At 61.0% G+C, this 114,323-nt stretch carries 102 protein-coding genes and 5 tRNA genes (2 of these 107 only partly in view); 69 read left to right on the forward strand and 38 right to left on the reverse strand.

What is annotated here, in order from left to right:
* Positions 1-2,067 carry the 3' portion of a YgiQ family radical SAM protein gene (locus Q7V46_RS14960; RefSeq protein ID WP_304914353.1) on the forward strand. It extends 432 nt beyond the left edge of the window, so the window shows 2,067 of its 2,499 coding nt (coding positions 433-2,499); its start codon lies off the left edge, out of view; its stop codon occupies positions 2,065-2,067.
* A gap of 116 nt (positions 2,068-2,183) precedes the next feature.
* On the opposite strand, the gene Q7V46_RS14965 is transcribed toward Q7V46_RS14960, so the two are convergent.
* Both Q7V46_RS14965 and Q7V46_RS14970 read right to left on the reverse strand, forming a co-directional pair.
* Positions 2,184-2,657, reverse strand: a complete 474-nt coding sequence (locus Q7V46_RS14965; protein ID WP_304914354.1) for a hypothetical protein — start codon at positions 2,655-2,657, stop codon at positions 2,184-2,186.
* Positions 2,658-2,762: 105 nt separating this feature from the next.
* Entirely contained in the window at positions 2,763-3,035 is a 273-nt protein-coding gene (locus Q7V46_RS14970) for a hypothetical protein (RefSeq protein ID WP_304914355.1), read from the reverse strand.
* Positions 3,036-3,778: 743 nt separating this feature from the next.
* Here Q7V46_RS14970 and Q7V46_RS14975 point away from each other — a divergent pair.
* The 3 genes from Q7V46_RS14975 (at position 3,779) to Q7V46_RS14985 (ending at position 5,779) form a co-directional block, all read left to right on the forward strand.
* The gene (locus Q7V46_RS14975; RefSeq protein ID WP_304914356.1) at positions 3,779-4,732 is read left to right on the forward strand and encodes a TraB/GumN family protein; all 954 of its coding nucleotides are present in this window, start codon (positions 3,779-3,781) and stop codon (positions 4,730-4,732) included.
* Positions 4,733-4,804: 72 nt separating this feature from the next.
* On the forward strand, positions 4,805-5,149 hold the full coding sequence (locus Q7V46_RS14980) for a hypothetical protein (RefSeq protein WP_304914357.1): 345 nt from the start codon (positions 4,805-4,807) through the stop codon (positions 5,147-5,149).
* A gap of 6 nt (positions 5,150-5,155) precedes the next feature.
* Positions 5,156-5,779, forward strand: coding sequence for an AAA family ATPase (locus Q7V46_RS14985; RefSeq protein ID WP_304914358.1), 624 nt, complete (start codon positions 5,156-5,158; stop codon positions 5,777-5,779).
* A 331-nt stretch (positions 5,780-6,110) separates the two neighbouring features.
* Here Q7V46_RS14985 and Q7V46_RS14990 read toward each other — a convergent pair whose 3' ends face one another.
* Positions 6,111-7,028, reverse strand: coding sequence for a CoA transferase (locus Q7V46_RS14990; RefSeq protein WP_304914359.1), 918 nt, complete (start codon positions 7,026-7,028; stop codon positions 6,111-6,113).
* A gap of 201 nt (positions 7,029-7,229) precedes the next feature.
* Entirely contained in the window at positions 7,230-8,417 is a 1,188-nt protein-coding gene (gene pobA, locus Q7V46_RS14995) for a 4-hydroxybenzoate 3-monooxygenase (RefSeq protein ID WP_304914360.1), read from the reverse strand.
* 190 nt (positions 8,418-8,607) lie between these two features.
* Between pobA and Q7V46_RS15000 the strand changes: the two genes are divergently transcribed.
* On the forward strand, positions 8,608-9,390 hold the full coding sequence (locus Q7V46_RS15000; protein ID WP_304914361.1) for an IclR family transcriptional regulator C-terminal domain-containing protein: 783 nt from the start codon (positions 8,608-8,610) through the stop codon (positions 9,388-9,390).
* A 259-nt stretch (positions 9,391-9,649) separates the two neighbouring features.
* On the opposite strand, the gene Q7V46_RS15005 is transcribed toward Q7V46_RS15000, so the two are convergent.
* From Q7V46_RS15005 to Q7V46_RS15030, 6 genes are all read right to left on the reverse strand, one after another.
* On the reverse strand, positions 9,650-10,366 hold the full coding sequence (locus Q7V46_RS15005; protein ID WP_304914362.1) for an ABC transporter ATP-binding protein: 717 nt from the start codon (positions 10,364-10,366) through the stop codon (positions 9,650-9,652).
* On the reverse strand, positions 10,363-10,560 hold the full coding sequence (locus Q7V46_RS15010) for a hypothetical protein (RefSeq protein ID WP_304914363.1): 198 nt from the start codon (positions 10,558-10,560) through the stop codon (positions 10,363-10,365). The genes Q7V46_RS15005 and Q7V46_RS15010 overlap by 4 nt, the downstream gene beginning before the upstream one ends.
* Positions 10,561-11,322, reverse strand: coding sequence for an ABC transporter ATP-binding protein (locus Q7V46_RS15015; protein ID WP_304914364.1), 762 nt, complete (start codon positions 11,320-11,322; stop codon positions 10,561-10,563).
* A complete protein-coding gene (locus Q7V46_RS15020) occupies positions 11,319-12,314 on the reverse strand; it encodes a branched-chain amino acid ABC transporter permease (RefSeq protein ID WP_304914365.1) in 996 nt (331 codons plus the stop codon). The genes Q7V46_RS15015 and Q7V46_RS15020 overlap by 4 nt, the downstream gene beginning before the upstream one ends.
* A gap of 7 nt (positions 12,315-12,321) precedes the next feature.
* Positions 12,322-13,185: a branched-chain amino acid ABC transporter permease gene (locus Q7V46_RS15025; RefSeq protein WP_304914366.1), complete on the reverse strand. Its 864-nt coding sequence runs from the start codon at positions 13,183-13,185 to the stop codon at positions 12,322-12,324.
* 131 nt (positions 13,186-13,316) lie between these two features.
* Positions 13,317-14,504 (reverse strand): ABC transporter substrate-binding protein, encoded by a 1,188-nt coding sequence (locus Q7V46_RS15030; RefSeq protein ID WP_304914367.1) that lies wholly within the window; start codon positions 14,502-14,504, stop codon positions 13,317-13,319.
* A gap of 446 nt (positions 14,505-14,950) precedes the next feature.
* Between Q7V46_RS15030 and Q7V46_RS15035 the strand changes: the two genes are divergently transcribed.
* On the forward strand, positions 14,951-15,760 hold the full coding sequence (locus Q7V46_RS15035) for a serine protease (protein WP_304914368.1): 810 nt from the start codon (positions 14,951-14,953) through the stop codon (positions 15,758-15,760).
* Positions 15,761-15,799: 39 nt separating this feature from the next.
* Here the strand turns inward: Q7V46_RS15035 and bchO are convergent, their stop codons facing one another.
* The 4 genes from bchO to Q7V46_RS15055 form a co-directional block, all read right to left on the reverse strand.
* Complete coding sequence (bchO, locus tag Q7V46_RS15040) at positions 15,800-16,702, reverse strand: alpha/beta fold hydrolase BchO (RefSeq protein WP_304914369.1); 903 nt, start codon at positions 16,700-16,702, stop codon at positions 15,800-15,802.
* A gap of 14 nt (positions 16,703-16,716) precedes the next feature.
* The gene (locus Q7V46_RS15045) at positions 16,717-18,519 is read right to left on the reverse strand and encodes a magnesium chelatase subunit D (RefSeq protein ID WP_370690365.1); all 1,803 of its coding nucleotides are present in this window, start codon (positions 18,517-18,519) and stop codon (positions 16,717-16,719) included.
* Between the two features lie 431 nt (positions 18,520-18,950).
* Positions 18,951-20,000 (reverse strand): magnesium chelatase ATPase subunit I, encoded by a 1,050-nt coding sequence (gene bchI, locus Q7V46_RS15050; protein WP_304914370.1) that lies wholly within the window; start codon positions 19,998-20,000, stop codon positions 18,951-18,953.
* Between the two features lie 56 nt (positions 20,001-20,056).
* Positions 20,057-20,836, reverse strand: coding sequence for a Crp/Fnr family transcriptional regulator (locus Q7V46_RS15055; protein ID WP_304914371.1), 780 nt, complete (start codon positions 20,834-20,836; stop codon positions 20,057-20,059).
* A 270-nt stretch (positions 20,837-21,106) separates the two neighbouring features.
* Between Q7V46_RS15055 and Q7V46_RS15060 the strand changes: the two genes are divergently transcribed.
* Both Q7V46_RS15060 and Q7V46_RS15065 read left to right on the forward strand, forming a co-directional pair.
* The gene (locus tag Q7V46_RS15060; protein WP_304914372.1) at positions 21,107-21,280 is read left to right on the forward strand and encodes a hypothetical protein; all 174 of its coding nucleotides are present in this window, start codon (positions 21,107-21,109) and stop codon (positions 21,278-21,280) included.
* Positions 21,281-21,302: 22 nt separating this feature from the next.
* Positions 21,303-22,907 (forward strand): ATP-binding protein, encoded by a 1,605-nt coding sequence (locus tag Q7V46_RS15065; protein ID WP_304914373.1) that lies wholly within the window; start codon positions 21,303-21,305, stop codon positions 22,905-22,907.
* A gap of 32 nt (positions 22,908-22,939) precedes the next feature.
* On the opposite strand, the gene Q7V46_RS15070 is transcribed toward Q7V46_RS15065, so the two are convergent.
* The 3 genes from Q7V46_RS15070 to hpnC all read right to left on the reverse strand — a co-directional run bounded on the left by Q7V46_RS15070 (position 22,940) and on the right by hpnC (position 28,407).
* Positions 22,940-26,095: an efflux RND transporter permease subunit gene (locus Q7V46_RS15070; RefSeq protein WP_304914374.1), complete on the reverse strand. Its 3,156-nt coding sequence runs from the start codon at positions 26,093-26,095 to the stop codon at positions 22,940-22,942.
* 86 nt (positions 26,096-26,181) lie between these two features.
* Positions 26,182-27,315 (reverse strand): efflux RND transporter periplasmic adaptor subunit, encoded by a 1,134-nt coding sequence (locus Q7V46_RS15075; protein WP_304914375.1) that lies wholly within the window; start codon positions 27,313-27,315, stop codon positions 26,182-26,184.
* A 96-nt stretch (positions 27,316-27,411) separates the two neighbouring features.
* Positions 27,412-28,407, reverse strand: coding sequence for a squalene synthase HpnC (gene hpnC / locus Q7V46_RS15080; protein WP_304914376.1), 996 nt, complete (start codon positions 28,405-28,407; stop codon positions 27,412-27,414).
* 244 nt (positions 28,408-28,651) lie between these two features.
* Between hpnC and Q7V46_RS15085 the strand changes: the two genes are divergently transcribed.
* From Q7V46_RS15085 to Q7V46_RS15095, 3 genes are all read left to right on the forward strand, one after another.
* A complete protein-coding gene (locus Q7V46_RS15085) occupies positions 28,652-29,752 on the forward strand; it encodes an efflux RND transporter periplasmic adaptor subunit (RefSeq protein WP_304914377.1) in 1,101 nt (366 codons plus the stop codon).
* A gap of 8 nt (positions 29,753-29,760) precedes the next feature.
* Positions 29,761-32,907, forward strand: a complete 3,147-nt coding sequence (locus Q7V46_RS15090; protein ID WP_304914378.1) for an efflux RND transporter permease subunit — start codon at positions 29,761-29,763, stop codon at positions 32,905-32,907.
* A gap of 172 nt (positions 32,908-33,079) precedes the next feature.
* A complete protein-coding gene (locus Q7V46_RS15095) occupies positions 33,080-33,979 on the forward strand; it encodes a LysR family transcriptional regulator (RefSeq protein ID WP_304914379.1) in 900 nt (299 codons plus the stop codon).
* Here Q7V46_RS15095 and Q7V46_RS15100 read toward each other — a convergent pair.
* A complete protein-coding gene (locus Q7V46_RS15100) occupies positions 33,939-35,222 on the reverse strand; it encodes a D-amino acid dehydrogenase (protein ID WP_304914380.1) in 1,284 nt (427 codons plus the stop codon). The genes Q7V46_RS15095 and Q7V46_RS15100 overlap by 41 nt on opposite strands.
* 203 nt (positions 35,223-35,425) lie before the next feature.
* Here Q7V46_RS15100 and Q7V46_RS15105 point away from each other — a divergent pair, with 203 nt between their 5' ends.
* The 13 genes from Q7V46_RS15105 (at position 35,426) to Q7V46_RS15165 (ending at position 48,750) form a co-directional block, all read left to right on the forward strand.
* Positions 35,426-36,778 carry an aspartate aminotransferase family protein gene (locus Q7V46_RS15105; protein WP_304914570.1) on the forward strand — a complete coding sequence of 451 codons (1,353 nt, stop codon included), beginning with the start codon at positions 35,426-35,428 and terminating at the stop codon, positions 36,776-36,778.
* A 130-nt stretch (positions 36,779-36,908) separates the two neighbouring features.
* On the forward strand, positions 36,909-37,883 hold the full coding sequence (locus Q7V46_RS15110; RefSeq protein ID WP_304914381.1) for a TAXI family TRAP transporter solute-binding subunit: 975 nt from the start codon (positions 36,909-36,911) through the stop codon (positions 37,881-37,883).
* A gap of 104 nt (positions 37,884-37,987) precedes the next feature.
* Positions 37,988-40,582, forward strand: coding sequence for a TRAP transporter permease (locus Q7V46_RS15115; RefSeq protein WP_304914382.1), 2,595 nt, complete (start codon positions 37,988-37,990; stop codon positions 40,580-40,582).
* On the forward strand, positions 40,579-41,235 hold the full coding sequence (locus Q7V46_RS15120; RefSeq protein WP_304914383.1) for an aspartate/glutamate racemase family protein: 657 nt from the start codon (positions 40,579-40,581) through the stop codon (positions 41,233-41,235). The genes Q7V46_RS15115 and Q7V46_RS15120 overlap by 4 nt, the downstream gene beginning before the upstream one ends.
* A 121-nt stretch (positions 41,236-41,356) precedes the next feature.
* Positions 41,357-41,443 (forward strand) — tRNA-Leu (locus Q7V46_RS15125).
* Positions 41,444-41,511: 68 nt separating this feature from the next.
* Entirely contained in the window at positions 41,512-42,822 is a 1,311-nt protein-coding gene (tig, locus tag Q7V46_RS15130) for a trigger factor (protein WP_304914384.1), read from the forward strand.
* Positions 42,823-43,003: 181 nt separating this feature from the next.
* The gene (gene clpP / locus Q7V46_RS15135; protein WP_304914385.1) at positions 43,004-43,621 is read left to right on the forward strand and encodes an ATP-dependent Clp endopeptidase proteolytic subunit ClpP; all 618 of its coding nucleotides are present in this window, start codon (positions 43,004-43,006) and stop codon (positions 43,619-43,621) included.
* A 154-nt stretch (positions 43,622-43,775) separates the two neighbouring features.
* A complete protein-coding gene (gene clpX / locus Q7V46_RS15140; RefSeq protein WP_304914386.1) occupies positions 43,776-45,041 on the forward strand; it encodes an ATP-dependent Clp protease ATP-binding subunit ClpX in 1,266 nt (421 codons plus the stop codon).
* Positions 45,042-45,145: 104 nt separating this feature from the next.
* Positions 45,146-47,575, forward strand: coding sequence for an endopeptidase La (gene lon, locus Q7V46_RS15145; protein WP_304914387.1), 2,430 nt, complete (start codon positions 45,146-45,148; stop codon positions 47,573-47,575).
* Between the two features lie 88 nt (positions 47,576-47,663).
* Positions 47,664-47,739: transfer RNA gene (locus Q7V46_RS15150), tRNA-Gly, on the forward strand.
* Positions 47,740-47,813: 74 nt separating this feature from the next.
* Positions 47,814-47,887, forward strand: a tRNA-Cys gene (locus tag Q7V46_RS15155).
* A gap of 108 nt (positions 47,888-47,995) precedes the next feature.
* A tRNA-Leu gene (locus Q7V46_RS15160) sits at positions 47,996-48,084 on the forward strand.
* A gap of 42 nt (positions 48,085-48,126) precedes the next feature.
* Complete coding sequence (locus Q7V46_RS15165; RefSeq protein ID WP_304914388.1) at positions 48,127-48,750, forward strand: DUF6806 family protein; 624 nt, start codon at positions 48,127-48,129, stop codon at positions 48,748-48,750.
* 71 nt (positions 48,751-48,821) lie between these two features.
* On the opposite strand, the gene murI is transcribed toward Q7V46_RS15165, so the two are convergent.
* The gene (murI, locus tag Q7V46_RS15170) at positions 48,822-49,682 is read right to left on the reverse strand and encodes a glutamate racemase (RefSeq protein ID WP_304914389.1); all 861 of its coding nucleotides are present in this window, start codon (positions 49,680-49,682) and stop codon (positions 48,822-48,824) included.
* On the reverse strand, positions 49,648-51,201 hold the full coding sequence (locus Q7V46_RS15175) for a fumarate hydratase (protein WP_304914390.1): 1,554 nt from the start codon (positions 51,199-51,201) through the stop codon (positions 49,648-49,650). Before Q7V46_RS15175 ends, murI begins: the two co-directional genes overlap by 35 nt.
* Before the next feature lie 129 nt (positions 51,202-51,330).
* Here Q7V46_RS15175 and fumC point away from each other — a divergent pair, with 129 nt between their 5' ends.
* Positions 51,331-52,716 (forward strand): class II fumarate hydratase, encoded by a 1,386-nt coding sequence (fumC, locus tag Q7V46_RS15180; protein WP_304914391.1) that lies wholly within the window; start codon positions 51,331-51,333, stop codon positions 52,714-52,716.
* 19 nt (positions 52,717-52,735) lie between these two features.
* Here the strand turns inward: fumC and Q7V46_RS15185 are convergent, their stop codons facing one another.
* On the reverse strand, positions 52,736-53,626 hold the full coding sequence (locus Q7V46_RS15185) for an ion transporter (RefSeq protein ID WP_304914392.1): 891 nt from the start codon (positions 53,624-53,626) through the stop codon (positions 52,736-52,738).
* Positions 53,627-53,907: 281 nt separating this feature from the next.
* Between Q7V46_RS15185 and acs the strand changes: the two genes are divergently transcribed.
* A complete protein-coding gene (gene acs / locus Q7V46_RS15190) occupies positions 53,908-55,902 on the forward strand; it encodes an acetate--CoA ligase (RefSeq protein ID WP_304914393.1) in 1,995 nt (664 codons plus the stop codon).
* A gap of 65 nt (positions 55,903-55,967) precedes the next feature.
* Here the strand turns inward: acs and Q7V46_RS15195 are convergent, their stop codons facing one another.
* Positions 55,968-56,273 carry a c-type cytochrome gene (locus Q7V46_RS15195; RefSeq protein WP_304914394.1) on the reverse strand — a complete coding sequence of 102 codons (306 nt, stop codon included), beginning with the start codon at positions 56,271-56,273 and terminating at the stop codon, positions 55,968-55,970.
* Between the two features lie 122 nt (positions 56,274-56,395).
* Between Q7V46_RS15195 and Q7V46_RS15200 the strand changes: the two genes are divergently transcribed.
* Positions 56,396-56,635: a TIGR04438 family Trp-rich protein gene (locus Q7V46_RS15200; RefSeq protein ID WP_304914395.1), complete on the forward strand. Its 240-nt coding sequence runs from the start codon at positions 56,396-56,398 to the stop codon at positions 56,633-56,635.
* Positions 56,636-56,758: 123 nt separating this feature from the next.
* Here Q7V46_RS15200 and ilvD read toward each other — a convergent pair whose 3' ends face one another.
* Positions 56,759-58,465: a dihydroxy-acid dehydratase gene (gene ilvD / locus Q7V46_RS15205; protein WP_304914396.1), complete on the reverse strand. Its 1,707-nt coding sequence runs from the start codon at positions 58,463-58,465 to the stop codon at positions 56,759-56,761.
* A gap of 94 nt (positions 58,466-58,559) precedes the next feature.
* Between ilvD and Q7V46_RS15210 the strand changes: the two genes are divergently transcribed.
* The 7 genes from Q7V46_RS15210 to Q7V46_RS15240 all read left to right on the forward strand — a co-directional run bounded on the left by Q7V46_RS15210 (position 58,560) and on the right by Q7V46_RS15240 (position 65,965).
* Positions 58,560-59,525 (forward strand): LysR family transcriptional regulator, encoded by a 966-nt coding sequence (locus tag Q7V46_RS15210; protein ID WP_304914397.1) that lies wholly within the window; start codon positions 58,560-58,562, stop codon positions 59,523-59,525.
* A gap of 5 nt (positions 59,526-59,530) precedes the next feature.
* Complete coding sequence (gene lgt, locus Q7V46_RS15215; RefSeq protein WP_304914398.1) at positions 59,531-60,352, forward strand: prolipoprotein diacylglyceryl transferase; 822 nt, start codon at positions 59,531-59,533, stop codon at positions 60,350-60,352.
* A gap of 90 nt (positions 60,353-60,442) precedes the next feature.
* Entirely contained in the window at positions 60,443-61,108 is a 666-nt protein-coding gene (locus Q7V46_RS15220) for a GntR family transcriptional regulator (protein WP_304914399.1), read from the forward strand.
* Positions 61,109-61,193: 85 nt separating this feature from the next.
* Positions 61,194-62,573: a malonyl-CoA decarboxylase gene (locus tag Q7V46_RS15225; RefSeq protein WP_304914400.1), complete on the forward strand. Its 1,380-nt coding sequence runs from the start codon at positions 61,194-61,196 to the stop codon at positions 62,571-62,573.
* A gap of 39 nt (positions 62,574-62,612) precedes the next feature.
* On the forward strand, positions 62,613-63,599 hold the full coding sequence (locus tag Q7V46_RS15230; protein WP_304914401.1) for a tripartite tricarboxylate transporter substrate binding protein: 987 nt from the start codon (positions 62,613-62,615) through the stop codon (positions 63,597-63,599).
* Entirely contained in the window at positions 63,599-64,375 is a 777-nt protein-coding gene (locus Q7V46_RS15235) for an enoyl-CoA hydratase/isomerase family protein (protein ID WP_304914402.1), read from the forward strand. The genes Q7V46_RS15230 and Q7V46_RS15235 overlap by 1 nt, the downstream gene beginning before the upstream one ends.
* 33 nt (positions 64,376-64,408) lie before the next feature.
* Complete coding sequence (locus Q7V46_RS15240; RefSeq protein ID WP_304914403.1) at positions 64,409-65,965, forward strand: malonyl-CoA synthase; 1,557 nt, start codon at positions 64,409-64,411, stop codon at positions 65,963-65,965.
* On the opposite strand, the gene Q7V46_RS15245 is transcribed toward Q7V46_RS15240, so the two are convergent.
* Together Q7V46_RS15245 and Q7V46_RS15250 are read right to left on the reverse strand one after the other, a co-directional pair.
* Complete coding sequence (locus Q7V46_RS15245) at positions 65,955-67,337, reverse strand: MATE family efflux transporter (RefSeq protein WP_304914404.1); 1,383 nt, start codon at positions 67,335-67,337, stop codon at positions 65,955-65,957. The genes Q7V46_RS15240 and Q7V46_RS15245 overlap by 11 nt on opposite strands.
* Positions 67,338-67,416: 79 nt before the next feature.
* The gene (locus tag Q7V46_RS15250) at positions 67,417-67,860 is read right to left on the reverse strand and encodes a universal stress protein (RefSeq protein ID WP_304914405.1); all 444 of its coding nucleotides are present in this window, start codon (positions 67,858-67,860) and stop codon (positions 67,417-67,419) included.
* A gap of 351 nt (positions 67,861-68,211) precedes the next feature.
* Between Q7V46_RS15250 and Q7V46_RS15255 the strand changes: the two genes are divergently transcribed.
* The 9 genes from Q7V46_RS15255 (at position 68,212) to Q7V46_RS15295 (ending at position 76,206) form a co-directional block, all read left to right on the forward strand.
* Complete coding sequence (locus Q7V46_RS15255) at positions 68,212-70,545, forward strand: cation-translocating P-type ATPase (RefSeq protein ID WP_304914406.1); 2,334 nt, start codon at positions 68,212-68,214, stop codon at positions 70,543-70,545.
* 28 nt (positions 70,546-70,573) lie between these two features.
* Complete coding sequence (gene ccoS / locus Q7V46_RS15260) at positions 70,574-70,711, forward strand: cbb3-type cytochrome oxidase assembly protein CcoS (protein ID WP_304914407.1); 138 nt, start codon at positions 70,574-70,576, stop codon at positions 70,709-70,711.
* 69 nt (positions 70,712-70,780) lie between these two features.
* Complete coding sequence (gene ccoN / locus Q7V46_RS15265) at positions 70,781-72,226, forward strand: cytochrome-c oxidase, cbb3-type subunit I (protein WP_304914408.1); 1,446 nt, start codon at positions 70,781-70,783, stop codon at positions 72,224-72,226.
* 11 nt (positions 72,227-72,237) lie between these two features.
* Positions 72,238-72,858 (forward strand): cytochrome-c oxidase, cbb3-type subunit II, encoded by a 621-nt coding sequence (ccoO, locus tag Q7V46_RS15270; protein ID WP_304914409.1) that lies wholly within the window; start codon positions 72,238-72,240, stop codon positions 72,856-72,858.
* A 21-nt stretch (positions 72,859-72,879) separates the two neighbouring features.
* Positions 72,880-73,011, forward strand: coding sequence for a cbb3-type cytochrome oxidase subunit 3 (locus tag Q7V46_RS15275; RefSeq protein WP_370690366.1), 132 nt, complete (start codon positions 72,880-72,882; stop codon positions 73,009-73,011).
* 27 nt (positions 73,012-73,038) lie between these two features.
* On the forward strand, positions 73,039-73,947 hold the full coding sequence (ccoP, locus tag Q7V46_RS15280) for a cytochrome-c oxidase, cbb3-type subunit III (RefSeq protein WP_304914411.1): 909 nt from the start codon (positions 73,039-73,041) through the stop codon (positions 73,945-73,947).
* A gap of 88 nt (positions 73,948-74,035) precedes the next feature.
* A complete protein-coding gene (ccoG, locus tag Q7V46_RS15285) occupies positions 74,036-75,505 on the forward strand; it encodes a cytochrome c oxidase accessory protein CcoG (protein WP_370690357.1) in 1,470 nt (489 codons plus the stop codon).
* Positions 75,506-75,548: 43 nt separating this feature from the next.
* Positions 75,549-75,845 carry a hypothetical protein gene (locus tag Q7V46_RS15290; protein ID WP_304914412.1) on the forward strand — a complete coding sequence of 99 codons (297 nt, stop codon included), beginning with the start codon at positions 75,549-75,551 and terminating at the stop codon, positions 75,843-75,845.
* Between the two features lie 70 nt (positions 75,846-75,915).
* Complete coding sequence (locus tag Q7V46_RS15295; protein WP_304914413.1) at positions 75,916-76,206, forward strand: hypothetical protein; 291 nt, start codon at positions 75,916-75,918, stop codon at positions 76,204-76,206.
* A 109-nt stretch (positions 76,207-76,315) separates the two neighbouring features.
* On the opposite strand, the gene fnr is transcribed toward Q7V46_RS15295, so the two are convergent.
* Positions 76,316-77,035 carry a fumarate/nitrate reduction transcriptional regulator Fnr gene (gene fnr, locus Q7V46_RS15300; RefSeq protein WP_304914414.1) on the reverse strand — a complete coding sequence of 240 codons (720 nt, stop codon included), beginning with the start codon at positions 77,033-77,035 and terminating at the stop codon, positions 76,316-76,318.
* 173 nt (positions 77,036-77,208) lie between these two features.
* Between fnr and hemN the strand changes: the two genes are divergently transcribed.
* Together hemN and Q7V46_RS15310 are read left to right on the forward strand one after the other, a co-directional pair.
* On the forward strand, positions 77,209-78,588 hold the full coding sequence (hemN, locus tag Q7V46_RS15305; RefSeq protein WP_304914415.1) for an oxygen-independent coproporphyrinogen III oxidase: 1,380 nt from the start codon (positions 77,209-77,211) through the stop codon (positions 78,586-78,588).
* Between the two features lie 33 nt (positions 78,589-78,621).
* A complete protein-coding gene (locus Q7V46_RS15310; RefSeq protein ID WP_304914416.1) occupies positions 78,622-79,293 on the forward strand; it encodes a sulfite exporter TauE/SafE family protein in 672 nt (223 codons plus the stop codon).
* Here the strand turns inward: Q7V46_RS15310 and Q7V46_RS15315 are convergent, their stop codons facing one another.
* A complete protein-coding gene (locus tag Q7V46_RS15315) occupies positions 79,294-80,214 on the reverse strand; it encodes a DMT family transporter (protein WP_304914417.1) in 921 nt (306 codons plus the stop codon).
* 393 nt (positions 80,215-80,607) lie between these two features.
* Between Q7V46_RS15315 and aceA the strand changes: the two genes are divergently transcribed.
* From aceA to Q7V46_RS15365, 10 genes are all read left to right on the forward strand, one after another.
* On the forward strand, positions 80,608-81,939 hold the full coding sequence (aceA, locus tag Q7V46_RS15320; protein ID WP_304914418.1) for an isocitrate lyase: 1,332 nt from the start codon (positions 80,608-80,610) through the stop codon (positions 81,937-81,939).
* A 328-nt stretch (positions 81,940-82,267) separates the two neighbouring features.
* Positions 82,268-84,175 carry a threonine--tRNA ligase gene (gene thrS, locus Q7V46_RS15325; RefSeq protein ID WP_304914419.1) on the forward strand — a complete coding sequence of 636 codons (1,908 nt, stop codon included), beginning with the start codon at positions 82,268-82,270 and terminating at the stop codon, positions 84,173-84,175.
* Between the two features lie 108 nt (positions 84,176-84,283).
* Complete coding sequence (gene infC / locus Q7V46_RS15330) at positions 84,284-84,889, forward strand: translation initiation factor IF-3 (protein WP_304914572.1); 606 nt, start codon at positions 84,284-84,286, stop codon at positions 84,887-84,889.
* A 175-nt stretch (positions 84,890-85,064) separates the two neighbouring features.
* A complete protein-coding gene (gene rpmI, locus Q7V46_RS15335) occupies positions 85,065-85,268 on the forward strand; it encodes a 50S ribosomal protein L35 (RefSeq protein WP_066151481.1) in 204 nt (67 codons plus the stop codon).
* Positions 85,269-85,292: 24 nt separating this feature from the next.
* Complete coding sequence (gene rplT, locus Q7V46_RS15340) at positions 85,293-85,652, forward strand: 50S ribosomal protein L20 (protein ID WP_056274988.1); 360 nt, start codon at positions 85,293-85,295, stop codon at positions 85,650-85,652.
* Positions 85,653-85,767: 115 nt separating this feature from the next.
* Complete coding sequence (pheS, locus tag Q7V46_RS15345; RefSeq protein ID WP_304914420.1) at positions 85,768-86,820, forward strand: phenylalanine--tRNA ligase subunit alpha; 1,053 nt, start codon at positions 85,768-85,770, stop codon at positions 86,818-86,820.
* 125 nt (positions 86,821-86,945) lie between these two features.
* Positions 86,946-89,381, forward strand: coding sequence for a phenylalanine--tRNA ligase subunit beta (gene pheT, locus Q7V46_RS15350; RefSeq protein WP_304914421.1), 2,436 nt, complete (start codon positions 86,946-86,948; stop codon positions 89,379-89,381).
* A 31-nt stretch (positions 89,382-89,412) separates the two neighbouring features.
* Positions 89,413-89,739, forward strand: a complete 327-nt coding sequence (locus Q7V46_RS15355; RefSeq protein ID WP_304914422.1) for an integration host factor subunit alpha — start codon at positions 89,413-89,415, stop codon at positions 89,737-89,739.
* A gap of 199 nt (positions 89,740-89,938) precedes the next feature.
* A complete protein-coding gene (locus Q7V46_RS15360) occupies positions 89,939-90,412 on the forward strand; it encodes a MerR family transcriptional regulator (protein ID WP_304914423.1) in 474 nt (157 codons plus the stop codon).
* A gap of 35 nt (positions 90,413-90,447) precedes the next feature.
* Positions 90,448-90,524 (forward strand) — tRNA-Pro (locus Q7V46_RS15365).
* Positions 90,525-91,284: 760 nt separating this feature from the next.
* Here the strand turns inward: Q7V46_RS15365 and Q7V46_RS15370 are convergent.
* From Q7V46_RS15370 to Q7V46_RS15385, 4 genes are read right to left on the reverse strand one after another with little or no spacing between them, the layout of a single operon-like run.
* Positions 91,285-92,682: a dsDNA nuclease domain-containing protein gene (locus Q7V46_RS15370; RefSeq protein WP_304914424.1), complete on the reverse strand. Its 1,398-nt coding sequence runs from the start codon at positions 92,680-92,682 to the stop codon at positions 91,285-91,287.
* A 4-nt stretch (positions 92,683-92,686) separates the two neighbouring features.
* Complete coding sequence (locus Q7V46_RS15375) at positions 92,687-93,121, reverse strand: Mov34/MPN/PAD-1 family protein (RefSeq protein ID WP_304914425.1); 435 nt, start codon at positions 93,119-93,121, stop codon at positions 92,687-92,689.
* Between the two features lies 1 nt (position 93,122).
* Positions 93,123-94,823, reverse strand: a complete 1,701-nt coding sequence (locus Q7V46_RS15380; protein ID WP_304914426.1) for a ThiF family adenylyltransferase — start codon at positions 94,821-94,823, stop codon at positions 93,123-93,125.
* Positions 94,823-95,824, reverse strand: coding sequence for a hypothetical protein (locus Q7V46_RS15385; protein WP_304914427.1), 1,002 nt, complete (start codon positions 95,822-95,824; stop codon positions 94,823-94,825). The genes Q7V46_RS15380 and Q7V46_RS15385 overlap by 1 nt, the downstream gene beginning before the upstream one ends.
* Before the next feature lie 215 nt (positions 95,825-96,039).
* Between Q7V46_RS15385 and Q7V46_RS15390 the strand changes: the two genes are divergently transcribed.
* Both Q7V46_RS15390 and Q7V46_RS15395 read left to right on the forward strand, forming a co-directional pair.
* Entirely contained in the window at positions 96,040-96,426 is a 387-nt protein-coding gene (locus Q7V46_RS15390; RefSeq protein ID WP_304914428.1) for a helix-turn-helix transcriptional regulator, read from the forward strand.
* Positions 96,427-96,429: 3 nt separating this feature from the next.
* Entirely contained in the window at positions 96,430-97,299 is an 870-nt protein-coding gene (locus tag Q7V46_RS15395; RefSeq protein WP_304914429.1) for an ImmA/IrrE family metallo-endopeptidase, read from the forward strand.
* A gap of 275 nt (positions 97,300-97,574) precedes the next feature.
* Here the strand turns inward: Q7V46_RS15395 and Q7V46_RS15400 are convergent, their stop codons facing one another.
* From Q7V46_RS15400 to Q7V46_RS15410, 3 genes are all read right to left on the reverse strand, one after another.
* The gene (locus Q7V46_RS15400; protein WP_304914430.1) at positions 97,575-98,141 is read right to left on the reverse strand and encodes a hypothetical protein; all 567 of its coding nucleotides are present in this window, start codon (positions 98,139-98,141) and stop codon (positions 97,575-97,577) included.
* Between the two features lie 103 nt (positions 98,142-98,244).
* Positions 98,245-98,862: a hypothetical protein gene (locus tag Q7V46_RS15405; protein ID WP_304914431.1), complete on the reverse strand. Its 618-nt coding sequence runs from the start codon at positions 98,860-98,862 to the stop codon at positions 98,245-98,247.
* Positions 98,863-98,934: 72 nt separating this feature from the next.
* Positions 98,935-99,552, reverse strand: a complete 618-nt coding sequence (locus tag Q7V46_RS15410) for a hypothetical protein (protein ID WP_304914432.1) — start codon at positions 99,550-99,552, stop codon at positions 98,935-98,937.
* A 1,191-nt stretch (positions 99,553-100,743) separates the two neighbouring features.
* Here Q7V46_RS15410 and Q7V46_RS15415 point away from each other — a divergent pair.
* The 6 genes from Q7V46_RS15415 to Q7V46_RS15440 all read left to right on the forward strand — a co-directional run bounded on the left by Q7V46_RS15415 (position 100,744) and on the right by Q7V46_RS15440 (position 104,722).
* Positions 100,744-101,586, forward strand: a complete 843-nt coding sequence (locus Q7V46_RS15415; RefSeq protein ID WP_304914433.1) for a DNA-binding protein — start codon at positions 100,744-100,746, stop codon at positions 101,584-101,586.
* A 61-nt stretch (positions 101,587-101,647) separates the two neighbouring features.
* Positions 101,648-102,298 (forward strand): hypothetical protein, encoded by a 651-nt coding sequence (locus Q7V46_RS15420; protein WP_304914434.1) that lies wholly within the window; start codon positions 101,648-101,650, stop codon positions 102,296-102,298.
* Positions 102,299-102,369: 71 nt separating this feature from the next.
* Complete coding sequence (locus Q7V46_RS15425; protein WP_304914435.1) at positions 102,370-102,684, forward strand: single-stranded DNA-binding protein; 315 nt, start codon at positions 102,370-102,372, stop codon at positions 102,682-102,684.
* A gap of 326 nt (positions 102,685-103,010) precedes the next feature.
* A complete protein-coding gene (locus tag Q7V46_RS15430; protein ID WP_304914436.1) occupies positions 103,011-103,805 on the forward strand; it encodes a metallophosphoesterase in 795 nt (264 codons plus the stop codon).
* A 133-nt stretch (positions 103,806-103,938) separates the two neighbouring features.
* A complete protein-coding gene (locus Q7V46_RS15435; RefSeq protein WP_304914437.1) occupies positions 103,939-104,256 on the forward strand; it encodes a hypothetical protein in 318 nt (105 codons plus the stop codon).
* Between the two features lie 259 nt (positions 104,257-104,515).
* Positions 104,516-104,722: an AlpA family transcriptional regulator gene (locus tag Q7V46_RS15440; RefSeq protein WP_304914438.1), complete on the forward strand. Its 207-nt coding sequence runs from the start codon at positions 104,516-104,518 to the stop codon at positions 104,720-104,722.
* On the opposite strand, the gene Q7V46_RS15445 is transcribed toward Q7V46_RS15440, so the two are convergent.
* Both Q7V46_RS15445 and Q7V46_RS15450 read right to left on the reverse strand, forming a co-directional pair.
* A complete protein-coding gene (locus Q7V46_RS15445; protein WP_304914439.1) occupies positions 104,684-105,430 on the reverse strand; it encodes an ankyrin repeat domain-containing protein in 747 nt (248 codons plus the stop codon). The genes Q7V46_RS15440 and Q7V46_RS15445 overlap by 39 nt on opposite strands.
* A gap of 469 nt (positions 105,431-105,899) precedes the next feature.
* Positions 105,900-106,559, reverse strand: a complete 660-nt coding sequence (locus Q7V46_RS15450) for an NUDIX domain-containing protein (RefSeq protein ID WP_304914440.1) — start codon at positions 106,557-106,559, stop codon at positions 105,900-105,902.
* Positions 106,560-106,619: 60 nt separating this feature from the next.
* Between Q7V46_RS15450 and Q7V46_RS15455 the strand changes: the two genes are divergently transcribed.
* Genes Q7V46_RS15455 through Q7V46_RS15470 form a run of 4 tightly spaced genes read left to right on the forward strand, consistent with a single transcriptional unit; the run spans position 106,620 to position 109,455 of the window.
* Complete coding sequence (locus Q7V46_RS15455; RefSeq protein WP_304914441.1) at positions 106,620-107,558, forward strand: metallophosphoesterase; 939 nt, start codon at positions 106,620-106,622, stop codon at positions 107,556-107,558.
* A 1-nt stretch (position 107,559) separates the two neighbouring features.
* A complete protein-coding gene (locus tag Q7V46_RS15460; RefSeq protein WP_304914442.1) occupies positions 107,560-108,105 on the forward strand; it encodes a hypothetical protein in 546 nt (181 codons plus the stop codon).
* Complete coding sequence (locus tag Q7V46_RS15465; RefSeq protein WP_304914443.1) at positions 108,102-108,449, forward strand: hypothetical protein; 348 nt, start codon at positions 108,102-108,104, stop codon at positions 108,447-108,449. Before Q7V46_RS15460 ends, Q7V46_RS15465 begins: the two co-directional genes overlap by 4 nt.
* A gap of 40 nt (positions 108,450-108,489) precedes the next feature.
* On the forward strand, positions 108,490-109,455 hold the full coding sequence (locus Q7V46_RS15470) for an ADP-ribosylglycohydrolase family protein (RefSeq protein ID WP_304914444.1): 966 nt from the start codon (positions 108,490-108,492) through the stop codon (positions 109,453-109,455).
* Positions 109,456-110,069: 614 nt separating this feature from the next.
* Here Q7V46_RS15470 and Q7V46_RS15475 read toward each other — a convergent pair.
* The gene (locus Q7V46_RS15475) at positions 110,070-110,495 is read right to left on the reverse strand and encodes a hypothetical protein (RefSeq protein WP_304914445.1); all 426 of its coding nucleotides are present in this window, start codon (positions 110,493-110,495) and stop codon (positions 110,070-110,072) included.
* 451 nt (positions 110,496-110,946) lie between these two features.
* Between Q7V46_RS15475 and Q7V46_RS15480 the strand changes: the two genes are divergently transcribed.
* Positions 110,947-111,135, forward strand: coding sequence for an AlpA family transcriptional regulator (locus tag Q7V46_RS15480; protein ID WP_304914446.1), 189 nt, complete (start codon positions 110,947-110,949; stop codon positions 111,133-111,135).
* 171 nt (positions 111,136-111,306) lie between these two features.
* Positions 111,307-112,746, forward strand: a complete 1,440-nt coding sequence (locus Q7V46_RS15485) for a tyrosine-type recombinase/integrase (protein WP_304914447.1) — start codon at positions 111,307-111,309, stop codon at positions 112,744-112,746.
* A 185-nt stretch (positions 112,747-112,931) separates the two neighbouring features.
* On the opposite strand, the gene Q7V46_RS15490 is transcribed toward Q7V46_RS15485, so the two are convergent.
* On the reverse strand, positions 112,932-114,323 hold the 3' portion of the coding sequence (locus tag Q7V46_RS15490; RefSeq protein ID WP_304914448.1) for a SpoVR family protein. The gene runs 144 nt beyond the window's last position; only the last 1,392 of its 1,536 coding nucleotides appear in the window; its start codon lies beyond the right edge, outside the window; it ends in the stop codon at positions 112,932-112,934.

The following is a 114,323-nucleotide window of genomic DNA, read 5'->3' on the forward strand; positions in this document are numbered from 1 at the left end:
GCCATCGTCTACAGCCAGCGCTGCCGCGAAGCCTACAAGGACGTGCCCATCGTGCTTGGCGGCATCGAAGGCAGCCTGCGCCGCATCGCCCACTACGACTACTGGAGCGACAAGGTGCGCCGCAGCATCGTGGTCGACGCCAAGTGCGACCTGCTGCTGTACGGCAACGCAGAGCGCGCCCTGGTGGAAGTGGCGCACCGCATCGCGGCCCGCGAGCCGGTGGAACAGATCACCGACGTGCGAGGCACCGCCTTCGTGCGCCGCCCGGGCGACCCTTCGACCGAAGACTGGATCGAGCTGAATTCCGCCGAGGTCGATCAACCGGGCCACGTGGAAGACCACATCAACCCCTACCTGACCACGAGCGAGCAGGCACAGGCACAAGGCCAGAGCTGTTCCAAGGACGAGGCGAGCGAGGGGAATTCGGCAGCGCGCGAAAAGAAGTCACTCCCTCTCCCCCTGGGAGAGGGCAGGGGTGAGGGCTCCCCAGCCCAACCCATCCGCTTCGTTCAAAACCCGAACCTGCGCGCCAAGGCCGGCCCTCACCCCAACCCTCTCCCAGAGGGGGAGGGAGGAAGAGGCATCACCATCCACCGCCCCCAGGGCGCAGGCGGCGTGGCCAAGCTGCCGCGCGAACGCACAGTGATCCGCCTGCCCAGCTACGAACAGGTGAAGAGCGACGCCGTGCTCTACGCCCACGCCAACCGCGTGCTGCACCTTGAAACCAACCCCGGCAACGCCCGAGCACTGGTGCAAGCGCACGGCGAGGGGCCCACGGCGCGCGATGTGTGGATCAACCCACCCCCCATCCCGCTGACCACGGCCGAGATGGACTGGGCATTCGACCTGCCCTACGCCCGCAGCCCGCACCCCGCCTACGCAGACGAGAATGGCCGGCACGACGGCGCCACCAAGATCCCGGCCTGGGAGATGATCCGCTTCAGCGTGAATATCATGCGCGGCTGTTTTGGGGGCTGCACCTTCTGCTCCATCACCGAACACGAAGGCCGCATCATCCAGAGCCGCTCGGAAGAATCCATCATCAAGGAAGTCGAAGACATCCGCGACAAGGTGGAAGGCTTCACCGGCGTCATCAGCGACTTGGGCGGCCCCACGGCCAACATGTACCGCCTGGGCTGCAAGAGCCCTGCCATCGAAGCCGCCTGCCGCAAGCCCAGTTGCGTGTACCCCGGCATCTGCCAGAACCTCACCACCAACCACGACCCGCTCATCCAGATCTACCGCCGGGCGCGGGCGCTCAAGGGCATCAAGAAGATCTTGATCGGCTCCGGCCTGCGCTACGACCTGGCCGTGAAAAGCCCCGAGTACGTGAAAGAACTGGTGCAGCACCACGTGGGCGGTTACCTGAAGATCGCGCCCGAACACACCGAGGGCGGGCCGCTGTCGAAGATGATGAAGCCCGGCATTGGCAGCTACGACAAGTTCAAAGCCATGTTCGAGAAGTACAGCGAAGAGGCAGGTAAAAAGCAGTTCCTGATCCCGTACTTCATCGCCGCGCACCCGGGCACCAGCGACCAGGACATGATGAACCTGGCCATCTGGCTCAAGAAAAACGGCTTCCGCGCCGACCAGGTGCAGACCTTCTACCCCAGCCCCATGGCCACCGCCACGGCCATGTACCACACCAGCCTGAACCCGCTCAAAGGCATTCACCGCGACGAGCGGGCAGAGAAGGTGGACATCGTGCGCGGCGACAAGCGCCGCCGCCTGCACAAGGCCTTTCTGCGCTACCACGACCCGAACAACTGGCCGCTGCTGCGCGAAGCCCTCAAGACCATGGGCCGCGCCGACCTGATTGGCAACGGCAAACACCACCTGATCCCCACCTTTCAGCCCATGACCGATGGTGGGTACCAGAGCGCGCGGCGCAAGAACAGCACGCCTGTGGGTGCCAAGGCCAGCGAGCGGGCTGCTGCAGTGGTGAAGACGGGTGGGGCGGGGCGCGTGGACTCAGGCTCTGCGGGCAAGGCGCCGGTCAAGGGGCGGATTTTGACGCAGCACACGGGGTTGCCGCCGCGGGCGGGGGTGAAGGGGCGGGGGCGGTAGGGTTTGTGCTGAGCGCCTGAGGTCGGCCATAACCACGACTTTGGCAATCTTCGGAAGAGAGTTTTCAACGTTCTAGTTCACAGGACGTCGGCTAGCGCATTTGAATGTTGGGCGCACTATTGAACTACGGCGAATGACATAAGGGCCTCTAAGCGCTGAATAGCTATTTGCCGCTTTTCAACTTCATCTTTGTGGTTGATCCCAATGTATTGCGCCAGCATGTAGGTTTTGACTTCCAATTCGGGAAGGATGATGTTTACTCCCTCCGGATAGAAGTATTGCCTCCAGGCTTCGTCATATTGATCTCTTTGATTTCCATTTAACATATTTCGCAAGCTGTAAATAGCTCGCTCATGCTTGGGGAATGCCTCTTTCAGGAGATCATAGCCGCTGCCAGGCTCAGCTGGAACATTGCTTCTAAGAGTTGCAATCTCACTCACAAAAGCCTTTCGCAATTCCTCGCTGGCAGCGTTGAACCTAGCCGCGCGACGGTCCTGATGAGATCTCTGCTTAGCAAGTAAATGGGTGAGGATCGCCCCGATCAGCAGCGACGCCAACGATGCAAGAGATAGCTCTCCAAGGGTGTACATACGGAGGCTTTCTAGTGATCTAGCGCAAGGCTTGAGCGGCGAGTTGAGTCGGCGCAAAGCATCGACATAGCCACCACGTCTGCGAGCGCTTGATAGTGCTTGATATTATTCCTGCACGAACCCGATTTGCGATTTTTCAGACGCTGACACGCAAAGCTTGACGTAGCGGTGTGGAATGGAAATCTCAGCCTCGAACGAAGAGCCGTCCTCGTTGGTGCTTGTAGCCACCATCACGAAGTAGGGACCATCAGGATACACCCTTTGGCAGTAGATGTATTTCCCAACAAGCCCGTCTCTTGCATATGGCGCCAGCGCCTCACTGAGGTCATTCCATGCTTGCTCGGTCAGAAGAACGCCGAACACTTTGTTGTTTTTCATAAATGGTCCTCTAAAATCCTAATTCTTGTTGCCCATGTCCTGATGTTTGTTTGAAACAACTTAATGCAGTTCAAGCTTTTATTAAATATTTTAACTAATGCGTGTTGTCATTTGTCGAAGTTCATGTTCGACAATTGGCGAATAGTTGATTTGTCGATCTGGCTAGTAATTTGAGCCAGCCCATAACAATATTCCTACACCCATAAACCACCATCCGGCTGAGTTGTTTTTGTTTTCATAGTGTAGATAGGCTCCCAGAAGAAACACGACAATTCCAAGGACTAATGTCAGAAGGTTCATTTGCGTTGAGTCCCTGCTCCTAACGGTTCTATCGGGCTAAATATGGCCATTCGTAGGTGGCTATAATCGAGGTCGTCAAATAAAGTTGCAAAGCAAATCCTTAGCCTTTGAAAGCCGGCTTTCCCGATACTTCATGGTGGATTCATGTAGGAAGGAATTTCGGTGTATGTTAGCCCATGCCATTGATGGATTGTCGGTGATTCCGTAGGTATATAGCAAGTAGGGCTAAAGTTTCTGCATGTTGGTGTTGGGGGCCTCCAATAAAGTGACTGGCCGCTGCTGGGCAATCACTCAGGAGAGCTTTCTGGGCCGATTCGATACATTGGCGCTTCCACCAAAACATGCTTGGTATGCACCGTTGAACGACCACCAGAATGCCACATGGTAGATTTTTGCGCGGGCAACTTCGCTCACAACTGTATTTGAAGGGTCGTTCTTTCACCATGATGTTCCGCCGATTTGTCTCGCTCACACTGGCCTGTGCCTTTCTAGCGGGCACCGCCGTTGCGCTCGCTGCCCCACCAGCGCAAGAAACCTGCCCACCCGAACCCGATCCCCTCAGCCACGAGCTGATGCAGAACGCCCAGCAGCAGGCCACGGACCGGGGTTTTCTGTGGCGCATCAGCCGCGACGGGCGCGAGTCGTTTCTGTATGGATCGATGCACGCCGGCCGGTCTGAGTGGTTTGCGCTGGGGCCGCTGGTAGAGGCTTCACTGTCTCGCGCGGGTGTGCTGGCGCTGGAGATTGATTTGACCGATCCGGCGGTGCTGGATGCCTTGCGCAGCGCCATGCAGGGACCGGCGCGGCCTTTGCCGTCAGCGTTGATGCAGTCATTGCGTCTGGCCTGGGCGGCCGAGTGCCTGCCTGAGGCCGCGCTTGCACAGGGCGCGGTGGAATTGCACGTGATGCAGCTGGCGGTGGCTCAGGCGCAGCGCCAGGGGCTGTTCACGCTTTACGGCGGTGAGTCCCTGCTGCTGATGCACAGCATGAGCGCCCAGCGTCCGGTGGTTGGGCTGGAGTCGGTGCAGACGCAGCTCTCGGCGCTGATGGCGCGGGACGACTCAGAGGCTGCGACCATGGTGAGCGAGATGCTGGCCGAGCTGCAGCGCCCCCGCGCCGCGCGCAGCCTGGAGCGGCTGGCGCAGGCCTGGGCAATCCGCGACCTGAAAGACCTGGAGGCCTATGCCGAGTGGTGCGACTGTCTGAACACGCCGACCGAACGGGAGATGTATGCCCGATTGTTGGACGGGCGCAATCCTGGCCTGGCCGAGTCGATTGAGCGGCTGCACGCCGAGGAAAGTGTGTTCGCGGCGGTAGGCGCATTGCACATGGTTGGGCCGCAGGGGCTGCCGTCGCTGCTCAAGGCTCGGGGCTTTGTCGTGACCCGGATGCTCTGATTTCTATCATCTGTCATCTGTGTTGCAGAATGGGGCAAAATGGCGCAAAATGCCTCAAACAGGAGATTCGACATGTCCAGCGTTGCCAGCTCGTTTGCATCTGTGAAACTGCCCGCCGCCTTGGTGCAGCAGGCCCGGGAGGCGGCTCAGCCTCAGCGCCGCTCGGTGGCTGGTCAGATTGAATACTGGGCGACCCTGGGGCGCATTGCCGACGAAACCGGCCTCACCGTGCAAGAGGCTCGCGAGGCGATTGCGCTCTATGACGCCCGCCACAGTTCCCCGGCAGACGACGAATCGCTCGACGCGATTGAAGCGCGCTTCATGGCCGCAGAGTCCACCGGTCGCCTGGCCCAGGCGGTGCGCGACACCGTGCTGGCCAACCGCCTCAAGGCCGCACCCTCGCGCCACGCTGCCTGACGCCGTTTGTCTTTGGCTGCTCCGGTTTTTTACCTGCTGGCCGGGCCCAACGGCGCGGGCAAGTCCACGCTCTATCGCAGTGCGGTGGCCCAAGGCTTGATTCCGGCGGATGCCGAATTCGTCAATGCCGACCTGCACGAGGCGGCCCATCTGCAGCATGTGACTGACCCTGCTCAGCGCTCGCACCAGGCGCGCCAATGGGCCGATGCGCGGCGGGCGCAGTGTTTTGCCGAAGGCCGCTCGTTCGCCAGCGAGACGGTGTTTTCCCATACCTCCAAGCTGGATCTGATGGCCGCAGCCAGGCGCATAGGGTTCAGCGTGGTGCTGCTCGTGGTGTGCGTGGAAGACCCGCAGCAACTGATTGAGCGCGTGAACCAGCGGGTGGCCGAAGGCGGCCACCCCGTGCCGCCCGAACGCATTCTGGCGCGTTACCCGCGCACGGTGCGTCACCTGAGCGTGGCGGTGCGGCGGGCTGATCTGGCCTTGCTGTACGACACGTCGCTGCCGCCGGACCAGGTGTTTCAGCCTCCACGCCTGGTGGCGCGGTTGCGCGGTGGTGAACTGATGTGGCAGGCAGACCCGCTGCCGGCCTGGACCCGCCGTGTGGTGTCGCCTGAGCCCATGCGGTGAGTGGCCGGAGTCTCATACCGATCCATTCGGTTTGATGGAAACCGTTCGGGCTGAGCTTGGCCTGTCCTGAGCATGTCGAAGGGACGAAGCCCTGCGTGGGCGGGCACTTCGACAGGCTCAGTGCGAACGGTTTATTTCTGCTGTCGAACGTGCATTCGCTTCAGGGCATTTTTTGCCGTCGAACACGAACTCACATCAGGGTGCTTCCGGAAACTCAACAAACACCGTTCGGGCTGAGCTTGTCGAAGCCCTGTGTGGGCGGGCACTTCGACAGGCTCAGTGCGAACGGATACTTTTGCCGTGCGGGCCTGCTCGGAAAATCGTCAGCTTCTCAGGCCGGCAAGGTGTGCAAGGGAATGTCGTTGGCTGCTGCCAGCTTGTCCAGTTGCTGGCGCGTCTGGCCTGCAAAGAACGCGGCGATGGCTGCATGGGTCTGCGGCAGGAACATCGCGCGCAGATCGGGCATGTTCACGCCCGCCACCTTGCACAGGGCGGCCGCAAAGTGCGGTTCCAGCGCGGCCACCGCAACGCGCCCGTTTTTGCAGGCATACACCCGGTAGCCCGCATGGGCGCCACCCACCGCGCCAGTGGGTTGGGTCAAGCCCCAGGTTCGCGGCAGGGCCAGCCAGGCCGCTGCGTCTGACAGCGCCACTTCCTGAAAACTGCCTTTGCCGCTGGTGCGCTGGTTCAACACCGCCTTCAACGCGGCTTCGCTGGCCATCAGGGCGCCGCCCATGTCTGCGAACAGGGTGGCGGGCAAGCTCATGTCGTTGACCAGGCCGGCCTCGGCCAGGTAGGTCAGGTCGTGCCCCGGCTCTTCGGCGCGCGCGCCGGGTGCGCCCACAATGGCCACGACAGAGAGTTGCGGGTAGGCCTTGTGCAACGCCTTCCAGCCCAGGCCCAGCTTGGCCAGTGCCGATGGACGGAACGAGGTCAGCAGCAGGTCGGTGCGGGCCAGTTCCTGGTGCAGCCGGGCCTGGCCCTTGTCCGTCTTCAAGTCGATGGTGAGCAACTTGATGCCCTGATGCAGCGTGGCGTAGGCGGTCGGGTTGTACTGGCCCATCGGGTCGCCGCTGGTGCCAGCAGGCGCACCCTTGGGGCCGGGCGGCTCTGCCTTGATGCAGTTGGCGCCCATGGCCTTGAGGCGCATGAACGCGGCTGGCCCGGGCAGATTGAGCGCCAGGCTCAGGATGCGGACGCCGCGCAGGGGTTTGAGGGCTTTGGGCGTGGCAGGGGAGGGTATGGACATGACGGTACCGGTTGACGTTCGCGTCAATGTACAGCCAAGTTCAAACGGACAGAGGCAAGGCGGCGACAGCGCCAGGTGGAGCTACCTTTCCGGCGCGAAATGCCCGCGTCCAGAGATACCGTGGAACCGGCTTTGCCGGGCCACTGGTATCGCCCCCTTTGAGGGGGTGATGCGCTGAAAGCGCGGCGCGGGGGTGGGCCCTTATTGGCCAAAGTCGAGGGGCAAACCCACGTAGTTCTCGGCCAGCGAGCGGGAAGCGGCCTCCGAGCGCACCAGGTACTCCAGCTCGGCTTCCTGCACTTTCTGGCCAAAGCCTTCGGTGTCGGGGAAGCGGTGCATCAGGGTGGTCAGCCACCAGCTGAAGCGCTCTGCGCGCCAGACGCGGGCCAGTGCTTTCTGCGAGTAGTTGTCGATGCCGGCGTCGGTGTGCTCGATGTAGTGCTCGGTCAGTGCATTGGCCAGGTACTTCACGTCGCTGGCGGCCAGGTTCAGGCCCTTGGCGCCGGTGGGTGGCACGATGTGCGCGGCGTCGCCAGCGAGGAACAGGCGGCCAAAGCGCATGGGTTCGGCCACAAAGCTGCGCAGGGGCGCAATGCTTTTTTCAATGCTCGGGCCGGTGATGATGCGCGACGCCATCTCGGGGTCCAGGCGCAGGCGAAGCTCGTCCCAGAAGCGCTGGTCGCTCCAGTCTTCCACCTTGTCGTCCACCGGGCACTGCACGTAGTAGCGGCTGCGCGTGAGGCTGCGCATGGAACACAGCGCGAACCCACGCTCGTGGTTGGCGTACACGATGGCGTGTGATGAGACCGGTGGCACGTCGGCCAGCACGCCCAGCCAGCCAAAGGGGTACACCTTTTCGTATTCGCGGATGGCGTCGCGCGGCACGCTGGCGCGGCACACGCCATGGAAGCCGTCGCAGCCGGCGATGAAGTCGCAGCTGAGTTCCTTGGACTGGCCGTCCACTTCGTATTTCACCGTGGGCGTCTTGCCGTCGAAATCGTGGATGCTGACGTTGGCGGCGCTGTAGATGGTGGTCAGGCCAGCGGCGGCACGTGCTTCCATGAGGTCGCGCGTGACCTCGGTCTGGCCATAGGCGGTCACCACGCTGCCACCGGTGAGCCCGGTCACGTCAATGGGGTGGCGGGTGTTCTTGTAGACCAGCTCGATGCTGTGGTGCACCGTGCCTTCGCTGGCCACGCGCTGTCCCACGCCCGCTTCATGCAGCAGGTCCACCGTGATCTGTTCCAGAATGCCGGCGCGGATGCGGCCCAACACGTAGTCCGGGCTCTGGCGTTCGATGATGATGTTGTCGATGCCGGCCTTGTGCAGCAACTGGCCGAGCAGCAGGCCGGAAGGGCCTGCGCCGATGATGGCGACCTGGGTTTTCATGGGAGTGTCTCCTGGGCGCATGGCCTGAAAGCGTGTGCGGATGGGTTTCGACGGCAAGGGCGCCGCGACCTGCATGCAGCTTAGGCAGAGGACCCTGTGCGGGCAATGGCTTGCTGGCGGAGCTGCGCGATCTCCGGATGCTTTGCGCGATGAACGCGCAATCTGCCGTCGCTTGGCCATAATGGCGCCCATGGACACCCACCCGAACCCCATCGCAAAGGCCGACTTCATCGAGGGCATGGCCAAAGGCATGGCGGTGCTGGAGAGTTTCGATACCGAACGCCAGCGCCTGAATGCCACCCAGGCCGCCGAGCGAGCTGGCTTGACGCGGGCCGCCGCGCGCCGCCATCTGCTGACGCTGGCGCATCTGGGTTATCTGGACACCGATGGCAGCCACTACTGGTTGTCTGCCAAGGTGTTGCGGTTCTCCGGCAGTTACCTGGCCTCGGCGCGCCTGCCTCGGTTGCTGCAGCCCACGCTCAACCGACTGGCCGCGCAGACGCGCGAGTCGTTTTCTGCGGTGGTGCTGGACGGTGACGAGGTGGTGATCGTTGCGCGCAGTGCGTCTGTGGGCGGGCAGCGGCTCATGGCTTACGGGCTGCACCTGGGTGCGCGCCTGCCGGTGCATGCCACGTCCACCGGGCGGGTGCTGCTGGCGGGCTTACCGCGCAGCGCTTTTTCAGCTTGGCTCAAGGGGCGCGAACTCGCCCGGCTCACACCCAAAACGACGGTGGATCACAAGGGCTTGCGCGCCGAGGTGGAACGCGCGCGGCAGGACGACTTCTGCGTGGCAAGCGAAGAGCACGAACTGGGCGTGCATGCGCTCGCGGTTCCCTTGCGCAACATGCAGGGCAAAACCGTGGCTGCCCTCAACGTGGTGGCTTCACCTGACCGTCTGGAGGCCCGGATATTGCAAACCGACCTGCTGCCCTTGTTGCTGGACGCGGCGCGTGAAATGCGGCCGCTGCTCTGACGTTCTTCATTGATCCGGCCCGGTGAGGTGGTCCGTTCGGGCAGAAACCCTTCCGTTCGGGCTGAGCCCGTCGAAGCCTTCAACTGCAACATGGCACGAGCCCTTCGACAGGCTCAGGGCGAACGGATGTTGTTTCGTTCGGGCGGGAACCCCTCCGTTCGGGCTGAGCCTGTCGAAGCCCCCGCCCACACTCAAGCGGCCCCTTGGGCTGGCGCCGGGTGAACGGTTGATGCTTCACCGGGTCGGCGTACTTGCGGCGTTAAACGCCGAGGTACTGTTCCAGCAGCTCCGGTTTCTCCAGCAATTCGCTGGTGGCACCATTGAAGACCACTTCACCCTTGACCAGAATCACGTTGCGGTCAGTGATCTGGGTGACGTGTTTCCAGTTCTTGTCGACGATCACGCTGCTGATGCCGGACTCGCGGATCAGGCCGCAGATGCGCCAGATTTCGCGGGCGATCAATGGGGCCAGGCCTTCGGTGGCTTCGTCCAGGATGAGCAGGTCCGGATTGGTCATCAAGGCGCGGCCGATGGTGAGCATTTGCTGCTCACCGCCACTGAGCTGTTGCCCGCCATGGTTCAGGCGCTCGGCCAGGCGGGGAAAGGTCTCCAGCACGCGCTCGTAGGTCCAGTCGCGCTGACCCTTGGTGCCGGCGCGTGCCGACATGACCAGGTTTTCTTTCACGCTGAGGTTGCCGAAGATGCCGCGGCCCTCGGGCACGTAGGCGATGCCCTGGCGGGCCACTTCGAAGGTGGGTGCACCGGTCATCGCCTTGCCCTTGACGTGCACGCTGCCACCGCTGGGTTTGACAATGCCCATCAGCGATTTCAGCAGCGTGGTCTTGCCCATGCCGTTGCGTCCCATCAGGCCAATGGTCTGCCCGGGCGCCACCGTGAAGTCGATGCCGCGCAGGATGTGGCTGGCGCCATAGTGGGTGTGCAGGCCCTTGGCTTCGATCAGGTTGATCGTGCTCATTGGCGAAGCCCCTTATTGCGACAGGCGCTGAAAATGAGAAGAAACTTCGATACCGTCTCGGTTGTCTCACCGCGCAGCGCGCGACCACGATGCGTGAAGCGGTCCAGTCCAGTGGCACCGCCGGGCCGGCTTTGCCGGACGGCCAGTGCCGCCCCCTTGAGGGGGTGGCGCGAAGCGACGCGGGGTTGTTTCATCTAATGCTCCTCGCCCAGGTAGGCCGCTTGCACCGTGGGGTCGGCCCGCACCTCTGCGGGTGTGCCTGTGGCAATGACCTGTCCATTGACCATCACGGTGAGCTGGTCGGCCAAGGTGAACACCGCGTCCATGTCGTGTTCCACCAGCATCATGGCGTGGTCTTTTTTGATTCTGAGCAGCAGGGCCACCATGCTTTCGGCTTCGGCCTGTCCCATGCCGGCCAGGGGTTCGTCCAGCAACAGCACGGTGGGCTCGGTGGCCAGGGTCATGGCGATTTCCAGCTGACGCTGTTCGCCGTGGCTGATGGTGGCGGCCACAGCGTTCGCCCTTTCGGTCAGTCCCGCCAGCTCCAGCGCGCGTTCACAGCGGGCATTCACGCCCGGCATGGCGCTCGCCGATGTCAGCCAGCGCAGCGGGTTCCATGGGCCATGCCGTTCGCGCGATTGCGCGGCCAGGCGCACGTTGTCCCACACGGTGAAGGGCAGAAAGATGTTGGTCTTCTGGTAGCTGCGGCCCAGGCCCAGGCGGGAGATGGTTTCGGGCTTCTTGCCAGCGGTTTCCCGGCCATTGAGCGTGATCTGGCCTGCGGTGGGGGGCAGGTCGCCAGAGAGCAGATTGGTCAGCGTGGACTTGCCCGCGCCGTTGGGGCCGATCACGGCGTGTATGCGGTCGCGGAACAGGTCCACAGACACATCGTTGACAGCGGCCAGGCCTCCAAAACGTTTGGTGAGGTGGTGGGCTGAGAGCAGCAGATCACTCATGGCGTGCCTCCGCGCTTGCCGAAGAGGCGTTCACCCAGGCCCAGCAGGCCCCTGGGCGCCACCAGCACCACCAGCACGATGAAGCCGCCCATCAGCAACTGCCAGTGTTTGGTGAGGTCCTTGAAGAAGTGCATCACGTACTCGAACGCAAAGGCGCCCACGATGGCGCCGGCAAAGTTGCCCATGCCGCCCAGAATGATCATCATGATGGCGTGGGCGCTCATGTGGAAGCCCATGAGTTCGGGGTTCACGTAGCCGGTTTGTGCCGCCCACAGAAAGCCCGCCACGCCCGCCAGCGCGCCGGCCAGCGTGAACGCGGCGAGCTTGTAGCCGAAGGTGCCATAACCCACGGCGCGCATGCGGTGTTCGTTCACTCGGATGCCGGCCAGCACGCGACCAAAAGGCGAGAACAGCAGGCGCCTCAGGAACAGGTAAACCAGCACCAGCACCAGCAGCGTGAAATAGAAAAAGGTGGTCTTGTTTTCGAGGTCGACCACCTGCCATCCAAAAATGGAAGCATCAGGACGGAAGTACACGTAGATGCCGTCCGACCCGCCAAGTGCCCGGTTGTCGAAGAACAGGAAGAACACCATCTGCGCGAACGCCATGGTCACCATGATGAAGTAGATGCCGTGGGTGCGCACCACGAAGAAACCGATGATCAGCGCCGCCAGGCCCGCCCCCAGCGCCGACGCTGGCAGAGCCCACCAAAGGCTGATGGGGGTGTCCGCCGGTGTGAGGAAGGCGAGGGCATAGCCAGCGAGCCCGAAGTAGGCCGCGTGCCCCAGCGACACCAGGCCGGTGACGCCTTGCAGCAGGTCCAGGCTCATGGCGAAGATCGCGAGGATCATCATCTGCGAGAGCATCTGGAGGTAGAAGTCGGAGCCGGTGAGCGGCACGAACGGAAACACGGCCAGTGCCACTGCGCCGAGCGCCAGCAGCACCTGCACACCCTGTGGCAGTTTTTCGAGTTGGGCTTTGGGGGAACTCATCTTGACCCTATTGCTTGAACAGGCCTTCGGGCTTGTACAGAAGAACCACTGCCATCAGCATGTAAACCGCCATGCCCGCGATCTGCGGCACCAGCACCTTGCCGAAGGTGTCCACGAGGCCCACCAGCAGCGCGGCCACCATGGCGCCGCGCACCGAGCCGATGCCGCCGATCACCACCACCACGAAACACATGATCAGCACCGAACTGCCCATGCCGGGATACACGCTGGCAATGGGCGAAGCGATCATGCCGGCAATGGCCGCCAGGGCCACGCCAAGCGCAAACACCACGCCATGGATGAGCCGGATGTTGATACCCAGTGCTTCGGTCATTTCACGGTTGAAGGCGCCCGCGCGGATCTTCATGCCCAGGCGGGTCCTGGAGATCAGCAGGTACAGGCCCAGCGCGAGCGCGATGCAGACAGCCGACATGACCAGCCGGTACACCGGGTACGAGAGGTTGTCGGTCAACGGAATCGACCAGTTCAGCATCTCCGGCACCTGAACAGCGTGCACGTCGTCACCCCAGAAGATGGACCGCATCTCTTCAAAGATGTAGATCAGGCCGAAGGTGAGCAGCACCTGATCCAGGTGGTCCCGATGATAGAAATGCCGGAACAGCAGCCACTCCAGCAACCAGCCCAGCACCACAGCAATCAGGGTACCGACGATGATCGCCAGCACCAGGCTGCCCAGCTGCGAGGCCAGGAACCACGCCAGGTACGCACCCAGCATGTAGAAGCTGCCATGCGCCAGATTGACCACACCCATGATGCCGAAGATCAGGGTCAGGCCTGCGGCAAGCATGAACAGCAACAGGCCGTATTGCAGGCTGTTGAGCAGCTGGATCAGGAAGTTCGCGAAATCCATGGGGTGGGGTGTTTGGAAGGTCTCTGGACACGCGTGCAAAAAACAGACCAGCACCGTTCAAGTGCTGGTCTGCGGCAGTCTGCGGCAAACGGCCGGTTCGCGTTCAGACACGCGAAGCGAGGGGCGCCGGGTCAGGCCATGCGGCAGCCGGTGGCCGGGTCGGCCACAGCCTTCTGTGCAATGCCGAGCACCTTGTTTTCCTTGTTCACCACCTGACGCAGGTACATGTCCTGGATGGGGTTGTGGGCCGGGCTCATGGTCCACTTGCCGCGCGGGCTGTCGATTTCTGCACCGCGCATGGCAGCGTAGAGCGCCTGCTTGTTGTTCATGTCGCCACGCACCGCGTTCGCACCTTTGATAAGCAACAGCCCCGTGTCGTAACCCTGCACGGCGTACACGTCGGGCTGCGAACGGAAGGCCTTTGCGTACTCCAGGCGGAACTGCTTGTTGCGGGGGGTGTCCAGCGAATCGCTGTAGTGCATGGTGGTGAGCACGCCATCGGCGGCCGGGCCGGCGGCATCCAGCACACCTTCGGTCAGGAAGCCGGAGCCATAAAGCTGGATGTTCCTGTTCAGGCCGGCTGCTGCGTAGTCGCGCAGGAACTTGGCAGCACCACCGCCAGCGAAGAAGCAGGCCACGGAATCGGGGTTAAGGGAGGCGATTTCGGTCAGCAGCGCCTGGAACTCCACGTTCGGGAAGGGCAAGCCGAGCTTCTTGACGATGGTGCCACCGGCTTCGGTGAAGCTCTTCTCAAAGCCTTCGAACGCTTCATCGCCTGCGGCGTAGTTCCAGGTGATCCAGACGGCCCTTTTGTGACCGCGTTCCACCATGGCTTTGCCCAGCGCCAGGGTGGGTTGGGAGTTGGTGAACGAGGTGCGGAACACGTTGGGTGAACACTGTGCGCGCGTGGCCACGTGCACACCTGCATTGGGAATCAGATTGAGCACGCCGGTGTCGCGGGCCACCCTGTGAATACCCATCTGCACGCCCGAATGCACGGTACCCACCAGCACATCAACCTTGTCGCGCTGAACCAGACGGGTGGCGTTCTCGACCCCTTTGGCTGGATTCGATTCGTCGTCCACTTTGAAGAATTCGATCTCTCGCCCGCCGAGCTTGCCGCCCTGTTCATCGAGCGCCATTCGAAAGCCGTTTTCGATCGCCACGCCGAGCTGCGCAAAGGTGCCGGTGTAGGGAAGCATGAAGCCCACTCGCACTTTGTCAGATTGGGCGCGCACGATTTGCGGCAACAGCAGACCGGTGGAAGCGGCGCCGATCACGGCAGCGCTGCGGGTGAGAACAAGTCGGCGGGTGGTCATGGAATTCTCCTGTGGTTGGGTTGCCGGGATGCGATTCACTGTAGAGGCGGTGCTTCCGGTTGGCGATCCAGAATTACCCGTACTTCAAACCTGAATTATTGAGGTTTGAATTGCTTTTCTGACGACCGGTTCGTCGGATGGCGGCGACTTGCCAGGTCGACCGCGTCGGCTCTGAAACCACGTGCAGATCCAGTGATCCTCGGGGTTGACCGAAAAGATGATCTATATTGCATTTCTGTCACGTGGCGAAAGTGGGCCGTTCGACCTTGGCATCGCGTCACAAGCCTGCAATATAGTGCACATTTTGCATTTGCTTCCTCAGGGGAAACCCTTTGAGGCTTGAGCGGCTGACGGTTGCGCGGGCCGGATATGGACGGTCGGCCGTTCTTCTCCATCCACACCCTGCAATCTCGGGAGCCTCGAGGTGAGACACTTCAAGGATGAACATGCTTCCACGCGCAACAACTCCGCAAACAGGGGGTTCTGAAGATGCCGCTTCCGGCAGCATCCCTGTTGATCCGCTGTTTCTGGCGGCCCCAAGGGTTTCCTCGTTTCACGGCACTCAGGCCCTGACCAACGCCAGCGGCTTTTTCTTTGAACGCGGAGAGCAGCTTTTTCTGGTGACCAGCCGGCATGTGGTGATTGATGAGGACACCAAACACTTTCCGGATCGGCTGGAAATCGAGTTGCACACCGACGTCAGCAACCTCACGCTGTCCACCGGTTTTTCCATGTTGCTTTACCAGGAGGGTGAAGCCGTCTGGCGGCAGGGGAGTGACAGCGGTGGCGAGATCGATGTGGCCGTGCTGGAGGTCGACCGCAGCGCACTGCCGGCTTCGGCCGTGATCCGCGCATTCAGCCCCGAGCACCTGCAAACCGCCTTCCGCGAGGTGCACGCTGGCGAGTCGTTGCTGGTGGTCGGGTTTCCACTGGGGTTCCACGACGCGTTGCACCACTTGCCGGTGCTGCGCTACGCGGTGGTGGCATCGCCCTACGGGATCCGGTTTCAGGGACAGGGTTACTTTCTCACCGATGCCAGAACCCACAGAGGGACCAGCGGCGCAGCGGTGGTGATGCGTGACCTCTCACCCAGCTCCGCCACAGCCGACTTGCCCTGGAAGTTGCTGGGGGTGCACTCGGCGCGCATGGACATGGGAGACCGCGATCTGGTGCTGGACGAATCGCTCGGTCTGAATTGCGCCTGGTACGCCGACATCCTGCTCACACTCACCGAGCCGCGCGAAGCCGCAGACTAAGTCTGAACCTTGCTGCAGTCGGTTGCGCTGCGCCCGATTTCAGCTCGGCAGACAAGCGACAACAGCGGCCGGTGCCTCTTCATGCGCTAGATGGCCCAGTGAAGGCAGCACGGTCAGTGTGCCGCGCGAATCAGGAGCCAGGCGCTCCATGGCTTTGCGGCTGTCTGCTGGTGGTACGGTGCGGTCTTGCTCTCCCACGATCAGGTCAAGAGGCACGGCCAGCTTGGGCAGGTCGCGAGCCAGTTGTGGCAGGTCCCAGTTCGCCATCATGGCCAGTGCGCCGGCCACATGATCGCGGTCGCTCACCAGCCGGTGGTAGAGCGCAGTGCCGCGCACATCCAGCACCGAACCCGTGCGGCCGAGCAGTTGGGCCAGTACGACCGGGTTTTGTGCCCGCCAGGCAAACAACCTGGGAATCAGCGGCATGGCCGCCATCACCTTGGCCGCAGGTGAAAACCATTGTCCGGCGAGCCCGCCCAGAGGCATCAGTGCCGCATTGATGCCCACGATACGTCGCGGGTTCGCCAGCCGATCCAGCACCATGCGGATGGCGATGGCCGCACCGGCGGAATGGCCGATGATGAGTGCTGGGTTGGCTTCCAGCTGTTTCATCAGTGAAGCGATTGCGCGCGCCATGCCGGGCAGGCTCAGCTGGGGCGCGCCAGCACCACCCGGCGGAATACCGGTGAAGGCGTGACCGGGCAGGTCCGGTGCCACCACGGTGTACCGCTTGGCCAGCAGGGGCGCGACGTCACGCCAGCTGTGGGTGGATGCACCGGTGCCATGCAGGAGCAGCGCCACCGGCGCATCGAAGGGAGCGACCGCACCACCGGACTGTGCGACGCACTCGAACACCTGCACGTGCCAGCGCAGGCCACCTGCCTGCACGAAGCGGCTGTGCTCGCGGTTCGGCCAGTCTCTGCCGTCTCTTGGCCAGTCCATGGGCGGGCCTCTGCTCAACCGGCAGGCTGTGCCAGTCTCACGGCCTGGCTGAGCCCCGCAGCACCCGCGTGGGGCAGCGGGATGTAGGCAGCGGCCAGCGCGGCGGCAAGCGTTCGTGCGGCATCGGCTGGCTGGGGAGAAGTGTCGATCAGCAGTGCGGTGAACCCGCTGAGAGCGAACGCCTGGGCCGCCTGCAAGGCATCGGCCGTGGCCAGCGTGCGTCCGGGCGTGCCGAGGCGGTCGATGTTGGCGCGGCCGTCGGTGAGGAACACGGCGACGGCCGTGTCCCCGCTGCGGACGATCTGTTGCGCCATGGCGCCTGCCGCGTCAATGCCTTGCGCCAGGGGTGTTCCGCCGCCACCCGGCAAGGCGGCCAGGGCGCGCTTGGCTCGCGCCAGTGACCGTGTGGGTGGCAGCAGCACCTCCACGCCCGCCCCGCGGAACGCCAGCACGGCGACCTTGTCGCGTCGCACATAGCACTCGGCCAGCAACAGCTCCACCGCGCCCTTGGCCTCGGCCAGCCGGTGTAACGCGGCCGAACCCGAAGCGTCCACCACGAACAGGGTGGTGGTGGGACGGTTCTGGCGAAAACGCACAACGTGAAAATCCTGCTTGCGCACCTGGATGCGTCGGGGCTCCTGGGTGGCGCCCCGCAGGCGCTGCCACGGCGCTGCGGCACGCAGGGTGTCCAGCACGTGCAGCCGCGCGCCCGAACGGGGTTCACCCCGGCGAGTGCCCACTGGGCGCCCACGGTTCTGATTCTTCAACACCGCACCCGACTGCCCACCCGTTGCCGCTCGGCCCTGGCGCGCCTGGCCCAGTGCCAGTGCGGCCAGCAGTCCAGCCGGAATGGCGGCTCGCACCGCTTCGATCAGACGGTCTTCCATGCCTTTGGGGTCGACTGTCTCGTTGTGGTCGGCCTCTTCATCCATGGGTGTTTGGTCGGGCGGCGAATCGGCCGCAGGCGCAGATTCGGCCTCGTCGGTTTCAGGGGGGGCTGGCTCAGGGGTGTTGGCTTGCTCTTCCTGGGGCTCGGGTGCCTGTGAGGGCATGCGGGTCGCTCGAGGTGCCAGCACCAGGCGAGCGGCCAGTGCCGCGTGACTCTCATCCACCTCGTCCAGCCCCGCCAGGGCTGCGGCCGCGCGCGCGGCACGCAGCGCCAGCAAGGGCGCGCGCATCGATGCCACGCCCCACACGACCGATGCAGCGCACAGGGCCTGTATGACCGCATCGGGCACGACCACCTTTGGCATGAGCGCGCGGGCCTCTTCGACGTCCACGCGGCGCCAGGCGGTGCCTTCGTCACCGGGCGCGGCGGGCGACAAGGCCACGTGAAAAGCCAGTCGGTCAAGCAAGGTGGCGGGCAGGCGCTCTTCCTCGTTGGCCCCTTCGTCAAAGGCCACCAGCGCCACACGGGCTGTGCAGCGTTGGGTCAGCCCGTCGCGTTCCAGTTTGAGCTCGTGTGTGTCGAGTACCGCAGCCAGGAGCGCTGCCACGCCGGCATTCACGCGTTCGGCCATGGCCAGCAGCAACACGCCGCCGTCGCATCGGGCCAGCAGCCCGGTCTGTGCAATGGGGCGCCCGGCCTGCAGGGTGGCGGCCAGATCGAGGCCACCGAGCAAGGCGGCATCGGAGGCGTGCAACGGCACCCTGAGCAGCGGGGCCGTCTCGGGCAGGCAGTGTTTGAGCAGCGCCAGCCAGTCGTCGCGCAGCGGACCCGCTGGCGACCGCAAAGCCACACCGCCAAGCCCCACCGGGTCTACCGCCATCAGCGCTGCGACCAGCGCCGCATCGGCGCCCAGGAGCCTGCTCGGCAGAACGACATCGGCTGCAACGCGTGGAGAAAAGTCCCGCTTCGCCCCCGTTTCTCCGGCTGTGGCTACGGCCACAGTCCCCAAAATCGGCGCCGAATCGGGCTCTTTTCCCCCGCGCTTCGCTTCGACGCCTTCTGCCGCACAGGCTCCCGGGCCGGGGCGCTGCCGGGCACTCGCAGCCGTGCTTTCGTCCTGCGGGCTGCGGAACGAGCCAGCATGGGAGCGGTTCTGCGCTGAGTTCACTGGACTACCCTCCGTGCTACACACTGCGGGGCTGAGCGCCTTCGGAGCGGCCGTGCGGCGCTCACTCGACTACCCTCCGTGCTAAGCACTGCGGGGCTGAGCGCCTTCGGAGCGGCCGTGCGGCGCTCACTCGACTACCCTCCGTGCTAAGCACTGCGGGGCTGAGCGCCTTCGGAGCGGCCGTGCGGCGCTCATGCTCCCATCAGTTCGGCCACCGCGCGCTCCACCCGCACGGTCGATCCCGAATTGTCCAGCGGGTTGCGACGCAGGCGGTGGCGAAGGGCCGGCCCCGCCACACGCTTGAAATGTGCATCGGTCACGCTGGCATCGCCCAGCAAGGCGGCCATGGCGCGCGCAGCGCGTATCAGAGTGAGGTCGCCGCGCAGCCCGTCGGTGCCCAGGGCCATGCACAGAGCAGCGGCGCGTTCGCGGGCGGCATCCGAGATGACCACTTCCTGCAAACGGTTGCGCGCGCTCACCAGTTTGCGGCGGATGCGCTCGTCTTCTTTCTTCCAGCGTTCGATGAAGGCTTCGCGGTCCTGTTCGAAGGCATCACGCCTGCGCACCACCTCCACGCGTTCGGCCACGGTATCGGGCGTTTTCACCTCCACCGACAGTCCGAACCGGTCCAGCAGCTGGGGACGCAATTCGCCTTCTTCAGGGTTGCCGCTGCCCACCAGCACAAAACGGGCAGGGTGCCGAACACTCAGGCCTTCGCGTTCGACCACGTTCTCGCCCGAAGCGGCCACGTCGATCAGCAGGTCCACCAGGTGGTCTTCCAGCAAATTGACTTCATCGATATAGAGAAATCCCCTGTTGGCCTGGGCCAGGAGGCCGGGCTCAAAGGCCTTGATGCCTTGCGAGAGTGCCCGCTCCAGATCAAGGGCACCCACCACACGGTCTTCGGTGGCGCCCAGCGGCAGATCAACCACGGGCACCGGCACCAGATGTGTCCTGGGTGTGGGCAGTCCCGGCGCACGCAGGGTGGCGCAGTCTTCGCACCGGCTGGCCGGATCCGACGGGTCGCAGCTGTAGCGGCATCCGTTCACCGCTTTCATCCTGGGCAGCAGTGCGGCCAGCGCCCGCACGGCGGTGGACTTGCCCGTGCCCCGGTCGCCGAGGACCAGCACGCCGCCGATGCTGGGGTCGATGGCGGCGATGAGGATCGCCGTCTTCATTTCTTCTTGACCGACGATCGCTGAAAAAGGAAATGCCTGTGCCATGGCGAACCAGTATGTCACAGGATGCACATTTTTGGTTCCAAGTGACAGATTAAAGTGTCAAATATTTATGACAACTAACGGCTTGGTCGCAAGCCTGCTTCAACCAAGGGGCAATTCCCAGGTGGCGTTTTGCGGCGTCTGCCGGCCACCCTTGTCGCCCCCAACCCGGTTCCCGGAACTTCACAGTGCCAACGGTCGTGTCTCACGATGTGCCCCGAAATCTCCAACTGCCTCAATGAGCGGCCAATGGATTCGCGCGTGGTCGAGAGGAGGGAGGCCAGCGCCATGTGGCTCGGCAGGCGTATGGTGCCACCGCCCTGCTCTCGGGCATACAGTTGCAGCGTGGCCAACAGGCGTTGCTTCACGCCTTTGATGCGCATCACGCGAGACCAGTCGGCCAGTCGACCGTGAGAACGCACGATGCGATCCTGTACGCAGGCGTGGAATCGACGGTCCACCACACCAAGGCGGTAGAAGTCCGTCACTTCCAGCCGGCAGATCCGGCCTGCCGACAGGGCGGATGCGCTGATCTGCTCGTCGTGACCATAGACCGCGTACTCGCCAAGTGTCATTCCGCGCCCGACCAGTGCCACAGGATGGTCGTGACCGTCCTCGCACTGGCGGCTGATCAGGACAGCCCCCAACTTGACGATGGAAAGATGCTGAGCGACCGAGCCTTCGCGCAGCAGGCAGTCACCTTTCACAAATCTGGATTCGGTGACGCAGGGCGTGAGCAAACTGCGCGACTCATTGGTCAGGCAACCCATGAAACAGATGGGTAGCGTGGCGCACGCCGGGCAGCCTGCGCCCGAGCCGGAGCGACTGTGGCGTGGTGTAGAGGTGGGCGTTGCCATGCTGGGGGTGCTGAAGGGGTGACGGGCATTGAAGAGATGAGGTCGAAAGGGAACTGTGCAATCCCGGACGTCGAAATGCCGGGAACAGCTTCGCGTGTCTGGACAATTTAAGCAAGCTGCATTTTCAGAACGTCAGATACGGGGGTCCAAAACGCGTGATACGTCACATTGAATGCAGTTTCAGCGGCTTCGGGACGTGCTTTTGAGTTCGGTCAAACAGATTATTTGTCGAAACTATGTGATCCGCAATGTTACAAAAGGTTATGGCACATGCTAGGCATCCCGTCTGCGACCCAGCTTGAGCTTGAGTTCGACGAAAGCATGGCGTCGCTGATGGAGCATCGGCGCAAGACAAGGTGCCGCTCCGGGCAGAGCGCTGCCCCGGTCAACACGCTCGGACACCGGTTGCAGAACAACGAGAACGCGGTGGGCGCCTTTGCCTGAACCGCGCAACGAGAACCCCGTCATGCCACCCGTCTCCATGCCCGGCTTTGAAGATGTGTTGCTGCGCCTGCAGATGCTGGAAATGATTGTGCAGGGCACATCCAACATGGTGGTGGTCACTGACGAGGATCGTCGCATCACCTGGGTCAACGCGGCCTATACGCACACCACCGGCTGGTCGCTGGAAGAGTGCATGGGGCGCCTGCCCCGTGAGCTCCTTCACGGGCCGCTCACCGATGCACAGACGCTTGAGCGGGTGAGAAGTCTGCTTCGTGAGCCCAGGGCGGTTCGGGACATTGAAGTGCTGAACTACAAGCGTTCGGGCGAGCCCTATTGGGTGTTGCTCAATATCGAGCCGATTCTGGATTCGGCGGGGCGGGTCGTGAGCTATGTCTCCATCCAGACCGACATCACCGAGCGCAAGCAGCGCGAACTGCACATGGCAGACATGCAGCAACGCCTGGAACTGGCCCAGCGACTGGCACGTCTGGGCCGTATCGAATACGACGCAGACACAGGGGTCTCACGATGGACGTCGGAGATTTTCCGCCTGCTGGGGCGCGAGCGTGATGACGAGCCGCGTGGCACCCAGGCCTTTCTCGCCCATGTTCACCCACAAGACATTGACACCATCAAGCGCGCGCTCGATCAGTCGCTGCACAGCGGAGAGGAGCTCGACGTCGAACTGCGGGTCCTCACCAACAACGGGTCCATCCGATGGGCGCGATGCAGAGGTGTGCCGCATCAGGGCAAGGAGGGTATCGACTGGCCACTCACGCTGACGGTGCAGGATGTCACGCTGTACAAGAGCCTGATCGAGCAGCGGCGCCTGCGAAACGAAGAATTGAACCAGCAGGTGCGCGTTCGCACCCAGCAGCTGGAGGATGCCTACGCCTCTCTGGAGGAGTTCTCTTACGCGCTCTCCCACGATCTCCGCACACCGCTGCGGCACATTGCCGGCTTTGCCGAGCTGCTCAAGGAAGAGGTGATGGCAGGGAACGGACCAAACAGCCTGGCTTATTGCGACAAGATCATTCGTGCGGGGGTGCAGATGAGGGACCTCATCGACGGCATGCTGTCGTTCGCCCGCCTGGGGCGCAACGGCATGGCAGTAGGGGCGGTGGACATGAGGGCCCTGGTCGATGAAGTGAAAGCGGTGATTTCGCTTGACGCGGGCTTGAAGAAATTGCGCTGGCACATCCAGCCCGGACTGCCTTCGGTCCAGGGTGACGCTGTGCTTTTGCGTGAAGTCTGGGCCAACCTGCTGCAAAACGCAGTCAAGTACGCTTCGCATCGGGACGTGATTGAAATCGAAGTGGGCTGGGAAGCGCAACCCTCAGGCTTTGTGTTCCATGTCCGCGACAACGGTGTGGGATTCAATCCAGAACATGCGGATCGGCTGTTTGGCATGTTCCAGCGCCTGCACTCCGATGCACGCTTCGAGGGTGCAGGCATCGGGCTGGCGTTGGTTCGTCGCATCGTGGAGAACCACGGAGGTCGCATCTGGGCCGACGCCCGTCCCGACCAGGGTGCAACGTTCCACTTCCTTCTCCCGGCACAAATGGAGTTCGAGCGCCCGGACCTGACGGTGAGGCAGGGCGATCAAGTGCGCCACCAGCGAGGTTGAGCCGGCGGTTTGGCTGGACCGGTTTTTTGCCCCTAAGCCGACTCACTCACCTCCCCTGGCTGAACAGCCCTTAGCCTCTCACCCTTGCGCCGCATGAATGCCAGATAGAGCAGCGGCACCATGAACAGCGTGAGCACGGTGGAGAAGGCCAGGCCCCAGACGATGCTGGCCGCCACCGGACCCCACAGCAGGCTCTTGCCACCGATACCAAAGGCCAGTGCGAACAGCCCGCCAATCGTGGTGGTGGTCGTGATCAGCACGGGCACCACGCGGCGGCGTCCGGCCTGAATGATGGAATGGATGGCGCCCATGCCGCGCTCGAGCCGGTCATTGGCCGCGTCGATCAGCACGATGGCCGAGTTCACGGCAATGCCCGTCAGCGCAATCACGCCGTACAACGTGTACAGGGACAACGGGTTACTTGAAATGGTCAGTCCGAATGCCACGCCTGTGAAGGCCAGTGGTACGGTCACCAGGATCATCAGGGGCTGGAAGTAGCTCTTGAACTGCGCCGCCAGGATCAGGTAGATCAGGCCCAGGCCCAGCAGGAACAGCACCTGCATGGCCGCCAGGCTTTCCTCGATGTCTTCGAGCTCACCCGAGAAATCGAGGTCAATGCCTGGGTGGCGCGCGCGGATGTTTTCCCATTCGGCCTTGATGAAATCGTTGGCCACCCGGGTGTCGGTGATTTCCTTGTCGAGATTGGCTTCCACCGTGGTGGTGCGGCGCAGGTTGTAGTGTCGAATGAAGCCTCGACCGGGCGCGGCCTCGGCGTGCACCAGTGCGCCCAGGCGCGTCACGCTGCCGTCGGGCAGGGCGATCGGTTCGTCCAGCAGACTGGCTGGATCCACCCTTGTCGCACCGCCTTCAAGCAGCGCCTGATCGGATCGCACGCGCAGCTCCACCTTGTCGCCGCTGTCGCGGGTGAAGGCGACCACTTCGCCATCCACCGCCAGCCGTACCAGGCGCGCCACCTGCGCGGCGTTCAGGCCCGCATTGCGCACAGCTTCGGGGTCCAGCGTGATCTGCAGCTGGTCTCGGCCGGGGAGGTTGTCGTCCTTCACATCGGTGGCACCTGGAATGCGCCTCACGATGGTCTTGAGTTCGCTGGCCGCGGCTTCGATCTGGTCGAACGCGTCGCCGCGAACTTTCACACTGATGGCCTTGCCTGCTGGCGGTCCGCCCGAGAGCACAGTGAAGCTCTTGGTGCCGGGTGACGTCATGGCTTCCACCTCGGCACGCAAGGCGTCCACCACGTCGATCACCTCGCGCGCTTCGTCGGTGCGTGGATTGAGCGACACAAACACCTGCCCATACATATCACCGTACACGACGTCGGTTTCGGTGAACTTGATGCCTGCTGTGGAAGTGGCGGCCCTGGCTTCGCCATCCGGACCCACACCCTGCAGGCGGGAGCGCACCACTTCCTCGACGCGCTGCGTCGCCAGCAAGGTGTCTTCCAGCGTGGCACTTTCGGGCATGTCCACGTTCACATAAAACGCCCGAATCGGGTCGAAGGCAAAAAATTGCACGCGCACCACGCCGCTCACCAGCAGCGTCACGGCAGCCACCACGGCCAGCACGCCCACACCGGCAAAGCGTTTTGGGCGGCGCAGCACGTAAGCCAATGCCTGTCCGTAGCGCAAGCGCAGCCCCCGGTTGAACCGTTCCCGCCAGAGCTGCACGCGGCTGGGGCGATCAAAACGCACGCCCACGGCGCTCACGTGCACGGGCATCATCCAGAATGCTTCCAGCAGGGAAATCAGCAAGGCCAGTGTCACCACGAACGGAATCACGAACATGAACTTGCCCACGATGCCGGGCAGCAGCATCAGTGGCAGGAACGCCGCCATGGTGGTGGCCACCGAGGCCAGCACCGGTTTCCAGACTTCGGCAATCGCATCCAGGCTGGCTTCAAGTGCAGCCTGGCCGCGCTGCATGCGGTAGAAGATGGCTTCGACCACCACCACCGCGTCGTCCACCAGCATGCCCAGGGCAATCACCACGCCCAGCAGCACGGAGACATTGACCGTGTAGTCCATGGTGTTGAGCACAGCGAACGTGCCCATGAGCGAAAAGGGGATGCCGATGGCCACCAGCATGCCGATGCGCCATCCCAGAAACAGCCAGCACACCGCCAGCACCAGCGTCACACCATAGAGTGCGTTGGTTTCCATCACGCCAATGGCCTCCCGCGTGGGCACGGTCTGATCGTCGGTCAACACCAGCTTCAGGCCAAACTCGGTCAGCACCTGGTTTTCGCGTTCCATGAAGGCTTTGAGCTGATCCACCAGCACCAGCGTGTTGGTGCGCGTCTTCTTGGTGATGGCCATGGAGATCGCATCGCGGCCTTCGGTGGCGGCCAGTTGCGAAGCGGGGGCGCGCGCGCGCTCGATGCGGGCCACTTCGCCGAGCCGGGCCGATACGCCGGGTCGGTTGGAAGAGAGCACCGGCAGGTTGGCCAGGGCCTGCGGGTCGGTGACCACGCCCTTGACCCCCACCGACCAGGCCCCGCTTTGCGTCTTGAGCGTGCCGCCGGTGGTGTCACGCCACCAACTGGACAAGGTGTCCGCCACATCGGTGGACAGCAGGCCGCGCGCGGCCAGGGACTGCGGGTTGGGGCTCACCAGGATTTCAGGGTCGCGCAGGCCCACGGCCACCACGGTGTCGACACCTGCGATGCGTTCAATGTCTGACTGGATGCGGCGCGCGTTCACCCGCAAGGTTTCGTCATCGGCCTGACCGACCAGCATCATGGACGCGGTGGGAAATCCATTGCTCGTGGTGATTTCCAGGATCACGGGGTCTTCGGCGCCTGTGGGCAGTTCGCTGGCCGTCTTGTTCTGGATCTCCCGGCGCAGATCGGCCATGCGCTTGTCGAAGGTGCGTTCGTCAATTTCACGGAAGCGCACCAGCATGCTGGCGACGTTCTCGCGGGAATTGGAGAGCACAAAGCGCACGTCGGCCACGCCCTTGATGGCGTCTTCCAAGGGATTCGTGATCAGCCGTTCCACGTCCTCGGCACTGGCGCCTGGCAGGGTGGCGGTGACCGCGACCCAGTTGAAGTTGATTTCAGGGTCTTGTTCGCGGGGCATGGACAGGTAACTGACCAGCCCGAGCAGAAGGACCACCGTGAAGGCGATGTTGGCCAACGGGTGGTTGGTGAGCAGGGCACGCATGAAGGGCATGGTGAAGCCTTGGGGCTGAGGTTGTCTTGTGGACGATCGATGCTGGGTGCCGGTTCACCGGGGTGGGGTGGATGGCCCGCGGGTGTTCAGCTGGATGGGGGGCGAAGTTCGATGGCTTGCCCGTTTTGCAAGGCTTCCTGACCTCGCACCACCACGCGCTCGGAGCCCCTCAGATGGGACGGCACCGGTGAGGCACGGCTTTCCTGGGCCCCGGGCAGGGGAACAAAGCGTACGGTGGTCTGAGCGCCGTCGCCTTGCACCACAAACACGCCCAGGACACCGTCCCGGCGCACCATCACCGAGGGAGGCAGGTGGGGTTGCCGTTCCTGCCAGCGCAGTGTGCCGCTGGTGCCGGCGGCCGGCGTGCTCGCGGCGTTTGCAAATGCCAGGCGGGCTGCCCGGGTGCGTGCAGGCGCTGTCACCGTGTCTGACACGCGCAGCAGCCGTACAGCAAACTGGCCGTCGCGGGTGTGCAGTTGGAGGTCGGTGGCGTTGCGCAAGCCGTCCACATCGGACGGGCTCAGTGTGGCGTTCACTTCGTTGTGCCCCGATTCCACCAGCACATACAGCACCGTGCCGGGCGCTACGGCCTCGCCCGTCTGGGCCATGCGCTCGCGCACCGTGCCGGCAAAGGGTGCCAACAGCCTTGTCTTGCCCAGCTGGCGCTGCTCTGTCGCCAGTTGGGCGCGCGCGATATTGACTTCGGTTTGCACCAGGGCGACTTCGGTCTCGCGCTGGCCCAGGGCTTCTTGCGAAAAGAAGCCTTGCGCCACCAGCTCGCGGGAACGTTGCAGTTGTGCCTGCGCCAGTTTCAGCCTCGACTGGCTGGCACTCAGATTGGCCTGCGCACGCTGCACCGCCAGTTCGTAGTCTCGTGAGTCAATCTGGGCCAGCAGTTCGCCGCGTTTCACACTGGCCCCCACGTCGGCCCCCCAGCGCTGCAGCGTGCCAGACACTTCAGCTGCAAGCCTGGATTCGTTGCGTGCCACCACATCCGCTGGCGCTTCGCGCTTGGGCAGCAACCAGACCTGATCAAGGGTGCTGGCTTGCACGGCTGCGCGTGCGGCAGGTGAAGGCTCGGCGCCAGTGGGTGGCGTGGCGTTGGTGGACTGTGCGGGAGAAGGACCGCTGAAGAGGGACAACACCAGCACCAGCACGGTGAGGGCGCCAGGAGCGGCCAGAGGCAGGGCCGCAGAAAAACGGGTGGTGTCAAACGGCATGAGGCGTCCTGGATCGATTGGTGAACGGTTTGTCTGGTTGAAAACGGTTGCGCAGGGATGTTTTCAGGGGCTTGTGAGTGAGTGGGTGGGTGTTGGCTACATCCAGAGCGCTCGCCAGACCAGTCGCGGCAGATCGGCACGCTGCAGGCGCGGTCGTGTGAGCCAGCTGCGGTGCTCGATGGCAGCGATGGCATCGAGGATGCGAAGACCGCCCTGTACCACCAGGCGCAGCTCCCAGCCTGCACGACCCGGCACGCGGGTGGTCAAAGGGGCGCCTTGCATCATCAGGCCTCTGGCATGGGCGCACAGTTCACCCACGACCGCACGCGCAGCGTGGTCGGGGAGCGCTGCATCTGGCAGGAAGTCCTCGATCCTTGCGCCATTTCGCTGCAGAACGTCACTCGGCAGGTAACAGCGTTGACGGGCCAGGTCGATGCCAATGTCCTGCCAGAAGTTGATGAGCTGCAGGGCGCTGCAAATCTGGTCGCTTCGCTGCAGGGAAGTTTCGTCGTTCACGTTGTACAGGTGCAACAGCAGGCGTCCCACCGGCTGGGCAGACAGCCGGGTGTAGTCGAGCAATTCGTCGATGCTCGTGTAGCGGTACCCGCTGGCGGTGTGCCTCACATCCTGCTCAAAAGCCGACAGCAGATCGTGAAGCAGCTGCAGTGGCAGGCGGTGCTCTCGCAATGCAGCACCCAGAGGTTCGAACACGCCTGGCCAGTGCGATGGCAATGCTGGCGGTGGCGGTGGCGGTGGCGGTGGCGGTGGCGGCGCAGCGGTCGCCTCGGCCGAAGCGACATCGAAGGCTGCAAGGGTTTGACTATCGCGGAACTGCATGGCGCACACATTCAGCGCCTCGCGGTAACGGGCCAGTTCGGCCAACCGCGTCGCAGCATCGGCGGAACCCTCGTCGGCGATGTCGTCGGCCGTGCGGGCGAAGTGGTAGATCGCCATCACAGCCGGACGCAAGCGCGCCGGACACAAAAGCGACGCCACGGGAAAGTTTTCGTAGTGGCCCACACCTTGCGTGAGTGGAGTGGCCGGGGTCGCTGGGACCACCACAACAGGGTGCAGCGGTGGTGGTGAATTCATGAGAGGTAGGTGGTTGTGAAGGTGGTGGTGAGTACGACTGGGTTGCCCATGTGTGGGCCATGGCACCAGCCTGCCGTCAGAAGTGGAGGCCTGCCAGGGTCGTCCAGTTGCACTACAATTTTGCTTACTAACCGGTCAGTCATTAATATAACCCCGGCCGAGTACGAAAAACAAAAGCGCCCTGGCAGAAGGCCATTAGCCCCATCCACCGCCCCTTTTCTGACGTTCATTCAAGCGACCAGCCATGAAAACACGCCATTTTGTCCTGATCGTGACCGTTTCGTTGGCCATGGCCTCCTGTGCTGACCGACCCGCTCCCCCCGAGCCGATCCGGTCGGTCAAGTTGCTGACCGTGCAGGCCGACGCGCTGGGCACACACATCGAGTACGCAGGTGACGTGCGCGCACGCCAGGAGTCGCGCCTAGGCTTCAGGGTGGGGGGCAAGCTGGTGGAACGACCCGCAGAAGTGGGGCAGCAGGTGCAGGCGGGTCAGTTGCTGGCACGGCTGGATGCGCGGGATCTTGCCCTGGGCAGCCAGGCGGCACAGGCTCAGATATCTGCGGCCCGCACGCAGCGCGATTTGGCCGCAGCCGACCTGAAGCGATTTGCCGACTTGCAAAAGCAGGGATTCGTCAGCGGCGCCGAGATCGAACGCCGCGAAGCCGCGCTCAGGGCGGCCGATGCCACGCTACAGCAAGCCCAGGCCCAAGGGGCGCTGCAAGGAAACCAGACCACATATGCGCGACTTCAGGCCGAGACGGCTGGCGTTGTGGTGGGCGTTGAGGCCGAGGTCGGCCAGGTGGTGGCGGCAGGCACACCGGTGGTGCGGCTGGCTCAGGACGGTCCGCGCGATGTGGTGATTGCCGTACCGGAGGACCGTGTGGCCTTGATTGCAAATGGCCATCCAGCCAACGTGCGTTTCTGGGCCAGTGCCAACCCCGGCGGTGCATCCGAAGGCGTGAGCGCCACGGTTCGCGAAGTGGCGGCCACTGCAGACCCTGCCACGCGCACATTTCAGGTGAAGCTGGCGCTGCCAGCAGACCTGGACGTGCCGCTGGGCGCCACGGCCTACGTTCGCTTTGCTCCCAAGGACAGGCTGGCTGCTCTGGTGGTCAAGGTGCCGACCTCCTCCTTGTTGAAGGTGGCCGATGGCACGGCGGTCTGGGTGTTCGACCCCGCCACTTCCACCGTGAACACCCGCACCGTGCAGGTGCTCACGGCCGACGGCAACGAGGTTGCCATCGGGGCAGGTCTGCAGCCGGGTGACGAAGTGGTTGCAGCGGGAGTGCATGTGCTTTCACCGGGTCAGAAGGTCACCCGTTTTGCCGCTGCGGCGACCCAGTGAGGTCAGGCATGAGCGAACAACAGGCCTCCACCGCGGCATCCACTTCCTGGGTGTCGCGCTTCAATCTTTCGCAATGGGCGCTGGATCACCAGGCCCTCACACGCTACCTGATGATCGTGTTGATGCTGCTGGGCGTCGCAGCCTATTTCCAGCTGGGTCAGGACGAGGACCCTCCGTTCACCTTTCGCGCCATGGTGGTGAGCGCCTATTGGCCTGGCGCCACCGCACAGCAGGTGGCCGAACAGGTGGCCGACCGACTGGAGAAAACGCTGCAGGAGGTGCCGCACGCCGACAAGATCCGCAGCTACTCCAAACCGGGTGAAACGCTCATCATCTTCCAGCTCAAGGACGATGCGCCGGCGGCGGAGGTCGAGCAGACCTGGTACACGGTGCGTAAGAAGATCGGCGATATGCGGGGCACGTTGCCGCAAGGGGTGGTGGGGCCATTCTTCAATGACGAATTCGGCGACGTTTACGGCGTGATCTATGCGCTGCAAGGGGACGGATTCTCACCGGCTGACAAGAAACTGGTGGCAGACGACGTGCGCCAGCAGTTGTTGCGCGTGAAGGATGTGAACAAGGTTGCCCTGTTCGGTGCCCAGGACCAGAAGCTCTACGTGGAGATCTCGCAGAAGCGACTGGCCACACTCGGGTTGGATGTGAATCAGGTGCTGGCCGCGCTGGGTCAGCAGAACGCGGTGGAGTCTGCAGGCACCATCCAGACGCCCCAGGACGTGCTGCAGGTCCGTGTTGGCGGCGCCTTCAATTCGGTGGATCAATTGCGCGCCATGCCAATCCGCGCTCCCAACGGCACGCAAATCCGGCTCGGCGACATCGCCGAGATCGGCCTGGGCTACGCGGACCCCGCGCAGGTGATGGTGCGGCACAACGGCAAGGACAGCATTGCACTCGGCATTTCCATGGCTCAGGGTGGCGACATCATCGCTCTGGGCAAGGCGTTGAAGCTGGCGATGGTGAACATCGAAAGCCAGTTGCCGGCGGGCATGAGCCTGGTGCAGGTGCAAGACCAGCCCAGCGCCGTGACCGCCTCGGTCAATGAGTTCGTGAAAGTGCTGGTCGAGGCTGTGGTGATCGTGCTGGCGGTGAGTTTCCTGGCACTGGGTCTTCACAAGCGGGAAGGTGGGCGCGGCCTGCGTCGCTACATGCTGGACATGCGACCGGGCCTGGTGGTTTTCATCACCATTCCGCTGGTGCTGGCGATCACCTTTCTGGCCATGAACTACTGGGGCATCGGTCTGCACAAGATTTCGCTGGGGTCGCTGATCATTGCCCTGGGCCTGCTGGTGGACGACGCCATCATTGCGGTCGAAATGATGGTGCGCAAGCTCGAAGAGGGCTACACCATGATGCGTGCGGCCACCTTCACCTGGGATGCCACCGCCATGCCCATGCTCACCGGCACGCTGATCACGGCAGCCGGTTTCCTTCCCATCGGCATGGCGAACTCCACGGTGGGCGAATACACCTTCGCCATCTTCGCCGTCACCGTGATCGCGCTGGTGGTGTCGTGGATCGTGGCGGTGATGTTCGTGCCCTATCTGGGCATGAAGTTGCTCAAGGTCAAGCCGCACGTAGGCGCCATTCAGGAAGTGTTCGACGGACCTTTCTATGACCGCTTCCGCGCCACAGTGGACTGGTGCGTGCAACACCGCTGGATCACCATTGGCGCCACCATCCTCACCTTCGTGCTCGGCATCGTGGGCATGGGCCAGGTGCAGCAGCAGTTCTTCCCAGACTCCAGTCGACCCGAAATCCTTGTCGACGTGTGGTTCCCTGAAGGCACCAGCATCGCCGCCAACGACGAGGTGACCCGAAGGGTGGAGGCGCGCCTGGCTGCAGAGCCTGGCGTGACCAGTGTGAGCACATGGGTGGGCTCAGGCGTGCCCCGCTTCTATCTGCCGCTGGACCAGACCTTTCCCCAGACCAACGTGTCGCAAATGATCGTGATCCCGAAGGATCTGAAGACACGCGAGAGCCTGCGCCACGCACTGCCAGCGGTGCTGGCCACCGAATTCCCCGAGGCGCGCGGTCGCGTGAAACTGTTGCCCAATGGACCGCCGGTGCCGTATCCGGTGCAGTTCCGGGTGGTGGGCACCGATCCAGCCGTGCTGCGCACACTCGCCGATGAGATCAAGGAGGCGATGCGCCAGAGCCCGAACACGCGTGGCGTGAACGACAACTGGAATGAGTCGGTCAAGATGCTGCGACTGGAAGTGGACCAGGCCAAGGCGCGTGCCTTGGGCGTGTCCAGCCAGTCCATTGCGCAGGCGTCGCGCACCTTGCTCAGTGGCACCACCGTGGGTCAATACCGTGACGGCGACAAGCTGATCGACATCGTGTTGCGCCAGCCGCTGGACGAGCGCGACGCCATCACCGACCTGGCGCAGGCCAACCTGCCCACCGCCAGTGGACGGGCCATTCCGCTGCTGCAGATTGCCCGACCGGTGTTTGACTGGGAGCCTGGCGTGATGTGGCGCGAGAACCGTGACTACGCCATCACGGTGCAGGGGGACGTGGTCGAAGGCCTCCAGGGTGCGACCGTGACCGCCGAACTGCTGCCGTCGTTGCGCGCCATCGAGGCCGGCTGGGCGCAGCGCGGGCTTGCTGGATACCGGGTGGAGGTGGCCGGAGCCGTCGAAGAAAGCAGCAAAGGTTCCTCTTCCATTGCGGCTGGCATTCCGCTCATGTTGTTCATCGTGTTCACGCTGCTGATGCTGCAGTTGCAGAGCTTCAGCCGGTCTTTGCTGGTGTTCCTCACAGGGCCGCTGGGTCTGGCAGGCGTGGCCGGTGCGCTGCTGCTGCTGGATCGACCGTTTGGATTCGTGGCCCTGCTGGGCGTGATCGCTCTGATGGGCATGATCCAGCGAAACTCGGTGATCCTGATCGACCAGATCGAACAGGACCGCGCCCGTGGCGTGCCGGACTGGGAAGCCGTTGTGGAAGCCACGGTGCGGCGCATGCGACCGATCGTGCTCACGGCAGCCGCTGCGGTACTGGCCATGATTCCGCTGTCGCGCAGTGTGTTCTGGGGACCGATGGCGGTGGCCATCATGGGCGGTCTGGTGGTGGCCACGGTGTTGACGTTGCTGGCACTGCCAGCGATGTATGCGGCCTGGTTCAGAGTGAGGAGGTAGCACCCCGGGGACAGGTAGCACCCCCGCGCCGCCTTCGGCGTCACCCCCTCGAGGGGGCGATACCAGTCGTCCGGCAAAGCCGGCCCGACGGTATCTCTGGACGGGGTCATCTCGCTCCGAAAGGCGTTTCCGTCAGCGTACGGGTGAGAAGCGCTGGTACACAATCCGTCTCATGCGTCTGCGCCATATCGAAGTTTTCAACGCGGTCATGCTCACCGGCAGTGTGAGCGCGGCCGCGCGCATGATCAATGTCACGCAGCCGGCGGTGAGCCGCACCTTGCAGCATGCAGAGGTGCAACTGGGCTTTCCGTTGTTTCAGCGGGTGGGCGGGCGTCTGAAGCCCACGGTGGAGGCGCAGACGCTGTATCCGCACATCGAGAGGCTGTTTGCCCAGCTCGACGAAGTGCAGCGCCTGTCGGTCAACCTGAAGGCCGGGCGAGGGCAGGGCGCGTTGCGGGTGTTGACGGTGCTGGCGCTGAGCTACGAGGTGTTTCCGCGTGCCATGCACCTGTTCAGGGAGAAGCACCCGAACGTGGTGGTGAACCATCAGGCATTACATTCGCCTCAGATCGTCTCTTCGCTGGTTCTCCAGGAGGCCGATGTGGGTTATGTGTTCAGCGCGGTCTCCCACCCAGCGCTGACCCAGGAGCTGCTGGCCGATCGGCGCGTGATGTGTGTGGCACCAAAAGGACTGGTCAGCGCCAGGCAGGTGAAGGCGGGTGTCATCACCCTGGCTCAGCTGAGCAAGCTGCCCGTGATCGCACTGGACGGACAAGACCCGCTGGGGACCTTGCTGGCGCACACGGTTCGTGACAGCGGCGCTGGGCTGAACGAAGTGATCACCGTGCAGACCTACCACGTGGCGCTGGCACTGGCTCACCATGGCGTGGGCGTGGCCATGGTGGAAGGGTGTACCGCCTCGTCGGCAGATCGCAGCAAGGTCGACGTGCTGGCGCTGGAACCTGCCATCGCCACGTCGGTGCACATGCTGCGGCCCATCGCGCGCCCCAACTCCATCACCACGCGCGCCTTCACGCGCTGCATGCAGCAAGCTCTGCAGCAAATGGCCTGATTTCAGGCCGCAGCGCAGCCGCAATGTACTCGGCGCTGCCGAAAGCCAGCGTGAAGCCAAGTGCACCATGCCCGGTGTTGAACAACAGGTTGGATGGTCCACCTGGCATGCGACCCAGCACAGGCAGGCCTTTGGGCGTGGCAGGCCGCAGACCGGCCCAGGGGTGAACGTGCTCAAAAGTGGCAGCTCGCGGAAACATGTCGCGCGTGGCTGACACCAGTGCGGCAATGCGGTCATTCGAAATTCGACGGTCCTCGCCCACCAGCTCAGCCATGCCCGCCACGCGCAGACGCTGCCCGATGCGTGCAAACACAATTTTTCGTTCGGCATCCGTGACGTTGACCGCGGGTGCCGATGTGGCGTCTGCAACATCTTGAAGATCCACCGTGATGCTGTAGCCTTTGAGCGGATACACAGGCACACGCAGTCCGATCGAAGCTGCCAGATGTCGCGATCCCGTACCAAGAGCCATCACGAACGTGTCCGCATGCACCGCGCCTGCGGGTGTCTGCGCTTCCACCACCCGATCGCCTAGCCGGACCAGGCCTGTCACAGGTGTGTCAAGCAGGAAGCGCACGCCGCGCGCCCGAAGCAGTTGCTCCAGCGCCTGGCAAACCTTGAAGCAATCGGCAGCCGACTCGCTGGGGGTGTACACGGCGCCATGAAACCGCGACACATGATGAGCCAGTGCAGGTTCGATGGCGACACACGCCGCCGGTGATAGCGCATGCTGCTCACTGCCCAGCTTGCGCTGAAGTGCCATCTGATGTCGTGCCGCCGAAAAACTTGATTCGTTCGGATACAGCACCAGTTTTCCGGTGGTCGAATGGTCGGCGTCCATGGCGGTTTCCGATCGCATGGCTTCGAATGCCAGCCGACTTTGTGCGGCCAGATGCAGCAAGCGGGTGGTGGTATCGCGCGAAACGCTGGCGCGGCAGGCTGCCAGGAAGCCCAGCCCCCAGGCCCATTGGTGGGGGTCCATCTGCAGCCTCACCTTCAGAGGCGATTCGTTGGCCAGCAGCAGCTTGGGCAACTGCCGCCAGATGGATGGATCGGCCAGAGGCTGCACGTAGGAATAGCTCAGCTGCGCGCCGTTGGCTGCACTGGCGCCTGCGCCACTGTGGGCGCTGTCGATCACCGTGACAGTGTGCCCGTCGCGTTGCAACCGCCATGCGGTGGCAAGACCCACGATGCCTGCGCCAAGAATGCAGACATGTTGGGGAGATCTGGAGAGGTGTGTCATGGGAACGAACTCTAGGACGTTCGTCGCCTCCTGAAAAATGCCGACTGCACACTCGCCCATGCCGGGAAGTCATGATCTGTATCAAAACAGGCCCATAAGCAAAAGGCATGGCATGGGGCCATAAAGGCATTTTCACGATCGCGCCCGACTGCCTACACTGAAACGCTGTCTTCTGTTCACCAGCCTTGAGCCGCTCGCCATCCATGTCGTCTTCATCGCCCACCCGCGTTTTTCATCGCCACTTGCATCACGACCTGCCTGTGGCGGTGAGTGGTCAGGGCATTTCAATCACCGACAGCACCGGCAAGTCCTATCTGGACGCGTCGGGCGGCGCAGCTGTTTCCTGTCTGGGGCATGGCCACCCCGACGTGATCGCTGCCATGCACGCGCAGATCGACAAGCTCGCCTACGCCCACACCAGTTTTTTCACCACCGATGTGGCTGAAGAACTTGCCGATCTGCTGATCAGAAGTGCACCTGAGGGCATGAGTCACGCCTACTTTGTCAGTGGGGGTTCCGAAGCGGTGGAAGCCGCACTGAAGATGGCCCGCCAGTACTTTGTGGAAATCGGTGAACCGCAGCGTCGCCATTTCATCGCGCGACGCCAGAGCTACCACGGCAACACGCTGGGCGCTCTGGCCGTAGGTGGCAACGCCTGGCGCAGGGAGCAGTTCAAGCCCTTGCTCATCAACGTGGCGCATGTGGCACCCTGCTATGAATACCGCGATCGCCACGACGAAGAGAGTTCCGAACAATACGGGCAGCGCCTGGTGGCCGAACTGTCTGAGACCATCGAGCAACTGGGTCCAGAAAACGTGATCGCGTTTGTGGCCGAGACGGTGGGCGGCGCGACCGCCGGTGTGTTGCCCCCGGTACCGGGCTACTTCCGCAGCGTGCGCGAACTGTGCGACCGGCACGGCATCCTGCTCATCCTGGACGAGGTCATGTGTGGCATGGGGCGCACCGGTTCATTGCACGCCTGCGAGCAGGAGGGCGTCGTGCCAGACCTGATCACCATCGCCAAGGGCCTGGGTGGCGGGTATCAGCCCATTGGTGCCGTGCTGGCCCAGGCACGTCTGGTGGACACGTTTCGCCAGGGCAGTGGCCTGTTTCAACATGGGCATACCTACCTGGGGCACGCCGTTGCCTGTGCGGCGGCGTTGGCGGTGCAGCAGGTGATCCAGCGGGACGGGCTGCTGGAGCAGGTGAAGGCACGAGGTTCGGCCTTGCACACACTCTTGCAGGAGGCGTTCGCCAAGCACCCGCATGTGGGTGACATTCGAGGCAGGGGCTTGTTCTGGGGCCTGGAGTTCGTGACTGACCGGGCCACCAAGCAATGGTTTGAGCCGGCATTGAAACTCCATGCACGCATCAAGAAAGAGGCCATGGGCAGGGGACTCATGGTTTATCCCATGGGGGGCACAGTCGACGGCCGTTGCGGTGACCATGTGCTGCTGGCGCCACCCTTTGTGGCCAGTGAGGCTGAACTGACGCAGATTGTCGAGCGGCTGCGTCTTTCGATTGACGCTGCGATTCGATCAGGCAGGTCAACCTGATGACCGCACGACGGGTTATTACTTAGGCGGTATTGACGGAGGAGGCATACGTTTGAATTAATATCAACCCCTCAAGACACGATCTGTCATTTTCATTCCCAGCAACGCAGCGACCCTGCAGGAGACCCCGATGAAAAAATTGTCCGCATGCATCACCGCCATTGCTGCCGCTACCGCCATGCTCGCGCCGGTCGGTAGCGTCCAGGCCCAGCAAAAATTCATGACGATCGGTACGGGTGGCGTCACTGGTGTCTATTACGCCGCAGGCGGAGCCATCTGCCGTCTGGTGAACAAGGACCGGGCCAAACACGGCTTCCGCTGCTCGGTGGAATCCACCGGCGGTTCGGTGGTGAACATCAACACCATCAAGGCAGGTGAACTGGACTTTGGCGTGTCGCAGTCCGATGTGCAGTACAACGCCGTCAATGGCGCCCGCCAGTTCGAAAAGGACGGCAAGCACAGCGACCTGCGTGCGGTGTTCTCCATCCACCCCGAGCCCTTCACCGTGCTGTCGCGCAAAGAAGCCAACATCACGAAATTCGAAGACCTCAAGGGCAAGCGCTTCAACATCGGCAACCCTGGCTCAGGCACTCGCGCCGCCATGGAAGAGTACCTGAGCACCGCAGGCTGGAAGGTGTCTGACTTCGGTCTTGCCGCCGAACTCAAGGCCGACGAACACGGTGCTGCCCTGTGTGACAACAAGATCGACGGCTTCTTCTACGGCGTGGGCCACCCCAGTGCCAACATCCAGGATCCCATCACCACCTGCGGTGCCAAGCTGGTTCCCCTGACCGGTCCAGCCGTCGACAAGCTGGTGAAAGAGAACAGCTATTACGCGGCGGTCAACATTCCCGGTGGTCTCTACGCCGGCCACCCGAACCCCACGCCCACCTACGGCGTGCTGGCTTCTTTCGTGACCTCGGCCAAGGTGGCAGATGATGCCGTCTATGAACTGGTCAAGGCCGTGTTCGAGAATTTCGACGAGTTCAAGAAGCTGCACCCTGCCTTTGGTGCGCTCGACCCCAAGAACATGATCCAGGACGGCCTGTCTGCACCTCTGCATCCGGGTGCCGTGAAGTACTACAAGGAAAAGGGCTGGATGTAACATCCTGCCGACTGCTGAGGTCGACAAGGGCCGCAGCCACAGGAAAGCTCTGATTCGTCAGGGCTTTTTTGTTGGCATCCCCACCTTCATACCCAGAGGACTGCATGAAAACCCAAGCCGCAACCGAAGTGGATGTCAACCAGCTGGTGGCAGACAACGACACGGGTGGCCGTACACCCGGGCCTTTGATGAGTCGCATGCTGCTGTATGTGGCCATTGCCTGGTCGCTGTTCCAGCTGTGGATTGCGTCACCGCTTCCGTTCACACTGGGGATTTTTGTGTTCAACGACACGGAAACTCGCGCCATCCACCTGGCGTTTGCGGTCTTCCTTGCCTACATGGCCTATCCGGCGTTCAAGCGCTCTCCCCGGGCCTACGTGCCGATCACCGACTGGGTACTGGCCATCGCCGGTGCCTTTTGTGCGTCCTATCTTTTCCTGTTTTACGCCCAGTTGGCCTCGCGGCCTGGCCAACCCACGCCGATGGATGTGTACACGGCAGCTGTCGGTGTAGTCCTGCTGCTTGAGGCCACGCGCCGGGTACTGGGTCTTCCGATGGTGATCGTGGCCCTGGTGTTTCTGACCTACACGTTCGGCGGGCCCTACATGCCCGACATGATCGCCCACCGGGGCTTCTCGCTGAACCGCGCCATGAGCCACCAATGGCTCACCACCGAAGGCGTGTTCGGTGTGGCATTGGGTGTGTCCAGCGGCTTCATCTTTCTGTTTGTACTGTTCGGCGCGCTGCTGGACAAGGCGGGTGCGGGCAACTATTTCATCAAGTCCGCGTTTGCCATGTTGGGGCACATGCGTGGTGGGCCTGCCAAGGCCGCTGTGCTGTCGTCGGCGGCCACCGGGATCATTTCGGGCTCTTCGATCGCCAACGTCGTGACCACAGGCACGTTCACCATTCCGTTGATGAAGCGCGTCGGCTACCGGGGTGACCAAGCCGGTGCGGTCGAGGTCTCAAGTTCCGTCAACGGACAGATCATGCCGCCCGTGATGGGTGCCGCAGCCTTTCTGATGGTCGAATACGTCGGCATTCCCTACATCGAGGTCATGAAGCACGCCTTCCTGCCGGCGGTGATCTCCTATCTTGCACTGTTCTACATCGTGCACTTGGAAGCACTGAAGGCCAACATGGTCGGTCTGCCGCGGCGCGGCACGGGCACCACCAGCTCCAGGCTGTTGTCATTTGGACTGACCGTCAGCGGTTTTTTCGTTCTGGCGGGTGCGGTGTACTGGGGCATTGGCTGGATCAAGGACGTCATGGGCGACGCGGCCATCTGGATCGTGGGGATCGGACTCTTGGTTACCTATGTGGGTCTGCTCTGGTTTGGTTCGCGGCAGCCGGAACTGGAACTCGACGATCCCAATGCACCCGTGTTCGAACTGCCTGAGACGGGACCCACGGTCAAGTCTGGCCTGCACTATCTGCTGGCGGTCGTGGTGCTCATCTGGTGCCTGATGGTGGAGCAGATGTCACCTGGCTTGTCGGCGTTCTGGGCCACCATGTTCATGATCTTCGTGATGGTCACGCAAAAGCCCATCATTGTTGCCTTCCGCGGCCAGGGTTCGGTGGGGGCAGCCACCAAGCAGGGTTTTGCCGACCTGGTCGATGGTCTCGCTACAGGAGCGCGCAACATGATCGGTATCGGTGTGGCCACGGCCGCAGCCGGCATCATCGTGGGAACTGTGTCGCTCACCGGTGTGGGGCTGGTCATGACCGAGCTGGTGGAACTGCTGTCTGGCGGCAATCTCATGCTGATGCTTTTCCTGGTCGCGGTGATCAGCCTGATCCTGGGCATGGGCCTGCCAACAACGGCGAACTACATCGTGGTTTCGACCCTGATGGCACCTGTCGTGGTGGAGTTGGGCGCGCAGAGCGGATTGATAGTGCCGCTGATTGCCGTGCACCTCTTCGTGTTCTATTTCGGCCTCATGGCCGACGTAACGCCACCGGTGGGTCTGGCTTCTTTTGCTGCGGCGGCCATTGCACGGGCAGACCCCATCAAGACCGGCGTGACCGCATTTTTCTACAGCATGCGGACCGCGATCCTGCCGTTCCTGTTCATATTCAATACGCAGCTGCTGTTGATCGGCCTGACCGGACCTGTGCATCTGGTCATCACGGTGGTCAGCGCGACGGTCGCCATGCTGGTGTTCGCGGCGGCCACGCAGGGTTATTTCCTGGTGCGATCGCGTTGGTACGAAACGGTGGCGCTGTTGCTGATCACCTTCTCACTGTTCAGACCCGCCTTCTGGTGGGACATGATCTACCCGCCATACGATGAGGTATCGGCCACCCAGATGAATGAGCTTGTCGAGAGTGCACCGAACAACGCCAGCAAACGGATTTGGATCGAAGGTACGAACCTGGACGGCCGAGACATCCGGAAAGGTGTGCTGCTGCCGCTGGGAGAGCAGGGCGGAACCGCCCGCGAACGACTGGCCAGAGCGGGTGTCACGGCCATCGCGCAGGGCGAAGAGTTGCTGATTGCGCAGGTGAGGTTTGGCAGTCCGGCGGAGAAGCTGGGCATGGAACAGGGCTTCCGCATCGTTTCGGCCGAAATCCCGGCCGACCGGCCTGTCAAGGAGTGGGTGTTCATCCCGGCTGTGGCGCTGCTACTGCTGGTGGTGTTCCTGCAACGCTTGCGGCGCCCGCGTCAGCCCGTGGTACCTGCGGCGGCCGTGCTGTGACGCGAATCGCGCTTATTCATGCGCTGGCGCATTCGGTGGCGCCGATCAATGATGCGCTTTCAGCCGCCTGGCCAGAGGCGATTCGTATGAACCTGCTCGACGACAGCCTCTCCGCTGACCTGGCTCGCCAGACTGCCACGGGAGCAGGCGGTCTGGACGAAGCCATGCACCAGCGCTTTGAGAAGCTGGCGGAATATGCCGAAGGCACCGGTGCCGACGCCATACTGTTCACCTGTTCGGCGTTTGGTCCGTGCATTGAAGCGGCCGCTGCGCGCCGTCCTCACATGCCGGTGCTCAAACCCAACGAAGCCATGGTGGCTGATGCTGTGGCGCTGGGCGGGCGCATCGGTCTCATCGCCTCGTTCGCTCCCACCCTTGCATCCATGCCGGCCGAGTTCCCCGAAGGCGTCGATCTCATTACCCGGCTTGCAGAGGGCGCGATGGATGCGCTGAATCAGGGCGATGGCGCTCGCCATGACGCGTTGGTTTTGCGCGCAGCAAGCCAGCTCAGGAGCCAGGGTGCAAGCGTGATCGCGCTGGCCCAGTTCAGCATGGCCAGGGCCGGTGGCCTTGTGGAACACGAACTGGGTATGCCGGTGTTCACTACACCTGACAGCGCTGTGCGTGCGCTGCAAAGGCGTCTGGGTGCATGATCCGACGGCTGAGGGGTGCCGAGCGGCTACAATCTAGGGTTGCCGAGAAGCGGATGACCGAAAGCCGAGCGCTGCGATAGAGACTATCCCAGATGGTCGAGCCAGGCACTGCAATGAAGGCGCGCGGGTGGCGAAATTGGTAGACGCACCAGGTTTAGGTCCTGACGCCAGCAATGGTGTGGGGGTTCGAGTCCCCCCCCGCGCACCACCTCACAGACGAAGAGATCCCGGGTCGGCCAGGCAGGCTGGTTGACCGCCACCCATTTGGAGATTGCGATGACCGTGACCGTAGAAACCCTTGAGAAGCTTGAGCGCAAGATCACGCTGACGCTGCCGGCCGATGTGATCCAGAACGAGGTTTCCAGCCGACTCAAGCGCATCGCGCGAGACGTCAAGATGGACGGATTTCGTCCTGGCAAGGTGCCCATGAATGTCGTTGCCCAGCGCTACGGCTATTCGGTTCACTACGAAGTGATGAACGACAAGGTCGGTGAAGCTTTCGCAGTGGCTGCCAACGAGGCCAAGCTTCGTGTGGCCGGCCAGCCCAAGATCACGGAGAAGGAAGAGTCACCCGAGGGTCAACTGGCCTTTGACGCTGTGTTCGAGGTGTACCCTGAAGTCAAGATCGAAGACCTGTCAACCGCCGAGGTCGAGCGCGTGTCGGCTGATGTGACTGACGCGGCCATCGATCGCACGCTGGACATTCTGCGTAAGCAGCGCCGCACTTTTGCGCAGCGGGCTCAGGATCAGGCGGCGCAAGATGGCGACCGCGCGACCATCGACTTCGCCGGCAAGATTGACGGCGAACCGTTTGAAGGTGGCAAGGCCGAGGCTTTCCAGTTCATCGTGGGCGATGGCCAGATGCTCAAGGAGTTTGAAGACGCTGTCCGTGGCATGAAGTCTGGTGAGTCAAAGACCTTTCCCCTGGCCTTCCCTGAGGACTATCACGGCAAGGATGTGGCCGGCAAGACAGCCGATTTCCTGGTGACTGTGAACAAGATCGAGGCTGCACACCTGCCCGAAGTGGACGAGGCGCTTGCGAAGTCGCTCGGTATTGCCGATGGTACGGTGGAAGCCTTGCGCGCCGACATCCGCAAAAACCTGGAGCGCGAGGTCAAGTTCCGTTTGCAGGCCCGCAACAAGCAGGCGGCGATGGACGCATTGGCAGCCAAGGCCGAACTGGATTTGCCGAAATCGGTGGTCCAGGCCGAACTCGACCGTCTGGTGGAAGGCGCACGCGCCGACCTCAAGCAGCGTGGCGTGAAGGATGCAGACAAAGCGCCCATTCCCGAAGAGCTGTTCCGCCCCCAGGCAGAGCGTCGAGTCAAGCTGGGTCTGGTGGTCGCCGAACTGGTGCGCACCAACGAACTGCACGCCAAGCCAGAACAGATCAAGGCACACATCGAGGAGCTCGCTGCCTCCTACGAAAAGCCTGCTGACGTGGTCCGCTGGTACACCGGCGACAACCGTCGCATGGCCGAGGTCGAGGGTATCGTGATCGAAAACAACGTCACCGAATTTGTGCTCTCCAAGGCCAAGGTCGTCGACAAGGCCATCAGCTTCGACGAACTGATGGGGCAGTCCTGAGCGCCGGGAGCGCCTCGACACTGGAAAGGGCGGACTTGTCCGCCCTTTTTTGCGTCTCGACGCTTGCGTTTGCCTTTGAACGCGCCATATGCCCTTCATGGCCATGGGTGCTGTGTCGGCAGGGCGTCGGCGGGTTGGTTACAGTATGGAAATCGCGGTGCATCAATACATGGAGAAACGCATGAGCGCAATGGAAATTCAGAACCTGGGCATGGTGCCCATGGTCATCGAGCAGTCTGGCCGGGGCGAACGAGCCTATGACATCTATTCGCGCCTGCTGAAGGAGCGTGTGATCTTTCTGGTGGGCCCCGTGAATGACCAGTCTGCCAACCTGGTCGTGGCCCAGTTGTTGTTTCTTGAAAGCGAAAACCCGGACAAGGACATCTCGTTCTACATCAACTCGCCCGGCGGCTCGGTCAGCGCCGGCATGGCCATTTTCGACACCATGAACTTTGTCAAGCCCGACGTGTCTACCCTGTGCATCGGTATGGCGGCCAGCATGGGTGCTTTTCTTCTGGCTGCGGGCGCGAAGGGCAAGCGGTTTGCCCTGCCCAATTCCAAAGTCATGATCCACCAGCCTTTGGGCGGCACACAAGGCCAGGCCACCGAAATCGAGATTCACGCACGCGAGATCCTCAAGACGCGTGAGCAGCTGAACCGGATACTCGCCGAGCGCACGGGCCAACCGCTGGAGAAGATCGAGCGCGACACCGAAAGGGATTACTACCTCTCCGCTGCCGAATCGGCCGAGTATGGGCTGATCGACAAGGTCATTGACAAGCGGCCGGGCGTCGCCTGAAATCCGGTTGAATGGCGCCGGTCTCACAAAACCTTGGCTTGACACCAGATCAATGACCTCATTCCAAGTGCTTTTCCTTCGATCGGACCAAGCAAGGCTTGAACTATCATTGATTCCGACATCACGTCTTCTGCTCACCTGACACCAAAGACCCATGGCCGACAAAAAAGCCACCACGCCTGAGAAGGCGCTCTACTGCTCGTTTTGTGGCAAGAGCCAGCACGAGGTCAAGAAATTGATCGCAGGTCCTTCGGTGTTCATTTGCGATGAGTGCATTGATCTGTGCAACGACATCATTCGTGACGAATTGCCAGGTCTGGAATCTGTCAAGGCCACGGGTGATGTGGTTCCAACACCCGCAGAGTTGAAGTCCAATCTTGACAACTATGTGATTGGACAGGAGCAGGCCAAGCGGGCACTGGCAGTAGCGGTGTACAACCACTACAAGCGCCTGCGACACAAGCAGACTGCCCGAAAGGAAGATGTCGAGCTGGCCAAGAGCAACATTCTGCTGATTGGCCCAACAGGATCTGGCAAGACCCTGCTGGCCCAGACCATGGCGCGCATGCTCAATGTGCCCTTCGTCATGGCCGACGCCACCACGCTCACCGAGGCGGGGTATGTGGGCGAGGACGTCGAGAACATCGTGGCCAAGCTGCTGCAGAGCTGCAACTACGAAGTCGAGCGCGCTCAGCAGGGCATCGTGTACATCGACGAAATCGACAAGATCACGCGCAAGTCTGACAACCCTTCCATCACACGCGATGTGTCGGGCGAAGGCGTGCAACAGGCGTTGCTCAAGCTCATTGAAGGCACCATGGCGTCTGTGCCTCCTCAAGGCGGTCGCAAGCATCCCAATCAGGATTTTCTACAGGTCGACACCACGAACATCCTCTTCATTTGCGGCGGTGCGTTCGCCGGTCTTGAAAAAATCATCGAGAACCGCACCGAGGCGTCCGGCATAGGTTTCGGCGCGGTGGTCAAGAGCAAAAAGCAAAGAAGTCTGACGGATTCCTTTAAGGAAATCGAACCGGAAGACCTGATCAAGTTCGGATTGATTCCCGAGCTCGTGGGGCGTGTGCCCGTGATCGCGGCGCTCGCCGAACTCAGCGAAGATGCTTTGGTGGAAATTCTCACCGAGCCCAAGAATGCCGTCGTGAAGCAGTTTGCGCGAATGTTGTCGATGGAGGGTGCCGAGCTTGAAGTCCGTCCAGCGGCGCTGAAAGCCATTGCGCGCAAGGCCTTGGCACGCAAGACGGGAGCACGGGGACTCAGATCCATCCTCGAAAATGCACTCATTGACACCATGTTCGATCTGCCGGGCATGAGCAATGTTGAAAAGGTTGTGGTGGACGAAAGCACGATTGAAGAGAACAAACCGCCCCTGCTGGTGTACCGCGAGGCCGCCAAGCAGGCCTGAATGTCGCCTCCAGGCACGCGTCAAGCCTGCCTGTGTGTAGTTGATGATGCGTCCGGTTGAAATCGCCCGCATCTGCCCCACGTGCCCATTTTGTCGAGGTTGAAATGTCCGGACACACCCCCTTGCCCAACTCACCAATCGATTTGCCACTGCTGCCTTTGCGCGATGTGGTGGTATTTCCACACATGGTCATTCCGCTTTTTGTGGGTAGGCCGAAAAGCATCAAGGCATTGGAGTCGGCCATGGAAGCCGAACGCCGGATCATGCTGGTGGCCCAGAAAGCGGCAGCCAAAGACGAGCCCTCGACCGAAGACATGTTCGAGATGGGTTGCGTGGCCACCATTCTGCAGATGCTCAAGTTGCCTGACGGTACCGTCAAGGTGTTGGTAGAAGGGCTGCAGAGAGCCAAAGTGCTCGACATTCGCGATGGTGAGAGCCATTTCGTGGCCAGCGTGGCCCCGGTGGATCCTCAGGTAGAGCGCGCTGAGTCGCAGTCCAACGAGCTGGAGGCACTGCGTCGGGCCGTGATGCAGCAGTTCGACCAATACGTGAAGCTGAACAAGAAGATCCCGTCGGAGATACTCACGTCGATTTCCAGCATTGATGATCCAGGTCGATTGGCCGACACGATTGCGGCTCACTTGCCTCTGAAACTGGAGTCAAAGCAGGTGGTGCTGGATCTGGATCCGGTCAACAAGCGGCTGGAGAACCTGTTCGAGCAATTGGAGCGTGAGGTCGACATCCTCAACGTCGACAAGAAGATCCGTGGCCGTGTCAAGCGGCAGATGGAGAAGAACCAGCGCGACTTCTACCTGAACGAACAAGTCAAAGCGATCCAGAAGGAGTTGGGCGAAGGCGAAGAGGGCGCCGACATCGAGGAAATCGAAAAGAAGATCAAAGCCGCCAAGATGCCAGCCGAGGCGCGCAAGAAGGCCGATGCCGAGTTCAAGAAGCTCAAGCTCATGTCACCCATGTCGGCCGAGGCCACGGTGGTGCGCAACTACATTGATGCGCTGGTGGCATTGCCCTGGAGCAAGAAGACCAAGATCAAGCACGACCTCGCGCATGCCGAGGCCGTCTTGAACGAAGACCACTACGGGCTGGAGAAGGTCAAGGACCGTATCCTTGAGTACCTCGCGGTGCAGCAACGCGTGGACAAGGTGAAAGCGCCCATCCTTTGTTTGGTAGGGCCACCCGGCGTTGGCAAGACGTCACTGGGCCAATCGGTCGCCAAAGCCACCGGTCGCAAGTACGTGCGCATGGCCCTGGGTGGCATGCGTGACGAGGCCGAGATCCGTGGGCACCGCCGCACTTACATTGGCGCCATGCCCGGCAAGGTGTTGCAGAGCTTGGGCAAGGTCGGTACGCGCAATCCGCTGTTCCTGCTGGACGAAATCGACAAGCTCGGCACGGACTTCCGGGGCGATCCTTCCAGTGCGCTGCTGGAGGTGCTGGACCCTGAGCAAAACCACACCTTTGCCGATCACTACGTCGAGGTCGATTTTGATCTCTCGGACGTGATGTTTGTCGCCACCTCCAACTCCATGAACATCCCGCCCGCATTGCTGGATCGCATGGAAGTGATCCGCTTGTCCGGCTACACCGAAGACGAAAAAACCAACATCGCGATCCGGTATCTGCTGCCCAAGCAGCTCAAGAACAATGGCATTCGTGAAGGTGAAATGGAAATCCGGGATGACGCGGTGCGCGACATTGTTCGCTACTACACGCGCGAAGCGGGTGTGCGGTCGCTGGAGCGGGAACTCTCCAAGATCTGCCGCAAGGTCGTCAAAGGCCTGTTGCTGAAGAAGTACACACCCACCGTGATCGTGGATGCGGAGAATCTCAGCGAATTCCTGGGTGTGCGCAAGTACAACTACGGCCGCGCAGAGGCACAGAACCAAGTGGGGCAGGTGGTGGGCCTGGCCTGGACAGAGGTTGGCGGCGATCTGTTGACAATCGAAGTGGCCATCATGCCAGGCAAGGGTGTCATCACGCGTACAGGGTCGCTCGGCGATGTGATGAAGGAATCGGTGGAGGCTGCGCGAACCGTGGTGCGAAGCCGCGCCCGGATGCTGGGCATCAAGGACGAGCAGTTCGACAAGCGCGACATCCACATTCACGTGCCAGACGGCGCGACGCCCAAGGATGGCCCCAGTGCCGGTGCCGCCATGACCACGGCCCTGGTGTCTTCATTGACGGGCATCCCGGTGCGAGCTGATGTGGCCATGACAGGCGAGATCACTTTGAGAGGAGAAGTGACGGCCATTGGTGGCTTGAAGGAAAAGCTGCTTGCCGCGTTGCGTGGCGGAATCAAGACGGTGATCATCCCTGAGGAAAACGTCAAGGACCTGGCGGAGATCCCCGACAACGTGAAGCAAGGTCTGGAAATCGTTCCGGTCAAGTGGATTGACAAGGTGCTGGCGGTCGCGTTGGAACGTCAACCTGTTGCTTTGACGGATGAAGAGGTTGCAGCGCAAGTGGCAGCCTCTGTGAGCCGCCCGGCACCTGGCCCTGATGCCGTGAAACATTGATTCAAAAATTGCGGGGGTCTTGAAAAGGGTCGATTTTCTACGCTATAATTTCAGCTTCAGACGAACACAGAGGTGGGTTTGAAAAATTGCGGGAATAGCTCAGTTGGTAGAGCGCAACCTTGCCAAGGTTGAGGTCGCGAGTTCGAATCTCGTTTCCCGCTCCAGATTCAAAAAGGGAAGCATTGCTTCCCTTTTTTGTCGGTTTGTTGAGGCGTCGATCTGGGCGCTTCATACCTGTGGCGCGATAGCAAAGCGGTTATGCAACGGATTGCAAATCCGTCTAGCCCGGTTCGACTCCGGGTCGCGCCTCCAGTCATCCAGAGCCTCGCCAATTTCGGTTGCCGAGGTTTTTTTTCGCGGTTTGCATGTCAAAAGTCGAGGGCTGGGCGGCTCCAACCAACCTGAGACAATACATGGCGTGCCTCGATGGTGAAATTGGTAGACACAGCGGACTTAAAATCCGCCGCCTTTAATCGGGCGTACCGGTTCGATTCCGGTTCGAGGCACCAGTCCCTAGGATTTTTCCGGAATCGCCGGTACAGTGAGTTTCCATGACCCGTTACAACGCCCCTTTCGAGATACATGTGCATGGGGATGTGCCCTTGCGCGAAGACGTCGTGTACGCGCAGATCCAGGATGCACTCAAGCCTTTGTGGCAGTACGCAGGTGCGCGGTCCCTCGCTGCCGCTGCAGAGAGTGCTTACGAGGACGAACCGGGCATCAGGTTCGATGCGGCCACCCATGTTTTGCAGATGTGCTGGACAGTGCCGGGTGGCGAGGAGTTTCGGCAGGTGATCGAAGAGACCTGCATGGCGCTCAACGACATAGCAGCGGCCGGGGCGCCCTTGGAAGTCTCTTTCTACGACACGGAGTACGACGAGGAGGACGACGCAGCCGAAGATGAAGCGCGGGACGACTTCATGATGTGTTTTGTTGGGCCCACACCGGCCGCCATCATGCAGGTGCAACGTGATCTGCTGGTGCAGGACGTGATCCATGTGATGGAACGCCATTTCGATTCTTCCGAGCTGGGAGAGGTGGTGGCTGCTGTCGACAAGCTGTTCACGCTGCGCTTCGATGCATTGGTCAACTCCATGCAACTGGGCAAGCCCCCGCGTGGTCATGGCGGACCCTCTGGGCATGGCGGACCCCGCAAGCCACGGCACCTGCACTGAATGCGCGCCTACCCTGACTCGGACCTGCAGGACGAGGCTCCGTGTGAGGTACCGTTCTCTGCCGCACGATGTCAGAGTTGTACTACTCTGACTCCAGGTTGATGCGTGCCGGGAAGCCAGCGCTCGCAAGCTTCAATCAGTGCGCTCGCACTGCCCGTCGCGCAAAGCGAAATACCACCTTCCGAGGCGGCAACCCCCGGCGTGTGGGATGGACCGACCAGGTCGACCGTTCTTCTTGCAATCTGCTTTGCATTGTCGATCAAGTGCACACCAGAACCGCAGAGCCGCTGCAGCGTGTCCATGGCAAAAGGGTAATGTGTGCATCCAAGAACCAGGCAGTCCATCCGCTTCGGATCGGGAATCCGCTCGCACAATGCCAAAAGGAAGCGCCTGCAAAGATGTTCCGTCTGTGCTTCGTCGCCCCGTTCTATGGCATCGGCAAGACCTGGGCAGGGGTGGCAGAAGAACTGCAAGCTTGGCCCGCCCATCGCCTCCACATTGCGTCTCAGAGTGGCAAAGCGTTCACTTGCCAGCGTGCCGGTGGTGGCCAATACACCGACGCACCCCGTGCGTGTCTTCTGAGCCGCCGTCTTCAGCGCGGGCTCCACCCCAATGATGTGCAGGGCGGGGTACATGTTGCGAAGGGTGTCGATGGCCAAAGCGGTGGCTGTGTTGCAGGCCACCACCAGCGCATCTGGCCGGTATTCCCGGATCAGCCATGCTGTGATGCGATGTGACCTTTCGATGACTTCCGGTTCACGGCGGTCACCATAAGGAGCAAACGCGCTGTCGGCCAGGTAGACCCAGTGGGTGTGTGGCGCCTCGCTTTGCAGGGCCCGAAGCACACTCAGCCCTCCCACACCGCTGTCAAATACCGCAACGGTTGTCAAGACAGGTTCATGCGCTCGTGACGCCAATACCCTTGAACTCACCGCTGGCGATGCGCTTTTGCCACTCGGCTGGCCCCGTGATGTGGGCGCTGGTACCGCCTGAATCCACTGCCACGGTCACAGGCATGTCGACCACGTCAAATTCGTAGATGGCCTCCATCCCAAGGTCTTCAAAACCCACCACCCTGGCATGTTTGATGGCCTTGGATACGAGGTAGGCCGCACCACCCACCGCCATCAGGTAGGCGCTCTTGTGCTGCTTGATCGACTCGATTGCCACTGGGCCGCGCTCGGCTTTGCCGATCATCGCAATCAACCCGGTTTGTTCCAGCATCATGTCGGTGAACTTGTCCATGCGGGTGGCGGTGGTGGGGCCTGCGGGACCCACGGCCTCGTCACGGATCGGGTCCACCGGGCCGACATAGTAGATCACGCGGTTGGTGAAGTCCACTGGCAGTTTTTCGCCTTTGGCGAGCATGTCCTGGATGCGCTTGTGGGCGGCATCGCGGCCAGTCAGCATCTTGCCGTTGAGCAGCAGGGTCTGGCCCGGTTTCCAGCTGGCTACCTGTTCCTTGGTGAGCGTGTTCAGATCGACGCGCTGACTCTTTTCGGTGTCTGCGGTCCAGTTCACGTTGGGCCAGAGGTCCAGGCTGGGCGGATCCAGGTAGACCGGGCCGCTGCCGTCGAGCACAAAGTGGGCATGCCGTGTGGCCGCACAGTTGGGGATCATGGCCACCGGCTTGCTGGCTGCGTGGGTAGGGTACATCTTGATCTTGATGTCAAGCACGGTGGTGAGTCCGCCCAGACCCTGCGCGCCAATGCCCAGCGCGTTGACCTTGTCGAACAGTTCCAGGCGCAGTTCTTCGACCTGGCTCAGCTTCTCGCCCTTGGCCGACTTGGCCTGAAGTTCGTACATGTCGATGTCGTCCATCAGGCTCTCTTTGGCCAGCAGCACCGCTTTTTCGGCTGTGCCACCGATGCCGATGCCGAGCATGCCTGGCGGGCACCAGCCAGCGCCCATGGTCGGTACAGTCTTGAGCACCCAGTCGACCAGGGAGTCGCTGGGGTTCATCATGATCATCTTCGACTTGTTTTCGGAGCCACCACCCTTGGCCGCCACCGTGATGTCCACGGTGTTGCCTGGAACGATCTCGGTGAAGATCACGGCGGGCGTGTTGTCTTTGGTGTTTTTCCGGGCGAAGTGCGGGTCGGCCACCACGCTGGCACGAAGGGTGTTGTCAGGGTGGTTGTAGCCGCGGCGAACGCCTTCATTGATGGCGTCTTCCAGGCCACCCGTGAAGCCTTCCCATCGAACATCCATACCCACCTTGATGAACACGTTGACGATTCCCGTGTCCTGACAGATCGGGCGATGCCCGATAGCGCTCATCTTGCTGTTGGTCAGAATCTGGGCAATGGCGTCTTTGGCAGCAGGGCTTTGTTCGCGCTCGTAGGCACGGGCCAGATGGGCGATGTAATCGGCCGGATGGTAGTAGCTGATGTACTGCAGGGCAGCGGCAACGGATTCGATGAGGTCGTTCTGGCGGATGCTCGTGGTCATGGCTGTGGTGTGGTTGGAATTTGCGGCTCGGGGGTCGCTGTCGCGACAAGGCGGCACAAGTCTGCTACGGTGGGCCAAGTGTATTTTGACAGGTCGACCCAACCTCAGCTGACACCAGAAGGAGTCCTTATGACGCAGCGCATCGAACATGACAGCATGGGGCCCATGGAGGTGCCATCAGAGCGGCTGTGGGGTGCACAGACTCAGCGATCGCTCCAACACTTCGCCATTTCCACCGAAAAGATGCCTCCTGAATTGATTCGGGCGTTGGCGCTTGTAAAAAAAGCGTGTGCCGAGATCAATCAGCAGTTGGCTGGTTTGCCATCCGACAAGGCAGCGGCCATTTCAACAGCGGCTGACGAGGTGATCGCAGGGCTGCATGCCGCTGAGTTCCCCCTGGCGATCTGGCAGACCGGCTCAGGCACACAAACCAACATGAACATGAATGAGGTGCTGGCCAACCGCGCCAGCGAGTTGCTGGGTGGTAAGCGAGGTGTCGATCGCATGGTGCACCCCAATGACGATGTCAATCGCAGCCAGTCCTCCAATGATGTGTTTCCGACGGCCATGCATCTGGCGGCGGTGGAGGGCGTGGGGAACCGGCTGTTGCCCGGGCTCGAGCGCCTTCGGGCTGAGCTCGAACGCAAGCGACACGCCTTTGACGACATCGTGAAAATCGGTCGCACGCATTTGCAGGACGCCACGCCGCTGACTTTGGGGCAGGAAATTTCAGGGTGGGTGACGCAGCTCACCCATGGACAGCGGCACATTCGTCAATCGTTGCCGCACCTTTGCGAACTGGCATTGGGAGGCACGGCGGTGGGCACGGGGCTCAACGCGCCGCCCGGGTTTGGAGATGCTGTGACGGAACAATTGGCGCAGGAGACCGGATTGCCCTTGGTGAGTGCTCCCAACAAGTTCGAGGCGCTGGCCGCTTGTGACGCGCTCGTTCATGCCCACGGCTCGCTGAAGACGCTGGCCGTGAGTCTGATGAAGATCGCCAATGATGTGCGCTGGCTTGCCAGTGGCCCTCGCAGTGGTTTGGGCGAGCTGACGATCCCGGAAAACGAGCCCGGTTCTTCCATCATGCCGGGCAAAGTGAACCCGACCCAGTGTGAAGCGCTGACCATGGCATGTGTGCAAGTGCTCGGGAATGATGTGACGATTGGCCTGGGCGGCGCGTCAGGCAACTTTCAGCTCAATGTTTTTCGCCCAGTGGTAGTACACAACTTTCTTCTGAGTGTGCGACTGCTGGCAGATGGCATGGACAGCTTCGAGCGCCACTGCGTCAGAGGCATCGAGCCCAACCGGGCACGGATCACCGAGCTGGTGAATCAATCCCTGATGCTGGTGACGGCCCTGAATCCGCACATTGGGTATGACCGTGCGGCCGAGATCGCCAAGAAGGCACATGCCGAAGGCTCGAGCCTGAAGGCCGCTGCGCTGGGGCTGGGCTATGTGACCGCTGAACAGTTTGATCAGTGGGTCGTGCCGGCAAACATGGTCGGGCGGTAGAAGCGTGCGATGGACAGGCTCAGCCTGGCTGGCCGTGCCCTGATGGTTTGGCTGCATCCATCGCCCCAGCCAGGCTGGATGAGCGCAACAGGGTCTTGAGCTCCCCAATCTCCTGCCGCAGCGACTGGACCTCTGCGTGCAGCTGATGCTCGATGGACTGACCCACGGTCTCCACCGCGCCCACCGTGGCCTGGTGTTCGCTTTCACTGAACGTCTGCATCGCGTTCACGATGATCGCGATGAACAGGTTGAGCATGGTGAAGGTGGCGAACAGGATGAACGGAATGAAGAATGCCCATGCGTAGGGCGACTCTTCCATCACCGGGCGAGAAATGCCCATCGACCAACTCTCCAGCGTCATGACCTGGAACAGGGTGTAGAGCGAGCGTCCCAGGTGGCCAAACCAGTCCGGGAATTGCTGGCCAAACAGGTGCGTGGCGATCACGGCGAACACATAGAACACCAGCAGCAGCACCATCGCAATGGAGGACAGGCCCGGTATAGCCGACAGGAGGGCGCCTACCACCCGCCGCATGGATGGCACGATGGTGAGCACACGCAGCACACGCAGCACACGCAGGGCTCGAAGGACCGCAAACGGTCCGCTGGCCGGTATCAGTGCGATGGTCACAACGGCAAAATCGAACAGGCTCCAGGGATCGCGAAAGAAGGCGCTGCGATGAACATAAAGGCGAACCGCCAGTTCAACGACGAAGATGCCAAGGATGAACTTGTCCACGGCCAGCAGCCAGGGACCCACCCTCGACATCACGCTGGCTGAAGTCTCCAGGCCCATGAGTACCGCATTGAGGACGATCAGCGCCAGAATACCGTGCTGGACAATCGGTCGGGACAGGAAAGCATGGCAGCGTTGGCGGAGTCCGTCGGGAGGCAGGGTGTCGGTGGACATGGTGATTGGCTGAAGGACCGAAAGGACAAACTTCGCATTTTAAGGATTTGAAGGCTTTCCTCGAGGGCGTATCGGTATGCAGAGGCCTCCTTTTCGGCGGCGTCCTGGTGGCACTGCGTGCCGATCACAGGCAAGGCCGGATGGGGCATGTTCCAGAAAAGGCCACAGTTTTCGATTCACGTCCTTCAGGCCTGATGGCGTATACCATGTAAGTGGCTCGTAAGAGCCTTTGAGCACAGTCGCTGGCGAACCTGAACCCACAACATTGAAGGAGACTGCCCATGTCTGCACCCTCGTCGTCCATTGAGTCCACGCTGGTCGAAAATCGTGTTTTCGAACCCGCTGAAGCGTTCGTGAAGCGCGCTCGCGTGTCTGGCATGGCGGCCTATGATGCCCTGTGTGCAGAGGCAGAAAGCGACTTCGAAGGCTTCTGGGCCAGGCTGGCGCGTGAATCACTGACATGGCACAAGCCCTTCAGCAAAACGCTGGATGAATCGAACGCACCGTTCTACAAATGGTTTGAAGATGGCGAGCTGAATGCCTCTTACAACTGCCTGGATCGGCACATGGGCACGCCGGTCGAGAACAAGACGGCCATCATCTTCGAGGCTGACGGCGGCGAGGTGAGCAAGGTCACGTACAAGGAACTCCTGGCCAAGGTATCGCAGTTTGCAAACGCACTCAAGGCCAAGGGTGTGAAGAAGGGTGACCGGGTGGTCATCTACATGCCCATGACAGTGGAGGGCGTGGTGGCGATGCAGGCCTGTGCTCGCATCGGAGCAACCCACAGTGTGGTGTTTGGCGGTTTTTCGGCGAAGGCCCTGCAAGAGCGTATTCAAGGCGCAGGTGCTGTGGCCGTGATCACCGCCAACTACCAGTTGCGTGGGGGCAAGGAGTTGCCTCTGAAATCGATCGTTGATGAAGGCATCGCCATGGGCGGATGCGAATGCGTCAAGAACGTGCTGGTGTTTCAGCGCACCCAGACCGCCTGCAACATGGTGGCGGGTCGTGACAGCTTCATGCACGAAGCCATGGCGGCGGAATCCACCGACTGTCCTGCCGAGATGGTGGGCGCGGAACATCCGCTGTTCGTGCTGTACACCTCTGGCTCCACCGGCAAGCCAAAAGGTGTGCAGCACAGCACCGCCGGCTACCTGCTGTGGGCGAACCTCACCATGCAGTGGACGTTCGACCTGCAGGACGATGACATCTTCTGGTGCACTGCCGACATCGGCTGGATCACCGGTCACAGCTATGTGGCCTACGGCCCGCTCGCCGCCGGCGCCACTCAGATCGTGTTTGAAGGCGTGCCCACCTTCCCGAATGCCGGGCGCTTCTGGCAGATGATCGAACGACACAAGTGCACCATCTTCTACACGGCGCCCACGGCCATTCGTTCGCTGATCAAGGCGGCGGAAGGGGACGAGAAGGTGCATCCCGCCCGCTCGGACCTCTCCAGCCTGCGCATTCTGGGTTCGGTGGGAGAGCCCATCAACCCAGAAGCCTGGATGTGGTACTACAAGCATGTGGGAGGCGAGCGCTGCCCCATCGTGGACACGTTCTGGCAGACCGAGACCGGTGGCCACATGATCACGCCGTTGCCGGGCGCCACACCGCTGGTGCCGGGTTCCTGCACATTGCCACTGCCAGGCATCGCCGCCGCCATTGTCGACGAGACCGGCAATGACGTGCCGAATGGTGCGGGCGGTATTCTGGTCGTGAAGAAACCCTGGCCCTCGATGATCCGCACCATATGGGGTGAGCCCGAGCGTTTCAAGAAGAGCTACTTCCCGGAAGAGCTCAAAGGCTACTACCTGGCTGGCGACGGAGCGGTGCGCAGCGTAGACCGGGGTTACTTCCGCATCACTGGGCGTATCGACGACGTGCTCAATGTTTCGGGTCACCGCATGGGCACCATGGAGATCGAGTCGGCGCTGGTTGGCAAGACAGACCTGGTGGCAGAAGCGGCCGTGGTGGGACGTCCGGACGATGTGACCGGGGAAGCCATCGTGGCATTTGTGGTGCTCAAGCGTTCGGTGCCCACAGGTGACGAGGCCAAGGCCATCGCCAATGAGTTGCGCAACTGGGTCGGCAAAGAAATTGGCCCGATTGCCAAGCCGAAAGAAATCCGGTTTGGTGAGAACCTGCCCAAGACCCGATCTGGCAAGATCATGCGGCGTTTGCTGCGGGCATTGGCCAAGGGCGAGGCCATCACGCAGGACACGTCGACCCTGGAAAATCCGGCCATTCTTGAACAGTTGGCCAAAACCAACTGATTCGTCTGGGGCTTCAGCCAACAAAAAACCCGCTGCTGCGGGTTTTTTGTTGAGTCTGTCCTGGCTTACTTGTGTGACATGACCCAAGCGGCAAGTATTTTTGCTTCAGCTTCGCTGACCTGAGGATTGGCGGGCATGGGAATGGCGCCCCATACGCCTGAACCACCTTTGATGATTTTTACAGCGAGGGCATCCACCGCTTTGGCGTCAGCCCCGTATTTTTGGGCCACGTCTTTGTACGACGGCCCCACCAGCTTCTTGTCCACTGCGTGGCAGGCCATGCAGTTCTTGCTCTTGGCCAGCGCTGCGTCGGCCAGGGCAGTTGCGGAAAAAGCGGTCAGGGCGGCCATAATCAGGAGAGCGCGTTTCATGGTGGTGTCCTTACGGTTGTTTGGAATGCTCGTCTGGTCTGGATTCTAGCGATCGGAACGCCGTTGAAACGCCCGCTTACAGTTTCTTGCCGGGCTTTATCGGACCTTTACCGGAGGGTGTGATGTATTTACTGATATTGGGCATCGGCCTGATGCTGCTGAAGTATTTCGAGATCGGCTTCGTGGCCGAACTCTCGTGGTTGTGGGTGCTGGCGCCATTTGGACTGGCCGTGGCGTGGTGGGCCTGGGCCGATACGAGTGGCTACACCAAGCGCAAGGCCATGGAAAAGATGGACCAGAAAAAAAAGGACCGCCTGGAAAAGCAGCGAGCCGCTCTGGGCATCAAGCCCAGGCGTCGCTGATGTCAGGAGCCTGAACACGTTCTTGCTCCTTGCAGTTGAGTGCGGCCTCCGGCAAAAAGTTGGGGTGCAGATGGCCTTGGCTCGAAGTCGAGCCGGGCCACGGCACCCCACTTGCGCGATTGCTCAATAGTTGTCCAGCACGGCGCCTTTGCTGGCGCTGGACGCATTGAAGGCAAACTTGGCCTGCACGCCCCGCGTGTAGCGCGGGGCAGGGGCTGTCCATGCTGCACGACGTTTCTCGATTTCCGCCTGAGGCACGTTGAGCTCCAGCAATAGCCGATGCGCGTCGATGGTGATGCTGTCGCCTTCATTCACAAAGGCGATCGTGCCGCCCGCTGCGGCTTCTGGTGCCACGTGGCCCACCACCATGCCCCATGTCCCACCGCTGAAGCGACCGTCGGTGATCAGGCCGACGCTTTCACCCAGACCGGCGCCGATCAGTGCACCGGTAGGCGCGAGCATCTCTGGCATGCCCGGACCGCCTTTCGGACCCAGGTAGCGCAACACCATCACGTCGCCGGCCTTGATCTTGCCATCGAGGATGGCCTGCAGTGCAGACTGCTCGTCGTCGAACACCCGCGCCGGGCCGGTCATCACCGGGTTCTTCAGGCCGGTGATCTTGGCCACAGCGCCTTCAGGACTGAGGTTGCCTTTCAGAATCGCCAGATGGCCGTGTTCGTACATGGGCTTGTCTAAGGGGCGGATCACGTCCTGGTCGGCGCGCGGTGCATCGGGCACGTCTTTCAGCACTTCCGCGATGGTCTGACCGCTGATGGTCAGGCAGTCACCGTGCAGCAGTCCGGCGTTGAGCAGCACCTTCATGACCTGTGGAATGCCGCCCGCTTTGTGCAGGTCGACCGCGAGGTACTTGCCGCTGGGCTTCAGGTCGCACAGCACGGGTGTCTTCTGGCGCACGCGCTCGAAGTCGTCGATGGTCCATTCGACTTCCGCCGCGTGAGCAATGGCAAGGAAGTGCAACACCGCATTGGTCGATCCACCGGTGGCCATGATCACTGCCACAGCATTTTCAATCGCCTTCTTGGTCACGATGTCACGCGGCTTGATGTCCTTCTTGATGGCTTCGATCAGCACCTTGGCCGACTCCTTGGCCGAGTTCATCTTTTCGTCGTGTGGATTGGCCATGGTGGACGAGTAAGGCAGCGAAATGCCCAGCGCCTCGAACGCACTCGACATGGTGTTGGCGGTGTACATGCCACCGCAAGAGCCGGTGCCGGGGATGGCCCGCATTTCGATCTCGCGCAGGTCTGCATCACTCAGATTGCCGGCCGCGTTCTGCCCCACAGCCTCGAACACGCTCACGATGTTCAGATCCTGGCCCTTCCAGTGTCCTGGCAGGATCGTGCCGCCATAGACATAGATGGCGGGCACATTGGCGCGCAGCATGCCCATCAGGCCACCGGGCATGTTCTTGTCGCAGCCTCCAACCACCAGCACGCCGTCCATCCACTGGCCACCAACGCAGGTTTCAATGCAGTCCGAAATCACCTCGCGGCTGACCAGCGAGTACTTCATGCCTTCGGTACCCATGGCCATGCCGTCGGAGATGGTGGGGGTGCCGAAGACCTGTGCGTTGCCTCCGGCTTCTTCAATGCCGGCGATGGCCGCATCGGCCAGCTTCTGCAAGCCGGAGTTGCAGGGGGTGATGGTGCTGTGGCCGTTGGCCACGCCCACCATCGGCTTGACGAAGTCACCTTCCTCGTAGCCCATGGCGTAGTACATGGAACGGTTGGGCGCGCGGTATTTGCCTTGGGTGATATGAGCACTGCGGCTGTTGATGGGCTTGATCGGAATGGTTTTGCTGTCGGCCATGGTGTTGTCTCGGGGAAGGGAAAAGTAGGCAGTATGCGACACGGGCAGTTCGATTTCCAATAGTTTCGGTCGCTGAGTTTGATACGCTCGGTGAATGAATGATCCATCCAGGTCACTGCGCATTGAATTGCGCCAGTGGCGCCAGTTTGTCGCGCTGGCCGAGGAACTCCACTTCGGCAGGGCAGCGGCGCGCCTGCACATGACCCAGCCACCGCTGACCCAGGCCATCGCTGGCCTGGAGGTAGCGCTGGGCGTGCGCCTTTTCGAACGCACCCGGCGCAGCGTGCAGATCACGCCAGCTGGTGCGGCATTGTTGCCCGAGGTCCGCGAGATGCTGGCACGCGCGCAGGCGCTACCTGAACTGGCCCGCGCCGCTGCGGCTGGCGAGTTGGGAAGACTAAGGCTGGCGTTTGTTTCCACCGTGGGATTTGATCTGTTGCCGCGGTGGGTGCGGGCGTTTCGGGGACATTGGCCGCAGATCGCGCTGGAATTGATCGAGGCCACGGGCGATGTGCAACTGGACCTCCTGGCGCGCGGTGAGGTGGACGCCGGTTTCCTCTTGCATTCACCGGGCTTTGTCGCTGCCGGGCTCACACAGACGCGCATCGCCAGTGAGCCGTTGGTGGTGGCATTGCCGGAATCCCATGCCCTTGCGATGTCTGAACGACCGCCGCTCAAGAGTCTGTTGACCGAGCCGCTGGTGATCTTTCCCCGGCGCATTCTTCCTTCGCTGTATGACACCGTGTTTGCTCTGTACAACGCTGCAGGGCGAGTGCCGCAGGTGGCGCAGGAAGCCATCCAGATGCAGACCATCGTGAATCTGGTATCCGCTGGCCTTGGCGTGGCATGGGTTCCGCAGAGCGTGCGACAGTTTCAACGGCCCGGGATCGTGTACCGGCCTGTGGGATGGCCCAAGGGCAGGGTAGTGCCTGCCTGTGAAACCAGTCTGGTGTGGCGCCCGGATGTGGTGAGCCCGGCGCTGAACCATTTCCTGCACTTCGCCCGCGAGCAAGCTGTCACGGGGTTGCCCTCTGGCGCTCATGTTCAAAAGGCACAATAGGCCACATGCTTCAACACCCGCAAATCGATCCCGTGGCCCTGCAACTCGGTCCGCTGGCCATCCACTGGTACGGTCTGACCTATCTCGCGGCCTTCGGCCTGTTCATGTGGCTGGGCCATCTGCGCTTGCGGCATCCTGCTTTTGCTGGTGCCGGTCTTGCTCAGCCTTGGGCCAAGCGAGACGTTGAAGACATTTTGTTCCTGGGCGTACTGGGTGTGGTGGCCGGTGGCCGCCTGGGCTATTGCCTGTTCTACAAGCCCGCCTATTACCTTCAGAACCCGCTGGAGATCTTTGCCGTATGGGAAGGGGGCATGAGTTTTCATGGCGGCATGCTGGGCGTGGCAGTGGCCATGGTGTGGTTTGCGCACAGCCGCAAGCGTCCGTTTCTTCACGTGATGGATTTTGTGGCTCCCTGTGTACCTACGGGGCTCGCCGCCGGTCGACTGGGCAACTTCATCAACGGCGAACTGTGGGGGCGGGTGTCCGATCCTTCGCTGCCCTGGGGCATGGTATTTCGGGGTGCAGGTGACCTGCCCAGGCATCCTTCGCAGGTATATCAGTTCCTGTTGGAAGGTGTTTTGCTGTTCTTGTTGCTGTGGATCTACGCGAGGAAGAGGCATGCCACTGGCCAGGTGACAGCTGCATTTCTCTTTGGCTACGGCGTTTTCCGGTTCATTGCAGAGTATTTCCGCGAACCCGATGCACATCTCGGTCTGCTTTCGCTCGGAATGAGCATGGGGCAATGGCTTTGCGTGCCGATGGTGCTGGGCGGGGTGGGCCTTTGGGTCTGGGCAGGGCGACGCAACACCATTGCTGAAAACGGGTAGAAACCCTCAGGCGAAGGCCTTGCGTCACCACGTCGTGATGCTCATAATTACCTGTAATTACAGAGCCTTCATTCGACACACCTGATCGACATGCGCGTTGTTTCCAATTCTCTCCACGATGAAGTCGCCGCGCAGTTGCGCGACCTGATCTTTTCGGGGGACCTGTTGCCAGGCGCATTCGTGGATGAAGTGGCAATCGCTGAGCGGCTGGACATATCGCGCACACCTCTTCGGGAGGCACTCAAGGTGCTGGCGGCTGAGGGTCTGGTCCGCCACGAACAGCGCAGGGGCTGCTTTGTCAATCAGGTCACCGAGCAGGATCTGGACGACATTTTCCCCGTCATTGCACTGCTGGAAGGGCGGTGTGCGTACGAGGCGGCGCGGAACGCCACCGAGGCCGATCTGGCGGCGCTGGAAACGCTTCACGAACGGCTCAACAAACACGCCAGCGCTGGACGCATCACGTTGTATTACGAGGTCAACTTCACCATCCACGAAGCCATCATCACCCTGGCCAACAACCGATGGCTGGCCCAGGCGATAGCCGATCTGCGCAAGATTCTCAAGCTGGCTCGGCTTCAGCAGCTCCATGCGCCCGGCCGGTTGCAGCAAAGCCTGTCCGAACACATGGCGGTGTTTGCGGCGCTGAAGGCACGTGACCCGGAAGGTGCAGAAGCCGCCATGAGGACACATCTGACAAGGCAGCGCGAGGCCCTGCGGGAACTCGCGCGCGGTGGTCTATCGAAACTGGCATGAACGGGAAGCCAGGGCGCTCACTCACCGATTGCCGCTGGGCTGCCAGCGGTTTTGGCAGCATGCCGGTAATTCAGGGAGACACGCGATGAACACATCCGACTGGATCACCAAGGGGGTGTCGATCCTGCGCACCGGGTCGCTGAAGGGCGGGCCTGAAACCTCAGAGGCTCCTTCGAAGTCCAGCCGCAGTGCCGCGCGATCGACACGGGACCGCCTCAAGGCCACGCTTCGGCGAGATGAAGAAGCCCTTTCCCCGCGCGTGTTGCGGCGCACCTTGCTGGAGTTGCGGTCGATCGTCGACCCCAAGGTGAGTGAGGTCGAGGGCGGGCGCCGCGCACGTGGGGTGGCGGGCTGGTACGCCAGCGCCACACCAGAGCAGCGCCATGACATGTGGCTGCTGATGAGTGAACAGTTTGTGGCCGACCCCCTGAAAGTAAAGGCAGCACAGGCCCAGTACACGGCCGCGGTGGGCACGCCCGATGAAGCGGCGGCCGAGGTGAACTACCGCAGGGCCACGGTGTCGCCCCGACGGCGGCTGCTGCAGCGGTTCAGCGTCAATCCGGAGGGCATTCGCTTTCTGGTCGATATGCGGGCAGAAATGCAGCCCCGCCTGAAAGCGGACCGGCGGCTGTTGGCGCTGGACGTTGAGATGGAGTACATGTTTTCGACCTGGTTCGACGTGGGGTTTCTTGACCTGCGCCGCATCAGTTGGGATTCACCCGCGTCCCTGATTGAAAAACTGATCAAGTACGAGGCCGTGCACGACATCCGTGGATGGGCCGACGTCAAGAATCGGCTCGATTCAGACCGCCGCTGTTACGGTTTTTTTCATCCCAGGCTGCCAGACGAACCGCTGATCTTCGTCGAGGTGGCGCTCATGGACGACATGGCGACCTGCATCACGCCGTTGCTCGACGAGTCGGCCGCGCCGGCCAATCTGTCCAAGGCCACCCACGCCATCTTTTATTCGATCAGCAACACGCAGACCGGTCTCAAGGGCGTGAGCTTTGGTGACTCGCTGATCAAACGCGTGGTCGACACTTTGAAGGATGAGTTTCCCAAGCTGAAGACGTTTGTAACCCTGTCACCCATTCCAGGCCTGCGGCCCTGGCTGTCCAAGCATGCGTCGCCCGACTTGCTCAAGGCATGGGAGCAGACGTTGGAGCTGCCCGCAAGCGCCCCGGAACGCGCGGCTTTGCTGGGTCTGGCCGCCCAGTACCTGGCATCCGAAATGCGTGATGGCAAGCCGCTGGACCCCGTGGCCCGTTTTCATCTCGGAAATGGCGCGCGCGTCGAACGAATCAACTGGGCGGGCGATCCGTCTACCAAAGGCATGAAGCAATCGTACGGACTGATGGTGAATTACCTGTACGACCTCAAGCGGCTTGACCGGCACCGGGCTCTCCTGGCGCAGGGCAAAATCCCGACGGCCCCCGCCGTCGGTAAACTGATCCCGGCCCCCTGAGGGCTGGCGAATGGCATCGACAACGACAGGAGACAACGCATGACATGTTCCATTACCAGGCGCACGGCCTTGAGCGCAGCCCTTGCGGGGCTGGCCACCCACACCCTACCACTGCACGCGCAGTCCACCTGGCCCACGCGCCCCGTCAACATGATCGTGCCGTTTCCTGCAGGTGGCGGCACCGATGCGTTTGCGCGTCCACTGGCGGTTCAGTTCTCGCGACTGACGGGGCGCCAGCTCGTGATCGACAACAAGGGCGGCGCCGGCGGTACGCTTGGCGCCACCCTGGCCGCACGGGCAACACCCGACGGCTACAACCTGTTCATGGGTGCGGTGCACCACGCCATTGCGCCCAGCATGTATCCCAAACTGGAATACGACCTGGACAAGGACCTTGAACCGCTGATTCTGGTGGCCAGCGTGCCGCAGGTGCTGGTGGTCAACCCGAGCAAGGTGTCTGCGGCGAATTTCGCCGACTTTCTCAAACTCGTTCGCTCCAACCCGGGCAAGCTCAACTACGGATCGGCTGGCAACGGCACATCGCATCACCTGGCCGGCGAGTTGTTCAAGCAGCAGACCCGGACCTTCATCACGCACATTGCCTATCGGGGAGCCGGCCCTGCGCTGCAGGGCTTGATTGCGGGTGATGTGGAGATGATGTTTGACGGCCTCGGGTCTTCGGCTGCCCACATCCAGGGCGGCCGGATCAAGGCCTTGATGGTGTCTGGCGCACAGCGCAACCCGGCTCTGCCCGACGTACCTTGCGCGGCCGAACTGGGTTTGCCCGACTACACCGTGACCACCTGGTACGGCATCTGGGCGCCCAAGGGCTCGCCTGCGGAAGCGAGGGCCAGGGCCATCGAAGAGATCCGCAAGGCCTGTCTGACCGATGAAGCCAAGGCGGTCTGGGGCCGGCAGGGTGCCGCATTCCCGGACCTGAGCGGCGCCCAGTTTGACGCGTTCATCAAGGGCGAAGTGAGCAAGTGGGCCCAGGTGGTGAAAGCTTCCGGCGCCAAGCTGGACTGATGACCGTGGCTGGACAGGTGCACTGCGAGATCGATGGTGCGCTGGCGCGGGTGTGCCTGTTCAACGACGGCAAGTTCAACGCCATGTCGCGAGCCATGTGGCGGTCGTTGCGCGCGATTTTTCTGGACCTCCAAAACCAGCAGGGCCTGCTCTGCGTCACCGTGCGTGGTATGGGCGGGCATTTTTGCGCGGGCGGCGACATTGCGGAGTACCCTGAGTTCCGGTTCAACGAATCGGCACTCCGGGCGTTTCACGAAGATGAGGTCTGGGGCGGGCTCTCTGCGATGCTGGACTGTGACCTGCCCATAGTGGCCTGTATTGAAGGCCACTGCATGGGCGCAGGCATGGAGATCGCCAGCTGTTGCGACATCCGCCTTGCCAGTGCGTCGGCCCGTTTCGGCGCACCCATCGCCCGCCTGGGATTTCCCATGGCGCCGCGCGAAGCGGCCCAGGTGGTGCGCGCTGCGGGCGAACTCACCGCGCGCGAGATGTTGCTGGGTGCAGTCGTGCTGGACGCCGCCGAAATGAAGGGGCGCGGCTTCCTGAACCAGGTGGCACCGCAGGAAGAACTGGTTCATGCTGTCGAACAACGCCTGGAGGGCATGACCAGACTCGCACCCCAGGCCGCTCGCATGAACAAGCAAGCCCTGCGTGCGTTGGCGCGTGGTGACGGAGTTTCAGCAGCTTCTCTGGACAGCTACCGGTATGCAGACAGTGCCGAACATCGTGAAGGCATAGCCGCATTTTTGGCCAAACGACCCCCGCAGTTTGGTTGACTCTCTTCCAACAACATTCGCTTTGCCCCTCTCATGAGCAATCACAACCTGTTTGTCGCCTTGCGCAAGGCATTTCCTTCCGATCTGGATGCCACGGCCGTTGAAACGGTGGGGGGCTCTGTTCCGTCACTCCACTACAGCTGGCGTGATCTGGACCGTGCCACGGCCATGATGGCCAATTTGTTGGTTTCACTGGAGCTTCCGAAGGGCGCCCGCATTGCCGTGCAGGTGGAAAAGTCGGTGGAAGCCCTGATCCTGTATCTGGCCACACTGCGCGCAGGCTACGTTTTTCTTCCGCTCAACACCGCCTACCGCAGCGCCGAGATTGCGTACTTCATCGGCAACGCCGAGCCGGCCGTGGTGGTGTGCAGTCCGGCCAACTTCGGCTGGGTGTCCAAGATCGCTTTCAACGCCGGCACACGGCATGTGTTCACGCTGGACGATGCGCGCCAGGGCAGCTTGTTGCAAAGGGCGGCTCATCACAGTGCAGAGCACACCCCGGCCGTCTGTGCGGCTGATGACCTCGCTGTGATCATCTACACCAGTGGCACCACCGGGCGCAGCAAGGGTGCCATGCTGACGCACGGCAACATCCTGAGCAACGCGCAGGTATTGCGGGAATACTGGTGCTGGAAACCTGATGATGTGTTGATTCATGCGCTGCCCATCTTCCACGTACACGGGTTGTTTGTGGCCATTCACGGTGCCCTCATCAATGGCAGCCCGATGCTTTGGCTCAACAAGTTCGACCCCGCCGAGGTGGTGGCTTTGTTGCCCAGGGCCACCGTATTCATGGGGGTGCCCACGCTTTACGTGCGCATGCTCGCCGAGCCTGGTCTGACGCGCTCGCAGGCTGCCCGTATGCGTTTGTTTGTTTCGGGCTCGGCGCCGCTGCTGATTGAAACGTTCAAGGCCTGGCAGGAGCGGACCGGCCACACCATTCTGGAGCGTTACGGCATGAGCGAGACGGTCATGCTGACCTCGAACCCGTGCGCACCTGACGCTCGCCACGCAGGGCAAAGCGAGCGCCGCGGCGGGACCGTGGGTTTTCCTTTGCCTGGCGTGACATTGAAGGTGGCCGGCGATGCGGGCCAACCCCTGCCCGCAGGGGAGATCGGCAGCATTCAGGTGAAAGGGCCGAATATCTTCAAAGGCTATTGGCGCATGCCCGAGAAAACGGCAGAGGAGTTCACCGTTGACGGATTCTTCAAGACCGGTGACGTGGGGCGCGTGGACGAACGGGGCTATGTGACCATCGTGGGCCGCAGCAAGGACCTCATCATCAGCGGTGGCTACAACGTGTACCCGGCAGAGATTGAAGCGTGCATCAATGACATGCCGGGCGTGGCCGAGAGCGCGGTGGTGGGCGTTCCACACCCGGACTTTGGCGAGGTGGGCGTGGCGGTGGTGACCGCAAAGCCGGGCGTGCAGCTCGACGGTGCTGCGATCATTGCGGCGTTGAAGACCCAGTTGGCCAACTTCAAGATTCCCAAGCACTGCAGTGTGGTGCCAGAGTTGCCACGCAACACCATGGGCAAAGTGCAGAAGAACCTGCTGCGAGACGCCTGGGCGCACCTCTTCACGACCTGATGGTTGCGCTGGCGGACGCTTCCCGTTCGATTCGCTTGAGCACCCGGCGACAGAGCAGAGCGCCCGCCACTCCGAAAACCACCACACCCAGGCCATAGCCTGCCATGACGCCACGCGCCCCGAACCACTGCGAGCCGAGCCAGATAAATGGCACCACCCCCAGAGTGGCGCGGCCCCAGTTCAGCGCGGTGGAATAGAAGGCAAAGCCCAGGTTGTTGAAAGCGGCGTTGGCCACAAACAGGGCACCGTTGAACATGAAGCTGCCCGCGACATACACACAGAAGAAGACGATCAGTTCGCGTGCTTCACCCACGGCACCAAACGCATCGGCAATCCAGCCGCTACCGACGGCCAGCAACAGCCACACGGCCCCCACATAGACCAGCACCACCTTGAGACTGTCGCGCACGGTGGAGCGCAGACGGTCAAATCGCCGTGCGCCCAGGTTCTGACCCAGGATGGGGCCCACCGATCCGGAGAGCGCAAACAATGCCACAAACGCCACCGGAATCAGCCGTCCGATCACGGCCCAGCCAGCCACTGCGTTGTCGCCAAAACCTGCAATCGCGGCGGTGACGAAGGCATTGCCCACGGGGGTGGCAACCTGGGTCAAGACGGCCGGCACCCCAATGGCGAGGAATGGGCGCAATGTGCCGAGCAACACCGGCATGGCAGGCCACACCAGCAAATGGTGCACCCGCACCAGCGCGTGAAGGCCGATGCCTACCATCGTGAAACGGGTCAAGACGGTGGCCACCGCGGCGCCGTCCAAGCCCCAGCCCAACCCGAAGATCAGAATGGGATCGAGCACTGCGCTGATGGCACCAGCCCCCAATGTGACGAACATGGCACGGCGAGCGTCGCCCAGCGAGCGCAGAAGTGCGCCCAGGCACATGCCCAATCCCAATGGAATGGCCGAGGGCAACACGATGCGTGTGAACCGAAGGGCGAGTTGGGCCGTTTCGCCGGTGGCGCCCAGTGCGCCCAGCAAGTACTGGAGGAAAGGGAAGGTGAGCACGACCGCCATGGTCATGAACATCCCCATCAGCAACATGGACGCGCCCGCAAGTTCTTGGGCCTTGTCACGGTCGCCGCGTCCCAGGGCCCGCGAGGTCAATGCGGTGGCCGCAATCGAAAGCCCGATCGCCAGTGAGGTGAGGAAAAACAGCAGCGTACCGGCGTAGCCCACAGCAGCCGCCAGTTCTTTTTGCCCCAGCAGAGAGATGTAGAACAGGTTCAGCACGTCCACGAAGAAAACCGCCGCCAACCCGATCGAGCCGGTGGCGGTCATCGTGATGACGTGCCTGAGTGTGGAACCTGTGACGAACTTTCCGGTTGTCTGAGGCTGTGGCGAGTGGGATGCGGTGCTCATGGGGGCTTGGATGGCCCGCGCACTCTACACCTCAACGGCATGCCGGGTGCGATCCCGGCTATTTCAGAACACCTGCGCCTCAGCGCAGCACGAGCACGGGTGTGTGGGAGTGAGTCAGTACCTGCTGAGTTTCGCTGCCCAGCAGCAGGCGCTTCAACCCACGGCGCCCGTGAGAGGCCATGACGATCAGGTCGCATTTGCTGCGCTTGGCCGTTGAAATGATCGCCTCGGCAATGAGATCGGACTTCACTGTAACGGGCTTGACCTTCACCTCGCGCAGTTGTCCTGCGGACTTCACCGCATTGACAGTCGCCATGGCCTCTTCCTGCCATTGCTTTTCCACACGCGCCACCTCCGCTGCTGCCAGCGCCACGCCGCCTTCAAAGTAGGTTTGAGGGTAACGGGGCACCACCTTCAACGCCACCACGTCGGCACCCGTTAGATCGGCCAGGTTGAGTGCGTGCTCCACCGCGCGCTGTGACAGCTTGGATCCGTCGGTTGCGACCAGAATGCGCTTGTACATGTGTATCTCCTCGATGGTGTTGAAAAGGGTTTGTGCTTGTCGCACCTGCGGGCCGGGTTGTGCACCGTGACGTTTTTGTACGGAACGAAAGGGGAACTTGCAGTGATTTTCCGGCCGATGTCGCGCACGGTCAACGCAGGCACTTGCCATGAACGAATGGCCTGTGGTCCACTGCTTCTGTGACACCGCACGATAACAAGGTTCAACCAGTCGTGGTTGACCTAGGTCAAGCGAGAGGAGCGACCATTGCCTTACGCTCGCAGCATGAACCAGGCCGCCACCTTGCCCCCGGTGGGGTCTCCGACATCTGCCACATCGCGCGCACCCCAACCAACGGGAATTGAAGAGCGCATGAACGAAAGAGCTGGCTGGTTCGGTGAGCACCAGGGGCCGCTGACCGTGACCGACGATTTTGCGGTGCTGGACGACCCGGTTGAACAGAAGGAATTCACCGAGTTCACCGATGAAGACGGTCAGGTCAGGGCCAATTCGGTCCTGATGGTGCAGGGGATGTACTGCGCAGCCTGTGCCGACACGGTCGAGTCTGTGTTGCAGCACATGCCCGGCGTAGAGCGGGCCCATGTGCATGCAGCCACACGCCGTCTCAGTTTGAGATGGGACCCAGCCATCACGCAGATGTCCACCCTGGCCCAGTTCGTCGGGAAGACCGGCTACCGGTTGCTCCCATTGCATCAGGCCTTGTCGATCAGTGAGCGTCTGGCCGAGACCCGGCAGGGACTCTGGCGCTTGTTTGTGGCTGGCTTCTGCATGATGCAGGTCATGATGTATGCGTGGCCTGCCTATGTGACCGAACCGGGCGAGATTCCTGCCGACATTGAGCAATTGCTGCGCTGGGCGAGCTGGATATTGAGCTTGCCGGTGGTGTTCTTCGCCAGCGGCCCGTTCTTTCAGGGCGCCTGGCGTGACCTCAAGCTGGGGCGGGTGGGCATGGACACACCGGTGTCGGTCGGCATTCTCGTGACCTTTCTGGTCAGTTCGGCTGCCACATTTGATCCTGCCGGACCGTGGGGGCAAGAAGTCTGGTTCGACTCATTGACCATGTTCGTGTTCTTCCTTCTCGGAGGCCGCTACCTGGAGTTCAAGGCGCGTGACCGTACAGCCGGCGCACTCGACAGCCTGATGAACCGATTGCCAGAGGCGTGTGATCGGCAGCGCGCCGACGGCAGTTTTGAATCGATTTCGGTGCGCAGGCTGGAACTGGGCAACGTGGTTCGTGTCCAGGCCGGACAGGCATTTCCGGGAGACGGCGAACTTCTGAGCCCTTCTGCTACCGTGGACGAAGCCTTGCTGACTGGCGAGTCGCATCCAGTGACGCGCTCCACGGGTGAGGCTGTGGTGGCGGGTAGTTTCAATCTGGGCGGGCCAGCGCTGGTGCGGGTAAACAAACTGGGGCGCGACACCCGTTTCGCCCAGATTGTGACTTTGATGGAGCAAGCCTCGACCGAGAAGCCCAGGCTTGCCATCCTCGCTGACCGCATCGCCACGCCCTTTCTGCTGCTGGTGATGCTGTCCGCCTTCTTTGCCGGATGGTACTGGTGGCAGATCGATCACACCAAGGCCTTTGCCGTTGCCGTTGCCGTTCTGATCGTGACCTGCCCCTGTGCGCTGGCACTGGCCACGCCCGCTGCCATGCTGGCATCTGCGGGCTCGCTGGCCCGGCGTGGCATTCTGGTGCGGCGATTGCAGGCCTTTGAGGCGTTGGCGGGCATCAATACCGTGCTCTTCGACAAGACCGGTACGCTCACGCATGACCGGCTGGTGTTGCAGGAAGTGCGAACCCGCACCGGTACGACGCGCGAGGAGGCGTTGCAACTGGCAGCGGGGTTGGCCGAATCTTCGTTGCACCCGGTATCGCGTGCGCTTGCATTGGCGGCAAAGACCGAATGCGAAACAGACCTGCCCCGGCCGCAGTGGACCTCGATTTCCGAGACTGCCGGGCATGGGATGCAAGGCATCACCGACGATGGATTCGAAGTGCGCCTGGGATCGTCAGCATTCTGTGGAGTGCAGATTGAACCGGTCAGCGATCAGGAGAGTCCGCGGGCCCACCTCAGCGATCGGACGGGCTGGGTGGCAACGTTCGAATTGCAGGAAGGGCTGCGTTCCGATGCCCGGTCTGCCGTGCAAGCCTTGCGCGACATGGGAATCGGTACCTGGCTGCTTTCAGGCGACAAAGAGGGCGCTGCACGCCTGGTGGGGAAGGCGGTCGGTGTGGACCATGTGATTGCGGGTGCATCGCCGGAGCGCAAGCTGGCCGAAGTGATGGAACTGCAAGCCAGGGGTGTGCGCATTGCCATGGTGGGAGATGGCCTAAATGATGGCCCAGTGCTGGCACGGGCAGATACGTCGTTTGCATTGGGCCATGCCGCCCCTTTGGCGCAAGCGCAGTCCGACTACGTGATCCAGGGAGGGCAGGTGATGGATGTGGTGCGTACACTCCGGCAGGCCAGATCGACCATGCGCACGGTGCGCCAGAACCTGATCTGGGCGGGTGCCTACAACGCGATATCGGTTCCCATGGCGCTGGTCGGTTGGATGCCGCCCTGGCTGGCGGGGCTGGGCATGGCTGCAAGTTCGTTGCTGGTGATTGGCAATGCCTTGCGTCTGGCGCGAAGCACAGGTGCCGGTATTCAACCCGTGCCCGGCATCCCTGAAGCCATCTGATTCTTATCCGTTCAATGAAAGGTTCATCATGGACATTCTGTATTTGCTGATACCGATATCGGTGCTGCTGGTCTTCGTGATCATCGGCATCTTCTGGTGGGCGCTGCAGGGCGGGCAGTTTGACAACATCGAACGAGAAGGCGAGCGCATTCTGGGGGGCGATTGACGTAAGTCAAGTCGGCCCCATGGGTCCGTGAGGACACTTGGCAAAGTGACACAAATGAGGAGTTCCCGAATGTCCGTGACAACAACGACCAGCCAACCGGCGGTCTACAACGACAGTGTGGTTCGGTGGTTTGCCATCGCGTCCGTCATCTACGGCGTGGTGGGCATGCTGGTGGGGGTGATCATCGCGGCCCAGTTGACCTGGCCCGAGCTCAACATGGGCATCGAATGGCTGAGCTACGGCCGTTTGCGCCCGCTTCATACCAACGCGGTGATTTTTGCATTTGGTGGCTGTGTGCTGTTTGCCACCAGCTATTACGTGGTCCAGCGAACCTGCCACACCCGGTTGTTCATGAACAAGCTGGCCTGGTTCACATTCTGGGGCTACAACCTTGTGCTGGTGCTGGCGGTGATCACGCTGCCCCTGGGAATCACCAGCGGTAAGGAATATGCCGAGCTGGAGTGGCCCATCGACATCTTGCTGACCGTGGTCTGGGTGGCCTACGCCATCGTGTTCTTCGGCACAGTGGGTATCCGAAAGGTCCGCCACATCTACGTGGCCAACTGGTTCTTTGGCGCCTACATCATCGCCGTGGCGCTGCTGCACATCGTCAACAGCGCAGCGATTCCGGTCAGCATGACCAAATCCTATTCGGCCTACGCCGGCGTGCAGGATGCCATGGTGCAGTGGTGGTACGGCCACAATGCCGTGGGCTTCTTCCTTACCGCTGCCTTCCTGGGCATGATGTATTACTTCATCCCCAAGCAGGCCGAACGACCGGTGTACTCCTACCGGTTGTCCATCGTGCACTTCTGGGCGCTGATTTTTACCTACATGTGGGCGGGCCCGCACCACTTGCACTACACCGCTCTGCCGGACTGGACGCAGTCTGTCGGCATGGTGTTCTCGCTCATCCTGCTCGCACCCAGCTGGGGCGGCATGATCAACGGCATCATGACCCTCTCGGGTGCCTGGCACAAGCTGCGTGACGATCCCATCCTGCGTTTCCTGATCGTGTCGCTCTCGTTCTACGGCATGTCCACGTTCGAGGGTCCGATGATGTCGATCAAGACCGTCAACGCGCTGTCGCATTACACCGACTGGACCGTGGGCCACGTGCACTCCGGCGCCTTGGGCTGGGTGGGCCTGGTGTCCATGGGATCGCTCTACTACCTGATTCCCCGCCTGTTCGGCCAGAAGAAGATGTATTCGGTGCCCGCCATCGAGCTGCACTTCTGGGTCGCCACCATCGGCATCGTGCTGTACATCGCAGCGATGTGGATTGCCGGCGTGATGCAGGGCCTCATGTGGCGCTCGGTCAACCCCGACGGCAGCCTGACCTACACCTTCGTCGAGTCGGTCAAAGCCACCTTCCCGTTCTATGTGATCCGTCTGCTGGGAGGGGTGCTCTACCTCGGCGGCATGGTGGTCATGCTCTGGAACGTGATCATGACGGCGCGTCAGGGTCGCATCGTTGATGTGCCTGTGGCCTCTGTCAACCCCGCACACGCCTGAGGAGCAACAACATGGCCAATAACGAAAAACCCACGGGTCACGCGCGGATCGAGACCAACAACTTCCTGATGATCGTGCTGATCACGCTGGTGATCGCCGTCGGCGGCCTGGTGGAAATCGTCCCGCTGTTCTTCCAGAAATCCACCACCCAGCCGATCGAAGGCCTCAAGCCCTACACGGCATTGCAGATCGCCGGGCGGGACATTTACGTGAAGGAGGGGTGCTACAACTGCCACTCCCAGATGATCCGGCCGTTCCAGGCTGAAACCCTGCGGTACGGTCCCTATTCGGTAGCGGGCGAGTTCGTGTACGACCGTCCGTTCCAGTGGGGCTCCAAGCGCACGGGACCGGATTTGCACCGGGTAGGGGGTCGCTACAGCGACGAATGGCACCGCATTCACCTGGTCAATCCGCGCGACCTGGTGCCAGAGTCCAACATGCCTGCCTACCCCTGGCTTGAAAGGAAGTACGTGGACGAGACAGGCCTGCCCAAGCGCATGCAGGTGCTGCGAACACTGGGTGCGCCTTATTCCGATGAAGAAATCGCGTCCTCCATCGAAGATGTCAAGGGCAAGACCGAAATGGAAGCCCTCATCGCCTACCTGCAGGTGCTCGGCACTGCGCGCAAGTAAAACAAGGAGATCGACGTGGAAATCAACGACCTGCGCAGCATCGTTACCGTCGTCAGCCTCATCACGTTTGTAGGCATCGTGGTCTGGGCCTGGTCCAAGCGGAACAAGGCTGATTTCGATGAAGCGGCCCGTTTGCCGTTCAACGAAGACTGATCCTCGGAATCAAAAAAGAGAAACATCATGAGCGACTTCACAAGCGATTTCTGGCACTACTACGTGGCCGGTCTGACTCTGGTCAGCATCCTTGCCTGCCTGGTGCTGCTGTGGATCAGCGGCACCACCAAGGCGGCCACCCACGCCGACAACACCACTGGCCATGTGTGGGACGGTGATCTCCAGGAAATGAACAATCCGCTGCCCAAGTGGTGGGTCTATCTGTTTGTCATCACGGTGGTGTTTTCGCTGGCGTATGGCGTGCTCTACCCCATGTTTGGCAAGTACCAGGGCGCATTGGGCTGGTCTTCCGCCGGCCAACACACCGCAGAAGTGGAGAAGATGCAGCAAGACATCGCTCCCATCTACGCCAGGTTCAACGACATGAAGCCCGAAGATCTGGCAGGCGATGCACAGGCCATGGCCATTGGCGAGCGCCTGTTCATGAACAATTGCGCTCAATGCCACGGATCTGATGCCAGGGGTGCGCGCAGTTTTCCCAACCTGACGGATGGCGACTGGCAGTGGGGTGGCGACCCGCAAGCCATCAAGACCACCATCACGGAAGGCCGCGTGGGTGTGATGCCGCCCATGGGCGCGGCGGTCGGTAGTGCCGAAGATGTCCGCAACCTTGCGCACTATGTGCTGAGCCTGTCGGGAAGCCCGAGCGACTCGATTCGCGCGGCGCTGGGGAAAGACAAGTTTGGTGCTTGCGCAGCCTGTCACGGCATGGATGGCAAGGGCAACACGGCGCTCGGCGCGCCGAACCTCACCGATGGCATCTGGTTGCATGGCTGGGGCGAAGAGGCCGTGGTCCGTGCGATCAACAACGGATTTACGAATCAGATGCCTGCCCAGAATGTGCTGTTGAACGAGGCTCAGATTCACGTGCTGACCGGATACGTTTGGGGCCTGTCAAACAGACCCGCCAACTGAAGCCGCTTTTCATGACTTTGGCGACCTGACGGTCGCCAAAGGTTTTTTTCATTTCCCAGGTCCATCAGTCTCCCCATTTGGGACCCCCGTGAGCTCAACCACACCAGACCCGAACCGCATCATTCCCATTGTCCCAGCCGATCCAAATTCCGGGCCGGCCGCAGGCGAGGGGGAAGACGCGGAAATGGTGTCGCTATATGCCTCGCGGCAGAAAATCTACCCACGATCGGTGGCAGGTGTCTTTTCGTCGTGGCGCTGGGTGACGGTATGGATCACGCAGATCGTGTTCTACGGTCTGCCCTGGCTGGAGTGGAATGCGCGGCAAGCCGTGCTCTTTGATCTGGAGGCGCGGCGTTTCTACATCTTCGGGCTGGTGCTCTACCCGCAGGACTTCATCTACCTCACAGGTTTGTTGGTCATCTCGGCACTGTCGCTGTTCCTGTTCACTGCCGTGGCGGGTCGCTTGTGGTGTGGATTTGCCTGCCCTCAGACGGTTTACACAGAGATTTTTCTCTGGATTGAAAAGAAAGTTGAAGGCGACCGATCGGCGCGCATGCGGCTGGACCAAGCGGCGTTCTCGGTCCAGAAGCTCAGCAAGAAGTGGCTCAAGCACGCATTGTGGATCGCCTTTTCGCTCTGGACCGGGTTCACTTTCGTGGGCTATTTCACCCCGATTCGGGAACTCGCCATGCTGTCACTGGCGGCGTCGCTGGGTCCCTGGCAAACCTTCTGGGTGTTTTTCTACGGATTTGCCACCTACGGCAATGCCGGTTTCATGCGCGAGCAGGTGTGCAAGTACATGTGCCCTTACGCGCGCTTCCAGAGTGCGATGTTCGATCGCGACACCATGATCGTCACCTACGACGAAAAACGGGGAGAACCTCGCGGTGCCCGATCGAAAAAGGCCGATCCCAAGGCGCTTGGCCTGGGTGCCTGCGTCGACTGCACGCTGTGCGTTCAGGTCTGCCCCACGGGCATCGACATTCGCAAGGGCTTGCAATACGAATGCATAGGGTGTGCCGCGTGTGTGGACGTGTGCGACACCGTGATGGACAAGGTCGGCTACCCCAGAGGTCTCATCAAGTTCTCCACCCAGAATGGCATCGCGCAGGGCTGGACCAGCCGGCAGATGATTCGCAGAGCGCTGCGACCCAGGGTTCTGATCTACACCGCCATTCTGCTCGCAATCACTTTGTCGGTCGGTGTCAGCCTGTTCATGCGCACGCCCCTCAAGGTGGACGTGATCCGCGATCGTGGTGCGCTCGCACGGATGGTCGAGCAAGGCCGGATTGAAAACGTGTTCCGGCTGCAGATCATGAATGCCACAGAGTCCCCCCAGCGCTACGTGATCTCGGTCACAGGATTGCCTGGCATTGAGATCGCTTCCGACACGGAGGTTGAAGTGCTGCCCACCGAGGCCCGGTCGGCGGCGGTCCGGGTGCAGATTCCACCTGGTGCTGCCACCACCGGTTCCCACACGATTCATTTCGATATCCGTTCTACTGGTGACAATGTGTATCAGGTATCCGAAAAGGCAGCCTTTCTGGTGCCGCGCTGACCTTCACTGATCGCACAATGCCATTTCAATTCTGGAGACACACATGAGCGACACTTCCCTGCTGCCATCGCCCCGAAAGACAGACATCCCGTGGTGGAAAATTCCACAGGTTTTGCTCATTCCGGCCCTCCTGCTGAGTGGCGTGGTCGCCACCAGTACCATGGTCGTCATCTCTGCCATGGACCAGGATCCGGTGCTGGACAAAGAGGTGTACGAGCGGGAACGGCGTGCCGCACTTGCTCTTGAGGGGCAGGCGAAAATTGATGCCTTGATGGCCGTACAGCCCGCCCATCAGGGCAGAAATCATGCCGCTTCACCCATCGTGCCCACTGACGAATGAGCGCGCGCAGACCGATCGCACCTAGCGGGGCCGTTCTGCGTCATCAACAAAGCAGTCAAGGAGAGACCCCATGTGGGCACAGCGTTTGATGTGGATAGCCTGGCCCGCCTTTCTGGTAGCCGCTGTGCTGGAGATGGTGGTGTTTGCCCTTGTGGACCCCAGCGATCTGCACTGGTTTGGCGCACCACTGCCGTTTTCCCGTGAAGCCGTCTACACCATGGCGTTTTTCGTGTTTTGGGCTGCCGCCATGGTTTCCAGCGCCTTGACGACCTTGCTCGCCATGTCTCCTTTCGAAGTCAATCGGTGCCCGACCCCTGAACACCAGCGCCCCAAAGACTGCGCTCGCGAGGGCAACTGCTGAGCGCAGGCCAGGTCGGCAAACGACACAAAAAACCCCACCAGCCCAGAGGCTGTGTGGGGTTTCTGATCATCTGCGGGCTAATGCCGGTATCGAGCTTCAGGTTCTCGGGTCAACGGCAGTTCTGCGAATTCACGATCTGCTTGAGGCCCTCGGTGTTCTTGATGTGCACGTAGCGCTGCTTGACGTCGATGATGCCATCCTCCACAAACTTCGAGAAAGTGCGACTCACCGTTTCCAGCTTCATGCCGAGATAGCTACCGATTTCCTCCCGCGTCATGCGAAGGATCAACTCGGACTGGGAAAAACCGCGGGCGTGCAGGCGCTGGACAAGGTTGAGCAGGAAAGCAGCCAGACGCTCGTCGGCACGCATGCTGCCCAGCAGCAACATCACGCTGTGATCGCGAACGATCTCGCGGCTCATGATCTTGTGCACATGGTGCTGCAGTGTGGTGAATTCACGCGAAAGCTCTTCCACCTGGTCAAAAGGCATCACACAGACAACGGCGTCTTCCAGCGCGATGGCATCGCAGGAATGGTGGTCGCTCACGATGCCATCCAGCCCGATGATTTCACCGGTCATCTGAAAACCGGTGACTTGGTCGCGGCCGTCGGCGGTGGTCACGCAAGTCTTGAAGAACCCCGATCGCACGGCAAACAGCGATGTGAAGCGCTCGCCTGTGCTGAAAAGCGCGGTGCCTCGTTTGACCTTCCGGCGGGTGGAAATCACGTTGTCGAGCTTGCTCATTTCCTCCGCGTTCAGTCCCATCGGCAAACACAACTCTCGCAGGTTGCAGTTGGAACAAGCGACTTTGATGGTCTGTGCATCCATGGTTTCTTATCCTTTGGCTTTTGAGCTTAACCCATTGAGTGAACCCACGTCTAATGACCTTCCTGTGGCTTGCAACGGTCTATGGGTTGCAAAAGCCCAGCGGGCTTGATGAACATCAAGGGCAGTTGGCCTTGCGTGATGCACATTCGGTTCATTGAAATGGAGATTTGTCTGTGAGTCACGTTGTATCCCCTGAACTGCTCAGTCGCTTCGATGTGCCGGGTCCGCGCTACACCTCGTACCCCACCGCAGACCGGTTTGTCGAGGCTTTCACGGAACAGGACTACATCCAGGCGCTCGAGCAACGCCGTGTGGGTTCGATGGCCCTGCCACTCTCCCTCTACGTTCATGTGCCGTTCTGTGAGTCGGTGTGCTACTACTGCGCCTGCAACAAGGTCATCACCAAGCACCATGAGCGCGCTGCAGAGTATCTGCGCTACCTATCTCGTGAAATGGAGCTGCAGATCCAGCACTTTGGTCAAGGGCACAGTGTCTCTCAACTGCATCTGGGAGGGGGTACACCCACCTTTCTTTCCGACGCCGAACTCGAAGACCTCATGAGCATGATCCGGCGCCACTTCACGCTGACGCCTGGCGGGGAGTATTCGATCGAGGTCGATCCCCGGACCGTTACCGAAGGCCGCTTGCAGGCTTTGGCACGCCTGGGGTTCAATCGGCTGAGCTTCGGCGTGCAGGATTTCGACCCCGCCGTCCAGAAAGCCGTACACCGGGTCCAGCCGGCCGAACAGGTCTTTTCGCTGGTCGAGAGTGCGCGAAAGATCGGCTTCGAGTCCATCAATGTGGACCTGATCTACGGCTTGCCGCTGCAGACACCAGAGTCATTCGCCCGTACGCTGGTTCAGGTCAACGAACTGCGGCCCGACCGCATCGCGCTGTATGCGTACGCCCATCTGCCCACGCGCTTCAAGCCACAGCGCCGGATCGTGTCGGCCGACCTGCCCAGCGGCAGGGACAAGCTGGCCATGCTCTCCGCTTCGCTTGACAGCCTGTTGGGCGCCGGCTATGTGTACGTGGGAATGGACCATTTCGCATTGCCAACAGATGCGCTGGCGGTCGCCAAAAGGCAAGGGCGCCTGCACCGCAACTTCCAGGGGTACAGCACCCAGCCTGACTGCGACCTGATTGCGCTGGGCGTATCGGCCATTGGCCGCATCGGCGCCACTTACAGCCAGAATGCCAAGACGCTGGAGGAGTATTACGACAGCCTTGATCAGGGGCGTCTGCCCATTGTCCGGGGGCTGGCACTGTCCCGCGACGATCTGCTGCGCCGCTGCGTCATCATGGCCATCATGTGCCAGGGTCAGCTGGATTTCGAATCGGTGGATCTCGGCCACCTGATTGATTTCAGGACCTATTTCGCACGCGAACTGGAAGTCTTGTCTGAACTCGCCGACCACGGCCTCGTCACAATCGACGATAGCGGCGTGCAGGTCACGCCCACTGGCTGGTATCTGGTGCGAGCCATTGCCATGGTGTTCGACAAGAACTTGCAGGTGGATCGGGACAGAGCCCGGTTTTCCAAGATCATTTGAGCGGGTAGGGCAGGCCACTGCTACATTGACAGCATGCAAACCTCCATGGCGATCACCGCCCTGTTCATGGGTCTGGTGGGCGGACCCCACTGCGTCGCCATGTGTGGTGCAGCCTGTGCGGGAATCGGGCGTGCTGCAGGTGATCAGAGCACCCGTGCCTTGATGACTTTTCAGTTCAGCCGCATGCTGGGCTACGCGCTGGTGGGCGCCCTGGCGGCAGGCTCTGTGCAAGGTCTCGCCTGGCTGGGCACCAACACCGCCGTGATTCGCCCCGTCTGGACCATGTTTCACGTCGCCGCGCTCTTGCTGGGTGCTGTGCTGATGTGGCAGGCCAGGCAACCCGCGTGGATCGAGACACTGGGTCAGAACGTCTGGCGCAAAGCCCGACCGGCGCTTGTTCGCATGGGGCCACGCGCTCCTGTGGTGCTGGGCGTCGCGTGGGCACTGATGCCCTGCGGCCTGCTGTATTCAGCGCTGCTGGTGGCCTCGTTGTCGGCCAACGCACTGGAAGGCGCCGCCATCATGGCACTGTTCGCACTGGGGACCTCGATCTCGCTGACAGCTGGTCCCTGGTTGCTGCTGCGCCTTCGCCAGGCAAGATCGGGCGCATGGGGCATCCGGCTGGCGGGTTTTGCCCTGGCCGTCACGTCGGGGTGGGCCCTTTGGATGGGCATCACGGATCCCACCGGTTTGTGGTGTGCGTGATCAAGTCGTTCGCCGGGTGGGTAAAGTGGCCAGCACAAGGCCCAGGAGGGCAATGCCAAATGCCAGCACCTGAACACCACTGAGACGTTCACCCATGAACATCACGCCGATGGTGGCAGCGCTGATCGGAAGCATCACAGTGAACACGCCCGCCTGTGACGCCGGCACTTTTTTCAGACCGGTCATCCACAGCCAGACCGTCCACACGCTGGCTGCGAGCCCGTAGAACAGCAGCAACCCCCAGACCGGAAGGCTCACGGCACTGAAGTCAAATTGCCATGCAGCCCACATGCCGAATGGGGTGACCAGCGCAAAACCCCAAAGGTTGATGATGGCTGAAATGCGTTTGGGCCCCAGCCCATCTGTCAGGCGTTTGCCGATCACCACATAGGCGGCCTCGCACACCACCGCAGCAAACACCAGCATATTGCCCAGCAGCGCGCGGTTCATGCCAAACATGGCGGCCGCATCGGGGCTGGATACGGAGGTTGGCACCCCTTTCTGTAGCGAGAAAAGTCCGATCCCGACGGCCGCGCAAGCAATGCCGGCGGCACTGCGTCGCCCGATGCGTTCCTTGAGGAAGAGCCAGCTCAGCAATGCAACAACCGCTGGAATGGAGGACATCACCACACCAGCGGCCACGGCGGTTGTCATGCTGACGCCAAACAGCATGCAGATTGAAAACAGGAAGTTGCCCAGAAACGACTCCAGGAACAACAGTCTCTTCGTGTGCGGCGCTATCCGAGGCTCGTCGGCTGGCTTCTTCAACCATCGAAACATCGCAATACCGCCAATGCCAAACCGCAACCAGGCCAGCAGAAACACCGGGAACACGAGCACCAGTGGCTTTGAGAGCGCCACATAGCTGCCAACAAGAGACATGCTCAGGGCAAGGCATGCGTAGGCCCACCAGCGATTCATGGGTAATGGCGAATTTGAGTTGGAAGAGGTTCAGGGCACCGAATCATGCCCTACCACCCTGGGAGGGCGACTTCTGCTGTGCTTTGGCGCAGTTTTTTTCCAGACACATCGTGGCACGGTGTGTCTGGCTCGGAATCCCACATTGAGGAAAAACATTTTCTTAATGTGAAAAACAAAAATGGTGCGATGCAAAAATATTTCTTGATATGAGAGAAATGATTTCTTAATGAGAAAAGAAGGCCAAATACCGTTGATTTTTAAGAGAAAAATATATGTCTTATATAAGACACAAGAGCTATGAAAAGTCTTCTATAAGACTTAAAGTTCTCACATCGGCACCGCTCTTGCAATGCGGTCTTCCGAACCATCCACATCAACCTCACGGAGCACTCCATGCCTCAATCCCTCACCGAGCAACTCAGCCGCGCACAGCAAATCGAAGCCCTGGAAAAAGACTGGGCCACCAACCCGCGCTGGAAAGGCGTGAAGCGCGGTTACTCCGCCGCCGATGTCGTGCGCTTGCGCGGCAGCATGCAGATCGAGCACACGCTGGCCAAGCGCGGCGCCGAGAAGCTGTGGGACAAGGTCAATGGCGGCTCCAAGAAAGGCTATGTGAACGCCTTCGGCGCGATCTCCGCCGGCCAGGCCATGCAGCAGGCCAAAGCGGGCCTTGAAGCCGTGTACCTGTCGGGCTGGCAAGTCGCCGCCGACGGCAACACCTCCGAAACCATGTACCCCGACCAGTCGCTGTATGCCTACGACTCGGTGCCCACCATGGTCCGCCGCATCAACAACACCTTCAAGCGTGCCGACGAAATTCAGTGGGGCCGTGGTATCGAGCCGGGCAGCCCGGAGTTCATCGACTACTTCCTGCCCATCGTGGCCGACGCCGAAGCCGGTTTCGGCGGTGTGTTGAACGCCTTCGAATTGATGAAGAACATGATCGCCGCCGGTGCCGCAGGCGTGCACTTCGAAGACCAGCTGGCCGCCGTGAAGAAGTGCGGTCATATGGGTGGCAAGGTGCTCGTGCCCACGCAAGAGGCTTGCGAAAAGCTGATCGCCGCGCGCTTCGCCGCCGACGTGATGGGCGTGTCCACCATCGTGCTGGCCCGCACAGATGCCGAAGCCGCCAACCTCATCACCAGCGACCACGACGCCAATGACAAGCCCTTCCTGACCGGCGAGCGCACGCAAGAAGGCTTCTACCGTGTCAAGAACGGCCTGGAGCAAGCCATCAGCCGCGGCATCGCCTACGCACCCTATGCCGATCTGGTGTGGTGCGAGACCGGTGTGCCCGACATCGGCTTCGCCCGCGAGTTCGCCCAGGCCGTGCAGGCCGCCTGCCCAGGCAAGCTGCTGTCGTACAACTGCTCGCCTTCCTTCAACTGGAAGAAAAACCTCAACGACAAGCAGATTGCCTCGTTCCAGGAAGATCTGGCCGCGCTGGGCTACAAGTACCAGTTCATCACGCTGGCCGGTATCCACATCAACTGGTTCAACACCTTCCAGTTCGCCCACGCCTACGCTCGCGGCGAAGGCATGAAGCACTACACCGAGATGGTGCAGGAGCCCGAATTCGCTGCACGCGAAAAAGGCTATACCTTCGTGTCGCACCAGCAGGAAGTGGGCGCAGGTTACTTCGACGACGTGACCACCGTGATCCAGGGCGGTTCTTCCAGCGTGAAGGCCTTGACTGGCTCGACCGAAGAAGAGCAGTTCCACTAACGTCTCATATCCGCCCCCGTGCGGTGTGTAGCGATGAGAGCCCGGGCTGGCCCCGGGCTTTTTTTGTCGCTGGGCCGCCCCAAGACAAAAATGTCCCCCTGGGGGGGCAGCGACGCGCGCAGCGCGGGAGCGTGGGGGCCACATTTTTGTGGGAAAATCCAGGCTTCTTTGAACACTGCAAGAGCGAGAAAGGCAATCTGGTTATGACACCGCGAACTCAGGATATCTTCCTCCTGGCCTTGTAGGGCCTGCAGTTCGCGCCTGCCCGATTTTTTCTCCCCCACACCAGCGCGGCCCATGCCGCGCTTTTTGTTTTCTGGATCACCCCATGTTGCACATTACGCTCCCAGACGGTTCCCAACGCGAATTCCCAGGCCCGGTCACCGTCGCAGAAGTGGCGGCTTCGATTGGCAGTGGTCTGGCCAAGGCCGCGCTGGCCGGCAAGATTGATGGCAAAGTGGTTGACACCAGCTTTCTCATCGCGCAGGACAGCCCGCTGTCTATCGTCACTGCCAAGGATCCGGATGGCCTGGAAGTGATCCGGCACTCCACCGCCCACTTGCTGGCGTATGCGGTGAAGGAGTTGTTCCCCGATGCACAAGTGACCATCGGCCCCGTGATTGAGCACGGCTTCTTCTACGACTTCTCATACAAGCGACCCTTCACGCCCGAAGACCTGGTGGCGATCGAGAAGCGCATGACCGAGCTGGCCAACATGGACGAGCCCGTCGTGCGCCGCGTGCTGCCACGTGATGAGGCCGTGGCGCACTTCAAGGGCATGGGTGAGCACTACAAGGCCGAGATCATCGCCAGCATCCCGAGCAATGAAGACGTGTCCCTCTATCGTGAAGGCGCGTTCGAAGACCTTTGTCGTGGCCCGCACGTACCCAGCACCGGCAAGCTCAAGCACTTCAAGCTGATGAAGGTGGCTGGCGCCTATTGGCGCGGCGACCACCGCAACGAAATGTTGCAGCGCATCTATGGCACTGCCTGGGCCACCAAGGACGAGTTGCAGCAGCACCTGTCCATGATCGAAGAGGCCGAAAAGCGCGACCACCGCAAACTGGGCCGCGAGCTCGACCTGTTTCATCTGGATGAGCACGCCCCTGGACTGGTTTTCTGGCACCCCAAGGGCTGGACGCTGTGGCAGGAGGTGGAGCAGTACATGCGCCGCGTCTACCGCGACAACGGCTACCAGGAGGTCAAAGGCCCGCAGATCATCGACAAGTCGCTGTGGGAGAAGACCGGTCACTGGGACAAGTACCGCGATGCCATGTTCACCACCGAGAGTGAAAAGCGCGACTACGCCCTGAAGCCCATGAATTGCCCGGGCCACATCCTGATCTACAAGCAGGGCATCAAAAGCTACCGCGATCTGCCCTTGCGTTACGGTGAGTTCGGCCAATGCCACCGCAACGAGCCCAGTGGCGGCCTGCACGGCATCATGCGTGTGCGCGGGTTCACGCAGGACGACGGTCACATTTTCTGCACCGAAGAGCAGATCCTGCCCGAATGCCTGGCCTACACCACACTGTTGCAGAAGGTGTACGCCGATTTTGGCTTCAAGAACATCATTTACAAAGTGGCGACGAGGCCAGAAGCGCGCATCGGTTCAGACGAGGTATGGGACAAGGCCGAACATGCGCTCATGGAAAGCCTTCGTGCCTCCGGATGCGAATTCGAGATCGCGCCGGGCGACGGTGCTTTCTATGGACCGAAGATCGAGTACACGCTCAAAGATGCGATCGGTCGGCAGTGGCAGTGCGGCACCATGCAGGTCGATTTCTCGATGCCAGAGCGCCTCGATGCCGAGTACGTGGGCGAAGATGGTGCGCGACACCGACCCGTGATGCTGCACCGTGCCATCGTGGGCAGCATGGAGCGGTTCATCGGCATCCTCATCGAGGAGCACGCTGGCGCGTTACCTACCTGGCTGGCCCCGGTGCAGGTAGCGGTGCTCAATATCACCGACTCTCAGGCCGAATACTGTCGCGAAATCACCAAAGCGTTGCAAAATCAAGGGGTTAGGGTGGTTACGGACCTGCGCAACGAGAAAATCACGTATAAAATACGGGAGCACGCGTTGCAAAAGCTACCTTTCATCCTTGTCGTGGGCGACAAGGAGAAAGAGGCTGGCGCCGTGGCTGTGCGGGCTCGAGGTAACAAAGACCTCGGTGTCATGCCGCTGGAAGCCTTTTCCAAACTCATTGCGGCAGACGTTTCATCCAAAGTTTGATATCAAACGCTCCGGTTGATGCCCCCGCTGCTGCGGCACTCTGCGTGTGCACCAAGGCGACCAAATGGTCGCCACTTACATTAATTTGCCCACATAAAGGATTTCGCCATAGCTACCAACTTTCGCGACCGCCGCCAACGTGAAGAGCGCGCGCACAGATTGAACCGTGAAATCATGGCACCTGAGGTTCGCCTCAACGGGCCTGAGAATGAACCACTGGGAATCGTCAGTCTGCAAGAAGCGCTGCGCATGGCCGGTGAGCTGGACGTGGACTTGGTCGAGATTGCGGCCACTGCCATTCCTCCGGTGTGTCGATTGATGGACTACGGCAAGTTCAAGTACCAGGAGCAAAAGAAGGCAGCCGAGGCAAAAGCCAAGCAAACTGTCATCGAGATCAAGGAAGTCAAGTTCCGGCCGGGCACCGACGACGGTGACTACAACATCAAGATGCGCAACATTCGCCGCTTTCTGGATGATGGAGACAAATGCAAGATCACGTTGCGCTTTCGAGGCCGCGAGATCACGCACCAGGAACTTGGCTTGGCGTTGTTGAACCGGATTCGAGACGAGCTGGCAGACTCCATTGTGGTGGAGCAGTTTCCCAAACTCGAAGGGCGCCAGATGATCATGATGATTGCGCCGGGTCGAAAGAAGGCCGGCGGGGCGGCGGTGAAAGCGGCAGCAGAGCCCGTGGCCGAGAAGCCCGCGGCTTGATGGAAAAAAGGATTGGGCGGGCAGGGTAGTCTCCTGCTGGCCTGAGGAGTCGGCCGAAATGCCGGCGACCGAACTAGGAGGGCCGAAAGGTCTTCCTTAAAAAGTGGCTCGGGGCCAACAAGTCCGCGGAAGGTTCGCGGCGCCTCACGAGCACAAATGAAAAAGGAGCATGAATATGCCCAAAATGAAGACCAAGAGCAGCGCGAAGAAGCGTTTTCGCGTTCGTCCCGGTGGCACCGTCAAGCGCGGTCAAGCCTTCAAACGTCACATTCTGACCAAGAAGACCACCAAGAACAAGCGCCACTTGCGTGGAGCAGTCACTGTGCATGAGACCAACATGGGTCACATGGCGCAGATGCTGCCCGGCATGGGTATTTGATCAACGACGAACAGGAGAACACACATGCCTCGCGTCAAACGTGGTGTCACGGCTCGCGCCCGACACAAAAAAGTACTGGCTCTGGCCAAAGGGTTCCGTGGCCGTCGCGGTAACGTCTTCCGCATCGCCAAACAGGCGGTGATGAAGGCGGGGCAATACGCCTACCGTGATCGTCGCACCAAGAAGCGCGTCTTCCGTCAGTTGTGGATTGCCCGTATCAACGCCGGTGCTCGCGCATGCGGCCTGACGTACAGCCAGTTTGCCAACGGTCTGAAGAAGGCTTCGATCGAAATCGACCGCAAGGTTCTGGCCGATCTGGCCGTGAACGATCCGGCTGCCTTCGGCAGCATCGTGGAGCAAGTCAAAGCCAAGCTGGCCGCTTGATTCACGACAGGGATGCACCTCGGTGCTTCCCGGTCGCTCAAAGGGGTTGAGGCTTGAGGGAATTCCCTCGGTGGCTTCAGCCCCTTTTTTGTTGACATCGATTTCAAGTAAACACATGAATGAGCTGGACGCACTGGTAGACAACGCCCGAACAGGGTTTTCACAAGCTACCACCCCTGCCGACCTGGAAAACGTCAAGGCCCTGTACCTCGGCAAGACCGGCCGAATTACCGAGCTGATGAAGGGCATGGCAGCGCTTTCGGTTGAAGAGAAAAAAAGCCGGGGCGCAGCCATCAATCTGGCCAAGCAAGCCGTTGAGGCAGCCCTCACCGAGCGCCGTCAGGCACTGGCCGACGCTGAGCTCCAGATCCAGCTGAAGGCCGAGGCGCTGGATGTGACATTGCCAGGGCGCCAGCGCGGGCAGGGCGGCTTGCACCCGGTGAGTCTTACCCTGGAGCGCATCGAAGCGATCTTTGGCTCGATGGGTTTTGAAGTGGCCGAGGGCCCTGAGATCGAATCCGACTGGTTCAACTTCACCGCGCTCAACACGCCAGAAGACCACCCAGCGCGTTCCATGCATGACACGTTCTACGTGGAAGGTGGCAGCGAAAAGGCGCCCAACCTGTTACGGACCCACACCAGTCCGATGCAGATTCGCCATGCGGTGCAACACGTCAAGCGCCATCGTGCAAACCTTGATGCGGGTTTACCGATGCCAGAAATTCGTGTCATCGCTCCTGGACGCACTTACCGTGTGGACAGCGACGCCACGCACTCACCCATGTTCCACCAATGCGAAGGCCTGTGGATTGGCGAGAACGTGAGCTTCAAAGACCTGAAATTTGTCTTCACCGACTTTTGCCGCACATTCTTTGAGTCGGAAGATCTGGTGTTGCGTTTTCGCCCCAGTTTTTTCCCGTTCACCGAACCCAGTGCCGAGATCGACATCCAGTTTCAAGAGGGACCACTCGCTGGACGTTGGCTCGAAGTCGCGGGGTCGGGGCAGGTGCATCCGAATGTGGTCCGCAACATGGGCCTGGATCCTGAAAAGTACATCGGATTTGCCTTCGGCATGGGCCCGGACCGGCTGACCATGCTGCGTTACGGCGTGAACGACCTGCGCCTGTTTTTCGACGGCGATGTCCGTTTCCTTGCCCAGTTCCGCTAGCGCATGTTCATACCTGCGACGCTTCGCTTCATTCCCTCGAGGGGACAACACCGGCAGCCTGGCAACGCAGGCTCTGTGGTGAGTCGGACCCTAGCCCTTGCTGCGCCCCCGTACTGAGTCGTTTCATGCAATTTCCTGAATCCTGGCTACGCGCCTTCTGCAATCCGCCCCTCACCAGTCAACAACTGGCCGACACCTTGACCATGGCCGGTCTGGAGGTTGAAGCGCTCGAACCGGTCGCGCCGCCGTTTTCCCACATCGTCGTGGGTGAAATCAAAGCTGCAGAGCAACACCCCAACGCCGACCGCCTTCGGGTGTGCAAGGTGGACGTGGGGCAAGGCAATCTGCTCAACATTGTGTGCGGTGCGCCCAATGCCCGCGTTGGCATCAAGGTGCCTTGCGCCTTGGTGGGGGCAGAGCTGCCGCCAGGCGAGGACGGCAAGCCGTTCCTGATCAAGCTGGGACAGCTGCGAGGCGTCGAAAGCCAGGGCATGCTCTGTTCGGCGCGCGAGCTCAGGCTGAGCGAAGACCATGGCGGATTGCTGGAGCTACCGGCTGATGCGCTGGTGGGCCGCAACATCCGCGAGCAGCTTCAGCTGGATGACATGCTGTTCACCCTCAAGCTCACACCCAACCTTGCCCATTGCCTGAGCGTCTACGGCATTGCGCGGGAGGTGTCCGCATTGACGGGTACACCAATGAAGGAGCCGGAATTTCCAGTGATGTCCGTGTCCTTGCAAGAGCGGTTGCCGGTGACCGTGAGTGCGCCCGATTTGTGCGGACGCTTCACCGGCCGCATCGTGCGCGGCGTGAACACCCGTGCCACCACGCCCACCTGGATCGTCGAGCGTCTGGCGCGCTGCGGTCAACGCAGCGTCTCGCCGCTGGTGGATATTTCCAACTATGTGATGTTCGAGCTGGGGCGCCCTTCACATATTTTTGACCTCGACAAGATCCACGGCGGCCTGCAGGTGCGATGGGGACAAGAAGGCGAGACACTGAAACTGCTCAACGGCAACACCGTTGCGGTGGACGCCCAGGTGGGCGTGATCGCTGATGAGCAATCTGTGGAATCGCTGGCTGGCATCATGGGCGGAGACTCGACTGCTGTGTCTGACGACACACAGAACATCTACATCGAGGCTGCCTTCTGGTGGCCCAAGTCGATCGCCGGGCGCTCGCGCCGCTACAACTTTTCCACCGACGCCGGTCACCGCTTCGAGCGCGGCGTGGACCCGTCGACCACCGTCGAGCATGTCGAGCGCATCACGCAACTGGTCCTGGAAGTGTGCGGTGGACAGGTCGGCCCGGTCGATGACCACGTGGTCAACCTGCCGGTGCCCATGCCGGTCACGCTGCGCGTGGCGCGTGCGGTCAAAGTGATTGGCATGCCGCTTACCCAGGTTCAGTGTGTTGACGCCCTGCGCCGCCTGGGACTGGCGCTGCAGGAGGGCAACGGGACAATCACGGTCACGCCACCATCCCACCGTTTTGACATCCAGATCGAGGAAGACCTGATCGAGGAAGTCGCACGTGTGGTGGGCTACAACGAGCTGCCCGAGACGCCGCCGCTGGCACCGATCACCGCCAAGGTCCGGTCTGAAGCGAAGCGCGGTCCATTTGCAGTGCGTCGAGTGCTCGCCCAACTGGGTTACCAGGAAACCATCAACTTCAGCTTTGTGGAGGAGCGCTGGGAGCGTGAACTGGCTGGCAACGCAGATCCCATCCGGCTGCTCAACCCCATTGCCAGCCAGATGAGCGTGATGCGCTCGTCATTGCTCGGTAGCCTGGTGTCGGTGCTCAAGTTCAACCTTGATCGCCGCGCAGAGCGGGTACGGCTGTTCGAAGTCGGACGGGTGTTTCGAAAGGACGCTTCTATCGCGGCAAGTGACACCGCCGTGGCAGGATTTGATCAGCCAATGCGCGTCGCCGGCCTTGCTTTTGGCTCCGTAGAATCCTTGCAGTGGGGACTGATCGAACGCCACGCAGACTTTTTCGATGTAAAGGGCGACGTGCAGGCACTGCTCGCGCCATGGACACCGGAGTTTCGCGCCTGCGAGCACCCGGCATTCCATCCGGGTAGAAGTGCCGCCGTCTGGCTGCATGACCAATGTATCGGCCATGTGGGTGAGCTGCATCCACGCTGGCGCCAGACTTACGAGCTGCCGCTCGCAGCTGTCATGTTCGAGCTGGACCTCAATGCTGTGCTGAATCGGCAGGTCCCTGTTTATCTGCCGGTGAGTCGATATCAGTCTGTCCAACGGGACCTGGCGATTGTGGTGAAAGAAAGTGTGACCCACGCTGCCATCATGGAAGCCATTCATGCTGCAGAGAGCCCTTGGCTGCACGATGCACTGCTGTTTGACGTCTACCGACCCAAAAAGCAGGCTGTTCTGGGGGATACCTTGACCGGAGGGCTGGCAGCAGACGAAAAAAGTCTGGCGGTGCGACTGGTGCTCAAGCGTGACGACGCTACACTGACCGAAGAGGCGATTGAATCCAACGTGAAATCGGTGCTGGGCTCGCTTCAGGAAAGGGTGGCAGCCCGACTTCGTACATGACTGATGGATCGAGAGGATGGAGGATACCCGCATGGAGCTAGCTGTTGAAAGTCTGGAAACCCCCGCGCTGACCAAGGCGCAGCTGGCCGAAATGCTGTTTGATCAGATCGGGCTGAATAAGCGCGAGTCGAAAGACATGATTGACGCATTTTTCGACCTGGTGACGGACAGTTTGGTCGAAGGGGATGACGTCAAGATCTCCGGTTTCGGGAATTTCCAGATTCGAACCAAGGCCCCTCGTCCGGGGCGCAATCCACGCACGGGTGAGCCGGTGAAGATAGATGCCCGCAGAGTGGTTACATTCCACGCCAGTCCGAAGCTCAAGGAGCAGGTGCAAACAGCCGTCATCGGAGGGTAGATCCATAGGCTTCAGGCGCATATGGGGATCGAAAGGCGTCCAACGACTGGTTGCACGCTCTGGAAGCACAGTGAGTGCCATCGAAAAGACGGCAGAGCATGCCGTTTGCAACACTTTCGAGACATTTTTGCCTGCCTCTGCACACGACGGGCTCTGTTAGAGTAAATTTCAAGGTTCGGTCTGTACCGCCTTGATTTTCATGGAAAAAACGCTCCCATCTATCCCGGCCAAACGCTATTTCACTATTGGCGAAGTGGGGGATTTGTGCGGCGTAAAACCTCACGTGCTTCGGTATTGGGAGCAGGAATTCACCCAACTGCGTCCAATGAAACGCCGGGGGAATCGCCGTTACTACCAGCACCACGAGGTGCTCATGATCCGGCGGATTCGTGAGCTTTTGTACGACCAGGGCTTCACCATCAGCGGGGCCCGCAACAAGTTGCAGGAAATCGTGCAAGCGGAGCGCGAGCAACGTCGACACGACGACAGCGAGCCTATCGAGGTGATCGAACTGACGGTCAATGGGAGTGGAGAAAATGAGGACGCAGTCTTGCCCGCCCAACTTCACAATCGGCTGGACTCGGTCGCAAGGAATGGCTCATCGTTTTCTCTTGTCCATGAGGTGCGCAGAGAGTTGCTCGAAATTCGCGAACTCCTCAGACATCAGGTCTGAAACCCAAATATTGCAGGCTATAATTTATGGCTTGTCGGCGTGTAGCGCAGCCTGGTAGCGCACTTGCATGGGGTGCAAGGGGTCGCGAGTTCGAATCCCGCCACGCCGACCAAAAACGCAGAGAGCCCGGAGTTTCACGACTCCGGGCTTTTTTGTTTTTTTCGCTCCGAAATGCGAAAAAACCCAATGAAATCAACAGATTTCGGCCCTCTTCAGATTCGGGTGAGTCCATCCCACAAGCGCTGAAAAAAGTGGCAGAGTGGTCCTCAGTGGTCTCGGGTATGCGACAAAATTGCGACAAAACTTGTTTATCGCACAGGTCTCTATGCCGCATTGCGGCAGTCAGGGTCGGTACAAAGCGGGTCGTTCGACCACCGTTGGACCATAATGGAGTTCAGCTATCTGGGTCGGATATCGTCGCTCGCCGCAGGGGCCGTATTTGCTGCGGTCGCCAACCCCCGAAGCTCGATTTGTGTGGTCCTGGTCAAGGAACCTGCAATCGGTGTGCAGGGTATCGTAGGAGACCTGCGAGGCTTGTTCCGCCAGTCCAGTGCGCACGCGACCCACTGGCGGGTAGCTGAGAAACTTGCGCGTTGGCGCAATGCGCCCCTCCACGCGCTCGAGGAAGCCGGCTTCGGTAAGCCGGCCCACAACAGCGAAGACCTAACCAGACGACGACAGACACAGCGTGCCTGCCAGCTTGGCCTTGCCAGGGAAGGCCTTGTGGCGACGCCGGTGGGTCCGCAGGGCGGCTTGAAAGTCTGTTCGATACGAATACGTTATGGACATACTGTCCGTCGTTCAAGATGTTTAAGCGTTCAAGCGTCTTCGCTTTGCGCTTGGTACTTCTTCATCGGCTCATGTCAGCCGACTCAATCGCCTAGCAACGCCGTTGGCACGTAGCGTCCAGCAACCCAGTCGTACAGCTGCAAGCGGCAGACGCCATTGAGCCGGTGGCCCAGCATCATCGCGAAGTGCGATGGTCCTTTAATGAACAAGTGAATGACCTCAAGGCGATGACGGCTGCGGAACGAGACGAGAGCAGCCTTGGTCTCAGCTACAGCCTTATTCATCGTGGCGATTCCGTCGACGGCGCGAGCGCTGACGAGATGCAGTGCATGGCCGCTGGCAAGGTTGGCGGCAATCCCCGCTGTAACGTCGTTTGCCATCCCGGTAGGGAAGGAAATGGTGGCCACGCCCTCAGCGCCAGCGCCAGCGCCTTGGACAGTCTGAACAGAGAAAAACTGTTCAACTCCTTGTGAGTGGTCGTCGGTGCGCATACGCCCGCCGTTGTGCTCGACATCCAGGATGAAGCCTCGTGTAGCAGAGAAGACGAATCCGAGCGTGCATGCGAGCGACATTCGCTGCTTGGCTGACAGAGCTACAGCAGCCCGCTGCCGGCTTTGTCGGACGAACGTGCCAATCTCCTCGAGCCTTTCCTGGGCTCTCCACCAGTCCTCGGCGGACAGGCAATCTCGACCAGGACCGTTGAATGCTGTGGCATCAAGCCCCAATGCAAACGGGGGTACTCTGCCGTCCAGGTGCAGCGGCGTGGGCGTCTGGGCCCATAGGCTCGCATCTCGCCCCAGCACCTTCGAGAGTGCGGCTTCGATTTCAGCTCGATGGACTGGCTGACGGCTGGAGCGTGAAACCAACTCAAGGCACATCAACCTGAAGGCGGCGATATCGCTACTGCGCAAGTCCAGCGACGGCAGGTGCTTCGTCAACTCACCTTGGAAAGCAGACTGGGCACTCTCATCAGCATACGTCTCGAACGCGACATGACCGAGGATGAAGGTCATCATCTCTTCGGACAGCCCCTTCTCAATGCCCCAAGCGATGATTTCCTCATGCGAGCCAGTTAGCATCGGCGATGTCGCGTCGTAAGACCGGCCAACTCCGCGCACCCGTCCCACCATCTCGACCAACGGAGAAGTCCTCGAGTTGAAGTCCCGACACACTAGGACGAACCTTGGAAATTCCGCTGGTGATGTGTCGAAGACCTTCTTGAACTGCTCGATTTCCTTCCAGAAATCGCCCCAGGACAGTGCGGCACCTCCCTTGGCTTCGATGAACGTTCGGACCGTCAGACCGCCGCCGCCGAAGTAGCAAATCTCCACGTCACCCGTCGCTTCGCTCACTACATGGCTGAACGCAGGTTGGAAGAGAAAAAGGGGAAGGTTTTGCAAGACGTAGGCGTCCTGATAGCCAAAGCCATCGCGGGCCGTATCGCCACCTGTTGATTCAGGCGCAAGCAAACTAGCCTTCATGTCGTCAGCCTTCCAGGTCAAGGAATGAGGGATGGACGCTGCCATCAGGCAGGTAGGTATGAACGCTACCTTCGAGCTCAGTGGAGTTCAGGCGAACGACCATCAGGACCACGAAGTTCGCGCCGACGCTTCGGTCCGTGACAAGCGCGCGCATGCTGGCATGGTCTTGCGTACTTGGTTGCACGCTGAATAGCGGATGCGAGTGCCACTCACCCAGATAGTTGAAGCGCTGGTAATCGTTGCCGTGCGCTTGGCAGTAGCGCTTGATGGCACCAACCACGCCACCGAGGTGCCGCACAAAGAAGGCGACCGCACCCGGCCGATGCACAGTGAGACGTCGAACGACAAAGTGGTTTGGCCCGACATGCTCTCCCATCAGCACGCCGCCGCACTCTTTGTGCCCAGCCCGTCTCAGCGCTGCTTCTAGCACGATGCGCACGTCAGCCGGCAGCGTTACTCGAAGCACCCGCAGTCTCCAGTACAGCCTCGGTAAGCTCGTCCAGGGCTGCAACTTCATCAGCAGTCAGCTCAGGAAGCTCGACGGCAGCAACAGGTGGGGGACAAGCGATGGGAATGGTGTCAAAGGGGGCCCGAAACTCCCAGAATTTCTTGAATCCAATGAGGTACGCCCCAACAGGGTATTCAGACTCTTCGCGGCAGACGGCATCAATTGCGAACGCCGTCATGGACGCCGCCAGGGAGCTCACCTCGGTATCCCCTGCAACAAGCGCGCCCTCATCAGTTTCGAGCCCATAACGCTTCGCCTGGAAGCGCGGCGCGTCAGCCATGTCACTCATCACGCCGTAGATGTGCGCGCGGGTGGCGAGGGGGTCAGAGTCGCGCCCTGGTCGGCTCCTAGCCATCATCGCGCCGACACCGCCTGCGAAGACCTCTCCCCATACGAGCGAGACCCTTTCGCCGCATAGTGCCGCAAGCGTCACGAAGGCGTCGGAGCTTGCGGTTGCGTCAATCACAAGGTCACTGTGGCAGATGACATCCGCCAGGAGCGAGGCAACCTCTGGATTCTCCTGACCACCAACTTCGAAGTCGAGGGGCGTAACCTTTGCATCAGTCGCCACTTCCTTTATGCGCTGAGCCAAGCTGGCGACCTTGGCGAAGCCAAGGTGTCGAGTGTCGAGTTCGTTGCGGACGAGGTTCTGCGGCATGAGGACGTCAGCGTCAATCAGTACGAACTGACGCACTCCCGACCGGGCCAACGAAACGGCAATCTTGCTGCCAAGCGACCCCGCGCCAATGACTGTGATTCGCTTGCTCGCGAGCTGAGCAAACTCTGGAGGCAGTCGGTCGGTATCGCTATCGCGCGCGTCAATGACAGCCAGTTCGGTTAGTTCTCCGGTGTCGGTAACGCGATATGCCCGAACGTTGCGCTCGCTGTCGCAGGCCACAACGGTCCTCATATTGAGGCGGTCTGGGCTGAGGGCGTGCGAGTTGGCAATGGCTCTCAGCGATTCGGCGGTTCTGAGGGTCTTGAGCTCAGGTCCGGACACGGCAAATACCCAGCCGTCCTCACTGGTAATCGAGTCGGTGCTGAGCACATCCTTGAGTGGTACTCGGTTGTCGGGGCCAACTGCAACCGGCACGCTCACGACAACGTCGTCAAGCTGGCGTCGAGCGACCCGAAGTTGAAGCCGCTGCGGAGCCTGCAGGTTTTCGAGCTGCTCCGCGAACTCACCTGTGACCAAAAATCGGCGCTTCTCGCCGCGGGCGATTTGGCCAAGGGTCAACTTATGCCGTGATGGTGCGGGCCCTACGCCGGGCAGGACAACCTGAAGCATCTCGCTGAAGAGAAGCTTGTAGGCACTGCGTAGCAACTCCGCGCCGGTGACGCTTGGGTCCCAGTTGTCAGGGCCTCGCTCAAGGCACAGAACCCCGTTTCCATATTGATGCCTACTCCAGGCCCCGTTGCTCTTCGGTCGAACATACGCCGGGACCTTCGGAAACAGTGGTGGGTAGACGAGCAAGCCATCGAACTCGAAGGTGGGCAGGCGAAAGGACACCTGCAGCCCCTTGGGTGATGTCGACCATTTCCCCAAGCTAAGCCACGTCTCAGCGCGGGCAATCTGTTCTATGCCCCGCTTCTCGCGGGCCATTCGTTGCGGCTGGTCCTGGAGAAGCACCATCAGGCGAAGCCGGCCGGCTTGTTAGGAAAGACGGGCGTCGAGGGGAACATCAGGCCTGCACCGACGGCGGGGCGAAGGAGCGAGCTGTTCGCGGCCTTCGATGACACGGATGCAGATGCAGGGAAGCGAGGCCCGAGGATGACTCGCCATTGCTTCAGCGCCTCATCGTCATCGGTTTCGTTCAGCGCTTTGCGAGCGAGACCTGCGTGCTCCTTGACCTTGTTGTAGAACTTCTTGAACTCCTCCACGGTGACGTTCGAGAACACGTTGTTGCCCGGCACGCCTGGGTCCTCCAGGTTCGGCACCGTGCCCAACAAGGCATGTCCGGCGTAGGCATCACGGATGGCCTCAAGGGTTTGTACAAACAGCTCTTCCCAGTTGGCCTCGGTGTAGCTCATGTGCTCTGCCACCAAGCACTCTAGGATGAAGCCCTTCGGCCGGCGCAGGTCAGAGAGGTGGCAGCGGCGCCACCACTTCACCAGCTTGACCAGTGGCTTAAAGCGGCCACCAGCATCGCTGTTGACCTGAATCGTCCAGTTCGTGTGTGCCGGCGGATTCGTGTCCAGCCAATCCTGGAGTTCGACGTCCGGAATAAGGTACGCGTCGCCGTTCTCAATGACCGGAACAACGTCCATGTCCACCGTCGCCAGAGTCACAGCGATGGAGCGGCGGTTGACCTTCAGGGCCTTGTAGCCGCCGTCGATGAGCGCCTGGTGAAGCGCGTCCAGGACGTCGTGCGGGTCGACATCTGCCGTGTGGCTGGTGACGACGATGATATCGACGTCCGGGCGCTGCAAGAAGCCGTCAATCTTCTGCGGGCGGATGGCGGTGTCCCGCTTGTACGAGCCCGACAGGAACGTCTCGACGTGCAGCTCAGAGAAGCTCTCGTCAGTGCGCAGAACCTCGCGCAGGGTGTTGTGGGCGCTGGAACACGCGCCGACTGTCGAAGGCGAGGGTTCGATTTCCGCCAGGAAGTCCCAAAACTGCTGCTGCGTAGTCATCGCGTGTACGTCCGGAAATTGTTGCTCAAAGGGCCGTGTTGTGGCAGAGTGTGTTGTTCTATCCAGACAACACGACCCAATAGGACCAGCCCAGGAGCCCACTCTAGCAAATCGACGCCCCGTTGTCTGGCTGGACAACAGTATAGTCAGTATGGTTACAAAGTGGAAGCCCCCGTTGGGTTCGGCTTGCGAGTTTTGCGTTTTACGGAGTTTTGATGGCACAGACCGGCTTAGGGACGGCGCTGCGCACCCTGCGAGAGCGACGCACGCTGTCGCTGCGGGAAATGGCGCAGCTATCCACCGTCGACCACGCGTACGTGCATCGGCTTGAGACGGGCGAGAAGACATCGCCGTCTGAAGAATTGGTCGCCAAGTTGCTGAAGGTGCTGAAGCCCAGCGACCGCGACGCCGAAATAGTGAAGTGGCTCGTGAGCCACCCTGATTGCGACCCAGACTTGGTGAGCTACGTGCTGGGCGAGGCAGACGTCAGCGTTGACGTCTTTGCCACGGCTGCCGGCGTTCGCCATCGCGGGAACGCCCGCCCTGACCCTGCGACGCTGATTGTGCGGGTCAGGCGCGCTTTCGAGGAAGACGAAGAGTAGCGAATGGACGAGGCGGAGGCTCAGCAACTAGCGCGCTCGTTCATCGCGGGTCTCGACATCTCGAATGTCCGCGATGACTTATCCGTGTACTTGAAGGCCGCCAATGCAAAGGTCATCGAGGAAGAGCTTGGCGAAGGAGAGTCCGGTACAACGATGACCCTGCCGAACGGCAAGCACATCATCACCGTCAACTCCTTGGAGCCGCTGGTGCGCCGTCGTTTCACCATCTGCCACGAAGTCGCCCACATCAAGCTCGGGCTGGGCTCCAGCCATGAAGAGGTTCCTGCCTGGGGATTTGCAAAGAGGCACCCAAACGAGGTGACCTGTGACACCTTCGCCGCTGAGCTCTTGATGCCATACACGCTGTGGCGCCAGCTTCTGCCGACTTCCGAGCCATTGCCCCAGGTCATTGAGCACATGGCGGCCGAGTTTCGGGTCTCGTTTCCTGCCGCAGCATCGCGATTTGCGACCCTGTCGGACGTGCCTTGCGCCTACGTGACCATGGAGCGCGGCATGGTCAGATATGCGGCAAGGTCAACCGCCCTTCGCAAGGCACGGGCGTGGATACCGCCTAAGTCACCAATACCGCCAGGCTCCGTGGCACACCGTCTTCGCGCCGCCGGCGTCAGCCAGACGGATACAGACGAAGTCGCGCAGGACGTCTGGTTTGAGAACTGGGACCAAGGGCTGGATATGGTGGAGCTAGCGCGCCACTACGCAAAGACCGACACGACGGTCGCACTTCTATGGTTCGATGAAGAGGACCTGCCAGAAGTTGAAACTACCCGCTTTGGAACCAGAGTCTTCGAAGACCAGGGCTTGGCGGAGCTGACTGGCGAACTGCCCTGGCCAGGAAAAAAATCTCGGCGCTGAAGCGCCTCTTGGCTACCGCGTCTTTGCAGGCCAAGGACCAGCTGGTTCGTCATCACCAGGCAGTACTGATGTCTTTTGCAGTTGGGTGGCCGGAGATGACACCCTTAGTGTCGCTATCTCCCTAGCGCCGCTACCACTGCCATCAATTTATCCTGAAGGCCACCTAGGGGTCATCGTAAGCCGTTGATTTGCAAAGATTTTGGCCATCAGCTGGATAACACTCTGCAGACGAGAAAAAGCCCCCTGGGCAGGGGGCTGGAATAATGTCAAAGTGCTCAGGATTTGAGAGCAGAGATAGCCTTTTCGATGGCAGTAGCCCACGCTTTTCCGGAAGCCTTCGGGTTAAGTTGAATCTCGACGGGTTCGCCATGTGGGGAGGGTATGGCGGTCTGGGAGGGCTTGTCTTTTGTCAGATAGACCTGGCCTTGCGCCGCTTCGAGCTGCAGAAGTACTGCGACGTTGAAGCCGGCGGGCCGCAGGGTGCTGTGTGAGTCAATCGACAGCCGAACGGGTTGTCGAGAAAAGCCTCCTGCTAGTACGAACGACCAGCCGCGGTTGCGCAGTTCGTGGAGTGTTTTCGCGAATGTTGACGAGGGGCCAACGATGGCGGACAGGGCTTCAAGCTTGCTTTGTTCTTCAATGGACAATGTGTTTCCTTGGGATGTAGCGGGGTCTACCTCTCGTATAGCACCCGTGTTTAAACCGCTTGCGGGCAGAGACCAGCTATCGGCTGCCTGGCGAAATTCTTTAGCCGAGGTCGTAGGCGCGAACGATGTTGCAGCTTCCGGCTGCTCGAATCCGTTTGCAATCGAGTGCTCCATGCCTGCGAAATACATATCCATGGCAGACGAGCTCGTCGTTCGCAACAACGGCAGACTCCATCGAAAAAACAGGCGAGCACTTGGCTCGCCTGTTTCAATGAGGGACGCTTAGACCGGTGAGGGTTTAGATATCGCCGTCGCGGTGGTCACGTATTGCCTCTGCTTCCGACTCGTCATGCAGCACCGCGGCCCGCTGGAGCCACTGAACTGTCTGCGGCAACTGGTGTAGCGCGAGGAAGTCGTGTCCGCTCACCTCGGAGTACAGCAGCACGAGCGCTCTGCGGGCCTCGAAGTTCAAGGTCTCAAGATGCTCGGGAAGCAGGACTCGAACCACTGGGTCGTTCGCGAGTCGCTGGAATGCGCGCTCGACCTGAACCTCGTCGGGCACGACTGGCCAGGCGAAATCTGACATTCTTATTTGGCCGGAGATGAGCATGACGACGACCGTGGGGACGGACAGGTAGCAGGCACAGGACCTTGCGAATTCCTGGCTGATGTGACTGACCTGCCGCATGGTGTTGCGAAGCTGGTAGAGATAGCCAGTTGTTACCTTCAGATGGCGCGCCAGTTCCTGGTGAGAGTGCCCACGTGTCATGGCTTCATCGAAAAGCCAGCCCATCAGTGGGCCACCGGGTGCGGCGTATAGGCGACGAACGCGAGATTCGCGTGTCTCGGTGTTTTCCAGCGCATCGGCGCAGAGTGTTGCAGGGGCAGTCGAGTTGTTCGAGGCGGTCGATTTCATGTGTGTTGTCCTAGGAGCACGCAATCCGTGCTCTTCGTATAGCAACCGCCTTTCCAAGGCCTCGGCCGGACCTCACCTCGCGCGACGTGTGGCGAAGCCGGCGTCCTGCAAAGCCCTCAGCAAGCTCTGTTCGCTGCCATCCACAGCAGCAAGAATCTCGGTCCATTGTCGAAACACCGGGGTGCTCCTGAACCCGCTTTTGGGGCCTCTTCCGTAGCGTCCCTGCCGCACGGCATGGCTTGCCGCATTGATGGCCTTGAGCGCTTCTCGCAGCGGCTCTGATGGTGCTGCGACGGGAGCGGTCGCACCGACGCTCATGACCTTCTCCAAAGCCGACTTCAATGTGGACTTCCTGGCCTCGGGGACCGCCGAAGATAAGCTGCATTCGGCAGCTTCATTGACCAGTCGAAGCGCCTCCTCAAGGCGCCAGACCGGGTCCGTTTCCCGAAGCTTCGCTTGCCGCAGTGCCGCCTCTTTTGCAATGCGAGCGGGTTGAATCACTTTGTGGTCGAGCTCACGTATCTCTGTGGGAGATAACTCGCGCTCTAGCTCTTCGGAGACTTCGGTCGTGTCGGCCGCAATGCTGCCGATGAAGTTCTGTCTCGTGTAGCCATGTGGTACCCCTGGTCCCCTGGGTACCCAGATGCTCCGGTAGAGCGAGATGCGAAGGCCGCGGCGTTTGAGATTCATTTCTTCTCCAGATGGGTTGTTGGACACCCGTATAGGCACCAGTGATATCGGGTGTGCATACCCATGGCCTTCGGACCGAGAATCAGTGACCGACAACGCCAGAACCCTGTGCCGGCAAGACGGCGGTGCCCAACCATCGATGGAGCGATTTCCAGTACGACCTGCCTGGAGGGAACCGGACGGCATCGCATCGAAAGACCAGCAGGCGGACGGGTCGGCGTCCAGCCGGCGCCCTGGACCTAGCCTTTGCAGCGTGTTCGGGGGAAGGTCAGACCCTGATGGGCAGCTGTGGGAAAGCAGTTGCTCGCGACTGGGACCGGCCCGGCGGTGCAAACCGCCGCCGTCCCCGCGCATGTCGACCTTGGTGCAGCCAGCGCTGCCTGGCAGCGCTGGACTGTGGCCGGGGTCCCAGGTCACGACCGATGGACAGCTGCTATGTCGTGTCCGGGGCAAGCCACGAAAGCAGGGCATGCCGAATGGACAGCTGCGCAAGCCGTCCCCGAAGAACGAGTGGCCTTGAAAGCGCGCCAACGGGACGGCGGCGGTTTGCACCGGCGGAGCCGGTCCGTTGATACAGAGGCCTTGGGTGTGCGTCGCGACGAAAACCTGACAGACGTGTGCCCCCGGCACACGAGGCAGACAGAGGGGAAAACACAGCTGCCCCATTCCCTCGGTCTGCCGTGCTGGCAACCCCCGTGAGCAGCAACGAAAGCACGAGTTGGCGTGGTGTGCCGGGTACTCCCGCTGGGTAGCGCGACCTATTGGTCGTTCGCTACACGGAAAAAGGTGCTGCCACCACTTCGATGGGCGAAGTCAGGTCCGAGCGGCAGCCGAAACCACTCCCCGAAGCAGCGCTACATGAAGCAAGACCACAGGGTGCAACGCCGCGCATCAGAGCCCCATAAGGGACCGACCACAGTGACCACAACACGGGGTCCCGGTGGTCCAACATCCGTCACCCCTGTGATGCAGGAGCCTGCATCACCATCCCTCAAGGTGCGGCATCCACCGAGGCGGGGATTGTCAGCCCGGGTGCACAGCGGCTCCCTGCAGACCCGTATCCGCATCCGAGCGTTATCTCTGGCGCATCGGTTCCGGGTGATTCGAACGATTGACATAGCAATCGCTTGCTTCCCCGAACGGCCGTTCAAGGCAGCCCTCACAGCCGCCCAGCGCGCAATGCGCGGGTTGGTGAAGGACGAACTGCTACGCCGTTACAGGACAGACCGGTTCCAGACCGTCTACGGCTTGACCGGTAAAGGGGTTGTATGGCTCGCTGAACACGACGTCGACGCCACCGCTTCGGTGCGTCGCGTGTCAGATATGACGAACCCCGAGCACCGCCTTTGGGCCCAGTTTCTGGCGCTGTGTTGCGAAGCCCGCGGCCTAACCGCGTACACAGAGCAAGAGCTGCTTCTCGTTCTCGCAAAGACTGAATCCTCTGGGCAAGCCGCACCCCAGGGTCTGCTGACTGTCAAGGCTCAGTCCAGCCGCGGGCAGAGAACGCTGGAGCTTCGCCCCGACGCCGTGGCAATCGAGTCGGATGGATTGACATGGTTCGAAGTAGACCGCAGTGCGCGCGGGGCGCAGCGCGCTTCCTCCCTGAAATCGCTCGTATTGGCCATAGGACGGAACACGCGACTGGGCGAGCGGCTGCGCCGGGTGATTGTGCTTACGCGAACACCGCGTATCGAGCATCGCGTGCTCGCCGCCTTGAACGCCCTGGCCAGCGAGTCAAGTGGCTACGCGCTGTGCGAGGGGCGCAGGGTGCTGCTGTCTTGTGGACCAGGTGCGTTCAGCGTCATTTGTACCGTCGAGCAGATGTTGGGGGATGGACGGACACAGCTGGTGGACGTACCTGTTGGCCACGTCATTGTTCAAGCGCTCCCGATGTGGCTACCGAAATTTCGTCTCGATGGCCGAGACGGTCACTCGTGCTCTGGCTGGCTTCCTGAGAACTACCTGCCATATCGACGTTTGCCTTCGATGAGCCCATGGCATCAGCCCGCCTCGCCCTTGCTGCGTAGCGACTGAACGCCGCCCTTGAACGGGCGTTGCTATACGCAGTGCGCACTAGAGCGCGAAAAGGAAAACCATGCAAACCATCGAGACCCTGCAACACGACCCAGCCCTGATTGACCCAACCAAGAGCTTTCTGTCGGAAGCAAGAATCATGGCACCGTACGAAGTGGCTGACGCATTCACATCCCGGGGGGATGAGCTTCCGCCGGAGCTAAAAGGACGTTGGAGCCTTTGCGGAGAGGCAACGGAGTCACTGTTCGATGTGACGAGGGAACTGCACCCCTCAAAGCTCGGTATTCGCCTCTCTGCCTTCACTTCGAACAGCGGCGGAGTCTATGCGGTGCTGACGCTTCAGATGCTGTTGCGTCAACATCGATTTTTGCTCCCTCTTTGGGACCTCGACGTCCTCTCGAGCATGCGGGGAGCTATCGAAGGAAAGCTGTGCTTCATGCTGGCCCGAGGCGGTTCGAACGAAGCCATTGTGTTCCCCAGCGAGTTCAAGCGGCACGATATCGAACCCCTGTTGGACCTGGTGGTACCTGCGGGGCAGGATACCGACGCGACACATCTCTCGCAGATGTGGGCGGCAGTACAGATGATTCAGCAGATGAAGGCCATTCCTGGCTTTGACAAAGACCGAGAGGTGGAAGAGGTGATGGTGTCGGTGGTGCCGCCCACGCACACCCTGAAACGCCTGTTTTCCGACAACTCTGTTCGGCACTGAACCCGTCGAAGGACCGTTCGCTATACGAGACGCAGCGAGCCTGTCGCTGCCGCAACCAAGGAAAATCAAAAATGCAATTTTTTGGCAACGTGGCTACCCAGCCTGAGAAAAAGATTTCGAAGACCAGTGGAAGGGTTTTTTACTCAATGAGGGTCGCTGAGGCTCAACGTGGGCAAGACGACAAGCCCACTTGGTACTCAGTGAACGTCATGAAAGAGCACATTCCGCATCTGGAGAAGGGCGACTTCGTCAAAGTGACGGGCAAGCTCAAGGTCGATTACTACCTCTCAAGAGAGGGCAAGCCCACCGGCACTCTGGTGGTTATTGCATTCGAAGCTGCGAAGATTTCGAAGCCCGTGGTGCAGGTTGCAGATACCACCCAGTAAAGGCCATAACCGGTTCGTTGATTCCATCCCCCCTGCATCTGCTGGGGGGATTTTTCTTGGTGGGACCAAACCACGAGGGGCTGTTACCTGGTTGATGCGCAGCTGTTTTCCGCGCGGAAAACGCCCCGACTCCTGATGGTTTTGGACGTGCAAACAACCCATAGCAGTACCCCGATTTACTCACGGTACCCTCCTTGCAGGTCCCTCGAGTAAGGGACCTCTACCGGTGGTGCACACGAAATAACAAACAGAACAAAGGGCCATGCACCCCATCCCTGGTCGGTTCCGGCAACATCTATCGTCTCTGAATCGACCGAAGATTTCCTGTGCGCATCCAACTGGCCTCTGACCTCCACCTTGAGTTCCTTGCTCGCGCGTTTCCCGGGCAGCGCACTCTTCTTCCTGCCCCAGACGCCGACCTTCTCGTCCTCGCTGGCGACATAGGCAAAGGCGCGGCGGCGATTGAACTGTTTGCCGACTGGCCTATGCCAGTGGTCTACCTCGCTGGCAACCACGAGGCTTATGGACACCGATGGGCAGAGGTCGTCGAGCAATGCAGAAGAGCCTCCGCTGGCACCTCGGTGCAGTTTCTTGAACGCAACGTGGCGATGCTTGATGGGGTGAGGATTCTGGGGTGCACGCTGTGGACTGATTACTGCCTCTTCGGGGCACAGGCACAGGAGCCGCACATGAACAACGCCCAGGCACGCTTGAATGACCACCGGCTCATACGCAATGCAGATGGCTCACTGTTCTCCCCGGCTGATGCCTTGCTCGAGCACGAGAGGTCGCGAGCGTGGCTTATTGCAGAGTTGTCCACGCCATTTGATGGCGTAACGGTTGTCGCAACGCACCACGCCCCGCATCCTGGGTCGGTGCACCCGAGGTATGCAGGGGACCCCTTGAACGCCGCTTTTGCAAGCGACCTCACCGAGCTCATGCCACATGCGCAGCTGTGGCTCCACGGGCATGTGCATGACTCGTTCGATTACACGGTGGAGGGGTGCCGGGTGGTTGCGAATCCCCGGGGATACGGTCGCAACATCGGCGCGGTATCGAGAGCCGAAGAACTTTTGTTTGAGAACCCGTCTTTCAAAGGCTCTCTCATTCTCGAGGTTTGAACATGCGCTGATTCCCGAGCGGATTCGAAACACCAACCGACAGCGGTCGGTCAGGTTTCGACGCACTCCTGAATACAGCCAGACGACGCACCACAGGTGCGTCCGTTGATGGCTGCGCATTCAGGAGTTCACCATGCACGTTCGTTTCAACAATGCGGCAGTTGCTATCGACAGCGCGACGCCCGACAGCGCAACGCTCACCCCACCGCATAAGCAACCTCGTCCTCGCGCATTGCCCGCACCGTCTTCTGTGCGTACTCAAACGCTCTGGGCGTCCCCTGCCTTGTCGCTGCGAAGCGGCAAGTTTTTTGGGGTACGGTTGCGCGGAGACAGCACGGAGGTTGCCGTGCTGAGACCGGGCGCAGACCAGCTGCAGTGGGTGCTGGCTGAAAGCGTCCTGACCGAGTATCAAGTTTCTGTATGGCTGCGGACCTCCCGCTTCAGCCCTTGAGGTCGTTGGACACAGGACCAGCCCCCTGGTTTTCATCAGCCGCTTCATGGCGCCCGACGGATGTCACTCCAGTCAGGGTTGACCAGCGAGTGTTCGGTTACCGATGCTTCTGCCCACAGGCGTCGTCGCTGCGTTTCTGAAGCGTCGACCTCGTAAAGGAATAAAACCGCCCGCTATAGGTCTTGCTGAGGGCTGTACCAGCCTTCAGCGGACCCGCGGTCCGTTGCTGCGTGTCCTTCTTGAATCAAATGGAACACGCATGGCACCCTTACACCTCTTAACGCTTGACCAGCTGGCAAGCATCCTCGGGCGCAGCCCCGAAACCATCCGAAAGGACCTCGTTCGCAACTCTGGCGCTGTACCACCCAGGTTGGTCATTCCCGGGACGCGGCTCCTGCGCTGGCGCGCGGTTGACGTGGAACGCTGGCTAGAGGCATGCAGCCACGTAGCGGGGAATAACCAATGAGCGAAGCACAAACTTCCTGCGGTCTGGGTAGACGCCTGAACATCGAATTTCTTCTGAAGAACGCTGCGCCGCCGATTGACTACGAGTAGCGTCCGACAGAGCTCCCTGATGAAAGTCGGTTGGTAAATAGGCGACGACTTCATCCCAAGATGTCGTGAGAGAGTCAAAGGGAGTGTGTTCTGTAATTGTTGAATGTGTCTGCTGGATTTGGTGAAGCAGAGTCACATCAGGCTCAGGTGGCTGAGGCTCAGGAACGGGTACCCATAAGTCCAACCCCGAGCCATCCTCGTCAGGGCTACTTTCGGCAGGTGCATCACAACTCGAAGAAGCGCTAGTCTCGAGGTGGAGGGCGGCAGTTTCTTTTTGCGATGGCGCTTCGTACTGTGACTGCTGGTCGCCTAGATGACCGTTGAATGGGTCAAGTAGCTTTTGAGTGTCGATGGCACCAGCGGCTTTCGCCAAATCAAATGCTGTTTGGCCGTCTTTGTCTTTAAGGTTAGGGTCTACCCCTGCCTGCAGCAGCAAAATGCACACTTCAATGTGGTTCCTGCGCGCTGCAACCATGAGCGCTGTGTGGCCGTTAAGGTCTCGACCCTCCAAAGGGTCTTTGCGCTCGATGTGAAGTCGAACGGATGACACGACTCCATGCAGTGCTGCTAACCTGAGCGCCGGATTGAGCAAAGCCGCATTGCGTGCAGATGTGAGCAAGCTCTTCTCATCCCCTCGGACGGCATGTTCGTTTTCCCTTTGCACCCTGCTTGGCTCGGTGTAAACAAATGTGATGGTTGATTATGACCAACAAGCACCCGGTGTCACGCGACAGACGTGGCAAAGCGTGTTTAATTTGCCTTCTAGAGTACTCAAGGACTGGGCATGAGTGATTTTTCGGTTCTCCTCAAAGTTGGAGATGCGGTCGACCTTCTTCCCGAGTATCAAGACCCCGGCGATTCCGAGTTCGAATGGGTGGTCATAGAAGCGGAAGATAGAGGTCGGCTTGTCATCAGTCCCATAGGTACAGGTATGAGGCTTGTACCCAGGTATCCGGTCGAACGTTCGTGGGTTCGCCCCAAAATTGTCCCAGCCTAGCCCGATGACGTTCACTTTTGTGGAGTGGGCGCACTCGTGGCGGTAGCGAGAGTCGAGATATGCATCTGGCATTTCGAAAAATGATGCCCCCTCAGAAAGAGAACGCCTCACTCGCCCTGAACAGCTGTGCCGGCCTCTGTGCCCCACGCACGAACTCGTCCAACTCCACCAGTTGAGTGGAGGCTTTCAGGCGCCGCCGGAACGAGCTTTTGTCCACCGGGTGCCCCAGGATGATGGACACCACCGACTGGAGCTGACTAAGCGTGAACTTCTCGGGCAGCAGGTGTAACGGTAGCGCATCGCCTGCCACCTTGGCTCGAAGTTTCTTGACCGCAGCAGTGAGCTGCTCGGTGTGGTCGAAAGCGAGTCGGTGCCCAGGGGCTATGGCATCTGCCCACTCGACCGCCTCGACCTTGTTGCGCACCACGGCGTTGATTTTGTCCAGCGGCAGCAGGGCATAGAACAGCACCATCACCGACCAGCCGCGCGGGTCCCGGTCTGGGCCGCTGTAAGTTGCGACTTCCTCAAGGTGTGGCAGGTCTACGGCCACCTTGTCTGCCAGCACCCGGCGTGCATTGGCAGCGAGCGATGCGTCCAGATGAGGCTTCACCAATCCCCCTGGTAGAGCCCATCGCCTGGCTTCGGGCTCACGGGCCCGCTTGACCAGAAGCACCTTCAGGCGTTCGTCAACGACGCTGAACAGGGCAACGTCTACCCCCACCAGCGGAAACAGCTCTTTATCTTCACTCATAGTTGCGTGTTGCCACTAAGTAATCCATAATAGTGGCATTATGCAACTAAGAGGGGTGCCATGAGCTTTGACATCATCGGAGACGTACACGGGCAGGCCGACAAGCTGGAGGCCCTTCTGCAGGCAATGGGATACAGAAAGAGGGCAGGTAGCTACCAGCACCCACACCGCACCGCCATCTTCGTAGGGGACTACATCGACCGTGGCCCACGGCAGCTTGATACCTACCGCATTGTTTGGAGCATGGTCGAGTCCGGCGACGCACAGGCCATCCTCGGCAACCACGAGTTCAACGCCATCGCCTGGAACATGCCAGACCCGGAGGTTCAGGATGAGTTGCAGTATCTGCGGCCAAGGCACGGCGACCAAGGTGCCAGGAACCGTCACCAACACCGCCACTTCCTCGCCGAGGTTGAGGGAACGGCGCAGCACGACGAGGCCATCGAGTGGTTTCTCACCCTGCCGCTGTGGCTCGACCTGCCGGAACTGCGGGTGGTGCATGCCTGCTGGCACGATGGCTACATAGTTGAACTGCAGCCACTGCTTGGACCGTCCAGAACCCTGACTCCAGAGCTGATGGTTCGGGCAAGCCGCCGAGAAGACCCAGTTTTCAGGGCCGTGGAAGGGCTGACCAAGGGAATTGAAGTGGCGCTGCCCGATGGCCACATGTTCCTGGACAAGGATGGGCACGAGCGGCGCAACGTCCGAATCCGCTGGTGGGATGAAGGCGGGAGCAGTTTCCGGGAGCTTGCCCTCATGCCCGAGCAGGAGCGCATGGCGTTGCCGGACCTCCGTGTCCCTGAGGAAGCCCGCCCGGTTTATGACCAACGCAAGCCGGTTTTCATTGGTCACTACTGGTTGTCTGGTGCACCTGCTTTGCAGTCTGAGAGGATTGCTTGCGTGGACTACAGCGCCGGCAAAGGTGGTCCCCTGGTCGCCTACCGCTGGGATGGCGAGCCAACCCTTGACGCCAATCACTTCCATGTTCAGGAGCCTTGATATGAAGAAAACTGCTGCCTCTCCCAACGCGCTTGCACCTGCTCCAACAGGTCTGGAAAGCGAGGCTATCGAGCCAGCAGCACCTCAGCGTACCCGTGGCCAGTTGGCGGCAGACAAGGCCATCAGCACTGCAAAAACCGCTGTCACGCTTGCGAAGGCGCACCTCATCCGGGAGTCGCGAAAGCACGGTGGGCGCTGGCAATGGGTGGACTTTCCCGGTGCGAAGGGTAGGGAATCTGCGGGCATCGTCGACATCCTGGCCGTTCGCAAGCGTTGGGAAATTTCTGGACTGCCTGAGGACGAAGTCCTGAAACACCTGGACGTATTCGACATCATGCTCATCCAGGTGAAGGGTGGTGGTGCCAGGATGCCCTCTGCCATCGACATTGCCCGCATGGAGCGTGTGGCAGACTTGTACAACATCGACAAGGTTCTGCTGTATCAGTGGAACACCAACAGGAAGAGCGAAACCGGCTACCGCGTTCTTGACCGAACGACCCACACGTTCGGACCTGTGGTAACGGACAACAAAGCGCTATTCGGATGAGCCACACCATCCGCATAGCACCAGACATCCATGTTGTCCCTGTGGAGCATTTCAATGCCAGGGGCTTGCGGCGATGCGTGGTACCTGGCGCAGGCTGTTCATACGAAACCGAGGTCACGGGGGTCCACGAAGCAACCGCCGACCTCTGGAGAGACTGCAATGGCGCCATCCTGATGCGCATCACCTCGTCGGGCTACAGCTGGAGCTACAGGGTGCTCAACGGCTCAGGCCAACCCCTGCCTGACGACACGGAACACATGGAAGACCTCACCTTCGTGGTCTCGCAAAAACTTTTCCGGTGGATGACCGAGGACGCGGCCGACTTGCCGCCCTTTGATAACTGAGCCGGCTACCAACAACCACCAGATTCAGGGAGACGTGGACATGAAGAAAATGGTCAAACTTGCGCAGGGTTGCCTGCTTGGTGCTCTGGTCGGAGATGCCGCTGGCGCGCGCCTGGAGTTTCTCGGCAGAAAACCCACAGAGGCCGAACTCACGGATGCGCTGGCGATGAAAGGCGGCGGCGTGCTGCGGGTGGCGCCTGGGCAGGTGACTGACGACGGGGAGCTCACATTGGCCCTGGCCAGAGCCCTTGAAGGTGCGCCCGAATACCCCCGGGAGAAGGTGGCCACGAACTATCGCGCCTGGGTGACCAGCAGGCCGTTCGACATGGGCATGGCAACACGCGCCGCCCTGGGTGGGTCCTGCCTCATGGCCGGGCGCCTTGCAGACGGGATGTCCCGAAGTGCTGCTGCGCACAACATGCCATCTAAGGCCAACGGTGCCCTGATGCGTGCCAGTGCGCTGGGAATCTGGGCAACGAGGCTTTCGGCGGAACAGGCCGCGAGAGCCGCCCGGGAGGATGCGTGCTTGACCCACCCGAATCCCAGCTGCCAATGGGCCAACGCCGCTTACGTCGTGGCCATCCGCCATCTGCTGCTCTCACTGGGCGATGCTGCTGGAGCACTGCAGGTGGCCAGACAGACGCTGCAGGCTGGTACAGATTCCGAAGAGGTGCAATCCTGGCTGGATGATGCCGAGCAGGGTCAGCTGCCGCCAGCGTATCCGCAGGCAGGATTTGTGCGCATCGCGTTTTCTCATGCGTTTCATCACCTGCTTGGTGGGAGCTCGTACCACCAGGCCCTGCACCAAGTGCTTTCCTGCGGGGGTGACACAGACACCAACGCCTGCATCGTGGGCGGACTGGTTGGAGCCAGGGTGGGTATCGATGGAATCCCCGAGACCATGGTGCGGGCAGTGGTTCAATGCGACACAGCCAAAGGACGGCCGCGACCGGACTGGTTGTGTGCTCGTGATGCGCTAGAGGTCGCGGCGCGGCTTCTGGGTTGACAGTGGATGTCGCGTGCGACCTGGACCGCGATTGGCGTGCGCTCCAGTAGTTTGCTGAATCGCAAAGGGCCGAATTTTTGATTCCAGCGCCTCTTGCGCAGCACTGAGCAATCAGGGAGATTGGCCAGCGATGGTTGGTGGGACGGATGAAGACATCATCGCTTGAGATGATGTGCCCATGGGAAGAGGGTGACGCGCCCTCGGGTGCCTTCGCAGGATTCAGCCCGAGAGCTTCATCAATAGAGCCTACCAGTCGTAAAAACGACTTGTGCCTGAGAAACAACCTGTTCGGTTGTGGGGTGGCAGTAGCCAGGTAACTGAGAAACGACCTGTTCGGTCGAGAACTACCGGCTCGAGATATCCCCGCTAACGCGGGGCACTGACTCAGGCATCAAGGGCGCGTCACTGGGTATATCGACGACCGCACCAGAATCTTTAGCTCTTTTTCTCAAGCAGGCTTGGCCTTGTCCGGAGTGCTGGCCACCTGCGTGTAAATCCTCGTCACATCCCTACCTTGTCGGGTGCGGGAAAGGCGGCCACAAGGGCTGACGTAGGTATCTGCTGCTCATGCGTGTAGCCTCTTAGAGGGTGACCTTGCTCCTGGCGCTCACTGGTCAGCTTTGTTGCGGCGCGCAATCCTCCGTGAGTGAAAGCCCGAGCCGCATACCGTGTGCGATACGAACCATCGCCGCCACGTCGCCAGCGCCCTTGAGCTGCTCTGGTGCCATTCCCTGTTCCTTCAGGAGCAGTTTCTGTGCGCCGAATCCGGATGTCAGGCACAGAAACCTGCCGTCAGGCAGGGCGAGCGAGACCGCGTACGTCCAGCCCCGGTCGGTCCGGCGGTGATGGTTCGCTTCGCCCTCAAAAAGCACGTCGCCAGCCATCAGCTCCTCTTCGCCGCGTCGCAGGTAGGGGCTGGGAATATCGTTGGCACCCTGGACCTCTGCCGGAAGTGGAAGAGACTGCTCGGCTCGGACGATTTTTGCCCAGTAGCGGCAGCGGGAATCGTTGGGTTTGCATTTGACTGAGTGGGATGGCATGGTTTGTTCCAGGTTGGGTTCAGCAGAGACCATCTCCGCTGGCAGCTTGTGCACTGCACAGCGGTATATCCACCGTAGTTATATGCAGGTGGCTGGCGTTTTAGAGTCCGGCGGTTTGCGACGTCGGGCACTGCCGTCGCAGTCCCCGCGCTTATTCGCGATGCAAGTATCAAGAGCATCGCCGGCTCGATGTCTGGGGAGGGATGCTCGACTTTCGACCTCCTGGGTCTGTGCATGTCCCATGGCCCAGGCGGTCAGCCCTTGGTGTGGATGCATCGCCCAAGGGCGGTGCGGCGCGCCGGGGGAGCGGCTTCTTTCAGTCGTCGCGACGAGACGGCAAGACTCGAGAGCGGCTCATGGCGGACCGCCTGGCTGACACCCGGGTGTCTAAAGTGCCGCCGTTTTCAGAATTTAACAACGATGGCTAGACGTGGTTTCAGGAGAAATCACGATGAGTCATGTTGCGGACCGCTGGGTCCTGGTGAATGTGCTGGCCGACTACACCGGCTACTCCGATGACGCCATCCGCGCCAAAATCCGCCGCGGGGATTGGGTCTGCGGTCCTCACTGGCGCAAGGCGCCAGATGGACGCATCGTGTTCAATCTCACACGTATACAGGAATGGATGGCCGGCGGCTGACATTACTGGATATAATTACAGATGACTGCCGAGGCCACCGTGAAGCCTGCTGCAAACACAAGGGCCTCGGCTCTTGACGGCAAATACGTATGTAGGCAGTCATATTTTTAACTTGCGTTTGGCAACGTTTGCTCCCTGACGCTCTATGCCCCTAAGCGGGCAGGAGCGGTCATGGCTACAGCCATCAAACGTATGGACGACAAGCTCGTCCTTCCCGTCGGTGCCACCCATTTCATCGGGCTCGACGGCACCCCACTGGAACCCATTCCACCCGGTGTGACCATCAGAAGTTCCAGGGCAGTGCAGCTGGAATTCATGTGGCAGGGGCGCCGTTTCACGGAGTCCATCAAAGGAGTCCCGACCCAGCGAGCCGTCGCGGACGCAGTTTCGAAACGCGAGGTGGTTCTGCGCGACATCGCACACAACCGTTTTGTGCTGGAGCACCACTTTCCGGAAAGCCGCAAGGTCAAAAAGGCGCTCGTGCAGCAACGCGAGAAGAAGCAGCAGGACGGTCGCACCATGCGAGACCTCTTTGTTGTATTTCTGGACCGCTACGCCAAAGAGCATCCCGCCGGCAAAAACACCCTGAACACCCACAGGGAGGTCATCTCGTCACAGCTCGCGCCGGCACTGGGTGAGAAGCGTCCGGATGAGCTCACCAAGGACGTGCTCATCCAGTTCCGCCACAGTCTGCGCGAGAAAAAGCTCAGCGACTCGCGAATCAGCAACATCATGACGCCTTTGCGGGCTTGTCTGAACATTGCCGTGGAGGAAGGGCTGGTGCCTCGCAATGTGGCACTGGAGCTTGCACCGACCAAACCGAAGAAGGCGAAGGCCGTGGTGCTCGACAGCGCGGGCGAACCGGACTTCAACGAACCATTGCCCACATCGCTGCTGCCGCAGTACGAGTCAGCAGCGAAACACGCCGACCCTCTGGATGCAAAGGAACGGGCAGCCGTCCTCGGGAAACTGATTGGGCAGATTCGAAACATTTTCCTGTTTGCGATGTGGTCCGGCCTGCGCACGGGGGAGCTGATTGCACTGCGGTGGTGCGATGTGGACCTTGAGCGGGCCCGCATCTGCGTGCGGCTCGCTTTTTCAAAGAACTGTTTCACCAACACCAAGGGACGCCGCTCTCGATGGGTGGAACTGATGCCGCCTGCACTCGAGGTGCTCAAGGCCCAGAAGAAGATTACTGGAGATGCGGGCAAGTGGGTGTTTCAGAATCCCCGGATTCACGACCGTTGGCAAAACAGCGAGCGACTGCGAGTCCACTGGATTTACGCCATGAAGGCCTCAGGGGTGCGCTACCGTTATCCGTACCAATGCCGCCACACCTACGCCAGCATGATGGTCTCGGCCGGGGAGCCCACCGAGTGGGTGGCCGAGCAGATGGGGCACCTGGACGGGCGGCTTGTCGCAGCGGTGTACGGGCGCTGGTTGCGCCGCCCGGACATGAATCCTGGGGAGCACGCAGCCATGGCCTACCAGAGAGAGTGGACGGACCTGGTGTCGCAGGTCGAGCGGGTGGATGTGGTCTGCGACGTGCCCGAGCTGGATGAAGCCCTTCTGGCTAGGGGTGAGACCGACGACGACTCGGATGACGAGTGAGGTGCCAGGCTATTCGTACCCGATGAGAGCGCATGCGACAAACGTGCGACATATCGAGCAAATCGGGCGGCAGGCCGCATGAATCCTAGGGTGGGATTCGAGTTCGAATCCCGCCACGCCGACCAAAAACGCAGAGAGCCCGGAGTTTCACGACTCCGGGCTTTTTCGTGTTCTGTGTCAGCGGGTCAATGATGATGTGCTGGCGCTGGCACCTGCCAGGTTCGGCGCACAACGCCATTGATGTCCACGCTTTCCAGATGCACGTCAAAGCCCCACAGACGGGCCACGTGTTTGAGCACTTCGGGCGTGGCATCGCTCATGGGCATGCCATTGCGCTGGGTGTGGCGCAGCTTGAGAGAGCGGTCACCCCTAACATTGACGTTCCACACTTGGATATCGGGTTCCCGATTACTGATGTCGTACTGGCGGGAAAGCGATTCTCGCAGCGCCCGATAGCCGCTGTCGTCGTGAATGGCTGACACCTCGAGTTCGACTGCCTTTTCGTCGTCGTGAATCGCGAACAACCGGAAGTCGCGCATGACTTTGGGGCTGAGGAACTGACCCACGAAGCTTTCATCCTTGTAATTGCGCATCGCATGGTCCAGCGTCTTTAGCCAGTCAGTGCCTGCAATGTCGGGGAACCACCTGCGGTCTTCATCGGAGGGGTTCTCGCAGATTCGGCGCAGATCGGTGAACATGGCAAAGCCCAGTGCATAGGGGTTGATGCCGCTGTAGGCACGATGGCCAACGGGGGGCTGGAAGATCACGCTGGTGTGGGAGCTCAGCCATTCCATCATGAAGCCATCGGCCAGCAGGCCCCGGTCGTACATGGTGTTTAGCAGGGTGTAATGCCAGAACGTGGCCCAGCCTTCGTTCATGACCTGGGTCTGACGCTGGGGGTAAAAGTACTGCGCGACCTTTCTCACGATGCGCACAACTTCGCGTTGCCAGGGCTCGAGCAGGGCGGCATTCTTCTCAATGAAGTAAAGAATGTTCTCCTGCGGCTCTTCAGGAAAGCGCCTCGACGCATTGGCCTCCGTGGCCTGACCTTCGCGCCGTGGCAAGGTTCGCCACAGCTCGTTCACCTGCTGCTGGAGGTGCCTCTCGCGCTCTTCTCGCTGTGCACTCTCCTGTGCCAGAGAGCGCTTTTGGGGACGCCGGTAGCGGTCGACGCCGTGGTTCATCAAGGCGTGGCATGAATCGAGGATTTCTTCGACCGCCTCCATGCCGTGGCGTTCTTCACATTCGGCGATGTAGTGCCGGGCATAGACCAGATAGTCGATGATGGACGAGGCATCGGTCCACATGCGAAAGAGGTAGTTGCCCTTGAAGAAGCTGTTGTGCCCGTAGGCCGCGTGCGCAATCACCAGTGCCTGCATGGCCAGTGTGTTTTCCTCCATCAGGTAGGCGATGCAGGGATCGGAGTTGATGACGATTTCATAGGCCAGGCCCATGTGACCGCGGCGATAATTTTTTTCCGTGCTGATGAATTGCTTGCCGTAGGACCAATGGCGGTAGAGCATGGGCATGCCAACGCTGGAGTAGGCGTCCATCATCTGCTCGGCAGTGATCACCTC

The organism is Hydrogenophaga sp. (assembly GCF_030651625.1).
GTDB lineage: Bacteria > Pseudomonadota > Gammaproteobacteria > Burkholderiales > Burkholderiaceae_C > Hydrogenophaga.

What these genes read in the sequence shown, in the direction of transcription:
- aceA (WP_304914418.1), top strand. Translation starts at nt 80,608, where the DNA reads ATGCCTCAATCCCTCACCGAGCAACTCAGCCGCGCACAGCAAATCGAA.
- Q7V46_RS15360 (WP_304914423.1), top strand. Translation starts at nt 89,939, where the DNA reads ATGGAAAAAACGCTCCCATCTATCCCGGCCAAACGCTATTTCACTATT.
- Q7V46_RS15450 (WP_304914440.1), bottom strand. Translation starts at nt 106,559, where the DNA reads ATGAGTGAAGATAAAGAGCTGTTTCCGCTGGTGGGGGTAGACGTTGCC.
- Q7V46_RS15230 (WP_304914401.1), top strand. Translation starts at nt 62,613, where the DNA reads ATGACATGTTCCATTACCAGGCGCACGGCCTTGAGCGCAGCCCTTGCG.
- Q7V46_RS15245 (WP_304914404.1), bottom strand. Translation starts at nt 67,337, where the DNA reads ATGAGCACCGCATCCCACTCGCCACAGCCTCAGACAACCGGAAAGTTC.
- ccoN (WP_304914408.1), top strand. Translation starts at nt 70,781, where the DNA reads ATGTCCGTGACAACAACGACCAGCCAACCGGCGGTCTACAACGACAGT.
- Q7V46_RS15390 (WP_304914428.1), top strand. Translation starts at nt 96,040, where the DNA reads ATGGCACAGACCGGCTTAGGGACGGCGCTGCGCACCCTGCGAGAGCGA.
- Q7V46_RS14965 (WP_304914354.1), bottom strand. Translation starts at nt 2,657, where the DNA reads ATGTACACCCTTGGAGAGCTATCTCTTGCATCGTTGGCGTCGCTGCTG.
- Q7V46_RS15095 (WP_304914379.1), top strand. Translation starts at nt 33,080, where the DNA reads ATGCGTCTGCGCCATATCGAAGTTTTCAACGCGGTCATGCTCACCGGC.
- fumC (WP_304914391.1), top strand. Translation starts at nt 51,331, where the DNA reads ATGACGCAGCGCATCGAACATGACAGCATGGGGCCCATGGAGGTGCCA.
- Q7V46_RS15435 (WP_304914437.1), top strand. Translation starts at nt 103,939, where the DNA reads ATGCACGTTCGTTTCAACAATGCGGCAGTTGCTATCGACAGCGCGACG.
- hpnC (WP_304914376.1), bottom strand. Translation starts at nt 28,407, where the DNA reads ATGAATTCACCACCACCGCTGCACCCTGTTGTGGTGGTCCCAGCGACC.
- thrS (WP_304914419.1), top strand. Translation starts at nt 82,268, where the DNA reads ATGTTGCACATTACGCTCCCAGACGGTTCCCAACGCGAATTCCCAGGC.
- fnr (WP_304914414.1), bottom strand. Translation starts at nt 77,035, where the DNA reads ATGGATGCACAGACCATCAAAGTCGCTTGTTCCAACTGCAACCTGCGA.
- Q7V46_RS15075 (WP_304914375.1), bottom strand. Translation starts at nt 27,315, where the DNA reads ATGCCGTTTGACACCACCCGTTTTTCTGCGGCCCTGCCTCTGGCCGCT.
- Q7V46_RS14990 (WP_304914359.1), bottom strand. Translation starts at nt 7,028, where the DNA reads ATGTCCATACCCTCCCCTGCCACGCCCAAAGCCCTCAAACCCCTGCGC.
- Q7V46_RS15030 (WP_304914367.1), bottom strand. Translation starts at nt 14,504, where the DNA reads ATGACCACCCGCCGACTTGTTCTCACCCGCAGCGCTGCCGTGATCGGC.
- Q7V46_RS14980 (WP_304914357.1), top strand. Translation starts at nt 4,805, where the DNA reads ATGTCCAGCGTTGCCAGCTCGTTTGCATCTGTGAAACTGCCCGCCGCC.
- Q7V46_RS15290 (WP_304914412.1), top strand. Translation starts at nt 75,549, where the DNA reads ATGAGCGACACTTCCCTGCTGCCATCGCCCCGAAAGACAGACATCCCG.
- pobA (WP_304914360.1), bottom strand. Translation starts at nt 8,417, where the DNA reads ATGAAAACCCAGGTCGCCATCATCGGCGCAGGCCCTTCCGGCCTGCTG.
- clpX (WP_304914386.1), top strand. Translation starts at nt 43,776, where the DNA reads ATGGCCGACAAAAAAGCCACCACGCCTGAGAAGGCGCTCTACTGCTCG.
- ccoO (WP_304914409.1), top strand. Translation starts at nt 72,238, where the DNA reads ATGGCCAATAACGAAAAACCCACGGGTCACGCGCGGATCGAGACCAAC.
- Q7V46_RS15455 (WP_304914441.1), top strand. Translation starts at nt 106,620, where the DNA reads ATGAGCTTTGACATCATCGGAGACGTACACGGGCAGGCCGACAAGCTG.
- Q7V46_RS15250 (WP_304914405.1), bottom strand. Translation starts at nt 67,860, where the DNA reads ATGTACAAGCGCATTCTGGTCGCAACCGACGGATCCAAGCTGTCACAG.
- Q7V46_RS15110 (WP_304914381.1), top strand. Translation starts at nt 36,909, where the DNA reads ATGAAAAAATTGTCCGCATGCATCACCGCCATTGCTGCCGCTACCGCC.
- lgt (WP_304914398.1), top strand. Translation starts at nt 59,531, where the DNA reads ATGCTTCAACACCCGCAAATCGATCCCGTGGCCCTGCAACTCGGTCCG.
- bchO (WP_304914369.1), bottom strand. Translation starts at nt 16,702, where the DNA reads ATGGACTGGCCAAGAGACGGCAGAGACTGGCCGAACCGCGAGCACAGC.
- Q7V46_RS15010 (WP_304914363.1), bottom strand. Translation starts at nt 10,560, where the DNA reads ATGAAACAACCCCGCGTCGCTTCGCGCCACCCCCTCAAGGGGGCGGCA.
- Q7V46_RS15115 (WP_304914382.1), top strand. Translation starts at nt 37,988, where the DNA reads ATGAAAACCCAAGCCGCAACCGAAGTGGATGTCAACCAGCTGGTGGCA.
- Q7V46_RS15025 (WP_304914366.1), bottom strand. Translation starts at nt 13,185, where the DNA reads ATGGATTTCGCGAACTTCCTGATCCAGCTGCTCAACAGCCTGCAATAC.
- Q7V46_RS15035 (WP_304914368.1), top strand. Translation starts at nt 14,951, where the DNA reads ATGCTTCCACGCGCAACAACTCCGCAAACAGGGGGTTCTGAAGATGCC.
- rplT (WP_056274988.1), top strand. Translation starts at nt 85,293, where the DNA reads ATGCCTCGCGTCAAACGTGGTGTCACGGCTCGCGCCCGACACAAAAAA.
- Q7V46_RS15240 (WP_304914403.1), top strand. Translation starts at nt 64,409, where the DNA reads ATGAGCAATCACAACCTGTTTGTCGCCTTGCGCAAGGCATTTCCTTCC.
- Q7V46_RS15480 (WP_304914446.1), top strand. Translation starts at nt 110,947, where the DNA reads ATGAGTCATGTTGCGGACCGCTGGGTCCTGGTGAATGTGCTGGCCGAC.
- Q7V46_RS15165 (WP_304914388.1), top strand. Translation starts at nt 48,127, where the DNA reads ATGACCCGTTACAACGCCCCTTTCGAGATACATGTGCATGGGGATGTG.
- Q7V46_RS15485 (WP_304914447.1), top strand. Translation starts at nt 111,307, where the DNA reads ATGGCTACAGCCATCAAACGTATGGACGACAAGCTCGTCCTTCCCGTC.
- Q7V46_RS15085 (WP_304914377.1), top strand. Translation starts at nt 28,652, where the DNA reads ATGAAAACACGCCATTTTGTCCTGATCGTGACCGTTTCGTTGGCCATG.
- Q7V46_RS15380 (WP_304914426.1), bottom strand. Translation starts at nt 94,823, where the DNA reads ATGGTGCTTCTCCAGGACCAGCCGCAACGAATGGCCCGCGAGAAGCGG.
- Q7V46_RS15465 (WP_304914443.1), top strand. Translation starts at nt 108,102, where the DNA reads ATGAGCCACACCATCCGCATAGCACCAGACATCCATGTTGTCCCTGTG.
- ilvD (WP_304914396.1), bottom strand. Translation starts at nt 58,465, where the DNA reads ATGGCCGACAGCAAAACCATTCCGATCAAGCCCATCAACAGCCGCAGT.
- Q7V46_RS15310 (WP_304914416.1), top strand. Translation starts at nt 78,622, where the DNA reads ATGCAAACCTCCATGGCGATCACCGCCCTGTTCATGGGTCTGGTGGGC.
- Q7V46_RS15195 (WP_304914394.1), bottom strand. Translation starts at nt 56,273, where the DNA reads ATGAAACGCGCTCTCCTGATTATGGCCGCCCTGACCGCTTTTTCCGCA.
- rpmI (WP_066151481.1), top strand. Translation starts at nt 85,065, where the DNA reads ATGCCCAAAATGAAGACCAAGAGCAGCGCGAAGAAGCGTTTTCGCGTT.
- Q7V46_RS15460 (WP_304914442.1), top strand. Translation starts at nt 107,560, where the DNA reads ATGAAGAAAACTGCTGCCTCTCCCAACGCGCTTGCACCTGCTCCAACA.
- Q7V46_RS15005 (WP_304914362.1), bottom strand. Translation starts at nt 10,366, where the DNA reads ATGAGCACGATCAACCTGATCGAAGCCAAGGGCCTGCACACCCACTAT.
- Q7V46_RS15015 (WP_304914364.1), bottom strand. Translation starts at nt 11,322, where the DNA reads ATGAGTGATCTGCTGCTCTCAGCCCACCACCTCACCAAACGTTTTGGA.
- Q7V46_RS15295 (WP_304914413.1), top strand. Translation starts at nt 75,916, where the DNA reads ATGTGGGCACAGCGTTTGATGTGGATAGCCTGGCCCGCCTTTCTGGTA.
- Q7V46_RS15055 (WP_304914371.1), bottom strand. Translation starts at nt 20,836, where the DNA reads ATGGCAACGCCCACCTCTACACCACGCCACAGTCGCTCCGGCTCGGGC.
- Q7V46_RS15225 (WP_304914400.1), top strand. Translation starts at nt 61,194, where the DNA reads ATGAACACATCCGACTGGATCACCAAGGGGGTGTCGATCCTGCGCACC.
- Q7V46_RS15105 (WP_304914570.1), top strand. Translation starts at nt 35,426, where the DNA reads ATGTCGTCTTCATCGCCCACCCGCGTTTTTCATCGCCACTTGCATCAC.
- acs (WP_304914393.1), top strand. Translation starts at nt 53,908, where the DNA reads ATGTCTGCACCCTCGTCGTCCATTGAGTCCACGCTGGTCGAAAATCGT.
- Q7V46_RS15220 (WP_304914399.1), top strand. Translation starts at nt 60,443, where the DNA reads ATGCGCGTTGTTTCCAATTCTCTCCACGATGAAGTCGCCGCGCAGTTG.
- Q7V46_RS14970 (WP_304914355.1), bottom strand. Translation starts at nt 3,035, where the DNA reads ATGAAAAACAACAAAGTGTTCGGCGTTCTTCTGACCGAGCAAGCATGG.
- Q7V46_RS15405 (WP_304914431.1), bottom strand. Translation starts at nt 98,862, where the DNA reads ATGAAATCGACCGCCTCGAACAACTCGACTGCCCCTGCAACACTCTGC.
- Q7V46_RS15200 (WP_304914395.1), top strand. Translation starts at nt 56,396, where the DNA reads ATGTATTTACTGATATTGGGCATCGGCCTGATGCTGCTGAAGTATTTC.
- Q7V46_RS15100 (WP_304914380.1), bottom strand. Translation starts at nt 35,222, where the DNA reads ATGACACACCTCTCCAGATCTCCCCAACATGTCTGCATTCTTGGCGCA.
- ccoP (WP_304914411.1), top strand. Translation starts at nt 73,039, where the DNA reads ATGAGCGACTTCACAAGCGATTTCTGGCACTACTACGTGGCCGGTCTG.
- Q7V46_RS15475 (WP_304914445.1), bottom strand. Translation starts at nt 110,495, where the DNA reads ATGCCATCCCACTCAGTCAAATGCAAACCCAACGATTCCCGCTGCCGC.
- Q7V46_RS15235 (WP_304914402.1), top strand. Translation starts at nt 63,599, where the DNA reads ATGACCGTGGCTGGACAGGTGCACTGCGAGATCGATGGTGCGCTGGCG.
- Q7V46_RS15060 (WP_304914372.1), top strand. Translation starts at nt 21,107, where the DNA reads ATGCTAGGCATCCCGTCTGCGACCCAGCTTGAGCTTGAGTTCGACGAA.
- Q7V46_RS15400 (WP_304914430.1), bottom strand. Translation starts at nt 98,141, where the DNA reads ATGGATATGTATTTCGCAGGCATGGAGCACTCGATTGCAAACGGATTC.
- Q7V46_RS15090 (WP_304914378.1), top strand. Translation starts at nt 29,761, where the DNA reads ATGAGCGAACAACAGGCCTCCACCGCGGCATCCACTTCCTGGGTGTCG.
- Q7V46_RS15255 (WP_304914406.1), top strand. Translation starts at nt 68,212, where the DNA reads ATGAACGAAAGAGCTGGCTGGTTCGGTGAGCACCAGGGGCCGCTGACC.
- Q7V46_RS15000 (WP_304914361.1), top strand. Translation starts at nt 8,608, where the DNA reads ATGGACACCCACCCGAACCCCATCGCAAAGGCCGACTTCATCGAGGGC.
- Q7V46_RS15070 (WP_304914374.1), bottom strand. Translation starts at nt 26,095, where the DNA reads ATGCCCTTCATGCGTGCCCTGCTCACCAACCACCCGTTGGCCAACATC.
- Q7V46_RS15385 (WP_304914427.1), bottom strand. Translation starts at nt 95,824, where the DNA reads ATGACTACGCAGCAGCAGTTTTGGGACTTCCTGGCGGAAATCGAACCC.
- Q7V46_RS15395 (WP_304914429.1), top strand. Translation starts at nt 96,430, where the DNA reads ATGGACGAGGCGGAGGCTCAGCAACTAGCGCGCTCGTTCATCGCGGGT.
- Q7V46_RS15315 (WP_304914417.1), bottom strand. Translation starts at nt 80,214, where the DNA reads ATGAATCGCTGGTGGGCCTACGCATGCCTTGCCCTGAGCATGTCTCTT.
- Q7V46_RS15185 (WP_304914392.1), bottom strand. Translation starts at nt 53,626, where the DNA reads ATGTCCACCGACACCCTGCCTCCCGACGGACTCCGCCAACGCTGCCAT.
- pheS (WP_304914420.1), top strand. Translation starts at nt 85,768, where the DNA reads ATGAATGAGCTGGACGCACTGGTAGACAACGCCCGAACAGGGTTTTCA.
- Q7V46_RS15440 (WP_304914438.1), top strand. Translation starts at nt 104,516, where the DNA reads ATGGCACCCTTACACCTCTTAACGCTTGACCAGCTGGCAAGCATCCTC.
- Q7V46_RS15355 (WP_304914422.1), top strand. Translation starts at nt 89,413, where the DNA reads ATGGAGCTAGCTGTTGAAAGTCTGGAAACCCCCGCGCTGACCAAGGCG.
- Q7V46_RS15175 (WP_304914390.1), bottom strand. Translation starts at nt 51,201, where the DNA reads ATGACCACGAGCATCCGCCAGAACGACCTCATCGAATCCGTTGCCGCT.
- Q7V46_RS15065 (WP_304914373.1), top strand. Translation starts at nt 21,303, where the DNA reads ATGCCACCCGTCTCCATGCCCGGCTTTGAAGATGTGTTGCTGCGCCTG.
- ccoS (WP_304914407.1), top strand. Translation starts at nt 70,574, where the DNA reads ATGGACATTCTGTATTTGCTGATACCGATATCGGTGCTGCTGGTCTTC.
- Q7V46_RS15470 (WP_304914444.1), top strand. Translation starts at nt 108,490, where the DNA reads ATGAAGAAAATGGTCAAACTTGCGCAGGGTTGCCTGCTTGGTGCTCTG.
- Q7V46_RS15020 (WP_304914365.1), bottom strand. Translation starts at nt 12,314, where the DNA reads ATGAGTTCCCCCAAAGCCCAACTCGAAAAACTGCCACAGGGTGTGCAG.
- lon (WP_304914387.1), top strand. Translation starts at nt 45,146, where the DNA reads ATGTCCGGACACACCCCCTTGCCCAACTCACCAATCGATTTGCCACTG.
- Q7V46_RS15210 (WP_304914397.1), top strand. Translation starts at nt 58,560, where the DNA reads ATGAATGATCCATCCAGGTCACTGCGCATTGAATTGCGCCAGTGGCGC.
- Q7V46_RS14975 (WP_304914356.1), top strand. Translation starts at nt 3,779, where the DNA reads ATGATGTTCCGCCGATTTGTCTCGCTCACACTGGCCTGTGCCTTTCTA.
- Q7V46_RS15425 (WP_304914435.1), top strand. Translation starts at nt 102,370, where the DNA reads ATGCAATTTTTTGGCAACGTGGCTACCCAGCCTGAGAAAAAGATTTCG.
- tig (WP_304914384.1), top strand. Translation starts at nt 41,512, where the DNA reads ATGACCGTGACCGTAGAAACCCTTGAGAAGCTTGAGCGCAAGATCACG.
- clpP (WP_304914385.1), top strand. Translation starts at nt 43,004, where the DNA reads ATGAGCGCAATGGAAATTCAGAACCTGGGCATGGTGCCCATGGTCATC.
- Q7V46_RS15420 (WP_304914434.1), top strand. Translation starts at nt 101,648, where the DNA reads ATGCAAACCATCGAGACCCTGCAACACGACCCAGCCCTGATTGACCCA.
- Q7V46_RS15410 (WP_304914432.1), bottom strand. Translation starts at nt 99,552, where the DNA reads ATGAATCTCAAACGCCGCGGCCTTCGCATCTCGCTCTACCGGAGCATC.
- Q7V46_RS15370 (WP_304914424.1), bottom strand. Translation starts at nt 92,682, where the DNA reads ATGAAGGCTAGTTTGCTTGCGCCTGAATCAACAGGTGGCGATACGGCC.
- pheT (WP_304914421.1), top strand. Translation starts at nt 86,946, where the DNA reads ATGCAATTTCCTGAATCCTGGCTACGCGCCTTCTGCAATCCGCCCCTC.